Origin of the sequence: Leptotrichia sp. oral taxon 498 (genome assembly GCF_002240055.1) — a bacterium.
GTDB classification, from domain to species: Bacteria; Fusobacteriota; Fusobacteriia; order Fusobacteriales; family Leptotrichiaceae; genus Leptotrichia; species Leptotrichia rugosa.
The window spans coordinates 173,015-288,357 of sequence record NZ_CP016753.1; the positions used below are offsets into that span (position 1 = coordinate 173,015).

Below are 115,343 nucleotides of genomic sequence, written 5' to 3' on the forward strand. Positions count from 1 at the left end.
ATACTTTCCCCCTTTTCAATTTTTGAAATAATTTTTTTCAATTCTTTATTTAAAACATTACTTTTAGAATTTGAACACATTTCTAAAGATTTCACAAACGATATATTTGTATTAGTTAAAGAATACATATTTCTTGTGAAATTTAACACACAAATATCTTTATACATCTTCCCAATTATTTTTAATTTTAAAAAAAATTTTTCAAAATCTTCTTCATTTTTCTTTTTAAAATAAAAAAACAAAAAATATATAAAAACCATCACACCAAAAAAAGCAATCCAATATTTATCAAAAATTTTACTCATATTTATAACAGTTTTTGTAATTTTGGGCAAATCTTGTCCAATGTCCGAATAAATTGAAACAAATTTTGGAACAACAAATTTTAATAAGATTGCAACTATTATAACTGCTGTAACAATAACCGTAACTGGATAAATACTAAGTCCTATAATATCTTTTTTTATTTTTTGGTTAAACTCATATTTTTGATACAAATTTTTAAAAACTAATTCCAAATTTCCAGTCTGCTCTCCAATTTTTATCATTTCCAAAAATTCTCTTTCTTTAACAATTTTATAAAATGCTTTAGTTAAAGGGACTCCCTGTTCTATTTGTGCTTTAGTTTTTAAAATTTTATTTTTCATTTCGCTTTTATAATTTTGAGAAACAATCGTAAGTGTATCAATCAAGCTAATCTTCCCATTTAACAAATAATATACACTTTTTGTAAATGTCAAAAGTTCCTTTTCAGTTATTTTCCCCACAATAACTCCCCCCTTTTAAAAAACTTTTTTATTTTTTATTTGTATTTTTTTATTTTTGTTCTAAAGCAATTTTTCCTAATGCAATTGATCCGACAAACCCAGCTTCATCACCTAATCCAGGATAGACAATATAATTATCAATATCTTCCAAAATTTCTTTCTTTTGTACATATCCGTTTAAAGATTCCTGAACATATTTTCTGATTTTTGGAAACAGTTGTTTCTGTTTCATAACTCCACCGCCCATAATAATTTTTTGTGGCGATAAAATCAAAATATAATTTACTAACGCTTGTGCCAAATAATACGCTTCCATATCCCAAACTTCGTCAACTTCAGCCAATTCAAATCCTTTTTTCCCCCATCTAGCTTCAATTGCTGGTCCTGCTGCAATTCCTTCCAAACAGTCTTTATGAAATGGACATCTTCCTTCAAATTTATCATCTTTATGTCTTTTTAGCAAAATATGTCCCATTTCAGGATGAGTCAACCCTTGAACCATTTTACCATCAACAACGGCTCCTGCTCCAATTCCTGTTCCAACTGTTATATACAGCACGTTTTTTAGTCCTTCTCCTGCTCCCCACCAAGATTCAGCGAGCGCCGCTCCATTTACATCTGTATCAAATTCCATTGGCACATCAAAATGTTTTTTTAGTTCTCCAATCATATTAAAATCACTCCAATAAGGTTTTGGAGTTTTTGTTATATACCCGTAAGTTTCAGAACCTTTTACAGGATCAATTGGACCAAAACTTCCAACTCCCATCACATCAAATTCTTTATCTGAAAAATATTCTATAACTTTTCCCATTGTTTCTTCAGGCGTTGTTGTAGGAATACTAACTCTTTCAATCACTTTCCCATCTTCTGTTCCAATTCCACAGATAAATTTTGTTCCTCCAGCTTCTATTGCTGCAATAATTGCCATAACTTTCACTTCCTTTTCTTTTCTTTATAAATTAAATTTTTAATTTTAATCTCACTTAAATTTCCCACAATAAAACTCCCTTTTATTTTACAAATGTTCTTGTACGGTTTCATAGAAATCTAAAATTTCTTCTTTTGTTGCAGTTGCCGTTCCAATTTTAGCCACAACTATTCCTGAAGCCATATTCGCAATTTCTCCAGCTTCATATAAATCAGCTCCTGCACATCTTGCCAAAAGAAAAGTTGAAATAAATGTATCTCCTGCGCCCGTCACATCGTAAACTTCTCTTGCCACCGTCGGTATTCTTTTATGTTCCGTTTCAAAAAGTGAAACTCCCTCTTCACTTCTCGTAAGCACAACATTTTCAAGCTCCAATTCTTTTTTTAACTGCTCTAATTTTTCTACAATTTCTTCTTCACTAGAAAATTTTTTCATTCCAAAATAGTCCAAAATCTCTTTTTTATTAGGTGTTATAGAAGTTGCTCCAACATAATTTTTAAAATTTTGAGGTTTTGGATCTACTACTACAACTTTTCCATTTTCTTTAGAAAGTTTTATAATTTTTTTGGAAAGTCTTTCTGTTAAAAGTCCTTTATTATAATCGGATAACAAAATCGCATCTATATTTTTCAAATCTTCTTTTAATAATTCTAAAATTTTATCTTGGTTTTCAGATGAAATATCAATATCTTTTTCCCAATCTAGCCGAAGTAATTGTTGTCCTTGTGCTAAAACTCTACTTTTAATTATAGTTGGACGGGAACTGTCTTTCACAATTCCAGCTGAGTTAATTTTTTTAACTTCCAATTCCTTTATAAACTTTTCACCATTTGCATCGTTTCCCACGACTCCATACACCGATACATTAGCTGATAATGAAATTAAGTTATTTGCCACATTTGAAGCTCCACCCAATACAAATCGTTCTTTCTCAATATTCACTACAGGAACTGGTGCTTCAGGAGAAATTCTGCCAACTTTTCCAATAAGATATTCATCTAGCATCATATCCCCAATAACAGCAATTCTCACACTTTTAAACCGTTCAAGTATCTCTTTAAGCCTTCGAATTGAAATCATTTTTTTCCTTTCTTTTATTTTTTGTTTTTTTATTTTTTATTTTTAAATTTATTTTTTTTGAATATATTTTTATTATACAACATATTTTAATATTTTTCATCAAAAATTTAGAAAAAAATTTTTTATTTCTAATTTACTAAAAGCGATTTATCATTTTGTATAACAGCTTCAATTTCAATATAAATATCTCTCATTTCTTTATTTGTCCTTCTATATTTAAATAGCGGTCCAATTATTGGAATTTTTGAGAGTATTGGCACCCTTCTTTGTGTTTCTTTACTCACATTTTGTTTCAATCCTCCTATAAATGTCGAGCCACCATCATTCAATGTTATCGTAGTTCGTGTCTGATTTTTTTGTTTTGCACCAGAAGATGCACTATAAGTTGATGTCAATTTGAAATTACTTATTTCCGTATCAAGTTTTAACAATATTTTTTTTATTCCATTTATCTTTTTTATTTCTGGAGTTATTTTAAAAACAATTCCCGCTTCTGAAAATATTGGCTCAATATAATCTTCATTATTTTTAGTTACTTTTTTTTCACCTATAATCACTTCTTCCGTAACTTTTAATTCCCCTTCTTCCTTTTCCATAATCATAAGTGTTGGCATAGCTTCTATTTTTATATCTCCATTTTCTTTTAGCATATTAAAGTCAACTCCCAAAAATTTTCCTCCAGCAGAAAATATCGAACTAATCGAAATTTCTCCATTTAAAAATTTTGCAACCAAATTATTTTTTCCAGTATTTCCAGAATCTGAATTTATCGACCAGTCAATTCCAAGCCGCTCAAATAAATTTGAACTTGTATCAATTATCGTTCCCTTTATTATAACCTGCTCTTTTGGACTGTCAAAAGACTTTATTATTTTTTTCATCTCTTCAAATTTCTTTTCATCTCCACTAAAAATAATTTTATTCCCCACGCCAATAACTTCAAATTTTTCAAATCCATTTAATGCTTCAGAAATTTCTTTTACATCTCTATATTCAAACTCAATTTCTCCCGTCTTATTTTTTATCTCATCTTTTTTCTGATTTTCAATCTTTGAACTTTCTATTTTTGTAACTTCTTTTTTATTATTTTCCATTTTTGGAATTTGTTTTGTCTGTTTAGATGTATTATTTTCAGGAGTTTTTACTTGCTTTTGTTGTGTGTTGTTATTTATACTATTATTTTCAATCTTTTTATTTTCCTTCGGCACTTTATAAATAAATATTTTTTTCATATTTTGTGCATCGTTTTTATTTACATAATCCGTAACTTTCGCTGAAAAAGTATTACTAAAAAAAATAATGGCATATAAAATAAAATTTAATTTCCTCATTTTTCCCCCTTTTACTTTTACAATTTTTTCTCAATAAACCCTATCGAAATTTTAAATTCATCGCTTGTAAGCTCAATAAACAATCTTGAAGTATCAATATATCTTTTACTTTTATTAATTAAATACAAAAACTTCCCAAAATCATTTAAACTTCCAAAAGTTGTAAAATGAATATATTTTAATTTATATCCATTTTTCTCCCAGACATTTTCTGATTTTGAAATTTCTTTCACTTTTAAATCACTTTCATGAGCAAAAATATAAATCATCTTTTTAAACTCTGATTCATTTTTTATTGAAAAAAAAGAAAGTCTTCTTGTCAACATCATAATTTTATCGTAATCAGCCATATTCTTTTCTTTTTCAAGTGATTTTTCAGTTTCTATTTCAATAATTTTTTTCTCAAAATTTTTTTTATTCTCCAAAAGTAATTTTTTATTTTCCAAAAGTTCTTTGTGCTCACTATACTTTGAATTTAAGTTTATCACAAAAAAAACTACAATTAAAGCAATTATCATCATTTTTAAATTTATTTTTCTCATTTTATACTTTTCCCACTTTTCCTAAAATTATTTAATGACATATTCAAACATTGTCGCTTCATCGTTATCTTTTAAATACCCAAGTTCAGAATTGGGATATTTTTTCAAAATACTATTTTCAAATTTTTCAAAATTCTCAAAATTTTTTAACTCGCCAGAAACCGTCCACTTTGAATTTTCATAATTAATTTTTGTATAATCTACCCCTTTTTTACTATTTTCAACTAAAAATTTTATATATGAGTAAAACTCATCACGCTCAATCGAATTATCAATATCTTTTAATATTTTTAATTCTTTCGTATAATTCGGAACTTCTTCATCTTTCTTTTTCAAATAATTTTTTTCCAAAATTTTCGTCTGAACTTTTATATTTTCATTTTCTTTTTTTAATTTTTCATTATTCATAAAATTACTCAAAAGAAAATATACAAGAAACAAAAATAAAACTGTCGCCACATCCAAAATTTTTATCTCTTTCAAACTTTTTGCATCAAAAAAATTTTCATTTTCCGCAAAATTTGGATTTTCAAAAAGTTCACTACCTGAAAAAATCATTTTAATTTCTTCTTCCGTATCAGTAAAAACAATCATATCCCCAAAGTCAAATTCACTAATTTCTCCAATATCAGAAAGTCTTAACTCAACTTTTCCCAATTCCGTTATCTTTTCGTCAAAAATTACCATGCGTAAACTATTTTCTTCCCCAATTTGAAAAATTTCAATTTTTTCACTTTTCAAATTTTCATTTTCCAAACTTTCTTTGTCTATAGTTTGTTCAACACCAATATCTTCTATTTGAACAATTTTAATTTCTTCATCTTCTTTTTTATTTTTATTTTCTTTTTGATTTTCAAAAAATAAATTTTCTTCTTTATTTTTTTCTTCTTCATAATTATTTTTATTTTCTTTCTGATTTTGATTTTGATTCTCACTTTCAAATTCTAAATTTTTATTTTTATAAAAATTATAAATCGCTTGAAAATCAATTTTTATTTCCGAAATTTTCAAAAAATAATTTTTTACTATTTTTTTTAAACTTGAAATTTTATTTTTTTCCAAATAAAGATTCAAATATTCACCATTTACATAATCTAGAATAAATTTTTTACAAACAAATTTATTATTTTTAAAAATTTTTTTCATTTCATAATTTTTATTTTTATCTTTATTTTCTTTTTCATTTTCGTTTTTGTCTTCGTTTCTATTTTTACCTTTATTTTTTTCTTCTTCAAAATTTTGAAAATTTTCAAAATCAAAATATGAAAAATGCAAAATAAAACTGACTTCCACATTTTTTTTAAATTCCGTTTTGTCAAAACTATTTTCTTCCAAAAAATTTTCCAAAACATTTGATAATTCCTGATTTTCATAAAAATATATTTCATTTTCATAAAAAAGATAAATTTTATTTTCGCTTCTTAAATATATCTTCAAACTTTCCAAAAAATTCCTCCTCTATTTTAAAATTTCACTGCTCAAAACACTCATTTCCACAAGTGTTGCATTTTTTCGCTTAAAAGAAATTTTCTCTTTATAAAAAATTTCCATATCCAAAATTTTTCTTTCAAAAATAACTTCCAAATCACCATAAACTGTATTTTTATCAAGTGGCAAAAAATATTCATTTTCACTACTGTCTTTAATACTTTTTACCACAAAGCCACCAATACTTTGCACATTTTTTGGCAAGAATATCAATTTTTCTGATCTCAAATCATTTTTTATTTTTTGTAAATTCGTATCGAAATAAAATTCTTCTTTTTCTATTTCGACTTGATTATTTTCAAAAATCACACCATTTCTTTCAATTCTTTTAGCATTTTCCAACTCTTTTTCAACAAAAATTTTTTTATTTAATTTTTTTTCTGTATTTTTCAAAAAAATTATATCCGATTTTTGTTTTACAAAAAATATAAAATTTGTCGAAAACACAGTTATCATCGAGAGTGCAATTAACACATAAATAAGACTTGCACCTAAATTTTTTTTTTCATTTTAAAAAATCTCCTTTTATTATATTTTCACAACTCTAATTTCATCTTTTCCAAAATTTTTTATTTTTATGACAAGAATTTCGCCAATTTTTTCAAATTCTAAATTTTCTAAATTTGAAATCACTGTTCTACTTCCAAAACTACTTTTATTTTCCGTATCCGAAATATACATTTTTTTATTTTCAAATTCAATTTTATATAAGATTCCATCTGTTTTATAAACAATTTTATCTTTAAAAATATGAATATTTTTCTTTTCATTTTCATAAAAAAATTCTTCTTTATCTCTATTTTTCAAATTTTCCACAATTTTATCCAACGAAAAATACAAATTTTCATAACTTTTCTGATTATTTTTTTTCATTTTCTCAATTATGACAACTCTTTTCAAAAAAATCGAAACTACAAAAACTATGACTGAAAATAAAAACATACTTAGCATAATTTCTAAAAGCAAATAACCTCTTTTTTTATTTTTCACAATTTTTCCTCTTTTCAGATTTATTTAAATTTATTTTTTACACTATAAAAAATTTGGAAAATAATAATCGTTCATTTTATTTGCAATTATTTTAAAAATATATTCTTTTTCGCCTTTTTCATTCAAATAAAATCCATCTGTTTTTTCAATTTTTATTTGAATTTTATTTTTTGTAAAATCAATATTTTTTAAAATTTGATATTTTTTCTCAATCAAAAATTTATTATAAAAATCATTTGTATCTGCAATTTCATATTTTCCAGAAAAATTATTCATTTCTTCATATTTTTTAACTTTTATGAGCTCAATCATATTTGAAATTTCTATATTCTGAAGATTTACATTATCTATTTTCGTATTCGTCTTTAAAGTTTTTAAAAACAAATTTGACAACGGAACAATCGCGAGTGTTACAAAAAACATTGAAATTAAACTTTCAACTAAAGTTTCTCCCTTACCTTTTTTCATCTTTTTATTTTTCCCCTTTTTCTCTTTTTCTCTTTTCTCTTTTAACCAAAAAATATTTTAAAATGATTAAAAAAGATGTAACTTGCAATAATAAATGGTGCAAACGGAATATATTCACATTTTTGAAGTTTTTTAAAAAAAAGTAAAAATAATACGACAATTCCTGAAAATATATACAACATTGTATAGAACTTAAAAATATTTTCGACTCCGCTGTATCGAAACAACCCTCCTATTCCCATCATAAGCTTCACATCTCCAAAGCCAATCAAACTTTTTTTAAAATAATCTTCCAAAATATAAAGTGCCAACAACGGCATTAAATAGCCACTCGCTCCCAAATAATAATTTCCCAGATCATTAAATTTAACAGCAGAAAATAATCCTATTAGAACTAAAAATAAAATATCCCTGTCATATATCAGCTTTTTTTCATATCATTTATAAAAATACTAAAAAATGTAAAATATTTTAAAACCAACAAAATGATTGTCATCATCTTTTTATCTCTTCTCCAGGAAAAGCCTTGCTATTTGCAGCGATCTTAGCATAAATTTCTCCATTCTGATAGATTATTTGACCTTGAATATTCCCAATTTTAAATTTTCCGCTGCTATCCAGCCCAATTCCAAGTTTATTCAAATTTCCTTGCTCCGTCAAAATATCCTGCAAATTTTTCGGTGCATCTCCGCTGTGGTCAATACTCCAAGATGTTGTCGTGTTATTTAACTCGGAAATTGCCCCAATAACTTTACTCCTATTAGCTTTATTCAAATATTTTCCAACTTGCGGTATTGCAATCGCAGAAATTATCGTAATAATTGCCACGACCAATATCACTTCAATAAGCGTAAAACCTTTTTTTGCTTTTTTTCCAAAGGTTTTTTCACTTTTAAACTTTACAATTCTCCCATTCATTTTTTGTCCTCCTTTTTTTATTTAATATTTTATTAATTATTTATACAATATTTTTTGAATTTTGTCAATATATTTTTAATTTAAAATTAATAAAAAATAAAAATAGTAAGAATAAAATCTTACTATTTTTTACAATAATCATATTTATTTTTATATAAATAAAATTCATAATTATTTTTTTTAACTTTTAAAAATAAATTTTTTATAAAACTTTCAAAAAATTCTGAGTTCTCTCATTTTTCGGATTCAAAAACACTTCTTCAGGTTTTCCCTGCTCCACAATTTCACCGTCAGCCATAAAAATGACTCTGTCACAAACTTCCCTTGCAAATCCCATTTCATGCGTCACGACAATCATTGTCATTCCTTCTTTAGCCAAATCCTTCATAACTTTCAAAACTTCTCCAACCATCTCAGGATCTAATGCACTTGTTGGCTCATCAAACAGTAATGCTTCCGGTTTCATAGCGAGAGCTCTTGCAATTGCCACTCTTTGTTTTTGCCCACCAGACAAACTTGATGGATAAACATCGGCTTTATCTAAAAGTCCAACTTTTTCAAGCAGTTCTTTTCCCAATTTTACAGCTTCTGGCTTTGCCGCTTTTTTTAGCGTTACTGGAGCTAAAGTTATATTTTGCAAAACTGTTAAATGTGGAAATAAATTAAAATTTTGAAAAACCATTCCAACTTTTTCACGAAATTTGTCAATGTTCAAATTTTTATCCGCAAGGTCAAATTCATCCACGCAAATATGTCCGTCAGATAGTTCTTCAAGCCCATTTATACATCTTAAAAATGTACTTTTCCCCGAACCTGACGGCCCAATCACACTTATCGCTTCCCCTTTTTCTACATAAAGGCTTATATCTTTTAAAACAACATTATCTCCATACTGTTTTTTCAAATTTTCTACTTTAATCATACTTTTAACTTATCCTCCACTTTCTTGAACAATTTAGACAATAATTTAATTACTATATAGTAAATTGCCGCAACTATAAGCATCGTTTCAAATGTTTTAAAATTAGTTTTATAAGCAACTTGCCCTTCTTTCATCAAATCTGCCACTCCAATTACAACTAATAAGGAAGTGTCTTTTAGTGAACTTATAAACTGATTTAAAATGGCAGGAATCATATTTTTAATAGCCTGTGGCAAAATTACTTTAGTCATAGACTTGTTAAAAGAAAGCCCCAAACTTCTAGCCGCCTCCATTTGTCCTTTGTCTATCGCCTGTATTCCGCCTCTAAAAATTTCAGCTAAAAATGCTCCAGCATTTAGTGCGATTATAATTATCCCTGAAATTTCAGGAGAAAGCATTCCTGGCTCACTGCTCAAATGAAATGTCAATTTTAAAAGTTTTGGAAGCAGCGGCACAACTCCGAAATAAAAGAATATTGTCTGAACCATAAGTGGCGTTCCTCTTATTAAATCAATATATTCTTTTCCTAAAAATTGCGAAACTTTTATCATTTTCGAGTGAAAACCTTTTTTATCCGTCGGCACAAAATTTAAATATCCTATTCCTAAACCAATCAATGTTGCAAAAAATAACGAAACAACTGTGATATAGATGGTAATCGCAAGTCCTCTTAAAAATTTCAGTCCGTAACCAGTCAAAATTCCCCTGTAAGAATCAATAACTCCAGCAATTCCGCCTTTTTCCACAGTTTTTCCACCTTTAGTGTATCTATCCACAATTTTTTGATATTCGCCATTTTGTCTTAAAGTCTTCAAACCTTTATTAAACTCTTCCAGCAACTCTTTGTGAGTCCCCTTTTTTACCATAAATCCATTTCCAACATTTGTCAGCTTTCCAGTTCCAACTTTTAACTGTGTATCTGGATCTTGATTCAAAGTGTACAAAACTACCGGTAAATCTTCAAATCCCGCATCAGCCTGTTTATTTTCAACCGCCTTTAACATTGAAACTGTGTCATCATAAATTCTTACTTCAGATTTTCCCTTCAAATTTTCTTGAACATATCTTTCCCCTGCAGTTCCACTTTTAACCGCAAGTCTTTTTCCAACCAAATCTTTTCCAGTTTTTATCGTATTATTATCTCTATGAATTATCGCAACAATTCCTGTATCGTAATATGGATCAGAAAAATCAACAACCTTTTTTCTCTCCTCAGTAATATTCGCTCCCGCAATCGCACCATCAATTTGCCCAGATTCCATCGCAGGAATAATTCCTCCAAAATCCATCGGCTGAATTTCCACTTCAAATCCTTGAGTTTTTGCCACCGCCTTCATCAAATCAACATCAATTCCCTTATCCACATTGTTCTCCTTAAAAGAAAACGGCGGATAAATCAGATCTACTGCAATAATATATTTTTTACCTGTCTTTGCATTTGGATTTTTCACTTCTTTTTTCCCACAAGCTGTAAAAAATATTAAAATTGTCAATACGAGCGACACTAAAACTAATGTCCTTTTTTTCATTTTCCCTCCTAAACTCTCAAATTAAAATTATATCTAAAAATAATAAAATTTTTTTCAATATATAAATTTTACTACAAAAAAAATATATTGTCAAAGAAAATATAACTAAATTTATAATAAAACTTTTAAAATTTTGATGAAAAAAAACGACTAAAATGATATAATTTATTTAATAATATAAAAAATTTTAATTTAACAATTTGATAAGGAGTATAAAATTGAAAACAGAAGTAACTGTTATTGGCGGTGGAGCAGCTGGACTTATGGCAGCGATCACTGCTAAAAAAAATGGAAGAGATGTCGTTATTTTAGAGCGAAAAGATAGAATTTTGAAAAAAGTTTTGGTCACGGGAAATGGACGATGTAATTTGAGTAATGTCAATGCAACAAATGAAAATTACTTTGGGATTGAAAAACAAAAACAGGATATAAATCATATTTTAAATAATTTTTTGCCAACTGATGTAATTGACTTTTTTGAAAATAAAGTTGGAATCATTTGCAACGAAGAAAGTCGTGGAAAACTTTATCCACTTAGTGGACAAGCGGCATCAATTGTAGATGGACTCAGATTTTATGCACAAAACCTTAGAATTCCTATTTATACGGATTTTTATGTCACAAAAGTCACAAAAGAAATGTTTGAATTTAAAATTTTTTCCGAAGATAAAAGACAAATTAACTCGAAAAAAATAATTCTTGCAACGGGTGGGATTTCTTACCCTGAACTTGGCTCAAATGGAAGCGGCTACCAAATTGCAGAAAATTTTGGTCACAGTTTAACAAAACTTGTACCAACAATTGTTCAGCTAAAAACTGAAAAGCACAAAATAAAAGGACTGCGTGGAATAAAATTAGATGCAAAAGTCAGCGCTTTTGGAAAAAATGAAGATAAATTTGAGAAAATTTGTACCTATGAAGGAGAGCTGCTATTTACTGATTACGGAATTTCGGGAAATGTCGTCTTTAATATTTCTTTTGTTTTTCCGCTTTACAAAGAAGTTGAATTTGAAGTTGATTTTATGCCAAAATTTGATTATAATAATCTTTTTACAATTTTGAAAAAAAGAAGGGAAATACTAAAAAATATGACAATGGAGCAATATTTTAATGGAATGATTAACAAAAAATTAGGTCAATTTTTGACTAAAATGTCGGGAATTCCAAAATTGTCAAAAAATATTTCAGAACTTACCGACAATGAAATAAAAAAAATATGCACTACTCTAAAAAAATATAAAATAAAAATATTGGATACAAACGGCTTTAAAAACGCACAAGTTACCGCCGGCGGAATTCCTTTGAGCGAAATAAATCTAGAAAATTTGGAATCAAAAAAAACAAAAGGGCTTTATTTTGCTGGAGAAGTTATGGATGTCTATGGTGAATGTGGTGGATTTAATCTGCATTGGGCGTGGGCGAGTGGAAAATTTGCTGGAGAAAATATTTAATAAAAAAAATGTGAGAGGAAAAGAAATGCTTAAAATTAATAATATAAAAATGCCTGTAAAACACAACGAGAACGACTTAAAAAATGTTGTCTGCAAACTTTATAAAATTAATAAAAATGAGATAAAAAGTTTTGAAATTGCAGGACAGGCAATTGACGCTAGAAAAAAAAATAATGTTGTCTTTGTCTATGCTGTAAATATCGAGCTTGAAAACGAAAAAAAATTTGAAAATATTAAAAATATAAAAAAATTTGAAAAACAAATTTATTCTATTTCAAAAATAGAAAATTTTTCTGAAAATGAGAAAATAAAAAGACCCGTTGTAGTTGGAAGCGGACCTGCTGGAATTTTTGCGGGACTTGTGATGGCTGAAGCTGGGCTTAAACCGATTATTATTGAGCAGGGAAAAAATGTCGACGAGAGAAAAAAAGATGTCTACAATTTTTTTAAGACAAGAAAATTGAATAAATATTCAAATGTACAATTTGGTGAAGGTGGAGCTGGCACTTTTTCTGACGGAAAATTAAACACTAACACGAATAATTTTAGAATGCAAAAAATTTATGATGAGCTGATTTTAGCAGGAGCCGAGAAAAAAATAAGTTACATGTCAAAACCGCACATTGGAACGGACAAACTTATTGGAATTATGAAAAATATCAGAAAAAAAATTGAAAGCCTCGGCGGAGAATATAGATTTTGCACAAAACTTACAAAAATTAATTACGAAAACAATAAATTAAAAGAAATCGAAGTTGAAGATTTAGAAAATGAAAAGAAATACACTATCTCAACGAATATCGCAGTTTTAGCGATTGGACATAGCGCAAGAGAAACATTTTATATGTTAAATGAACAAAAAGTCCAAATGGAGCGAAAAATTTTTTCTGTGGGAGTTAGAATCGAACACAAGCAAAGTATGATAAATAGAGCTCAATACGGAAAATTTGCTGATAAGTTGCCATCTGCCGAGTACAAATTAAATGTCAAAACTTCTAATGGAAGAGGAGTTTACACTTTTTGCATGTGTCCCGGCGGAGTTGTAGTACCGTCTGCAAGTGAAGAAAATAGGTTAGTTGTAAATGGAATGAGTTATTCTAAAAGAAATTTAGAAAACGCAAATTCGGCAATTTTAGTAAATGTTTTTCCAGATGATTTTGAAGGAAATTCAGTTCTTGCTGGAATTGAGTTTCAGCGAAAATTGGAAGAAAAAGCCTTTATTCTTGGTGGAAGTGACTACAAAGCTCCCGTTCAGCTATTTGGAGATTTTTTAAATAACAAAGTTTCAAAAAAATTGGGAAATGTAAAGCCAAGTTACCTTGCAGATTACAAATTTGCCGACTTAAATCAGATTTTTCCTGAATATATAAACTCTTCTCTAAAAGAAGGAATAACGCTTATGGACAAAAAAATAAAAGGATTTGCAAATTATGACGCCATTTTAACTGGTGTAGAAAGTAGAAGTTCATCTCCTGTAAAAATTCCAAGAAATGAAAAATTTTTTGCCAATATCGAAGGAATTATGCCTTGTGGAGAAGGTGCTGGATATGCTGGTGGAATAATGTCTGCTGCCGTTGATGGAGTGAAATGTGCTGAATTTGTTGTGGAATATTTTAAAGATTTGATGAGTAAATAAAAATTCTAAATAAAAAAACAAAAAGAGGGTGTAATTTTTTTATACACACTCTTAACTTTTTTATTAATTCAATAGATTAATCAATAAATTTTACTTTATCTTCCATTTCCAAATATCTCTTATTCCCAATAATTTTTTCCAAATCTAAATTTGAACGAATATTTCCACTATCAAGTTCTAAAAGTATTTTTTTTATTTCCTTCGTTGTAAATCCTATTCTCTTTAATTCTTTTTCGCTACATTTGTTAATATTATATTTCATAATTTCCCTGCCATAATTTTCTTTTGGATTTTTTATTTTTTCCTTATCCACAAAAAGATATTTTTTAGTAGTTTCCAATCCCGATTTTCCAAACCTTTCAATATTTTTCATCTCTTCAATATCTAAAATTATCCCAGTTTCATCACGAAACTTTATAATATTTTCTGCTTTTGATTTTGAAAACCCTAATTTTAACAAATCTGCGTATTCGACACTATTTACATCAAATTTTTTCTTTTTTTTTGTAAAGTCATTACTTTCTTTAGCTTTTTCTTTTTTGTAATTCACTTCTTTACTGATTTCAATATTTGGCTTATTCTTATCCTCAATAAAAAGTCTTAAAAAATTTCCCACAATTAAAAGCATAACAAAAATAATAATATATTTTATTTTCATAATTAAATCCCCCCAGATTTTTTTATTTTTTAAAATTATTAAATTTTATATTTTAATTTTTATTAAAAATATTTTTGAACTTTTCATTATTTAAACTTTAACTTATTTAGTAAATTTCACCGTTTAATTTTCAAATTTACTAAAGAATCTTTTTATTTTATCTTTAAATGATTTTCCTTCTTTGTAATTTTTAGTTTCCAGAGAACCGTCAAATTCTCTTAAAATTTTCTTTTGTTTTTCAGATAAGTTTGTTGGAGTTTCTATTTTTATTCTCACTATTTCAGAACCTTTTCTAGCTCCATAGCTTATTCCTTTTTCCCTCAACTTAAATTCTTTTCCGTTTTGTGTCCCTTCAGCTATTTTTATTTTTACTTTTCCGTTAAGAGTAGGTACTTCGACTTCTCCACCTAAAATTGCTGTTGTAATTCCAACTGGTACATCACAATAAATATCAAGTCCTTGTCTATCAAAAATTTCATGTTTTTTCACGGTTATAAATATGTATAAATCTCCGTAGATTCCATCATTTCTTCCAGCATTTCCACCATCTCTTACGACAAGTCTTTGACCAGTTTCGACTCCTGCTGGTATTTTTATTTTTCTTGTAACCGTTTCATGCTCTATTCCAGTTCCATGACAATGACTACAAGCTTTTTCAGGTACTTTTCCAGTTCCATGACATACATCACATTCCTGTGTCATCACTTGCATTCCAAAAATGGATCTTTGCTGCATTCTTATATGTCCTGAACCATTACATTTTGTACAAGTTTTCATATGGCTTCCAGCTTCTGATCCAGAGCCGTGACAAGATTTACATTTTCCATCTCTTTTATATTTAATCTCTTTTTCTACACCATTTGCGACTTCTTCCAACGTTAAGGTAAGATTATATCTCAAATCATCACCTTGATTAACTTTCGGACCTTGACTTCGGCTTCTTCCACCGCCACCAAAAAAGCTTCCAAAAATATCTCCTAAATCGTCAAAATCAAATCCTTGACCATTTCCAAATCCGCTAAAGCCTCCACTAAAACCTCCAGCTCCAGTACCGCCGCCACCATTTTCAAATGCCGCATGTCCATACTGGTCATAAGCTGCTTTTTTCTGTGGATCTGACAAAATTTCATACGCTTCATTTATTTCTTTAAATTTTTCTTCAGCATTCTTTTTTTCTGCATCTGACGAATTAGAAAATTTATCTGGATGATATTTCATTGCTGCTTTTCTATATGCCTTTTTTATATCTGATTCGCTCGCATCTTTACTTACCCCAAGCACTTCATAATAATCTCTTTTTGCCATTTTCTCCACACCTCCTTTTTTTCAGAGATGTTCTCCTTTCTTTACGCATTATTTTTATTTCAATGTTTCAAAAAAGAGTTTATCTCTTTTTTATTTGTATAATTTTTATAATATTCCTTTAATTACTAACTTTGCAGTAAAAGTCTTATCTTTTTCCAATTTTAAAATCCCTTTTTTATCTTCCAATTTTCCTGTGCAATCTTCAAAATCTGAAATTCCATACCAAGGTTCTATGCACACAAACGGTGCTTTTGGCTTGCTCCAAAATGCAATATAAGGAAACCCGTTATATTCAACACTTAATTTTTTAGAATTTTTACTATTTTTTATTGTAACTTTTTCTGATTTCAAATCATCGAATATTATCGCATCATCATCAAATACATTTTCAGTAATATACAATTTATTCTCATTATTCAAGCAATCAGCTTTTTCATCTAAAACAAGCCCTTTTTCATTCAATTTATATTTCTTTGAAGTCTCATTTTTCTCAAATTCCAAATAATAATCACTCAATTTTATGTCATCATTTACATCAAGTGCAAATGCAGGATGTGTTCCAAGCGAAAAATACATATCAGAATCATTTTTATTTACAACATTGTACTCAATTTCCAAAGCATTTCCATTAATTGTATAAGTTATAAAAAGTTCAAACTCAAATGGATATTTTTTCAAAGTTTCGTTATTTGAAAAAAATCTAAACTTCAAAGAATTTTCAGTCTTCTCAACTAGTTCAAAATCTTCAGTCCGAGCAAACCCATGCCGTGTAGAAATCTCATATTTATTTCCATCAAAACTATAAGCCCCATTTTTTATAGTCCCAACAAACGGAAACAGCACAGGTGAGCTGGCAGCCCAAAATTCAGGCTTTCTATCCCACATAAACTCTTCTCCATTTACTTTATAACTTTGTAATTCTGCTCCTCTATTTGCAACTGCAATTTCAATATTTCCATATTTTAGGGTATTTATTGTACTTTCCATCTTTAACACATCCTTTTTTAAAGATTTTTATTTATTTTGATTTTTTACTTTCATCATTGTACCAAATTTCTTTCCCAACCTCATTATCCCAGTCTAAATCTGTTTTTTCATATTCCTCTTTGTAGTTTAAAAATAATTTTTCAATATTGCTTAGTTCTTCTTCTAATTTTTTTATTTCAGATTTTGAATTTTTTATCATAATAATTTCCTCTTAATTCAAATATTTTCTTTTTTTAAATTTTCTATTGAATATTCTTTTGAAAGTAAATTAGGAATTTCCTTCATCAATGATTCATCTATTAATTTTTGTTTATCAACTTTAACTTTAAATTCACTTGCAATATTTTTTAATTTTTTTTCTATTTTACAATTTATTAACGGACTATAATAATAATCTTCATTAAAAGCAAAAATTATGTAATTTATTCTTTTTAATTGTTCTTCTTTTGAAAAATCCTTCAATTGTTTAAAAAAATTATCATATAATACATTATTTTCTTCTACAAACATAAAAATTTCACTCTTATTTTCAAGTGGAAATACACAAATTTGTATATATTCTCTTTCTTCAGGTATTTGCTTTCTACCATTACAAATATCCTTTCCTTCTAAATCCCAAAGAAATTCAGTTAAAATTTGTAATGCTAATGGAACACAATAATCTAAAGATATATGATAACCCATTTTGTATTTTATATTAGAAATAAAATTATTTTTATCTTTTAAAAAATTTCTCATTATATAACTATTATCATACTGTTCTATCTCTGTATTCCAGTTTTTAAAATCTTTAAATTTTTCACTATATTCTTCTTTTAATTTATTTATCTCCCCTAAACTTTTTTCTGGAAAATAAAATTCTAAATTCTGTATTTTTTTCATTCCAATATATATATCACGCATTATAATTCTTGTTTTATAAATATTTCTCAACAAATTTTTTAATGCAATTTCAGAAAAAATTCTTTGTTTTGTGATATTAAATTCAGTATTATTAGATTTAAAATATTCTTCATATTCATTAAAAAGAGTTTTTTCACATTTTCCACATAGCAGATTAAATATTCCTGATTTATTGGTTTTTTTTAATTTCCCTAATTCATCGTTTTTTTTTTAATCTATAATCTTCTAATATAGAATCTATATCTTTTATCTTTATATTATTTTTTTTAATGCCTGTTCCAATATTTCTTAAAACAAAATTTGGTACAGAATGAGAATCAATTTTACGACTCTCTGAACCACACCAATAACATTTTTTATTTAATAATACTTTTTCATTGGCTTCTTTCTTTAATTTACTATCACTCTTATTTTTCATAATTTCAAAATTTTTATCCATTTTTTTAATCCTTTGATTTGCATAAGTTATTAAAATAATAGAGGGATTTCCCCCCTATTTTTTTTAATCAACAACTTCCGCATCTTCCACATCATCAGCCCCAGAATTATTGTTATCTCCAGCTGTTTCTCCACTTTGTGCTCCTTGTTGAGCCGCTGCTGCTTCTTGGTACATTCTAGTTGCAAATCCTTGAGATACTTTCGACAATTCTTCGATTCCTTTTCTGATTGCTTCTATATCATCGCCATCTTTTACTTTCTTCAATTCTTCGATTGCTTTTTCGATATCTTCCTTTTCAGTTCCTTGCAATTTAGATTCGTTTTCTTTTATAGTTTTTTCAGTTGCAATTACTAATTGGTCAGCTTGGTTTCTAGCTTCTACTAATTCTTTAAATTTAGCATCTTCAGCTTCATTTGCTTCAGCATCTTTTTTCATTTTTTCGATGTCTTCTTTAGACAAATTAGATGAACCAGAAATTGTTACTGTATTTTCTTTACCAGTTCCTAAATCTTTAGCTGATACATGCACGATACCATTTGCATCAATATCAAATGTTACTTCGATTTGAGGTACTCCTCTTGGTGCAGGTGGAATATCGTTTAAGTTAAATTCTCCTAATTTATGGTTGTCAGCCGCTCTAGCTCTTTCCCCTTGCAATACAACGATTGATACTGCTGGTTGATTATCTGCCGCTGTTGAGAATACTTGTGATTTTTTAACTGGCACAGTAGTATTTCTATCAATAATCTTAGTAAATACTCCACCCATTGTTTCAATTCCTAATGACAATGGAGTTACATCTAATAACAATACGTCTTTAACGTCTCCCATTAATACTCCACCTTGAATAGCTGCTCCTGCTGCTACAACTTCATCAGGATTAATTGATTTATTAGGTTCTTTTCCAAAGAATGATTTAACCCATTCTTGAACTGCTGGGATTCTTGTTGATCCACCAACTAATAAGATTTCATCAATTCCGCTTGGATCTAAGTTTGCATCTTCCAACGCTTGTTTAACAGGCCCTTTAGTTGCTTCAACCAAGTCTTTGGTAAGTTCATCAAATGCTGCTCTAGTTAATTTCTTTTCCAAATGTTTTGGTCCACTTGCATCCATTGTGATGAATGGTAATGAAATTTGTGTTTCTAATGTAGTTGATAATTTTTTCTTAGCATCTTCTGCTGCATCTTTCAATCTTTGAACTGCCATTTTATCATTTCTCAAATCAATTCCAGTTTCTTTTTTAAACTCATCAGCCAACCAGTCAATGATTTTTTGGTCAAAGTTATCTCCACCTAAGTGGTTATTTCCAGAAGTTGAAATAACTTCTACTACTCCATCTCCAATTTCAAGCACAGATACATCAAATGTACCTCCACCTAAGTCAAATACTAACACTTTTTCTTCTTTTTTCTTATCTAATCCATAAGATAATGCTGCTGCTGTTGGTTCATTAATAATTCTTTGGACTTTCAGTCCTGCAATTTCTCCAGCATCTTTAGTCGCTTGTCTTTGAGCATCAGTAAAGTAAGCTGGTACAGTAATAACTGCTTCTGTTACAGTTTCTCCTAAATAACTTTCTGCATCTTTTTTCAATTTTTTCAAAATCATTGCTGAAATTTCTTGTGGTGTATAGTCTTTTCCATGAATATTTACTTTATAGTCTGATCCCATTTGTGTTTTTATTGAAATTACTGTTGAATCAGGATTTGTAATCGCTTGTCTTTTAGCAATTTCTCCTACAATAATTTCTCCATTATCTTTAATATTTACTACTGAAGGTGTAGTTCTTCCTCCATCACTATTTGGTATTATCGCAAAGTTTCCACCTTCCATAACTGCCACGCAACTGTTTGTTGTCCCTAAATCTATTCCTATTATTTTACTCATATCTATCATTCTCCTTTAATTTTTAATTTATTTCTTATTTACTGTAACCATTGCTGGTCTTATAACTTTCCCTTTCAATTTATATCCTTTCTGAAACACTTTCACGATAACATCGTTGTCCAAATCTTCAACATTTTCAGTCATCATTGCTTGATGTTCATAAGGATTAAATTTTACGCCTTCTGCTGCTTCTAATTCTTCAACACCTTCTTCAGTTAAAAGATTTCTTAAATTTCTCAAAATCATATTAACTCCTTCAACTAACGCATCAAAATTTTTAGTTTCTGTAGAAGCACTTTCAGCTCTTTCTAAATTATCAATATTATCTAATAATTTTATAATAATTCCTTCAGAAGCATATTTTTTCATTTCAGCAACTTCATTTTCTTTTCTTTTTGTGAAGTTTTGAAATTCAGCTAATTTTCTTGTATAAGAACTTTTCCATTCTTCCAAGTCCTTTTCAAGTTTTGCTATTACTTCTTCTGGTGTTTCTTCTTTAACTTCTCTTTCAGAATCATCAACTTTAGCTTCTTTAGTTTCTTTATCTAGCGTTTCTTTTGATTCTTTAACTTTTTCTTCTTTTTCTTTTTCCATTCCCCTCTCACTTTCTTTTTATTTATTTTTTTTTAATAAATACTGCACTTCTTCTGAAACATATTCAACAAGTCCAACCGTCTTTGAGTATTCCATCCGCTTTGGACCGATTACTCCCATCATTCCTTTCGCATCTCCAAAAGTATAAACTGAAAACACAAAAGAAAAATCTTCCAGTCCAGCAATTCCCAAATCTTCTCCGAAAATAACATTTACTTCACCATCTTTATATTTATCCATTTGAATAAATTGTGAAAAAATATTTTTCAAATCATTTGGACTATTAAACAATTTTGCTCGACTTACAACTTTTACAATATCATTGCTCTCAAATAAATTTGAACTCCCTTCAAAAAATAATTTCCCTTCATTTAAATTTTGCTCTTCTTCCAATTCTTCTGGAATAAACAAATCTAAATCAGTTAAAAATTCTTTTAAATCTGATAATGTAAAAATTGAATTACTATTTTTTATTTTTTCATTTAAAAAATTGTTTATTTTATCAATTTCCTTTTCACTTACAGGATTTTCCAAATAAATATTAAGACTTTTCGTCAAAAATGTATCCATCACAACTACGGCTAACACATTTGTATCATTTATGTGTACAAATTGCACTTTTCTTATACTTTCCTGCCGAATTGACGGCTCCAATACCACTCCTGCATATTGGCTAATTTTTGACAGCAACCTTGAAGTTTCTTCAAAAATTGCGTCTATTTGATTTATTTTTTTATTGTAGGTTTCAAAGACTTTTGCTTTTTCCTCTTGAGAAATATCTCTTATCTTTAAAAGTTCTTCGACATAAAGCCTATATCCCTCGCTTGTAGGTATTCTTCCAGAAGATGTGTGAGTTTTTACAATTAACCCTTTATCCTCTAAATCTGCCATCGTATTTCTAATTGTGGCTGACGACACACCAATATTATACTTTTTTTCAAGTGTTCTTGAACCAACACTTTCACCAAAATCCAAATAATGCTTGATGACCGCCTTTAAAATTAATTGCTCTCTCTCATTCATCTTAACACCCTTTCCTTTTTGTTAGCACTCTAAGACTATTAGTGCTAATCACAAATATATAATAATATATTTTTTACTTTTTGTCAACTCTTTTTTTTAATTTTTTTTAAAACTTTTTTATAAATATATCTAAATAGACAAATTTAGCGCAAAAACATCGACTTCCATATATTTTTATTATATAATTATGTTGTAAGCAAGGAAACTTACGCTGTATATCTGTGATGTTACTGAATGAAAGTTTAAACATTATTTAAGAACATCAGCTACAAAGAGCCACCATTTTTAGTGGTATTTTTTGAAAGGATTTTTTTATGGAGATATTTGTCTATTCGGATGAATCTGGAGTTTTTGATGTTAAACATAATAAATATTATGTTTATAGCGAAGTAATTTTTTTGAATAAAAATAATAAAGATGTGAAAAACAAAAAATATAAAATTATTAATGCAACAAAAAAGTTATAAAATTTGGCGTTATAATAAACCAAAAAGAAATACATCCAAAAATTTTTGAGAATAAAAAAAATAAGCAGTGATACCTAAATTATGCTTACAAAATTGGAAATAAAAATTATTTAAAAAAACTGATAGCCGAGAAAAAATAATAGAAGAAAAAGTAGAAAATGTTTATATTTTCTTCGACGAATATTCAGCGACAACAAATAAAAAATATGAATTTTAAAGAAGGATTAATACAAGAATTTAAAAGCGAAACTTTTAATTCAAACTATGAAGTATACATAAAACCTATTTTTAAAAACTTAAAATATTTAGAAGTAAAATATTGCAATTCCGAAAAAACACCCATGATAAGACTAGCCGACATTACATCCAATTATTTATATAGCGGTGTTTTAAACAACAAACCTATACAAGATACAATTTATTTAAAAATGTTACCTTAAATAAAAAAATACATAGAAAGCTATATTTTTTATGAATTAAAATAAATATTTCAAAAATTTTGTGATTTAATAATCGATTTTTGAGAATATTCATAATTTTATATAAATATACACACATATTATCAGTAATAAAAAGATATGTTACCCATATGGCAACATATCTAAAAAGGAGTTATGAAGAATCAACATCCTTTTTAAAGAAAACCTAGTAAAACAAGGACTGAATTTTAAAAATAGTCCAATGTTAGTCCAACAAGAAATTGTTAGAATAAAAATCTCTAATTTTATAAAAAAATTCAACATTATCTGTAAATTTTAAAAATGGAAAATCCAACTAGAAACAATATTAAATTTAGTTATTGTATTATTTTTTCTCACTATGCTAATTTAGATAGTGAGTTTTTTCTTGTAAGAGCCGATTTAAGAGCTTATTTTTGTTATTCAAGGGAAAATATCAAAAATAAGTTTAAATGCTCTCTACGGGGCTTATACAGAGTTATCCGAGATTGTATTTTTGACATAGTCTGTGAGATAAAGGCACAGTATTTTGCAAAGCTATCCCTATAAGTATGGCACTATTTTCTTGATTCTAATTAGTGTGGCTTTGAAATACAAATAATTTTTTTTGAGAAAATTAGCAACCATTAATTTAATTTGTATAAATTGTTGTAAAAATTATGAAATTAAAAATCTTGACTTCTATATTTTTTTATTATACAATTATATTGCAGATAGGAGATTAGACTGTATATCTGTGTAACTGAATGAAAGTTTAAGTGTTATGTAAGAATACCAGCCACAGAGCCACTATTATAGTGGTATTTTTTTAATAAAAGGAGTGATTTTTATGGCTACAATAAGTTTTTTTAGAACACCAGAATTTAAGACAGATAAAGAAATTGATGGTTTAATAAAAGCCTTAGAGAATGATAGAAAGCCTAATTTAACAGATGTAAAAATAAGAACAATTACTGATGAAAAGGAAATAAAGGAATTATTGGGGTTAAATGATGGAAAAGATAACGTTGAGTGAATTGTTGAAATATGATACAGAAGAAAATATAAAAAATAAATTTTTAAATAATTTTAAAAGTTTAGAAAACAATGATATAGAAAAATTTTTACATAACCGAGCAATTGAATTTGAGAAAAAATCTGTTTCAACAACTCATTTAGTATTTAACAATAAAAAATTAGTTGGTTATTTATCGTTGTCAAATAAAAGTTTAATTTTATCCAAAGAACGATTTGAAAAATTAAGTAATAGCCGAAAGAAAAAATTAATGCAAAGTGGACAAATACTTGAAAATGGACATTTAGCTGTAAATAGTTACTTAATTGGACAATTAGGAAAGAACTATAATTTAGCAAAAGAAGAACAAATAAAAGGAAAAGACTTGCTCTCATTTGGATTCAATTTATTGCTGGAAGTAAAAAAAATAATGACGGCACGTTATGTTTGGCTAGAATGTGAAAATTCTGAAAAACTTATAAATTTTTATAGAACGTTTGGATTTGAAAAAGTAGATGATTTTATTTCTGAAGATGGATTTGTTGTTATGATAATGAAGTTGGATGAAAAATAAATACTACTGATTATTATATGGTAATGTTTTTTTATAAAATATTCAAAGGTGTGATTTTTTTATGCCAACGGTTAGTACAAGTATAAAAATAGATGCCAAAACAAAGAAAGAAGCACAAGAATTATTTAAAGATATGGGAATGAGTTTAACTGCAGCAATAAATATATTCTTGAAACAGGCAGTAAGAGAGCAGAGAATACCTTTTTATGTTGGAGAGCCAAAATATAAGGAAGAAGTTTATCAAGCTATGAAAGATGTAGAACAAGGTAAGAATTTGAGCAAGTCTTATCATAGTGCTAGAGAAATGATAGAGGATATTTTGAAAGATGAAGATGAATAAGTATAATTTAAAATATACAAATAGGTTTTCTAAAGATTTAAAATTAATAAAAAAACGTGGGTATAATCTAAAATTACTTGAAAAAGTAGTTGAAATATTGATTAATCGTGAAAAATTGTCTGTAAAAAATAAAGATTATGCTTTAAAAAATAAATATTTAGGGTATCGTGAGTGCTGTATAACATCTGATTGGTTGTTAGTATATAAAATAAAAGGTGAGGAATTAATATTACTAACAACGAAAACAAAAACTCCGAGCAGTTTATTTTAATAAAAAATTTGGAATCACAGTTTTTAATTTAGCTGTGATTTTTTTTTAAAATTATTTTTTATAAATTAAAAAATCAAACAGTATCGTTCTGGTAGACTTTTTCATTTCAAGGCAAGGTATTTATCCAAAAAAATTTTTAACGAACGCTATAAGGCTGTTACACGGATATACGAGCGAATAACAAAAGGGCCTCACTCAAAAAAGAAGGCCCAAATTTAAAATCTATTTTTAGAAAACACATCACTATTTTCTTAATTTTATTTTATAGCTTTAAATGTAATAAATTTTATTTAAATTTTTCTTTAAAAAAGGCATTTTGAATCTTATTGAATAACTCTTCTTTTTCCTTAAAATCTATATTTTCATTATTAAAGAACGATATAATAGATGATTCTAAATTACTGGAATCTTTATTTATACCGTATAATATGTATTCAGGTGAAACACTATATAAATTAGATAACTTAATTAAACTCTCACTATTTATTTTCCTCTCATTATTCTCATATCGTGAAATAGCTCCAGCAGATGATTTTATTTTTCTAGCCACTTCTTCCAAAGAAAATTTGTACTTTTCTCTCAAACTTTTTAATCTTTTTCCTACATTTTCCATAGTAATTCTCCTTTAAAATCAATAAATTTTACCATAAAATTGATATTTTATCAATTTAATTGAAATAATAATGATAAATTTTATTTTTATGGTACAATTATTTTACTAATTACCAAATAAATAAAAGATATAAAATTTGAATAAAATCTTGACAATTACTCTTTAAAATATTAAAATTAAAGTGTAATAGTAAAGGTAGTGATAATTATGTTAAAAATTACAAATGACAAATTAAATAATTTTTTTGAAAATAATACTATAATAACAGTTAAAGAAGCAGAAAAAATCGGTATAAAAAGACAGATTCTTTCTAATTTATGTAAAAAAGGAATTTTAGAAAGAGTAAAGCAAGGAGTTTATCAGAAAAATGATACAATTACAGATGAATTTGTAAAAATACAAAAAAATAATAATGTGATTTTTTCAAACACAACTGCTCTATACTTTCATAATTTAGCAGATAGAGTGCCAAATACAATTTCAATAACAGTTCCACAAGGTTATAATGTTTTGCATATTACAAAAAAATTTGAAAATTTGAAGATTCATTATGTGAAAAAAGAAATATTTGAAAGTGGAAAAATTGAAACTTTGAGTAAAATGGGTGCTAAAATTTATATTTATGATAAAGAGAGAACGATATGTGATATTATAAAAAATAAAGAAAAAATTGATGTGGATGTATTTTCAAAGGCATTAAAATTATTTTTTAAAAATAAGGATATAAAAGTAAGAAAATTGATAAAATATAGTAAAGAATTAAAAATTGAGAAAAAAGTAAGAGAATATTTGGAGGTTTTGATATGACATCAGAAAAGTTAAAAGGGAAAATAAAAAGTTTTTCAGAAAAAAATAATTTGAAAGCACAGGAAGTACTACAAATGTATTTTTTTGAAAGATTTTTAGCTCGATTAGAAAAATCAAGATATAGAGTAAATTTTATAATAAAAGGTGGATTTTTAATTTCATCAATTATTGGTATACAAAATAGAACAACGATGGATATTGATACGACAATAAAGGGACTTCCAGTAAAAGAGGAAATTATTAAAGAAATAATATTGGAAATTTTAAATATCGAAGTAAATGATGGAATAGAATTTGTATTGGGAAAAATAGAAAATATAAGAGAAATATCGGAATATGAAAATTATAGATTACATTTGATGGCAAATTTTGAAAAAATAAAAAATCCACTAAAGATTGATATTACAACAGGAGATGTAATAATTCCATCAGAAATAGAATATTCATACGAAACAATATTTAAAGAAAAGCTGAATATTTTGGTTTATTCATTGGAAACATTGATTGCTGAAAAGTATGAAACTATAATAAAACGAAATATTACAACAACGAGATTGAGAGATTTTTATGATATTTATATGATTTTTAAATTGAAAAATGATAAAATAAATGTAAATAACTTGAAACAAGCAATTTGGGAAACGGCAAAAAATAGAAATTCAACGGAAGAAATATTAGAAAGCAAGGAAATTTTAGAAGATATTAAAAATGATGAATATTTGAATAAACAATGGAATATTTATAAAAAAGAAAATAAATATGTTGATAATATACAATTTTCTGAAATTTTGAAATTACTAAATAAAATAGCAGATATTGTACAAGAATAGAATACTCCATTATTTTTCTAAATTTTTCATAATAATTCTACTTTAAAATCAATAAATTTAATCATAATTATTGATATTTTATCAATTTAATTGAAGTTGTCTTGACAAACTTTTAATTTATGGTATAATTATTTTACCAATTAGCAAAAGATAGGAGATTTAAAATGAAAAAAAATCTTTTAAAATCAAAAATGAGTTTAAACGAAGACAACAATAAAACATTGGCACACAAGCTAAAGATAACTCCTTCAGCATTTTCAAGAAAAATCAATGGAACTAGTAATTTTACTATTGAAGAAATGAAATTTATTAGGAAAGAATATGAGTTGAGTGATGTTGAGTTTTTGGATATTTTTTTTGATAATTAATTTGCTATTTGGTAAATTTTAAAAAAGGAGATGATAATTTAATCGAAACATATTTTTATATCAAATAGAAAATTAAATTAGAATAGGAGTGAAAAAATGGATAAAAGAAAAATTTGGGAGCAATACTATAACGATAATGATGAGAATAATAAAAATAATGGAGAAGAAAATAGCACTCAATCAGATGTTAAAAGAAAAGAGATATTAGAACAGTATTATGATAAAAATAAGGACTTAAGCGATGAGAATGTAGGGCTAAAATATATAGGATTAGTTTTTGCTGATGTTATATTATTAAATATTATAACTGCTCTTGGTTTTGCAATATTTGCAAGTTTAAATGGTTATGATAATAATTGGCTACTTGCAATTATTTTATGGGTAATTGATGTGTTTGTATTAGCATTATTTTTAAAAACTGTAAGTCAAACTATAAAATGTTTAAAAAAAATGTAATTAATAAGGATAACTTTAAAGAAAGGAACTTTTTATGGATCTGAATTTAGATTTTTACTTTTTATTCACTATTGTATTTTTTATCGTTTGGTTTTTTATAATTAAAAAAATTGAAATAGAAAAAGAAAATAATCTTAATGACTTAAATAATTTTATTATGAAAAAGATGAGAGAAGTTAATAAAAGTAACTATTATGAATTAAAATATATCGAGGGATTAGAATTTCAAAAAGAAGAAAAAGTTTATGCTAAAATTTTAAATAACAGATTAGAAATTGGAAATTCTGATAAAAAAGAATTTTTAGATTTTGATAAAATTAAAATGATTGATTTTAATATAAAAGAGGAAAAATATGAAGATGTCATTTCAAACACTCTTGTAAAACATACATTTTTATGGAGTGAATTGAGAATCTCTTATTTGGACGATAACGAAAATATTCAAAAAATAATATTTGAAGATAGAAATTTTACAATTGAAAATTCTGAAAAAATTATCGAAAAAAGTTTTTTCTATTGTGAGTATTTAGGGAAAACTTTAAAAAAGAGGATTCCTCATTTGAAATAAAATTGAGCAAAAAATTAATTATAAATTTAAGGAGAAATTATGAAAAATGATTTTTTTATCAAATTGGCTAAAAAAGATGAGAAAATGACTTTATTGAAAATAGCAACACTACTATGTTTTATTGTACATACGATGATGTTGGCAAATTCGGAATCTATTCATCTTGTTCATTATTATATCGGTGAATATGAAAGAGCTAGTATTTTCTATTTAATGGATTATCCAATGTATTTTCTATCATATTCTTTAGTGTATTTTTTACTTGAAAACATATTAATAATCATCTATTTAAAATTTAAAGTGAATGGAGAAATAGATAAATTTTTTAAACTAAATTACATACTATTAATTCTAACAATGGGATTTTATTCATTAAGCACAATATTTATGGTTTCTTTTATCATAAGTATCTATAAATGTTTTGAATTTGCTAAAACATTTTCAAAAAATAAAAAAAACTTGTTATTTTCAATATTAGGTTTTTTTACTATTTTCTTTACTTCAATGTTATTATCTAAGATTGATAACTTTCTTTTTAGAATTTTAATTTTATTACTAGGAATTTTAGCAATGTCAAGTATCTATCTATATAACAAAAAAATAAATAAAGTTCCAAGTTTAAATTATGTTTTTTTACTTTTAACCGAAATATGTTTTTGGACTAGAATTTTATCTGATGAATCAGTTAATTTTATAGGACTATTGCTATTAATTATCACAATAATCGTGAATCTAAGAGTTATTTTCCCTAAAATAAAATCTTACACAAATTTTAGTAAAATTCAAAAAATCATAATAATTATAGGTATTTTATTTAGTTTGTTTTCTAAAGTATACATAATCAAAAAACAAGAACAAATTGAAACTATTTCAAAACAGGAATCTGATACTAACAATTCAAATGAAAATAATACTTTGGAATAAAAATATGGAGAAAAGGAATAAAAAATATGAATAATAAAACAAATATTCGTAATTTAATATTTGGAATTATAATGGGATTGATTGCTATATTTAATATTTTTGAGTGGACTAATTTTATAATTAAGTATAGCAAGCAAAATCCAAAAGTTTCAAAAGTTAAAAAAATAAAAAAGAAAACTAATAAACACAATAACAATAATACAGAAAATGATATTGAGTATGAAATAAAATCAGGATATAAATACAAAAAATCTAATGGAGAAAACTCAGTATTTACTCCAAGAAATCTCGGTTATGCTGAAAGTCTACTTAATAATCAAGTTTCATACGACAGTTTAAGAGAAGAATACTGTAGAACAGTAAATGAAATTGTTAAGGTAGATAATGGAATAATGCCAGGTACAACTAAACTTTTTGAAGAAGTAACCTATACTCAAGTAGATGACGCTTATAGAGAACATTTACAAAAAATAGCACAAATTAGACAAGTATTTGATACAATTTATGGAAATGATAATGATTTGGAAAATGGAGCAGGTTGTCATTATACTGGAACTCATTGGAATAATGCAAATTCACAGTATAAAGCAAAACAATTTTACGATCGTTCTATAATTAAATACCTTAATAATCACGGTTATGGTATAAAAAATAATGCTAGTTCCACTCTTAAAAGAAAAGAAAAAAATCCAAATAATGAAAAAGAAATTGAAATTGAAAGAACAATTGACGAAACAATAAATGAAATTGATGGAACAACAAATCAAATTGACCAAACTCAAAATAATAATTCAACAAATTCAGATGAAAGCGATGATGAATATTCAGAATAGAAAACAAAAGAGAAAATTTTTTATTGTAATAGCCGATTTAAGAGCTTATTTTTGTTATTCGAGGAAAATATCAAAAATGAGTTTAAATGCTCTCTACGGGGCTTATACGGAGTTACAAGTGCATATCTTAATCAGACAGGGCCTTAAAAAATGAAAGGCCCTGTATTTTGTTGTCAATTTATTTATTTTTAGTTTTCTCGTTCAATTCTTCAATAATTTTTTTATAATTACTTGGCTTTTTCAAAGGTACTTTTTCAAATATTTTTTCCATTCTTTCTATTTTTTCATCATCATATCCTGTTTTGCTTCCATCTAAATGATATACTTCAAGATAATTTATAAAATCATTTATATTATTTGTTGAACGAAGGCTTATAAATGAGAGAAAATCTTTGATTCCAATATAAAATGTATGTTTTTTATTTGGACTTCGAACAGCTACCACTTTAGGATTTCTTATAGCGTCTTCTATATCTCCATAAACTTCCCCTTCTTTTTCATCTATTGAATTTATTACATTAAATGAAAATCCTAAATTTTCTAAATAATCAATAAAACATATTATAGCTGTTATTCTCTTATTTTCTTTAAATAAAGCACTTAAAATTTCTCTTATCTCTGACTTTTCTTCTTTTTTAAAAAATTTTTCCAATTCATTTAAAGGTATCTCAAGTATTCTAAAAAAATCAAGCAAAGTATTAAATGGTATTGTTCTTTTCCCAACTTCATATTTTTGTATACTTAATTTTGTTATATCCATTTGCTTGGCAAGATTTTCCAAACTCAGTCCTTTTCTTTTTCTATAATTTCTTATTATTTCTCCCAAAATTTTGTTATTCAATTCTTTATTATTTTCTTCCATAATTTCTCTCCAATCTTTGTTAGTACCATAATTATATAATAAATTTTACAAAATTTCAATAATTTTTTTAATCAAAAAGATGTATTTTTAAAAAAATATGCCAAAAAGATATTGACAAATTTTAAAAATAGTGGTACAACTATATTATGATACAAAAGTATAATTTATTTTAAAACACATCTTTTTGAATATAAAAATTATTCTTCTATTATTAATTAGTATTAAACAAAATAGAAAAAAATTATAAAAAAATAACAATAAAAAAATGTAGTTTATTCCAAAAGAAAAGGTAGAAATTTTAAAAGGAGTGAATTTTATGAAAAATAAAAGTTTAGAAAAAGAGGCAATTGAAAAGCATTGTCTTGAGTGCTGGGATGATGATAAGGAAAAAGTTTTAAACTGTCCTTATAATAAATGCCCTTTGTGGAAATTTAGATTAAAAGAAGAGAAGAAAGGAGAAAAGAATTGATGAAAACAGATACAGAAAAAGTGATAGAAGAGAAGGAAAATTATTATTTAAAGGCTCTTGAATGGTATTCTGAATACGAAATAATATCAAAGTCTGAATACAGCAGTATTAATACCTGTTTTAATAATTATATTGAATGCCACGAAAATTCAATGAAATTTACTAAAAATTTAAGATGTAAACGAAGAAGCTGTCCTATATGTGATGAAATAGACAGAAGTGCCAAATATTTTGAAATAATGAAGAAAATAGAAAATTTTAAAAATAGATATTTGATATTTATACTGACAATAAATGGAAAAAATGTTGAAATTAATGATAAAAGTAGATTACAAAATGAATTAAATGTATTAAGAAAAAACTTTAATAAATTAGTCAAGTGTTCTTTTTTAAAAAATATTGTAAAAGGATATTTAAGAGTAACGGAAATAGCTTATAATCCTGAAAGAAATTCTTTTCTTCCTCATTTACATATCCTGCTATTTACAATAAAAGGGATATACAAACATTTTAAAATGAAAGAATTAAAAGAAATGATACAGGCTAAATGGAATACTATGAGTGGATTCAAAACCAATGTTCGTTTAGAAAAATTAGGTACAGAAGAAAAAGTACAGAAAACTGTATCTTATTTAACTCATTCTAAAAAGAAAAGATTGAAAAATTTTTTTGATAATGATGAAAATAAGACAATTCTTTCTATTTATTTAAATATTATAAAAAGGAAAAGAATATATTATTGGAGTAAATTTAAAGAATAAGAATATTTCCTGTCAGACTTATCCCCTTTGATTGATAATAACGAATCAAAAAAATAATTTTATGAAATAAATTTTTAAATTATTGAAAACTATAAACAGAAAATATATCTAAAATACAAGTTAAAAATCAAAAAATGTAATATATAAAAACTTGCAACTTATTTTAACTTATTTTATCTAAAAATATACTAATAAAAATAGAGAAAGTAGAGTGGTAAATATGAATTTAGAAGATAAGAGACTAATATACTATACATTGAAAAGTAGAATTAGAAAAAAGAAATTGAACTATAAAGAAATATCAAAAAAAATGAATATATCAGAAAGTGGACTTAATAAAAAAATGAATGGAAAAAATTTTTTTACACAATCAGAAATATATGAATTAAAAGAATTGTTAGAATTGAGTAATGATGAATTGGTACAGATATTTTTTTAAATAAATATATTGCAATAAAAGAAAAATAATATTAAAATTATAAAGCAGATAATGCTTTTTAGTTGGATTTTCAGAATGGAGAAAATATGAAAAAATATAAAAATGCAAATGGTACAGGGAGTATAACAAAAGTTAAAATAAATAGAACGAATCCTTTTAGAGTTAGAGTTACTAATCCTGTAACTAAAAAAAGACATTCTTTGGGATATTTCAGCACTAAAAAGGAAGCAACAGAAGTATTAAACAAATATTTTAATAATCCTTACAATTTAGAAAATCATAGAATTAAATTTAAAGATTTGTTTGAGTTATTTAAAAACAGTAAAAAAGATATTGTTGCTAAAAATACTTTGAACAGTTATATTAATAGTTTTAAACGATGTAAAGAGTTACATAATCTGGTTTTTAAAGATATTAGCACTCCAATATTGCAAAATCTAATAACTAATTTGAATTGTAGTATTTCAACTAAAAGTATGACAAAAGGATTTTTAAAAATTTTTTGGGACTATGCCAGAGAAATAGACATATTGGAAAAAAATAGAGCAGAATTTATAAATTTACCGAAAGAAACTGAAATCAAAGAAAAAAATCCTTTTAATTATGATGAAATAGAAAAATTATGGAAAAACAAGGACATAATATGGGTAAAATATATTTTAATTATGATTTATACAGGTATGAGAATCGAAGAAACTGTGGAATTGAAAAAGGAAAATGTAGATTTACAGGAGGAATTTATACACGGTGGAAATAAAACTAGAAAAGGAAAAAATAGAAGTATACCTATTCATAAAGATATAGTTGAAATTATAAAAGAACTTTACGAGAACAGTCCAACAGATTATTTGATATACAATGATAAATGGATATTCAGTAAAAAAAAGAACGAAAATAAGCCTTTAAGAAAAAATTATTTTCGTGAGAAATTTTATAAAACATTGGAAACTTTAAAAATTAATAAACATAAAACTCACGATTGTAGAAAAACACTAGCAACACTTATGAGTAATCAAAAAATAAATAATATTGTGATAACAGATATAATGGGACACGAAAATATTGCGACAACAAAACAATATTATATTCAGACAGATAAACAAAAACTAAAGTTATCAATGAATAGTTTAAATTTTAGAAAAACTTCATAGAAAGCCTTAATTATAGGCTTTTTTCTTGATATTAGTTTTAGTCCAACGCTAGTCCAACGGATAAGGTAAATGAGTACCTTTTTATGAAAAATTACAAATAAATAAAAAAACTAAAAAAATGAAAAAGATAACTGAATACCTTTTTGATACTGTATTATCTTGTTTTGTAAGAAATGGCAAAAAAAATATGCTACCCTTGTGATAGCATATTTAAAAAGGAGTTATGAAGAAAAAAGTTTTCACTTTTTCTATTGGTCACTGATAATTATACACTAACATCATTAGAAACCCTTTTTTTGTTTATTTGTTTTTAGTTTGAATATGACTTTTTTTGGGTCGCCCACAAGTTGAAGTTCCTGAACATCTGCAGCAATCTGTTCCACATAAATTTTTATTTTTTTTATAATCTTTATAAATTTTTCTAAATACTGCAAAAGCTACAAAAAGTGCTATTATTCCAACTATTATTGTTTTTATCATCATAATATTTCCTCTTTTCTAAACTAATAATCTTGCAATGTTGAAAAATAATGTTGATACCACATATGGCAACACTAACAACATTGACACTTGAAATGCTAATAATTTCCATCCAAATTCTTGTTTTAAAGCTCCCATTGCTACGGCACATGGCACTACCAAAAGGACATACAGCATAAATGAGTATGCTCTTAATTGACCATATTTATCATTCCACAAGCTTCTAATTGCGGGAATGATATTTCCACCTGCATCTTGGTCAAGCTCCTCCTGACTTTTCATTTCCAATGTCGCAATTTTAAAGGTTGCAATATGTCCTAATGATTTTACTGATTCTACTGCCGCTCCTCCCAATCCGACTACTTGATCTTTTAAATCTGATACAAAATTATATTCTTTTTTCTCATCATCTCCTTGAGATAATAAAATTTGTCCTAAAAATCCAACTACTGTTTCTTTTGCAATAATACTTGGCACAATAGAAGCCACAGGTTCCCATCTGTCACCAAAACCAGTTGGCTTGAATACAGGCTGAACAACTTTCGCTGCTTGACCTATGTATGAACTTTCGGCATCTCCTTTATTTGGGAAATATTGGAAAAACCAAATAATTAATAAAATTCCTAAAACTATTGTAGTTGCTTTTTTTATGTAAGAGAAAGTTCTTGATCTCATATTACTCCAGACAGCTTTTGCACCTGGAAGTCTATATGGCGGCAATTCTATAAGTAACTCTGTATTATTTCCTTTAAAGTATTTAAATCTTTTTAATATAAAAGCTACTAAAAGGGCCATAAATACACCAAAAACATAGATTGAAACTACTACTAAAGCTGCATTCTTGCTAAAAAACGCCGCTGCAAGCAATGAATAAACTGGCAGTCTTGCTCCACATGACATGAATGTTGCGATAACTCCTGTTAATCTTCTTGTTTTTTCATCTTCCAATGTTCTTGTTGAATAAATTGCTGGAACTGTACATCCAAATCCGATTAGCATTGGGATGAATGCTTTTCCTGAAAGTCCAACTTTTGTCATCATTTTATTTAAAATAAATGCAACACGAGCCATATATCCGCTTTCTTCAAGAATTGCCATAAAGAAGTAAATAAAGAACATAAGTGGAACGAATGTCAATACTGAACCTACACCAGCCAAAATTCCATCAAGTATAAAGCTGCTTAACCAATCTGGCACTCCTTCGATGGCGTGACCTACATATTTTATGACGAAGTCACTGAAGAAACCATCAATCCAGTCAATGAACGGTGAACTTCCATCAAATACAATTACGAAGACAGCATAAATTATAGCGAGAAATGCTATTCCACCGAAAAACTTATTCAAAAGAACTTTGTCAATTTTATCAGTTAATGCAAATTTATCTCCAGTCCCTCTTTTTAGGTTCATTGAGATAATTCCACGCACTATTCCGTATCTTTCTCTTGCCAAAGCATCTTGAGGTTCAAGTCCGTAACGATTCTCAATATTTTTCTTTTCAGTTTCTCCAATATTAGAGACACTTACTCCAAATTCAGTTTTCACTCTTGCCGCTACATTAGTGTCATCTTCCAAGATTTTAATTGCTAACCATTCTACTGGATATTTTTCCAAAACTTTTTCATAAGATTTATCATTTTCCAATTTATCCTTCAAACTTTTAATATTATCTTCGATTTCCTTTTCAAATGGCAATCTATGCTGTATTTTTTTATCTGAAGAATTTTTTTTGTAAAGTTCTACAGCTTTTTCCATAAGTTTGTCTACTCCAGCTCCAGATCTTCCACTTGTGAAAATAACTGGCACTCCCAATTGCTTTTCAAATTTTTCTATATCTAATTGATAGCCAATTCTTTTAAATTCATCTTCAAAGTTAAGTGCCATCACAACTGGAATATCAAGTTCCTTTAATAAAGCTGTCAAATAAATATTTTTTTCAAGCGATGTGGAATCTAGTACATTAATTATCACATCAACTTTTTCATCCAGCAAAAAATCTCTTGAAACTCTCTCTTCTGCTGTACTCATTGATAAATTGTAAATTCCTGGCAAATCAATTAATTTTACATCTTCATCTCCAACTGAAAAAAATACTTCTTTTTTTTCAATTGTTACCCCTGGCCAGTTTCCCATTTTTAGACTTGCATGTGAAATTTGGTTTATTAACGCTGTTTTTCCGACATTTGGGTTTCCGACAAATGCTATATTTATCATTCTACCACCTCAATCTCTACCTTTTCTGCCAAATTTTCACTGAGAACAATTTTGGTTTCTACTGTTTTAATCAAAATATTCCCATTTGCAATATTTTCAATTTTGCAGATATCACCCCTACAAACTCCTAAACTAAGTAATCTCGTGTCAAGTTTTTTTTCAATAATGTCTTTTAAAAAAAACTTGTCCCCCACTTTTCCTTGCAATAAAGTCATCATAATCACTCCTCTAAAATACAAATTAATTTCTCTAAAATAATTTTATCTTCAAAATATAAATTACTTGTTTAATATTATATTTTGCTTATCAAAACTATTTTATACTTTTTTTGAAATTTTTGCAAGTATTTTTAAATAAAATATATATTTAATTATAAAAATATAATAGCCTAAATTTTTTGAGGATAAAATATTTTTTACTCAAATTTTTTTATCATTAAAATTTTTATTTTATTAAAAAATATTGATTTTTATAGAAAATAATTGTATTATTAAACAACGATTATAAAGAAGGAGAATTTTTTTATGCAGAAAAAAAAATTTTTTTTAATTTTACTTATTTTTCTGTCAATATTTTCGTGCAAAAGTTATGAAAAAATGGGACTCCAGACCAAAACTACCGTTTACAATGCCGACAATGTTGACTTTTACTACGATTTGACTTACAAAAAAGATGGCGCAACACATTACGAAAGACAAATTTGGGATCAGGCTTATGATATTTTGGACAACGCTCATGACTTCTTTCTTATGGATATTTTTGTTTTTAACGATTGGGTTGGAAAAGGTGTGGAAGAAAAATTGCATCCGCTTCCAATCGCTGAAGAATTTGCACAAAAAATTCTAGAAAAAAAGAAAAGAGAGCCAAATGTTGAAATTTATTTGATACTTGATGAGAGTAATACCTTTTACGGCGCATTTGACAATCCAACACACAAAAAATTGGAAGAAGCTGGAGTAAAAATAGGTTATGTCGATTTAGCAAAATTGCGTGACCCGCTGCACTTGTATTCAGCACCTTGGCGACTTTTTATAAGACCGTTTGGAAATCCTAAAAATGTTGGAAAAACTAAAAATCCAGCTTATGAAGGAACTGATCCAGTTACGATTAGAAGTATTTTAAGAGCGTTAAATGCCAAAGCTGACCACAGAAAATTGATTATGAACGAAAGCACGGCTATGCTAACTTCTGCAAATCCACATGCCGAAGGGTCAAGACATTCAAATGTGGCTTTTAAATTTTCTTCGCCAATCATTCAAAAAATTTACGACGCTGAAAAGCCAGTTGCAAGAATTACCAAAAAAGATGGAAGTTTAAAACAAAGATTGCCAAATAAAAAACTTGATATCCCAGCTTCTCAAAACGATAAAATTAAATTGCAATATTTTACTGAAGGAGCGACTGGAATTGACATTTCAAAAGAATTAAAAAAAGCGAGATTTGGTGACAAAGTTGTGATAGCGCAGTTCTTTTTGGCGGACAGAAAAATTATTAATGACATAAGAAAAGCCGCTAAAAGAGGTGTAAAATTTGAAATAATCTTAAACAATTCCACAGCCGGACTTCCAAACAAAGCATCCGCTGGAGAACTTATGAAATTTGCACGAAAGCACAATTACGACATCACAGTTAGATTTTACAACAAAGGCGAAGAGATGTATCACGTGAAAATGATGTCTATCTTTAAAAAGGATTATATGATAACTTATGGCGGCTCGACTAACTTTACAAGAAGAAATATGAGAAATTATAATTTAGAAAATGAACTAAAAATAATTTCGAGTTACGATCAAAAAGTTTCAAAACAAATTTCAGATTACTACGACAGACTTTGGACAAATAGAGATGGTGATTTTACTTTGCCGTATGATGAGAATAAAAATGAAGGAGTTTTTAATGATTTGCTTTTTAGATTTATTGAAATGAATGGAATTGGAATTTTTTAAAAAATTATGGGGAATAAAAATTCCCCATTTTTTTATATTAAATATTACATTATATTATACATCAACTGAAACAACTTTAGTTTCCCCAATTTCTTTATTCATCGTAATTCCATAAAGTCTGTGCGAACCTTTCATAGTTTCTTTATTGTGCGTGATTAAGATAAACTGCGATTTATCAGTAAAATTGTGAAGCAATTCCACAATTTTTTTCGTATTTTTTTCATCAAGAGCCGCTTCAATTTCGTCAAAAAAAGTAAAAGGACTCGGTCTGAACATAAAAATTGCCATAATAAACGAAACTGCCAACATTGATTTTTCTCCACCTGACAAAAGTAAAAGCGATTGCTCAGGTTTATTCTTGTATTTTACGCTAAGCTCAAGTCCCGTTGTCAAAATATCTTCAGGGTTTATCAGCTTTATGTTTCCCTTTGCTCCATTCAAAATATTTTCGCACATATATTCAAAATTTTTATTAATTTCTTCGTAAGCGGTTAAAAATTTTACTCGCACCTCATTTTCAATTTCTTCAATAAATTCCAAAAGTGTTTTTCGGCTTTCCACCAAATCTTTTTTTTGATTCACAAGATTTTCATATTCTTTATTTTCACGCTCAAATTTTTCAATTGACGACAAGTCAACTTCCCCAATTTCCGCCCGCCTTTTTTCATTTTTAGAAAGCTCTTTTTTTATTTCCAAAAATTCTTTTTCATTGCTTATCTCAAAATATTCTTCATCTTGCATAACTTTGCTTTCTTCAATTTCACCAATTTTTTCAGTTTCAAAATTCAAATCTTTTTCATTTTTTTTAATTTTTTCAGATAATTTTTCATTTTCACTTTGAAACTTAACAATTTCAATTTCTAAATTTTTTAGTTCTCCCAAAATTTCTCGCTCAAACTTTTCAAATTTTTGAATTTCTTCTTCATTTTTTTTAATTTCGGACAAAATATTTTTATTTTCATTTTCATATTTAGAAATTTCATTTTCTTTAGAAAAAATTTCAGAATTTAATTTTTTCTGTAAAATTTCTTTTTCATTTTCAAATTGTACAATATTTTCAATTTCCCTCAAATTTTTTTTGTAGTCGCTGTAAATTTCATCATATCTTTTTTTATTGCCCTCTTTTTTCACTTTCAAAATTTCATAATCTTTATCAACAATATTTAATTTTTGCAAAAATTTTTCAGTATTTTCAATTTTAGAACTCTCATTTTTAAGTTTTTCCAATTTTAAATTATTTTCTTTAATGTATTCGTCAATTTTTTTATTAACTCAAGATTTTGCAAAAGTTTTTTTTCTTTTTCCGAAATAAAATCGTCAATTTGAGAAATTTCATATTCCAAAGTGTCAATCGACCTTTTTTCCCGTGAAAAATTTCCGTTAAAATTATCGTAACTTTTTACGAACTCACTATATTCATTTTGAAATTCTCTAAAATTATTTTGCAACTCCTTTTTCCTTCTGTCAATTTTTTCAGCTTTTTCAAAAATTTTTTCAACTTTTTCATTAAACTCAAAAAACTTTTTTTCTTTTTCCAAAATTTTTTCTTCTAATTTTTTCAATTCTTTTTTTTGAAAAAGAAGCTCATCTCTTCTCTGCGAAAATCCTCCAGTCATTCTTCCACGAGAAGTGATAATATCGCCGTTAAGCGTCACAATTCTGTCACTAAAACCTTTTTTTAAAAGTTCAATTCCAATTTCCAAATTTTGTACAACAACAGAATTTCCATAAACAAACTGAACAACTTTTTCCAAGTTTTTATCAAATTTCACAATATTTCTTGCAAAATCAATTATTCCATTTTGACCTTTCGTATTTGAAACAATGCTTTTTTTCTCACTTTCACTAAATTCGCCAAACAATTTTTTTGAAAAATTTTTCTCAATTTTGGGAAGAAAATTCAAACTTTTAAAAACTTTTATATCGTTCATCGGCAAAAATGAAGCTCTTCCCATTTTTTCTTTTTTCAAAAGTTCAATGCAATTTCGTGCAACTTCAGTATTTTGTGTGACAATATCTTGAAACATTCCGCCTGACAAAGTTTGAATTGCCGCTTCAAAGCCAAAGGGAATTTCAATCAAATTTACAAAAGCTCCCACAACTCCATTTATTTTTTTGTCTAATATGTATTTAATGCTTTTGTTAAAAGTTTCATTGTTTTCAATCGCACTAGAAATCGCATTCTTTTTAATTTTCAAATTTTGAAGCTCAAAATTCATTTTATTTTTATTTTTCACATTTTCCGAATGTTTTTCTCGCAAATTGTCAATTTCACTTGTTAAGCGAGAAATTTCCTTTTCACTTTGCACTTTTTCCTTTTCTTTTTTTTCCTTTTGAAATTCAAATTTTTCTTTTTCTTGAATAAATTTTTCAAAATTCTCTTTTAATTTTTCCATTTGTGAAAAATTTCTTTTTTTCTCGTTTTTAGACAAAAAAATCCTTTTTTCCAAATCTTCATTTTCTCCAGCAATTTTTATTTTGTCAATCTCTAAATTAGAATTTTTTCGAGTTCTCTCTTTCAACTCTTTTTCGATTTTTTCACTTCTATTTTTTATTTCCAAAACTTTTTTATAAATTTCTTTTTTTTCTTTTTCTTTTTCAAAAAATTGTCTTTCCAAAATTTCTAATTCATTTTTTGAATCATTCAAAATTTTTTCTTTAGAAGAAATTTCAATTTCCAAATCTTTTTTTCTTTTCTCTTTTTCCAAAGCCTCAATTTCCAAATTAGAACTTTTATTCAAAATCTTAGAATACTCATCTTTAAGTTTTTCAATTTCGCCAAAATTACTATTTCTCTGTTTTTTTTGTAAAACAAGATTTTTTTTAGCTTCATCATTTTTTTTGCCAATTTTTTCCGATTCTTCTCGCTTCTCAGACAAATTTTTTTCAAGTTTTTCCAATTTTTCCAAAATTTCACTATTTTTTTCTTCAAACTCATCACGCAAAAATTTTTTTTCATTAATTCCATATTCCAGAATCATAAATTTTTGAGTGTCCATTTTATCAGAAATTTTTTTGTAAAGCCTTGCCTTTTTTTGTTCAATTTTAAGTTCTTCCACTCTTTTTGACAAACTTTTTTCCACATAGTCTATTTTCTCAATTTCATTTTTGACATTTTCAAGTTTTTTCGTAGCTTCTTCCTTCTCATTCTTAGCCTTTTTAACTCCAGCTGCTTCCTCAATTATTTCTCTAAGCTCTTTTGGCGAAGACCCAATTATCCGCTCAACTCGTCCTTGACCAATCACAGAATAAGCCTGTTTCCCAATTCCTGTATCCAAAAACAAGTTGTGAATATCTTTTAGCCGAATTCTTTCGTTATTCAAAAAATATTGATTTTCCCCACTTTTAAAAATTTTCCGAGTGATTTTCACATCTGTAAAATCAATGTCCAAATATTTATCGTCGTTGTTAATATAAAGACTGACTTCTGCTTGATTTTTTGCCTTTTTATTTTTTCCTCCAGAAAAAATCACATCTGAACTCTCTTTCGCCCTAATATTTTTATAACTCTGCTCTCCCAAAACCCACAGAATTGCATCCAGAATATTACTTTTTCCACTCCCATTCGGTCCCACAATTGAAGTTATTCCGCTGTCAAATTCAATTATTGTTTTATTTGCAAACGACTTAAAGCCGTTTATCTCCAATGCCTTTAAATACATCGCTTTTCCTTTCAAAAATTTTATTTTTTTAATATCTATAACCTAGTTTTTATTTTATATTATTTTTTTTATTTTATCACAAGTAAAAAAATACTTCAAACTAAAAAGTTAATGTCGCTAAATAATAATTATTGTGATATAATTTTAGAACATAAAGTTAGAATATTAAAATAAATAAATAAAGAAAGAAAAAAAAATAAAATTAAATAAATAAAATTAAAAAAAATAACAAAAATTTTGAAAAGAGGAAAAATGATTTATTTTATTGGTGGGACAAAATTTAGAGAATTTAAATATTTTGAAATTTTAAATAAATTGAGAGAAAAAAATCCTAATATCTCTGAGAGCTTTTTTGATGCAGAACTTAAGGAAGATGAAAATTTTTTGGAAAAACTTATGACAAATTCTATCTTTTCTTCGCAGGAACTTGTCGTGTTAAAAAGAGCGCAAAAAATAAAAAAATTTGAAACATTTTTGAAAAACATCGCTAATTTGGATATAATAAATAAGCAAATTATTATTGACTATGAAAAAGAAGATGGAAAATTGAATGCCGAGCTAAAAAAAGTTCTTGATAAACTTGAAAAAGATAAAAAAATTAAAAATTTTTTGTTTTTAAAAGACGAAGATATTGAAATACAAAATTATGTTATGCTTGAGCTGAAAATAAATAAAAAAAATGCTAGTTCACTTTTGGAAATGATTGGAACAAATCCTTTTAAAGTGAAAAATGAAATTGAAAAAATAAAAATTTTTTTAGATGGAGAAAAATTTGATTTAAAAAAACTAAAGAATATTATTTCTATAGAAAAAGAATATAAAATTTACGAAATAACTAAAGAAATTTTATCAAATAGAATAAATGAAGTTATGAAATATTTGGAGCAAACTAAGGAATATATGGGAGTGCTTTATTCACTGTATAACGAATTGGAAGTTTTATATAAAATAAAAATTTTAAAAAAAGAAGGTAAACAATTTAGCTCTAATTATAACACTTTTAAAATTCAGTTTGAAAAAGTAAAAGAAGCATTTAAAATAAATAACAGAATTCCAAATTCGTATGCTATTTTCAAAAAATTGGAATTAGAGAAAAATTATAGTTTAGAAAGTTTAAAAAAATTGGTATATCGCTCCTGGGAAATTGAAAATTCTATAAAAACTGGAAAAATTGAGATGAGTGCTGGAGTCGAAAGGCTAATAATGCAGATTTCTTCACTTTATAAGATAGACTGTATAATAAAATGAAACTCATTATAATTTCGTGTTAAAATATTAATAACCACAAAAACATTAACAAGAGGAAATACATCATGAGTTGTAAATATTTTACTATAAATGCGAAAAATAAACTAGAGGTTCTGCTAGAAAAAAACTACAAAATAAAAGAGAGTTGCTGAGATTTTTAAAAAAAGTCAGGGCTACTATTTATCGGGAAATTAAGAGACTTAAAGGTGAATATTGTACTAAAAAAGCTCAGATAAATGCCAATAATAAAGTCTGTAAAAAAGGCAGAAACTTACAAAATTACTTCTGAATTAAAGTATTTAATAGAGTCCAAGCTTTATAAAATATGGTCGCCAGAACAAATTGCAGAAAGAGAATTGCAATTTATAATATAAAAAAATAAAAACCCCAAAATATTTTATTTAGAGGCTTTTTTTATTTTTTCTAGTTATATTGAATAAATATCCGTTTCACTCTCAGAATATCTTTTCAAAAAATTTTGTAACCTCTTATTTTGAGAATTAACAAAAATTTCTTCAGGCTTTCCTTCTTCTATAATTGTTCCACCATCCATAAATACTATATAATCAGATACTTCTCTTGCAAACTGCATTTCATGGGTAACAATTATCATTGTCATATTTTCTTTTACCATATCTTTTATAACTTTCAGAACTTCTCCGATAAGTTCAGGATCAAGTGCTGAAGTTGGCTCGTCAAGTAAAATTACTTTTGGACTCATTGCAACCGCCCTTGCGATTCCTACCCTTTGCTGCTGTCCTCCAGAAAGCTGATTTGGATAAAATTCGGCTTTATCTTTTAATCCCACTTTTTCAAGCATTTTTAATCCAATTTCTGTTGCTTCATTCCTATTCATTTTTTTTACAATTAAAAGACCCTCAATTACATTTTCCAAAGCAGTTTTATTTTTGAATAAATTATAATTCTGAAAAACCATTGTCGTATTTTTTCTAAGTCTGTTTATATCTTTTTTATTTATTTTGCTCAAGTCAAATGTTTCGTTTCCAAAAGTTATTGTTCCTGATGAAGCTGTTTCAAGAAAATTAAGGCTTCGTAAAAATGTTGATTTTCCAGATCCGCTCGGTCCTATGATACTTATTACCTGTCCTTTTTCTATTTTAAAGTTTATTCCTTTCAAAACTTCATTTTTTCCAAAAGACAATTTTAGATTTTCAACCTTTATCATTCTACAGTCCACCTACTCTCAATTTCTTTTCCACAATTCCCATGACTTTTTCCACAATTATGCAAACAACCCAGTAAATTCCAGCAACAACAATATATGCCTCAAAAATATCCAGCCCTGAAGCTGATATTATTTTTGCTTTTCCCATCATTTCCACAATTGAAACTGTAAAAGCAAGTGAGGAATCCTTTATCAGACTTATGAAAGTATTTCCAAAATTAGGAAAAGTTATTATAATCGCCTGTGGAAGCACAATTCTTCTCATTGCCTGCCATTTTGTCATTCCAATAGACAATGCAGCTTCAACTTGCCCTTTATCCACCGACTGAATTGCCGCCCTGAATGTTTCTGACAGATAACCTGATACATTTAAAATAAATGCCACATAAACAAATATAATCGCAGGAATATTATTCACATCTATATTAAATCCATACTTTAAATGTATATAATCTAATATTTTAGGCAATCCATAATAGGCAAGGTAAATCTGAACTAAAAGAGGTGTCCCTCTTATAAAGGACACATAAATTGTAGCAAGCCTTGTCAGCACAGGAATTTTATTTATTCTCACAAGTGCGATAAAAAAACTGAGTATCAGCGAAAATATCATCGTAACAATCGCAATATTCAGAGTCATTGGCAATGCTTTCAGTATTTCTGGAATAGCTCTTACCATAAATCCCCAGTTTAAAAAAGGTACATTATTATTCATTACTTTTCTCCTGTTTATAAATTATTTTGTATAATCTCCACCAAACCACTTTTCTGATATTTTGGCAAGCGTTCCGTCAGCTTTCATTTCAGCTAGTGCTTTATTTACTTTATTTTTCAATTCTTCGCTATCTTTTCTAAATGTGAAGTATACAGGTGTTTTTGTTACAGGCTCTCCTACGATTTCTACAAGATTTCCTCTTTGTTTTGTGAAATATCCTACTGTCAATCTGTCATTTAAAGTAGCGTCTGCTTTTCCTTGTGCAATTTCTTCAAGTGCAATTGAAACATTTCCATCAAAATAAGCATAATTTATTTCCTTATTTTTGTCAAAATCAGTCAAAGTCTTGTTATAATTGCTTCCTACTCCTGTCATAACCCTTTTACCTTTTAAATCCTCAAGTGTCTTAATGTCAGTTCTTCCCTTTTTAACGATAATTTGAGCGGCTGATACTAAATAATCATCAGAAAAAGTATATTTTTTCTCTCTTTCAGGATTTTTAGCAATTTCATTTGCAATAAAGTCAAATTTTTTCGATTCCAGTCCTAAAAACATACTATCCCAAGGTGTAGGCACAAACTCTATATCTAAATTTGCTCTTTTCCCAATTTCTTCAACAACTTCCACATCATATCCAGTTAATTTCCCACTTCCATCAGTAAACGTAAATGGTGCATAAACTCCTTCTGTTCCAACTTTCACTTTTTGTTTTCCTTCACTACTCCCACTTTTACCATTTTCCTGTTTCCCTCCACAGCTGATAAGAAATAGTCCTATCAATAAAATTCCTGTTAATTTTAAAATATTTTTCATGATTTTCCTCCTAAAATTTTTATATTTTTTGTTTACTATTAATTTATACTAATATCCCATTTAAAAAATAGAAGTAAAATTCTATAATAATTAATTTGATAACTTTTTAAAAAATCAAATTTAATTCTTAAGTATTCATATAAATAAGGGATTTTTATTGTGACCTTGGCTTGTCTAAGCATTTTTTTGAAACAAAAGCGAAACTCGCTAATGCTCAAACATATAGAAATAGAAAAAACTATTATTAATCATAATATCTATAAATAAAATTATAAAAGTCTTTAAGATGAATACTTAACAATAAATTTAATTAAAGGATTATTTTAATAGTTACATAGGTTGTATAATAGCATAATCCTATTAAAAATGACTTTAATTTCATAAATTTTTTGATCCCTACTCTTTGAAACAGGAAATAGTATTAAAACAAAAAAATTTATCTTATTAAAGAAAAAAGCCGAATAAGATTATCCGGCTTTCTAGGATGCAATCTCATTTTTCGATTTTTTTTGCTTTGAAATGAGCTTACATATAAAATTATTTCCAGTTAATTTTAAAATAAACTCTACAAATTCATGTATATTATCATATTAAGTTATAGTTTTTTATTAATAGTATACTTAATTAACCTTTTCAATCTCTTTATTTGTATATAAAAATATTATACTATAATTTTTTTAATTTGTAAAGATTATTTTTTTATAAGTGTTTCATTAAATTCTGTATACTCCAATGCAGTACCTTTAACAAGATTCTTTCCATCAAAACCAATGATGTCGCCAGGCACTAAAGTATGTGTTTCATCGTCATTTAAATATATTTCCAATTTCCCCTTTAAAACCGAAATTACAACATCTTCTCCTTCATGATTATGCAAAGGGATTTTTTCTCCTGAATCTAAAACTTCCTTCACCACTTTATAATTAGTCCCACTAAAAGCTAATCCACCTTGATTTTTTACTATTCCAGCCATTTCAATCATCTCCTCTATATTTCAAATTAACTAATATCTTTTAGCTGTACAAATATTATACTCTCATTCAAATATTTTGTAAAGCAAATTTTTTTATAACTACAACATTTGATACTAAAAACTTTATTTAAATAGAAAAATAAATCGGAGGTTCCGCTAAAAGAAAATTACAAAATAAAAGAAAGTTGATAAGATTCTTAAAAAAGATAAAGCTACTATTTATCAGAGAATTAAGAACCTTAATACTAATAAATTCAAAACCTAACCTAGAAAATGTTTGAACTACGCAACACTATTTAAAAAATTTTTACATGAAATTAAATTTTAGGAAATCTAAAAAAATGTTGCATCTAAATATTGCAATTTATGATAAATAAAAAAATTTGACAAAAATTTAGAATTTTGCTAACATAAACGGGTAGAAAAAATAAGATTTGAGAAAAGAAGGAGAAAAATTATGTCAAGTATTTTTATACCAGAAGGTTATGACCCAAAATACGGGATAATGGAAACAGAAATTGCAATTAAGTTCGTAAAAGATTTTTTTGAAAAAGAACTTTCAAGTGCATTAAATTTAACAAGAATATCAGCACCGTTATTCGTAAAAAAATCTTCGGGGTTAAATGACAATCTAAATGGCGTGGAAAGACCAGTTGCATTTGAAACAAAAGAAGTTCCTGACGAAACGTTAGAAATTGTACATTCACTTGCAAAATGGAAAAGAATGGCACTAAAAAGATATGGTGTGCCAGTAGGACAAGGAATTTACACAGATATGAACGCAATCAGAAGAGATGAAGATATGGACAACACACACTCAATCTATGTTGACCAATGGGATTGGGAAAAAGTTATCACAAAAGAAGATAGAAATTTTGATTTTCTAAAAGAAACTGTTAGAAAAATATACAAAGTCTTTTTAAATACAGAAAGAGAACTTAGTGCTAGATTTGAAAAAGTAAAAATCAGTTTACCAAATGAAGTTACTTTTATAACTTCACAAGAATTAGAAAATTTATATCCAAATTTAACTCCAGAAGAAAGAGAAAACGAATTTGCAAAAAGTAGAGGAGCAATTTTCGTTATGCAAATTGGAAAAGTTTTAGCTTCTGGACAAAGACACGATGGTCGTGCTCCAGACTATGATGACTGGGAATTAAACGGAGATTTGATTTTATGGGATCCTGCATTAAATCATTCATTGGAATTATCTTCAATGGGAATCCGTGTTGACAAAGACGCACTAGAGAGACAATTAAAAGAATTGAATTTGGAAGAAAGAAAAGAATTAGATTTCCACAAACAACTTTTAAATGGAGAATTACCGCTAACAATCGGTGGAGGAATCGGACAATCAAGAATTTGCATGTTCTTTTTACAGAAAGCACACATTGGAGAAGTTCAAGCTTCATTCTGGACTGAAGATATTAAAAAGGTTTGCCGTGAAAATGGAATAAACTTGTTATAAAAAGTAAATTCATTAATTATAAATTTATTTAAAAATTATGTGTAGTCTATAATAAATAAATATTTTAAAATAAGAGACTATCCTGTAAATTTGATTTTACAAGATATAGTCTCTTTTAATTTTATAAAAATCTCCATAATTTCGTAATTTTAAAATAATTTATTTTTTCATCTTATCATACATTTTAGCAAGTTCAAATAATCTTTTTTTTGTAATTTGTTCATATACATATATTTCAGTATTTGCTGCTCCTCTCCCAAATATCACCCCTTTTCCATTTTCATCTTTTGTTGAAGCTTCTACCTGTTGCTCTCTTTTTTTTAACCATTGACGTTGTTTATTTCTAAAATTATCTTTTTCAGTTTTAGACATTTTTTCTCTAATTAAATTGTAGACCTGAGTAAGTTCTTCATCTAGCATATCATTAAATTGTTGATTAATGTTAGTAGCTTCAACTCCAAATCCACCTCTTTCCTCAACCATTTCATCTCTAATTCTTTCATAATTTGAAATTTTTTTTCTTAAATTAGATTCATAACTTGCAAAAGTCAAAATCCCAAATATTAAAAATATTGCTAATAATATTTTCTTCATATTGAACCACCTTCTTTTTATAATTTTTTTCTATTTTACTATGATTTTTTTCACATTAACACCAAAATTCCCTCCTCCTTCATCTTCAATAGTTACACCTGTTTTTATGTATACTCTTTCAGCATTATCAATTAATTCTGAAAAATATTCTTTTTGAAGGTCACTATTGTAGTATATCCTTAGTGCAGCTCTATGGTATTCCTTATCACTATCTGTTGCATCATCTCCATAATAAGTTCTTCCATTAATTACACATTTCTTAAACATATAATATTCTCCAGGTGTCCCATCTCCAGTTATTGACTCATTATCATAACCTGCAGCTCCCAAATAATCCGTACAATAACTTTTTGATTTCACAGTTATTCTTTGTTTTCCAAATGATAAAATTCCTATCACTAAAAATATTCCTAAAAATAATTTTTTCACAAGAATCACTCCTTTTTTAATCTTATTTAAAATTGAAATATTATTTATTATATATATATATATACCTTATATATATTTGTTTTTAATTATATTAAAATTAATTTAAAATAAAAATTACTCACTTAAACTTTTACTTAAATTTTTAAATGAGTAATTTTTTTATTTTTATAATAATTTGATAATTTCAAAATCAAAACTTTACTTTTTTTATTTTTTTAAAAATATTATTTCACTTTAACAATTTTTTTCTTCCCAGCTCTCACAACCATTCCACTTTCAAGAACAACCGTGGCTTTCACATCTTTTATTGGCTCATCGTTTATTTTGAATCCACCTTGCTGAATTAATCTTCTAGCTTCACTTGTCGTTTTTAGCAATCCTGTTTCTTTTACCAATAAATCAATGATTCCAACTTCTTTGTATTCCAATTCAACTTCAGGCAAGTCAACATTTAAGTTTCTCTTACTGAATACATTTTCAAACCAATCTCTCGCTTCTTTAGCCGCTTCTTCACCGTAGTAAATTTTTACAACTTCAGCTCCCAATTGTTTTTTAGCTTCCATTGGATGTAAACTTCCATCTGCGATTTGTGCCTTAATTTCTTCAATTCTCTCAAAAGGGACATCAGTTATCATTGTATAATAATTTTCCATCAATTCATCTGAAATTGACATAACTTTACCAAACATATCGTTTGGCGTATCTTTTACACCAATGTAGTTTCCTAATGATTTAGACATTTTTTCCACTCCATCAAGTCCAACCAAAATCGGCATTATCATACAAATTTGTTGCTCTTGACCAAAGTTTTTCTGTAAATCTCTTCCTCTTAACAAATTAAATTTTTGTTCAGTCGCACCTAATTCCACATCAGCGTGTAACTCAACTGAATCATACCCTTGTAAAATTGGATACATAAACTCAATCAATGAAACTGGTTTATTTTCAGATAATCTTTTTGAAAAATCTTCTCTCGAAATCATTTGTGAAACTGTAAATTGTGACAACAAATTCAACGCATCTGATAACGATAATTTTTCCAACCAGTCAGCATTGTAAACAACATTAATTTTATCTAAATCCAAAATTAATTTTACTTGATCCAAATATGTTTTAATATTTTCCATAACTTGTTCTTCTGACAACATTTTTCTAGTTTCAGATTTTCCAGTTGGATCTCCAATTCTTCCAGTGAAAGTTCCAATCAAGAAAAACACATCGTGCCCCAAATCTTGAAACTGTTTTAATTTTCTCAAAGGTACCGCATGTCCCAAGTGCAAATCAGACCCAGTTGGATCAATCCCCAATTTTACTCTTAATGGAGTATTAGTCGAAATTGATTTCTCCAACTTTTTCTTAAATTCATTTTCATTAATTATTTCATCGCACCCGCGACTTAAAATATTAAATTGTCTTTCTACTTCTTGTTTAATTTCTAATTCTGTCATTTTTTTATTTTTTCTCCTTATTTCTTAATTTTCTTTAATTTCTATATTTTTTTAATTTTTTTAACAAATCTATTATTTCTCAATTTTTACTAATTTTATTTTTATAAATATGCAACATATTTCATAAAATAATAAACAATCGGCAATACAAATAACGCACTGTCAAATCTGTCCAAAAATCCACCATGTCCTAAAAGTAAATTCCCAGAATCCTTAACTTCCAATTCTCTTTTTATCTTAGATTCCACCAAATCTCCCAGTTCGGCAAAGATTCCTATTGCAAGTGCAAGGATAAAGGCTTTTAATCCTCCAATGGCAACATAATCGTAATTTACAGAACAGGTCTTTGTTAAAAATGAAATTCCGCAGACAAAATTTGCTATGAATAAATATATTTTGTCAAAAGATAAAATTACTAAAAATACCCCTAAAATTCCTGCAATTGCACCTTCAATTGATTTTTTCGGACTAATTTTTGGAGCAAGTCTGTGTCTAAATATTTTTCCGCCGATTGCCATTCCGACAAGATAAGCAGAAATATCACATGCCCAAATTAGCATAAATGTCATTACAACTAAAATTTTTCCATTTGGAAATTCATATTTTATTAGTAAAATATGTGAGAATAAATACGAAACATAAATTATTCCAAATAAAGTATAGGAAATTTCTGCCATTGCATTGTGAATTTTTACTTTAAAAACTTGCCTTAAAGACAGAAGAATTATTGCAAATACGATAAATCCTCCCATATCAAAGTTAATTTGCTTAAAAAGTTCAAATTTAAAATATGAAAAAATATTTTTTGAATTTTCCTGAAAATATATCGCAACAGGCAAAAACAGCCCAAGTCCCATTCCAATCCTGCTTGCCACTTCAAATCCCTTGTCCTTTAGCATTTTGTAAAATTCAAAAAGCGATATTCCAATTATTACAAGAGTAAACACCAAAAACATCAGATTTCCTTTTAAAAATATCCATAAAAGGAAAGGTACAAACAACAAAATAATAAATAATCTACTTAACATTCAGCCCTCCGTATCTTCTATCCCTTTTATTAAAGGATAAAATCGCTTTATCTAATTCATTTTCATCAAAATCAGGCCAGAAAACATCTGTTATATAAAACTCCGAATAGGCAATTTCCCAAAGCAAAAAATTGCTTATCCTAAATTCTCCACTCGTTCTGATTACAAGTTCTGGATCTGGGATTTCTGGTCGGTACATATATTTTGAAAACTCTTCTTCTGTAACTTTTTCGATTTTTTTTGTTTCATTTTCACTCAAAATTTTATTTACCGCACTTACAATTTCCCTTCTTCCGCCATAATTAAAAGCAATATTAAAAGTTATTTTACTACAATCTTCTAAAAATTTTTGTGTATCTTCAATTTTTTTTAGAAGTTTTGGAGAGATATTTTCCTTTTCCCCTGTCACAACCAACTTTACACCTTGCTTTTTCAGATTTTTTTTCTCTTTATCCAAATATTTTCCAAATAAATCCATAAGACCGTTTACTTCCTTTTGCGGACGCTTCCAGTTCTCAGTTGAAAAAGCGTAAACAGTCAAATATTTCACTCCAATTTCTCCAGCATATCTTAAAATTTTTTCAAGGCTAGCTGCTCCAGCTCTATGCCCTTCTAACCGAATTTTTCCACGTTCCTTAGCCCATCTGCCATTTCCATCCATAATAATTGCTATATGATTTGGTATTATTAAATTTTTATCCATCTTTTGACCTTTCAAGATATTTTTTATAATTATAACAGGGTATACAGTATTTTTCAAGCATAATTTTATTAAATTATATTTTTATTTCAAGATTATTTTTTTATTTAAAAATAAAATAGTTTTTGTTATAATATTAATATAGAAAAATAAAAAATTTTATTATTAGGAGATTTACAAGTATGAAACATAAAATACCGAAAACAAATGCACTTAGAATTTTGGACAAACAAAAAATTCATTATGATATTCACACTTACGAATGGAGTGAAGATAAACATGTAGGAGCTGAAGTTGGCAATCATTTTCCAGAATTAGCCGACAGAATTTTTAAGACGATTGTGTTAAAAGGAAAAAGTAAAGAGCTTTTTGTCTGCGTCATTCAAAGTGAGAAACATTTGGACTTAAAAAAAGTGGCAAAAGCCTGTGGTGAAAAAAATATTGATCTACTTCCGCTTTCTGAGCTTGAAAAAAATACTGGCTACATTCGTGGAGGGTGTTCTCCTGTTGGAATGAAGAAAAAATACAAGACTTTTTTTGATACAGAAGCAAAAATGTTTGATAAAATAGTTGTTTCCGCTGGAAAGCGAGGACTTCAAATGGAAGTTAAAACCAAAGAATTAATAAAAGTTGTGGATGGAAAACTTGCAGAACTTGTGACGACTGAAGAAAAATAAAAGTTTTTAAAATAAAAATATATTGCATTTAATTTTAGCAATATATTTTTTTATTTATAATTTTAGATTTTAAAGTTTTAAAGTTTCCAATTTCAAGATTTCCCCATTTCTCAAATTTGCTCTCATTTTTTGAATTTTTTCATCCATTTTGTCTAATTCTTTTAAGATTTCTTTTTCTTCTGGAGAAGTTTTGATTATTTTAGCAATTCCACCATTTTTTATGATTACTCTTTTGTTTGCAATTAGAGCTAGTGTTGGGTCGTGAGTTGCCATTAAAACTATTTTATCTGCAGAAACCAATAATTCTAATGCTTTTTTTCTATCAATTCCAGCGTTTTCAATTTCGTCGATTAAAACGATTGGAGAAGAACTTAAAATTGCTGTGTCGGCGATCATCAGTGCTCTTGATTGTCCTCCACTTAAGGCTGTAATTGCTGTGTCTAGGTTAAATTTTTCTCCTGCTAATTTATTTGCTTCTAAAATTATTTTTTCTGTTACAGCTTCCACATCTTCAACCATACGGCTTTTAGCATGTAATTCCAAAAATTCTTTAACCGACAAATCCATAACAAAGTTCATATTTTGCGATAATTGAGCAACTAATTTATTATTTGAGGAAAATCTCCACTTTTTGTCAGGGGATTCGTTATTTATTAAAATTTCTCTTTGAGTTGGCGTGTCTTTTTGTGCCGTCCATTCGATGTCAGCTAATAATCTTGATTTTCCTGAACCTGTTGGTCCTACGATTGAAATTATTTCTGATTTATGAATGTCTAGCCTTCCAAATCCTTCTGGATTTCCCGTTTTATCTTGTCCAGCCAAAATTGTAAGCGTTTCAACACCTGTTTCTTCTTCCATTCCCAAAAACAATTTCATTTGCTCAACATATTCAATCAATGAAATCTCAATATTTTCCATATCAAGTGCCATATCTTCTTTTTGTTCTTCTGTAAACATTTTCAAAAATTTACTGAAAGTTTTATCTTCGTATCCTTCAATAATTATATTATTTTCAACAAAAAAATTTTCGGCAAACGGATATTTTTCTATTAATTCTCTCATCGAAAGTTTATCCACTAAATTTCTATTCATTCGCACCACCTAAATTCATTTTTCTAACATTTCCCATTTGATATTTTTCACCAATTCTTGTTTCACCTAAGCAATACGAGCAAAGCGCTGATGGCATTGGAAATCTAAGTTTTTTCCCTTGAACTGTTTCAATTTCTTTTTCTTTTTCATACAACAATGTGCTCAATTCATAAGCTCCTTGTCCTGTCAAACCATTCACATGCATTGTTACAGCTGTCGGATTTACTGAATTAACTCTCGACGCAAATACTTCTCTTTCTGCTTGAGAAACGATGTCCCCTTTTGTAATGATGACAATATCAGCTGATTTTAACATTGGACCAATTTTTTTTGGCGTATTAATTCCTGATAAATTATCAATTACACAAACTCCTTTTATATCTTTAATGTATGGCGAACAACGATTACACAATCCCGCTGATTCTGTAATTAAAACCGATAATCCCAAACTTCTTCCCCATTGCACAACTTCCTCGATATTTGACACAAAAAAGTGATCTGGACACAAAGCTCCTGAAATTCCTTTTTTTACTGGAATTCCCGCTTTTTCATATAATTTGTCGTCATCTGTATATAGACAATCAAATTTTACTACACCAACTGACATCCCTTGTTTTTTTAGTGCATCAACCGTTTTTAAAATAACGCTTGTTTTCCCTGAAGATGGCGGTCCTGAAAATATAACTAAATTCATAATTTTCTCCTAATTTATTAAAAATATTTTTTTATTTCTTCGTCAAATAATTTTTCACCTTCACGAACAATTTTTCCTACATCATTTTTATAAATAAAATCCCAGCCAACCCATTTAAAATTTTGATTTTCTTCCAAGTGATTGTCAACATTTGGATTAGTTGTAGGAAATTTTCCATTTGCTGAAAATAAATTTCCAACTTTTTCCGATAAAAATAAATCTAAAAATGGTTTAATTTTATCCGCTTTTTCTTTTTTTGTAATCATAAAAATCGGACTTAAAAGAGCTCCATCTTTTGGCCAGACAACTTCTAAATCACTCGCTCCATTTACCATTTGTGAAAAAAAGTATGGAATAATGCTTATTGCTGGTGCTTCTTGCGCTTTTGTCCTAGCTTTTACCATTTGTGCTGGATGAAGATTTTTTTTGTAAGATTTTGCAAGTTTTTTAATTCCATCTATTCCATATTCTTTGTAAACCATCACGATTAAAGCATTAAATAAATCTAAATCTGCCATTGGAAGTGCGACCGAATTTTCAAATTCATCGGATAAAATCTCATCCCAAGTCTGTGGCACTTTTCTATCTTTTAGAGCAGTTTTGTTCACCAAAAATACCGCTGGAACAACTCCCATTATTGCATATCTTTTTTTAGGATCTCGCAAATCAATATTTTCATTGCAAAAATCTTTATTCATATTTTCAAAATATGTTTCAAAAATTCCATTTTCCATATATTGACCCATCAAATTTTTGTCAAAAAAAAGCTCAAATCCAGCTGACAACAAAACATCTGGAACTTCATTTGCATCTCCAGTCTTAACTTTTTCAACAACCCAGTCAAGTCCTAAATTTGCAGACTGCAATTCATATTTAATTGTGTAGTCATTTTTTTTATTTTGAGCGTCAACCCACTCTTTAATTCCTTCCAATAGCGGAATTCTAATCGGACAAGGCAGGACTCCTTCAATCAAAACATCATTTTTACTAGCTTTGCTTTTATTAACTTCATTTTCTTCAAGCGAAATATCGACTTCACTATCTTTTTTCAAAAAAGCATTTAGTTTTTCCAAAAATAATTCTGGATTAATTCTTTTTGATTTTAGTGCCATTCCCAATTTTATATTTTTCCCCATAATTTTAAGCATCTCTTTATTTTTAAAATTGTCAAATCCATTTGTAATGAAAAAATCATATATTTTTGGATCATCATTTATAATATCATAAAGCGTTTCATTTAGTAAATCTTTCATATTTTTCCCCTCACATTTTAAAAATTAATTTTAGACTTGTTCATAAACAAAATATTTTTTATTAAGTTTAAAAACAAGTCTTTTTTTCTTTTAGATTTTTAGAAAGTAATAATTTTTTATATTTGTAAATGTTTGTTTCGGGTAAAATTTTATCATATTTTTCAAAAAAAATCTGTAATATATATTACAAAAAAATTTTAATTTGATTTTTTTAATTTTAAATTATATAATAAATAAAAAATTTAGGAGAAAAAATGAAAATATATGTGGCTCCAATGTCAGGAATTACCGATTATTCCTTTAGAAAAATAATGGAGAAATTTAATCCAGATCTTTTATTTACAGAAATGGTTAATGCTAATTTATTAAATCGTGAAAATGATGCCACGATTAACGAACTTTTGAAGTGCGATGACAAAGAAAAAAATGGAACACAGATTTTTGGCAGCAATAAAAATGAACTTCTTTTGGGAATTTTGAAATTAGAAGAAATTGGGTTTAAAAAAATTAATATAAATATGGGTTGTCCGCAGCCAAAAATTATAAGAAATGGAGCGGGTTCAGCACTTTTGGAAAATTACAATTTGATGGACGAACTTTTTTCAGAATTGCTTCCAAAATTAGATTCTGACACAAAAATTTCAATAAAAATTCGGACTGGCTACAAAAATTTTAACAATCCAGAAATTTTTTTGGATTTGGCAAACAAATACAATCTTGATTTTATCTGCGTTCACGGTAGGACACAAAATCAATTTTATTCTGGCACGGCAAATTGGGAAATTGTTTCAAATTTGAGTAAACTTCCACGAAATACAGAATTTTTTGGAAATGGAGATTTATTTGAGCCAAAATTTATAAAAGAGCAAGTTAAAAAATGTAATTTGGATGGAATTATGCTCTCAAGAGGAGTTATTGGAAATCCTTGGTTAATCGCTCAAGCAAGGGAATTTTTACAAACTGGGAAAATAAAAACTATTAAGACATTTGATGCTACAAAAGAAATTGTTTTGGAACATTTGGAAAATATTTTTGAGAATAAAGGGGAAATTAAAGCCGTTCTTGAGATAAATAAATTTTTGAAACCGTATTTTTTAAAATTTCAAGATGAAATTTTTGATTTTAAAAATAAAATTGGAAAAATTATTGTTGAAAAAAATTTTACCCAAAAACAAAACTTAATAAAAAAATTGTAAAATCAAAAAGGAGAAAAAAATGATAAAATTTCCACAAGCGCCTAAATATGGCGATAAAGTTTTTTTAATATGCACTTCTTCGCCTATTTTGCCAGAAGAAATAGAAGAGTGTAAACAAATTGTAGAAAATCTTGGATTTTATCCTGTTGTCGGAAAAAGCCTTTCTCAAAATATTGGAGGATATATGGCAGGAAGTGCTGATATTCGGATAAATGATTTGCACGAAGCATTTTCAAATCCTGAAATAAAAGCTATTTTTTGTGTAAAAGGTGGATTTTCTTCTTCACAGCTTTTAGATAAAATCGACTATGAATTAATAAAAAAAAATCCAAAACTTTTTGTCGGCTACAGCGATGTCACTAATTTAAATATCGCTTTTAACCAAAAATGCGGACTTGGAACATACCACGGTCCGATGATAAGATCAAATATGCTTTATGACTTTAACGAATTTACAAAAAAATCTTTTCTTTTTTCAATAAACAAGAAAAATGGAGAAAAATGGAAACTTGAAAATCCAAATTCAAAAAAATTAAATTTATTAAATAAAAATAATTTTATCGAAATTGAAATCAAAAGAGAAAAAGAAGTAATAGAGAAAGAAAGAATAGCGAAAGAGAAAGAAAAAGAAAAAGAAAGAGAAAATAAAAAGAAAGAAAAAAAAATAAAGAACAAATAAAAAAAGAAATTAAAAATAAATTTAGAGAAATAAAAGGTCAGTTAATTGGAGGAAATTTATCTTTACTTGTTACAACGCTTGGAACTGATTACGAGATTGACACAAAAGATAAAATTTTGTTTATCGAAGAAATTGAAGAAGAAATTAGCAGAATTGACAGAATGATGACGCATTTAAAACTTTCTGGAAAACTTGACGACTGCCGCGCCGTTTTATTTGGAAATTTTGACGGCTGCGAAAACACTTACGATCCAAATTATACTTTGGACGATTTTTTAAATAATTTTTTTAAAGATTTTAAAAAGCCTGTCATTACTGGAATCGAATGTGGTCATAAAAAACCAGATTTAGTAACTTTGCCACTGGGAGCAGAATGTACAATAAATATTGACAAAAATTTTGATAATATCAAAATTTATTTTAAAAAATAGCTAAAAAAGAGTTTAAAAAAAGAGAAAAAAAGAAAAAAATATAAAATTAACAGATAAAAGAAATATATAAATAAATATAAAGAAAAAGAGAAAGAAAATAAAAAGCAAATAAAAAAAGAAAGAAGGAAAATTATGATTTTTGATATGCATGCTGATGTTTGGACTGATAATTTTTGGGAGTATCAAAAAGGAAATTTTGATGTAATTAGAAAAAAATATGAAAAAAAATTTCTGGAAAGTGGACTTTTTGGAGGAATTTTTGTAATTTATATTGATTTTAGAAAAGTTGAGAACATTGAAAAATATTTTTTGGAAGATCTTTGTGCAATGACCAGAGAATTGTATTATTCCAAAGATTTAATTCATGTTGTAAAAAATTCAAAAGATTTTGAAATTTTAGAAAAAGAAAAGAGCAAAAAATTTAGAGTTGTTCTTGGAATCGAAGGATTAATTGGAATTGGCGACAATCTTAACTATATTTATTTACTTCATCAATTGGGAATTCGCCACATTGGACTAACTTGGAATGAAACAAACGCTTTTGCAACTGGACAAAGCGGAGATAAAAACCGTGGACTTACGCCACTTGGCATAGATGCCATAAAAGTGATAAATGAACTTGGAATTTTACTTGATTTATCCCACGCCAACGATAAGACTTTCTGGGACGTGGCAAAATATTCGAAAAAACCTTTTTTTGCCTCGCACTCAAATTCAAGAACACTTTGTCCATCTCTTAGAAATTTGACTGACGACCAGATTTTATGTATTGGAGAGCATGAAGGAATGATTGGAATGAATAGCTACCACAACTTTGTGAGTCGTGATGAAAATAAAAAAAATCTTGATGCTCTAATTGAGCACATGGAATATGTTGCCGAAAAAATTGGACTTGACAAAGTGGGATTTGGACTTGACTTTGACGAATATTACACACCTTCAGGTGAAAGCTGTGAAGGACTTAACGGACTTGAAAATGTAACTAAGTTAAACAACATAACTTTGGCTCTAAAAAAACGTGGATATTCTCAAAACGAAATAGATATGGTAACTTATAAAAATTTTATTGATTTTTATAAAAGAGTAGAAAATAAATAAAAAATTTAGATTTTGAAAATAAAAACAAATAAATAAAGTAAAGCGAAAAGAAAAGAAAAAAGAAAAGAAAAGAAAAGAAAGGAAACAAAAAAATGAAAAAGCCAATTATTGCAATAACTTCTTCGATGGACTTAAATCCCGATAGATTAAATGACAACAGAACTATGGTTTCACTTGATTACAGCAATTCTGTGATAAATTCTGGCGGAATTCCTGCAATTCTTCCAATTACAGACAATTTTGAAGTCATAAAAGAACAAGTAAAATATTTTGACGGGCTAATTTTATCAGGTGGCGGAGATCCTGACCCAAATTTATACGGCGAGGACTGTCTTCAAGAATTGGGGGATATTACACCTGAACGAGATACTTTTGAACTTGCAATTTTAGAAGAATTTTTAAAAACTAAAAAGCCTATTTTAGGGATTTGTCGTGGACTTCAATTGATGAATGTCTTTTACGGTGGAACTCTTTATCAGGATATAAAATATGTAGATACAAATATTCAGCATAAGCAAAAATGGCTTGCTGATTTGCCGACACACGACATAAATATTTTAGAAAATAATATTTTATTTGAAATTTTTGGGAAAAAAGCTCGGACAAATTCATTTCATCATCAGATGATAAAAGATTTGGGAAGAGAATTGACTTCGATTGCAACTGCAAATGACGGAGTTATAGAAGCAATTCAAAATAAAAATTATCCATTTTTTTATGGAGTGCAGTGGCATCCTGAAATGATGGCTTCCAGAGGGAATCTAGGAATGAAAAAAATATTTGATAAATTTATTGAAAGTTGTAAAAATCTAGAAAAACAAAAACAAGGGGGGTGACCCCTTGCAAAAAATATATATTAACTATAAAATAACATTCCCTTCTTCATCAATCGCCTTATAAGCTGGACGAATTAATTTTTTATCAATTATAATCTGCTCAATTCTATGCGCATTCCAACTGGCAATTCTTGCAAGTGCAAAAAGTGGCGTGAAAATATTTTGAGGAATATCCAATAAATTGTAGACAAAACCTGAATATAAGTCAACATTTGCACAAATCGTAAAATCTTCTCCCTTTAATTCTTTTCCAACTTCTTTTGTAAGTTCTTCAATATCAGAAAACAGCTTAAATTCTTTCAGTGAATCTTTATCTTTAGCAAGTTCATAAGCCTTTTCTTTTAAAAGTACAGCTCTTGGGTCTGAAAGCGTATAAATAGCGTGTCCCATTCCATAAATTTTCCCTTTTTTGTCAAAAGCTTCTTTTTCAAAAATTTTTCTTATATATTCCTTTAATTTTTCTCTGTCTGTATAATTACAGTTTTTCTTAATATCTTGTATCATTTTAGTTACCATTGAATTTGCTCCCCCGTGCATAGGTCCTTTTAATGAACCAATTGACGCTGAAATTGATGAATATGTGTCAGTTCTTGTGGAAGAAACCACGTGAGAAGTAAAAGTCGAATTATTTCCTCCCCCGTGCTCAGCGTGTATAACTAAAATTAAATCCAAAATCTCCGCTTCAAGTTCAGTAAATTTGTTATCTGGTCTTAACATATGTAGTATATTTTCAGCAACACTGTATTCTTCAACAGGATTATGAATAATTAAACTTTTATTAAAATGCTTGTAATTGGTCGCCTGATAACAATAAACTAAAAGACTTGGAAATTTTGCAATTAAATTTAAAGTTTGATTTATCAAATTATTTAATTCCACAGAATCAGGATTTGGATCAAGGGTATAAAGACACAAAACCGTTCTTTGGAGTTGATTCATAATATCTACACTTGGTTTTCTCAAAATAAAATCTTCAATAAATTCTTCTGGCAAATTTTGCAACTCTTTTAATGTACTTAAAAACATTTTTAACTCAAAATTTTCTGGAACTTTTCCAAAAAGCAGCAAAAACATTGTTTTTTCAAAGGCATATCTATTTCCTTTTTCTTTAAATTTTTCAATAAGAGTTTTTAGTGGAATTCCTCGAAAATAAAGCTGACCTTCTTTTGGAATTTTTTTACCGTCTTCGACAGAATATCCGACTACCGCTCCAATCTTTGTAAGTCCAACTAAAACTCCTGTCCCATTTTTATTCCTAAGTCCTCTTTTGACATCCAGCTTGTCATAAATATCTTTCGAGATAAAATTATGTTCCTGTATCAAAAGGCTCAGCTCGTGTATAAAATCACTTTTCAAATAGCTCCCTCCTTTCAAGCAAAATTTATAAATTTTCTATAATTTTTTGCGTAAATTCACTAGTTGTTGCATTTCCACCTAAATCAGCTGTCTTTACTCCTGATTCTAATGTCTTTAAAATAGCATTTTCAATTTTTGTAGAAAATTCGTCCATTTTTAAATATCTTAGCATTTCCACACCTGATAAGAGAATTGCTAATGGATTTGCTTTATTTTGTCCAGCAATATCAGGTGCTGAACCGTGAACTGCTTCAAATATCGCAATGTCGTCCCCAATATTCGCACCTGGTGCAACACCAAGCCCTCCGACAAGTCCTGCGACCAAATCAGACAAAATATCTCCATACAAGTTCATTGTAACAATAACTTTATATTTTTCTGGATTTGTGACAAGCTGCATACACATATTGTCAATTATAACTTCTTCCAATTTAATATTTTCATAACCAGCTTCTTGTGAAATTTCTCTTGCGGTATTCAAAAACATTCCGTCAGTCAACTTTAAAATATTTGCTTTATGTACAACTGTCACTTTGTCAATGTTATTTTTTTTGGCATATTCAAAAGCATTTTTTATTATTCTGTAACTTCCTTTTTTTGTAATTCTTTTTATAGCAACTGCCACATTTTTTTTGTCATCTTCATATTTTTCTTCTCCAATATAAAGCCCTTCGGTATTTTCCCTAAAAATTACCAGGTCAATGTTGTCATATCTTGTTTTAATTCCTGGAAGAGTTCTCGATGGTCTAAAATTTGAATACAAGTCATATTTTTTTCTCAAATAGACATTTATACTTCTAAAACCTTTTCCAATCGGTGTTGTAATCGGCCCTTTAATCGCTATTTTGTTTTTTTCCACACTTTTGTATAAACTTTCAGGTATTAGTTCTCCAGTTTTTTCATAAACAGTTGTCCCAGCGTTTTCTTTTTCAAATTCAATTGGAACTTTTGCCGCTTTAAATACTTTTTCCAAACTTTCTGATATTTCAAATCCAATCCCATCTCCAGGAATTAATGTAACTTTTTTCATAAATCCACCTTCTTTGTTATAGTTTATTTTAATAATTTAAAAAACTGTCACTTACTTTCCCAAAATAAATGACAATTTTTTAATTAAAAGAAAAATTAGTTTAAAAATTCATCACTTACTGCAAATTTCAAATATCCACCATATTTCAATATTTTAAGTTCTCTTGCCGAACCGTTGAATTTTGCTTTAAATTCATTATTTTTTGTAAGATTTTTTACTGTAAATTCTCCTTTTGCTAAAGAATTTTCGACATCAGTCAACTGCAATTCATCATATTCGTCAATTCCGTCGTAATCGCTTTGATTTTCAAATTCTAAAGGAATTATTCCACTATTTATTAAATTTGCCTTGTGAATTCTTGCAAAAGATTTAGCAATTACAGCTTTTATTCCTAAATATAATGGAAGAAGCGCTGCATGTTCACGGCTTGAACCTTGTCCGTAGTTATCTCCACCAACTATGATTCCACCATCATTTTTTTCAGCTCTTTCTTTAAAATCAGGAATTATTGTTTCAAAACAATGTTGTGACAATTTTGGAATATTTGAACGGAATGGTAGTAATCCCGCATTTGATGGACAAATATCATCTGTTGTCACATTATCTTTAGTTTTTAAAATAACTTTTTTTGTAATTGTGTCTTTTAATTTTTCTCCAATTGGGAATGGTTTAATATTTGGTCCCATAACAATTTCTACATTTTTTCTCTCATTTTCATCTTGGCTTGGGAAAATGAAATAATTTTCTGAAGATTCAAATTTTTCTGGCTGCTTAATAATTATTTCTTCACCCAAAGTACGAGGATCTGTCAAATATCCTGTAAGAGCCGAAGCTGCCGCAGTTTCTGTACTAACCAGATAAACTTCAGCGTTCATTGTTCCACATCTTCCTTTAAAGTTACGGTTAAATGTTCTAAGCGAAATTCCATTTGATTTTGGTGCCTGCCCCATTCCGATACAAGGTCCACAAGCTGCTTCCAAAAGTCTTGCTCCTGCTCCGATAAATTTAGCAAGTGCTCCATTTTCAGAAATCATTTTCATAATGTTGCTTGAACCAGGTGACAACACTAAGCTCACATCAGGATGAACCTTTTTCCCGTCAAGAATTTTTGCAAGTTTCATAAAATCTGAATAAGAAGAGTTTGTGCAAGAACCTATTGCAATTTGGTCAACTTTTATTTTTTCATCTGGAATTTCATGTACATTGTCTGGACTGTGTGGAAATGCTGCAAGCGGTACCAAATCATCCAAATTTACAATTAACTTTTTATCATACACTGCATCTGCATCTGGCAGTAATTCAATGAAATCAGATTCTCTTGACTGTTTTTTAAGAAAATCTCTGGTAATTTCGTCACTTGGGAAAATTGAGGTTGTAGCTCCTAGTTCAGCTCCCATATTTGTAATTGTGGCTCTATCTTCCACAGAAAGGGATTTTATTCCTTCTCCAGTATATTCCATCACAAATCCAACTCCACCTTTTACAGTAAGTTCCTTTAAAACATAAAGAATTATATCTTTTGCCGAAACCCAAGGTTTTAATTTTCCTCTTAATTCAATGTTATAAACTTTTGGAACTTTTAAATAATAAAGTCCTCTTGCCATTCCAATTGCAACGTCAAGTCCACCCGCCCCAATTGCTATCATTCCAAGTCCTCCGCCAGTTGGAGTGTGGCTATCTGAACCAATCAAAACTTTTCCTGGTTTTCCGAATTTTTCTAGATGCAATCTGTGACAAATTCCATTTCCAGGTTTTGAAAAAACTATGTTATGTTTTGCCGCTGATGTCTTTATAAATTCGTGGTCGTCTGCATTTTCAAAGCTTGACTGAAGCATATTATGGTCGACATATGCAACAGAAATATCAGTTACGACTTTATCCACATTCATCGCATTTAATTGAAGATATGCCATCGTCCCAGTTGAATCTTGTGTAAGTGTCTGATTTACTTTTACAGCGATTTCATTTCCAGCTTTCAGCTCACCTTTTAACAAATTGTTCTTTAAAATTTTGTAAGTTAAACTCATTCCCATTTTATTACCTCCTAAATATTAAGTTCTCATTTCATCACATTTTATATTATATTCTGCAAATCAAAGATTGTCAATAATTTGATTATAAAAAAATTATTTTGATAAAAAAAGTATGGAAAAATTTTGAAAGATATAGTATAATTTTATAAAAAAATCTAATGTTACAGAATAGAAAGGAAAAAAATAAAAAAAATGAATAAAATGAAATATTTAGTAAATATGTTAATTGCCTATATTTTATATCCTTTTAAAAAAAATTCATTTAAAAAGAAAAAAATCTGGATTGTGGGTGGAAATGCTGGTGAACTTTATGTTGACAACGGTCGTGCAATGTACGAATATTTAAGAGCAAAAGAAGGAATCGAAGAATACTGGGTAATTAACAAAAATTCAAAATCAGCGCAAAAAATTCCAGGAAAAAAATTAATTAAAGGTAGCATAAAAAGTTATTTATATTTTATGAATTCTGAAGTTGTGCTATTTTCTCACTCAATTTCCGCTGATATAGTCCCTTACCTTTTCGTTGTCCCGCTTTTAAAAAGATTTCACAAAAAAGTTTTTAAAGTTTTCCTAAATCACGGAACAGTCGGATTTAAAGTCAATCATCCGATGAATAAAAAGACGCAAAAAATTGCTCAAGACATTGTAAAATCTTATGACTTAAACATTTGCGACTCCAATTTTGAAAAGAATATAAAGACTAAAGTATGGTGGCAGATTCCAGAAAATACTGCAGTTATAACAGGTTATCCCAGATATGATAAACTTTACAATGTGAAAAGTTCTCAAAAAGAAATACTTTTTATGCCAACTTGGAGAAATTGGATAAAATCAGAAAATTTAAAAATTGAAGATACAGATTATTTTAAAAATATTACAAATTTGATTACAGATCCAAAATTAAATGAATTTCTTAAAAAAAATAATATAAAATTCAATATTTACATTCATCAGCTTATGCAAGATTATTTAAAAAATTTCGACAATATAGAACTTTCTGAAAATGTAAAAATTTTACCAGCTGATGCTGAAATTACGCAAGAACTTGAAAAATCTGAAATTTTAATTACTGATTATTCTAGCGTTGCATATGACTTTTATTACTTAAATAAACCAATAATATTTTTTCAGTTTGACAAAGATGAATATGACAAAAAAGTTGGCTCATATGTAAAAAATAAAGATTTATTTGGAATACAGGTAAAAAGTGTGGAAAAATGTGTCGAAAATATCATAAAAATTTCAGAAAATAATTTTAACTACGATAAGAATTTAATAGAAAAATTTGAAAAATTACAGCCAAAATTTTTGAAATACACAGATAAAAAAAATTGCGATAGAGTTTACACTGAAATCATAAAACATTTAAAAAATAAATAAAAAAATAAAACTACCTTTTTATGTGAGGTAGTTTTTTATACTCAAATTTTTTAAGTTCATTATTGAAAGTATAATTTAAAAAAAATTTTTTTTAAACTAATAATAATTTAGTTAGCTAATTTATTGATTTTTAATGCAAGTCTTGATTTTTTTCTTGAAGCAGTATTTTTTTTGATTACACCTTTAGTTACAGCTTTATCTAGTTCTTTGTAAGCTACTTGTAATGCTGTTTTAGCTTCGTCGACATTTTTAGCTTCCACAGCTTTTATAACTTTTTTTACAAAAGTTCTAGTTCTACTTTTAATTGCTTGGTTTCTAAGTGCATTTCTTTCACCTATGAATACTCTTTTTTTAGATGCTTTAGAATTTGCCATTTTTTCACTCCTTTCGACAAAATTTATATTTTTGCTAATACGCAGTCAAACAATTTTAAAAAGACATAGCGCCGAATATCTATTGTTTGGCTAAACTACTACTTTTTTCTTTTTAAATTTGTAATTACTATGAATATCAGAATTCACATAATATATTATCATTTTTTTCAATAAAAATCAAGTAATTTGCACTAAAAATTTTTTAGGATCCATTTTTCACTTTTAAAATTAATTTAAAAAAAAAACAAAAAATTTGAATATTTATTTGATAAAATTCTCTCTTATCAAACTATAATAATAAAATTTTTACCAATTTTTGTTAAAAATTTATGAAAAAACTTTTTTTTAATTATTGTTGAGAATTATTAAAAAAAGTAGTATAATATAAAAATAAATTGAAAGTCTGAATTTTTTTAGATTTTTTTATTTTGATAAAAAAATAACTTGATTTTGAGTTGTTTTATTTAGATGAATTGGAGAAAAAAATGAAATACAATGATACAGATTTTATGAGAGATGTAGAAAAAGTTGCAGATAGAGCGCATAGCGCAAAAATTGAATGCAGTTTATATTTGGGAGAATACAAAGAAAGAGTGATAAAGGCTTTGACATTTGATGAAGTTAATGAAAAAGGCATTTATTATGAAATTGAAGAAGCTATGGAAGACAAAAACGCCTACAAGCTATTAATTTCTCACCAAGCTGATTTTGTCAATATAAAAAAATATATTGAAATCGCCAAGAAAAAAGGAATGTCATACAAAATGATTGATAGTTTAGAATACTCAGGAGATATCGCTCTTGTCGTCGCTGCTAAAGATGCAATTGAACACGGTGAAAATGACAATATTTTAGTACAACCTAAATTGGAAGTTATAAAGCAGAAAAATTTACCGGAAATTTATTATAAATCAATGGAAAAATGTATTTGTGAATTTCATTTAGATATAGTTCGAAAAGAATTGCCAAATTATATAAAAAACTATAAAGAAATAGGATTCTTGGACAAATTATTTGGTTCAAAATGTCCAATATGTCAAAAATTAGGAGGAAAAAAGCGTGGTTGATGGATTTAAAATAAAAGGAAAAAATAGTTTGAACGGAACTATAAAAGTAAGCGGAGCAAAAAATGCAGCTCTTCCAATCCTTATCGGAACACTTGTTGCAGAAGGGGAATATATTTTAAGAAATGTACCAAATTTAAGAGATATTAGAGTTACAATGAAACTTTTAGAAGATTTGGGAATGAAAACCGAAAAATTAGACGAAACTACTTATAAAATTGTAAATGAAGGATTTAAAAGAAATGAAGCTAGTTACGAAATTGTAAAACAAATGAGAGCTTCATTTTTGGTAATGGGACCTATGATTGCCAATCTTGACGAAACAGTTGTTTCACTTCCAGGAGGATGTGCAATTGGTTCAAGACCTGTTGACCTGCATTTAAAAGGATTTGAGCTTTTGGGTGCGGAAATTACTAGAATTCATGGATATGTTCATGCAAAATCAGATAATTTAAAAGGGTCAGAAATTCCATTAGGATTTCCAAGCGTTGGCGCAACTCAAAATATCATGATGGCTGCAGTAAAAATTCCAGGAAAAACTATCATTTCAAATGCTGCAAGAGAGCCTGAAATAGTAGATTTAGGAAACTTTTTAATAAAAATGGGAGCAAAAATTAAGGGACTTGGAACTACTAGAATTGAAATTGAAGGAGTAAAAGATTTACATGCCGTTGAATATTCAATTATGCCAGATAGAATTGAAGCTGGAACTTATGTAATTGCTTCTTTAATCACCGAAGGAGATTTAAAAATTCAAGATGCCAGACTTGACGACTTGGGTGAATTCAAATCTGACCTCGAAAAAATGGGTGTAAAATTTAAAGAAGAAGGAAATATTTTAACTGTAAAAGGAAATTTAAAAGAATTAAAACCTTGTAATGTTAAAACTCTTCCACATCCAGGATTTCCAACTGATATGCAGCCACAGATGATGTTACTTCAAACATTGGTAAACGGAACTAGCACAATGGAAGAAACTGTATTTGAAAACAGATTTATGCATGTGCCAGAATTTAACAGAATGGGTGCTGACATTATGATAAAAAGAGGAATTGCCGTTATAAATGGAGGAGTTTCACTAACTGGTGCCGCTGTCATGTCTTCAGATTTAAGAGCTGGAGCTGCACTTGTACTTGCTGGACTTGCTGCCGAAGGGGAAACTATCGTAAACAGAGTTTATCACATTGATCGTGGATATGACAGACTAGAAGCTAAATTAAACGCTGTCGGTGCTGATATTCAAAGAATTAAACTTGATATCTAAAAATAAACAATATTTTGAATAATAAAAAAGAAGTTGTCTCAAAATGCTTAAAATTTTGAGTTCAGCTTCTATTTTTTTGTCCAAATTCAATATCCTTATCTAAAATTTCTTTTTTCAGATACTTTTCTATACAATTTTTCTCTATAGTTCTAGTAGTATTAATACCGTCAAACATGGCATATGCGATGATTCAAGGATATTAACTCCAATATCCATAGGCAAAAACAATTGATAATTTGGAAAAAATATAGTACAATTAGTTAAATGGTTATTGTTATTTATCATAATTCAATTATACCATTTTACAGAGATTTTATAGTGAAACCACTTTAAAGTAAAAATGAGAAATGTTCAGTTAATTAGTTTCTGTATGGAATTATCAGTTCGATATTAAAGGGATTTGACTATATATAGTATCATCTGTGTAATTTAGAAAATTCATTATAAATAAATTTAGTTTGTATAATAAAAAAATTGAAAGAGAGTGCTATGATAAGAACTGATAAGGAAAAATTTCTAGAAAAAATTAAAGAAAATATTGATATTGAAAACTTAAAAGGAGATGGGAAAATATTTTCATATGTAAACAGAGATTATCTCGCAGGAGATAATAAAAAATATATGAATATGTATGATAAGTTATCATTTTGGTATGATTTTGGTGAAAAATGGATAGGATTGTTCAGATACGGGAATACGATTTCTGAAATGAGAAAAAATCTTATGAAACATCTGGAGTGGAGAAATGGCATTTCTGTTTTATATGTTTCTATCGGTACTGGAAAGGATTTAAATTTTATTCCACAGAATGTTGATTTAAAATCTTTAGATTTTACAGGTATAGACATTTCCTATGGAATGTTAAAAAAATGTCATTCCATCTGGAAAAAAAGAACAAATCTTACATTAGTAAATTGCTGTGCTGAAGATTTACCTTTTAAAGACAATGTTTTTGATATTGTTTTTCATGTGGGAGGAATTAATTTTTTTACTGATAAGGCTCTAGCTATAAAAGAAATGATTCGTGTATCAAAACCTGGTTCAAAGATAATGATAGCGGATGAAACTACAGATTTTATTAAAAATCAATATAAGAAAAGTATTTTTACAAAAAATTACTATAAAAACACAGATTTTGATTTAAGTGAAATCCAGAAATGTATACCTGAAAGTGTAAAAGAAAAGAAGACAGATTTTTTATGGAACAACAGATTTTATTGTATTACATTCAGAAAATAGAGCCAGAATAGAAAAACAGCACCTTCAATATCAAATTTAAGATAGAAAGTGCTGTTTTTAAAATATCTCTTCATGTATAGATAGTGAAATTCCTTTAATATCGAACTGATAATTCCATACAGAAACTAAATTTACCTTTTTTTATTTATCAAAATTTTTCTAAACTAAATTTTATAAAAAAATAAAAGTCCTAAAAAAGAACTTCTATTAATTATATTTTTTTATTTTTTATTTTTTATTTTTTCTAAATGAGTCAAACATATTTTTTGCATTGCTGTAGAGAACTTTTACTTCGTAAGGTTTTACATCCACTTGGATTTTTCTCTCAGAAATCGCATAATTCTCTTTTGGATTTAACTGATTTTTATAAAATCCAAACATTTTGGGAACATTTAAGTTTAGCGGATAACTGTCGGCACTGTTGTTTACCAAAACTATGATTGATTCATTTCCCAAGGAAATTTCATAGGAAATAAAATCTGTATTTGGTTTTGGTGGCGTGTAGTCACGACCTTGATATAATTTTGCTCTTCTTGTTTCATCAGCTAAATATGCTGCAATTTCAGTGTCAACTCTACCTTTTGTCTTTTCATCGCCATAAACCTCCAATATTCTAAGTTTTCCATTTTTAAACAGATTTTTGCGCTCTTTTCTTATTTTTAATAAACTTCTGTAATGATTTTCAATTTCTTTATTGCTCGTAACTGGATAAGAAATAAATTTTTGCACTTCATTTATTTCCACCGAATCCGGCAAATTTCTAAACACTTTTTTATATTTACTTATGTCATCAGTTTCGTTATCATATGGATCATAATCTTCCCACAGCATAGGTTTTCTATTTCGAGGCGAATCTGATCCCCACATTCCCTTCTCATCTCCATAATAAATAATGGGAGTTGCAGGCAACATCATTTGCATTGAAACTACTCTTTTTAATTTATTTATCGCAGTTCCATCGTATAAATCAGGTCTTATGTTCAAATATTGGTTCGACTGATTATTTCTGTCGTAAACACGGTTTGTGTTTATCATTCCACTAAAAATTCTGTCTGTATCCAGTGAACCTATAAAAAGTTGTGTCATGTTAAATCTGTTAGCTGAATACTTATTATAAATTTCGTTTAATTTTGAAGCAAATTCCACTCCATTTATACGATAATTCGGATTTGTATTTACAGTGTACTTAATTATATTATTAACAACATTGTAATCCGCCCCACTGTCGTAAACTCCATCATCTATATCTTTTGTAAAACTGTTGGAAAACTCTCCAGTTATTAATAAATCTGGCTTATATTGCTTTAAATTTTCTGTAATTTCCGCTATATATTCTTTATTTCTATCATCATAATAAACATATCTAATTCCATCAATCCCGTCATCATAAACATTTTTCTTAAAAGTCTGGTCAGGCCCTAAAATCCATTTTTTCATTGAATTTTCAAAATAATTTTGAACTTCCTTATTGCTCAAATCAAGCACCGTGTCTTTTAAATACCAATTTTTAAATTCTTTATTTTCTCTTGCAAAAAAAGCTCCAGAAGTCACATCTGGCGCAACTTCCAAAACAACTTTCAAGCCTTTCTGATGCGCCTTTTTTACAAGACTTGCAAGAACTAAGTCAGAATCAGTCCAAACCCAGCTATTTGTATTTCTCAAATCTTCCCCAAGCAAATTTTTATCAGTTGTCGGATTAAAAACTAATAAATTTAATTCTTTGTCACCGTTGACATTGTGAACAGGTGCTTTTATATCAAGCGCCTTTATTGTCCCAGTCTGCTCAATAACTCCGAAATATGGATCCACATGATTAAAGTAAATCGTGTCATATTTGTGATTTGAAAGTGAATAAAAAGGAGACGATAAAATTATATATTCCACTCCTAAATTTTTCAAATAATCCAATTTTTCTTCAACACCTTTTAAATCTCCACCATAATAACGTGTATAATTTTGCACTTCATTTAAGGCACTCTCTTCCCATTCATTTTTTTCTTCGTAATTACTGTTCCATTCATTTAATGAAAACTGAGGTTTGCTTCCATCTCCCCATTCAGCTAAAAGAAGCTCCCTTTTTGTAGTTCCCGAACGAATTTCTCCAGTTGGCGCAGAAAAGTCATCGGTTCCAAATTCATTAAAAATTGCATCGTTGTCGACATCTCCATTTCTAAATGAATCAATATAAATTTGGTAACCAACAGAGCCTTTTGCCCAATCTGGAATCTGTGTCAATTTTTTTGAATTTGTATATTCAAACGGAATTACAGAACTTCTATTTTTTGTCAAGTTTCTTCCCATAAAATATTTTGTCTTGGCATCAGTTATTTCAAAATAATAATCTTTGATCGTATCTGGAACTTCTGCTAAAAATGTTTCATTTCCACCGTAATTCCCAATCCCACGCATCATTTTTTTTCCATTTTTGTAAATCACTTCCACCGAATAGACATCGTTATTTTTGGTTTTCATAAGTATTTTTACATTTTTTCCATCTTTTACACGATATTCAGAATTTTCTTCGTGTTTTAAAGAGTTTACATCTATTATTCCGTCATTTCTCTGACTGTACTTCAAGTTTTCATTTGCACTTTTATTTTCTTGTTCGTCTATAATTTCTTCATCTATTTTTGAGCTGTCATCTATAATTTCTTGCGTTGATTCGTCAAGATGCTCCATATTTGTATCTGCATTGTTCACTTTATCACTTTTTTCTTTTGAAAAAGAAAGAGTTGTACCAATTATAAATAACAGAACTGTCATTTTTAATTTTAATTTGCTCATATTTCTCCTTTACTTTTTTTAATTTCTTTTGCCGCCGCAATACAAAAAACGATAATATTCAGATTTTTAATTTTAGAACTTTGTAAAATCTCATTTTTTATTTCTTTCAAAGTCGCTCCAGTCGTGACAATGTCGTCAACTATCAAAATATTTTTATTATTAAAATCAATTCCTTCAGAAATTTCAAATGCGCCTTTTATATTTTTTTTCCTTTTTTCCTCGTCCAAAATTAACGCCATCTTTTTAGTATTTTTTGTCCTTTTAATTTTACAATATTTTATTTCTAAATAATTTAGAATCTCGTCAACTTGATTAAAACCCCGTTCACTTTTTCTCTTTTTACTTACAGGCACACTTACAACAATATCTATTTTTTCTTTTTTCAGAATAAAATAAAATTCTTTTTTTATAATTTCCGAAATAAATTTTACCAAAATTTTTTTTCTATTATATTTATACTCATATATCAATCTTTTAAATTCATTGTTATAATCCCACAAATAATAAATATTATTAAGTTTTCGCAATTTTTTTAAATCATTAAAAAGTTTTTTAGTCTTTTTTGAAACTATTTCGCACTCAACTAATTCCTCCCCAGAAATTATATCTTTGTTTCTAAAAAAAATTCCTTTAAATTTAAAAATCTCGCTTTTTAATTTATCAATAATTTTTAACTGGGTCTTTGACTTTTTCAAGCACTTTAGTTGAGTACATTTCAGTATATCCACAATTTTGACATATTTTTAAATAAAACATATCTATTCCGATTTTCGCTTTTGTCGTTTTCGTTGTCGGCACCGCTATTTTTTTTATTTCAAATGTTTTTTCACCACATTTCAAGCATCTTTCATTATTTCTCATATTTCACCTCAAAACGCATTTTTTATCCATTCAATATTATTAGAAAAACTGTCTATTCCAATAATATCATACCTTACGCCACTATTCCATTTATTTTTTAATATATATATCTGTGAAGTCGCCAAAATCTTTTTTTGTTTTTCTTGCGTAACCATTTCAACAGCTTTCCCAAAAGAATTATTTTTTCTATATTTAACTTCCACAAAAACAAGTGTTTCGTCATTTTCAAAATCTTTAAAAATCAAGTCAATCTCCCCATATCTGCTAGAAAAATTTTTTTCAACAAAAACAAGCCCTTGTAAAACCAAATACTTTTTAGCAATCTTTTCATATTTAAACCCAATTTCTCTCTTATTTCTCAATTTTCCCATCTTAATAAACCAATTCCCTTTTTTATTTTTCTAAAAATATTTTATCACATTTGAAGTGAAAAAACAAAATTTTCATTTTTTATAATTTTTATGAATTTGTTTTGAATTATTAATTTTATTATAATATTCATTATTATTCATATTTTAATATTTTTATCAATATATAATTTTTTTAATCAACAAACTAAAATACAAGATAAAACTAATTAAAAAATCAAGAAAAAAAGGTATAACTTTAATGTAAAAGAAAAAAATTGGATATTTTTTTATTATATAAAATATTCATTTAAAAAATTATAAAAGAGGAAGTGAGTTTTTATGAAAAAAATATTAATGCTAATGTTATTATTAGGTAGTTTTGCTTTTGGTAAAAGTCTATCAATCAAAACTGGAAAATCAGATAGATGTGTTCCAGCAGATTCTAAAATTCATTATCAAGGAATAGATTCTTTTAATGAAGGATATTATGCTCATCTATATAATTATGCTAATTGTAAAATAAATGGGCATTATTTTAACAATGTACAATTAGTAATAATTACAAATAGTAGCAATAAATTTACAGACACGCTTTCATCTTTATCATTTTATCCAAATAAAATTGTATACTATTCTCCAAGTGAAAATAAAATTTCATTTAATATAAATAAAGTGGTATCATGGAAGCGTTAAATAACAATTAAAAAATTTTCGTTCAAACCTCTGAATAATGTATAATAAAATAATTATACATATTTGGAGGTTTTTATTTTGGATAATATAAATTAAAAGATATAAAAAAATTGCAAAAAAATATGATATAATTTAAAAAAAATCAAAACAAAAGGAGATAAAAATAAAAATGAGTAAAAAATTTAATTACAAACCATTAATTGAATATACAAATTATGAAAGAAAAAAATATATAAAACCTGAAAAAGCTGGAGATTTAAAAGAAGATATGGAGCTTTTTAGGAAAAATGGACAAAATGCTAGAAAAGTTTTTACGGAAATTGCAAAGGCTTTGAAAGAAAAAACAGATGGATTTCATTTGCAAAAAGTTAGCAGCTGGATGAATCAGGCTCAGATTGCAAGACCTTATCTTTGGGTGTTTTTGCGACAAGATGGGGATAGTGAAAGTGAATCAGGGATTGCGTTGAGAGTTTTTAAAAATGAGAAGACTAAGAAAATTGGGATTTCGCTTGAAGTGAGTTTTGTTGAGCGTAAAATTGGGGAAAATACGCTTGAAAATCAGAATAAAGTTTTGCAAATGCCGATTGATGAACCGCTTTATTATTTTGTGCAATTTGCGAAAAGTAAGGAAAACTGTGCTTTGGATAGATTTGAAGGAAATGAAAAAAATAGAGAAAAATTTCTTAAAAATTTGGAAAATGGGGAAATTAGAAAAGTTTTGGTTAAGTTTGATGTGGAAGAAATTGAGAGATTTGATAGTTTGGATGATCTTGTTGAGGAATTTTTGAAGGGATTTGAATTGTTAATACCGTTTTATTTGAAAACAAAGGAGATTTAGGAAGAAAATGATTTCGGATTTTGATAAAATGTATAATTGGATATTGGAATTTACTAATTTTCTTTCATATGAAGTTCGTCCGTTAGAAAAATATGACAGATTTTTAAAAAATTTTCACCTTAATTTCAATGCAAATGAAAAAAGAATGATTATTAAATTTATGAATGAAGATGGAATATTTAATCACACTTATAATTTAACGGATTTTGAAAAGAAACCATTAAAGTATAACTTAAATAATCTGAGTGAAATAGAAAACATGTCAAATTATTTACCTGATGAAGCTAAGGATTTAATTGAAATTTCTGAAAAAATTAAAAGTAAAAAGGAAGAAGATAATGAAAAAGGGTATGAAAAATTTATTGAAAATTTTTTGGATATTAAAATTTTTAAGCTGTTTGGAAAAAATATAACTTTGTATTCTAAAAAAGATGTGGAAAATTCAAATATATTAAAGAGAATAATCAAATTAATGACATACAGGTTAAAAAATGAATTTAATGTAATTAATAATTTGATGTATATTTTTGATATGAAATTTTCAAAAGATAGTATTGCATTGAAATTGTATGGTTGCTTATATGTTGGTGCGTTGATCTTTGGTTGTATTTTATATTTATTTTTTAATGAAATTATGATTATGTGGATACTTTTTATATTTTTCATAATATCAGAATATATAAATGTGTTGCTAAAAGAAAAAAATTTTGAATGGAATAAGAATAATGAATCGAGTTTTTTAATGTTTTTTCTAATTACAGTAATATATATTTATACTATGTCTTTTAGATTTGAACTTGTATACCAGTATATGATTTTAAATTTAATGATATTTTTTAAAACAATAGCAATTTCGTGTTTGAGATATAAACGATTGAAAAATTTTTCAAAGAAAGTTTTAGATGTGTTTATTTAAAAAAGTAAGGAGTGATAATTTTGAATTTTGACGAAGCGTTTAAAATACTGGAAATAGAGCCGACAGATGATAAGAAGAAAATAAAAATTGCATATTCTAAAATGTTGAAGAAATATCATCCTGAGGAGTTTCCTGAGATGTTTATGAAGACTAGGGAAGCTTATCAGATTGCCTTAGAGTTTAAAGAATATAATTTTAATAAAATCAATTTTAATAAAGAGAATTTTAAAAATAAAAATTTTTCTGAAATTGAACAAAAGTTGGAAAAAGATGGATATGAGGAAGTTTCTTTTGGAAATGATATTCCAAAATCAGAGATTGAAAATGAAGAATTTTCTGATATTTTTAATGGAAAATATGAATGGATGGAAAAAAATTTCAAATCTTGGCTAAAAGAAATTCATAGGATTTTAAATGGGGAAAAAGTTTCTTTTATTTACTTAAAAGTTTTTTTGAAAAGATTTGATAAGTTTTCAGATGATGAAAAGTCTAGAATTAGAGATATTTTAGGATTGGAAAATAATGATTTTGAAGATAATTTGATTTTAAAATCAGAGAATCTTTTTGAATTTGAAAAAGAATACATTATTTCCTGTTTATCAAATAATAAAAATGAATTTTGGGAAATAAAGGAGCTTTATAACAGTAAAGAAAAAAAAGATAATGACAAGGCTCTGAAAAATTTTGTGGAAAGATATTTTAATGTGAAAAAGTTGAATATTTTTGGATTTTTTATATTTTGGAATATTTATCGTGGAAATTATAAATATCTTGATATAAAAATAAATAAAAAAATTCACAATTTATTTTTTGATTTGGCAAATAATTTATTTTTTAAAAGAATAATTTATAGTTATAAGAAAATAAAAAATATATTTTATCATTTGGAAATTACTTGTGAAGACGATATTGGAGAAGATGACGCTTTTATACACACTCTAATATTTCTTCTTAGTTGTCTTGCGCTAATTTTTATTTGCATATTTAGTTTACCAGCAATAATAAATACAAAGGAAATAGATTATAGAAATGTTGTAAAAAGTTTTGAATTAGTGAAAATTTATTGGATTGTGCTTACAGTTACAAGAATTTATTTAGATTTTTCACTTGCAAAACGTGGAAACAATTTAAACATGGCAAGTATGTTGAATATACAGATAATTTTGCTTGGTAGTTATTTAATTTCTATTTATTTTAATTATAAAATTAAAGATTTTCTACTGTTCGGAATATTAATGTGGATGATTATAAAATTAATAATTGTAAATAGAATAAAATATTTAAGATTAAAAAATTATGCAAAAAAAATTTTAGATAGAATATATAATTAAAAAAATTACAGTTAATAAAAATAAAATTATTAAAAATCAAAGAATCGAGACTATTTATCAAAAAATAATAAAATATAAAAAATAAAAATTGAAAAATGCTAAATTAGTAAAATTTTCTAAACTTTTATAAATAACCAAAATATTATTAAAGGAGAAAAATAAAAATGGGAAGAATGATTGGAATTGATTTGGGGACAACGAATAGTTTAGCTACATATATTGACGATAATGGGAAAATAGAGTTTGTAAAAAATGAATATGGAAATATTTTGATTCCGTCTGTTGTGGGAATTGATGAAAATGATGATATTATTGTAGGGGAATTAGCAAAAGAAAGGAGAATGATGAATGCTGGGGAAACTGCAAGTAATTTTAAAAGAAGAATTGGAACAGATGCAAAAATTAAAGTTAAAAATAAAACTTTTGATGCACAAATGTTATCTTCTTTTGTTTTGAAACATTTAAAGGAAAATGCTGAAAAACAGCTAAACGAAAAAATAAATAGGGCGATAATAAGTGTCCCCGCATATTTTAATGATAAACAGCGAAGAGATACAAAAATGGCAGCAGAATTGGCAGGACTTACAGTAGAAAGACTTATAAATGAACCAACAGCTGCAGCATTGTCACTTGGAAGCAATATTTTAAATCAAAATTTAAAGTTTATTGTGCTTGATTTGGGCGGAGGGACATTTGATGTTACATTGCTTGAAACATTTGAGGATATTATGGAAGTGCTGTCAATAAGTGGAGATACAATGCTCGGTGGAGAGGATTTTACTGCTAAAATTTGTGAAATTTTTCTAAAGAATATTAAATTATCAATAACAGACTTGAGCCATGATGAAAAGACAAAATTGTATACAAAAGCAGACAGAGCGAAAAAATTGATAAGTTTAAAAGATGTTGTAATTGAGCTAGAAATTAAAGGGAAAAATTATAAATCAGAAATTACACAAAAGGATTTTAGAGAGGCTGTAAAACCATTGCTTGTGAAAATGAAAGCTTCAATTGACAAGGCTTTACAGGATGGAAATACAGATGCCAGAGAAATTGAAAAGGTTATTTTAGTTGGAGGAGCTGTAAAATTAGGGATTATTGAAGAATTTACAGAAAAGTATTTTCATAAAATGCGTGGAGAAAAAATATATTTTAGTAGCGAGAATTTTATTGAAAATAATAAACTTGTGTCAATAGTGGCAGATCCTGATACGGTTGTAGCTTATGGTGTTGGAGTTGCAGTTGGAATGAAAGAAAGAAACAAAATGTTCAAGGAGAGAATTTTAACTGATGTTTGTCCATTTACTTTAGGAACAGAACTCGTAGGAAAACGATTTGCACCAATTATTCCTAGAAATACAACTGTTCCAACAAGTAAATCCGAATATTTTTACACAATAGATGACTATCAGGATAAGGTGAATGTTGGAATTTATCAAGGAGAAAGCCTGAATATAGATGACAATTTGTTTTTGGGAAATTTTTTGATAGATGTGCCACGAAATATAGCAGGAAAGGAAGCTATAAATGTCAGATTTACTTATGATATAAACGGTATTTTGGAAGTGGAAGCGACAGTTGTGAGTACAGGACTTAAAAAAAGTAAATTGATTATAAATGGAGATTTATCTGAAGAAGAAAAAAACGAGAAAATAAAAATGCTGGAAGAAATAAAAATTCAGTCTGAAAATAAAAATAAGGATAAACTGCTGCTTGAGAGAGCAAATAGAATTTATGCTGAAATAGTAAATACAGAAATAAGAAATCATATTTCTGATTATTTAGAAAATTATCAAATGGTTGTAGCAACAGGCGATAGAATCCGTATTCAAAAGGCGAAAGAAAGTTTCTCACAGTTTCTTGATAAAATTGATCCTGAAATTAATGATATGAGTATAGAAGATATTTTGAAAGATTTTGAAGATGAAACGGAAGAGGAAGATATGAAAGAAGAAGATGAACTAAAATTTTGGAATTAAAAAATGATTCTTAATTATGAAGAAAAATAATTAAATGTTTAAATTTTAATAATTTTGAAATTACAAAAAATGAGGTAAAATATATTAAGAAACTGAAAATAAATAATAAATTAAAGTAAAATAAATTTGTTTGACAACTTTTTTAAAAGGAGTGAGATGGTTATGAAAAGAAAAAATTTATTGAAAATATTGGGATTATTGATCTTAGTAGGAAATGTTGCAAATGCTGAATATTCTGGGAAATTTGAGAAAACTTATTCTAAAAATTCAGATTATAAAATGAAAATTACGAGTGTTAAAAGTGGAAAAAGTAAGAGAAATGTTTCAAAAATATTAAGTAATCAAGAAATTGATTTGAAACTTATTGAAAAAATTGGGGATTCAAATTATTTTAGAAATAAAAATGGGATTTATTATAAAAGTGGAGAAAAAGTTTTGAAATTGGATGGAGTTGATAAAGATAGTTTTGAAGTTATGAAATTTGGAAATTATGGGAAAGATAAGAATAGTGTTTTTTATCATAATAGAAAATTGGATGGTGTTAAACCAATTGGATTTGAGGAACTGGATGAAAGATTTGCGACATATGAAGGTGTTCTTTTTAATAATGGAAAAAAAGTTGAGGGAGTGAGAAGAATTGAGAGTGGCGATATGGATATGAATGGTCTTGAGAGAATTAGAGTTTCTGATCATTGGGATCTAGGGTACTCAAATTATTTCAAAAATAAAGATGGAATTTATTATGCAGGGGAAAGTAAATTTCTTAAATTGAACGGTGCAGATAAAGATAGCTTTAGTGTGACTTTTAAAGGAAAATATGGAAAAGATAAAAACAGTGTCTATTATCAAGATAAAAAAATGGACGGTGTAAAACCAAGTGAATTTATAGAGTTAAATGATATTTTTGCAAAAGATCGAAATAATATTTATATTGATGGGAAAAAACTTGAGAATTTTGAGGCAAGAGATTTTTTGATTTTGGATGAAAAGAGATTCGAGTATAAAAATAAGAAATATTATTATGATAAAAAAAGTAAAACTGTTAAAGAAGATAAATAAATTGAAAAAATTTTTTAAAGTTATCAGACAGAACTAATATTATTTTTTTTAAAGGATCTTGAATAAATTTACCATTTTAAATAGAAAAAAATTTAAAAATGACAAGGAGTAAAATATGAAAAGAAAAAGTTTACTAAAAATATTGGTTTTATTTATTTTAGCTGGAACTATTGCAAATGCTGAGTATTCGAAAAAGGATGGAGAAGTTTATTATGAAATGCCATATCTTGAAATTAAATTGAAAGTGAAAGGTGCGGATGCGAAAACTTTTGAAAATTTGGGAGAAGATAAGATGAAAATTATCGGCTATTTTGGGAAAGATAGCAAAAATGTTTATTTTCTTGGGAAAAAATTAAAAGATGTTTCAACTAAAAAATTTGAAATTTTGGATGAAAAGTATGTGAAAGATTACAAAAATTTGTATAATCTTAAAACTGATTCACTTTCTTTTTTCTCAATTGATGAAATAACACCGAAAAAAGTATCGATTGATGGACTTGATGTGAAAAGTTTTAAAGTTTTAGAAAATAAAAAAGCTTCTCTTACAGACTATTATACGGATAAAAATAGCGTTTATTTTCATAAAGATGATTTGAGAAAAATAACTGGAGCGGATAAAAATTCTTTTGAAATTTTGGAGGAGTATATTGCCAGAGATAAAAATAATGTTTATTCTAAAGGGGAAAAGCTAGGAAATATAGATATTAAAAGCTTTAAATATTTTGAAGATGGGCTAGCAAAAGATAAGAACAGAGTTTTTTATATTGAGGATAATAAAGATATTACAGGAGTAGATGCGAAAACTTTTGAAAGAATGGGAGAAAGTTATTATTTTAGAGATAAAAATAATATCTTTGGTTTAAAGGATTATAATCCTTATGATTTGGAAATGTTGAAAAATATTGATAGAAATAGTTTTAATACTTTGAGTAAGGAAATTGGGAAGGATAGAAATGGAGTTTATTATTTTGGAGAAAAAATAGATGGAATTTCTTCGAATAATGCTAAAGTTGTTGAAGCGTTGGGAAATAGCGACTATATTCTTCAAAGTGGCAATGACCATTATTTGATGACTGTAAATGAAAAGGATTCAGATAATAATGAAAGATTTGAAACAAAGAAAATAGATAGCTTGGATATTGATTTTGATACATTTAAATATTTTGAGATGTCTAATTTGTATAAAGATAAAAATAGTTTTTATTATCATTCAGATAGTGACTTGAAAAAAATTAAAAGCGATATTGATGTGAAAAGTGCCGAAAAAGTGCTGAAATTAAATGATTTTATAAAGGATAAAAATAACCTTTATTATTATTCTAACGGGAAAATTGAGAAGATTAATTTGAGAATAGATGTAAATAATTTGGAATACTTGGATGATGGAAATTCTAACTTTAGTAATTATTTGAGAGATGGGAAAAATGTTTACTTTGTGGATAATGAGTATGGAAAAGTAAAAATTGTGAAAAATGTTGATAGAAATACATTTAAAGTTGTAAACGGAAATTATGGAGTGGATAGTAAAAATGTTTATTCTTTTGGAGAAAAATTGGATTTTATAGGACTAGATGGGCTTAAAATCTTTAATGAGATTTATTTGAAAGATAAGAAAAATGTTTATGAAATTTCTGTAAATGATAATGACAAAGTGAAAGTAGAACCAATTAAAAATCTTAATATTGATGTGGCAACTTTTGAAGATATTTTTGGTGGATTAAATTACAAAGATAAAAATTCCGTTTATTATGTTGATGAAAATAATGGAAAAGTTTCTTTGAAAACATTAAAAGGAGCAGATCCGGCTACATTTGAGTTTGGAATTATTTCAAAAGATAAAAATAGTGTTTTTATTGGAAATCAAAAGTTGAAAGGTGTCAGTTCTAAAGGGTTTGAAGTATTAAATGATAGTTTAGATTTTGTAAAAGATTATAAGAATGTTTACTATTTGGATAGAGAAAGTGATGGAATTACTTATAAAGTGGAAGTTTTAGATACAAAAGGAGTTGACATTCCGAGTTTTGAATTTTTGGGGAATTCTTACAACAAGTATTACAGAGATAAGAATAACGTATATTTTTTGAATGATAGAGATGACAAAATGAAACTTGAAAAATTGGCTGGTGCGAATCCGAAAACATTTGAAATTATGGATGGTAATTTTGCAAGAGATGATAAAAATCTTTACATTTTTGAGTACAAAGTGGATGGAGTTGATCCAAAGACATTTGAAGCATTGAACTATGAAATGATAAAAGATAAAAATGGAGTGTATTTTTTGGAAAATATTTCAGAAGAAAATGAAAATTCAGAAATAAAAACTAAAAAGTTGAACTTAAAAGGATTGGATTTGAGAAGTTTTAAAAAAGTTAATGATAGCGATTATTATTTTAAAGATAAAAATAGTATTTACTACGAGGATTCTGGAAATTTACATAAAATAGAAAATGCTGACTTGAGAACATTCAAAGACTTGGATTATAATTTTGCGAAAGATAAAAATAATATTTATTATAAAAATAAAAAATTGGATGGAATCGATGCTGCAAGTTTTGAAAAAATAGAATTTAATTTTATAAAAGATAAAAACAGACTTTATAAAATCGACGAAGATGAAGAAAAAAATGAAATAAAATTAATTCCAATCAATGAAAAAGTCAATCTTGAAAATTTTAAAGAAATAGGCGGAAATTATTATAAAGACGATAAAAATCTCTATTATTTTGGAGAAAATGAGTTTAAGAAAATAGAAAGAGCAGATCCAAATTCATTTAAATATGACAATGAAAATTATACTTTTATTGCAAAAGATAAAAACAATGTTTATTTTGAAGGAGAAAAAGTGAAAGGAATAGATGTTAAGAGTGCCGAAGGAATAGACGGATTTTGGATGAAAGATAAAAATAGTGTGTTTTATCGAGGGAAGAAATTGGAGAAAATCAGTTCAAATAACTTTAACTATTTTGACGGTGGAATTTCGTATGATAAAATTTTGGTTGACAAAAATGGAGCTTACAAATTGCTGGAAAATGAAAATCAAAAAGACAAAATAATTCCACTTGATAGCAAAAACATTGATTTAAAAACTCTTGAAAGATTTGATACACCAATGGACGGTTCAAATTATTTCAAAGATAAAAACGGAGTTTATTTCTTGAACGGAGAAAAATTTGTGAAAATAAATGGAGCGGATAGAGATAGTTTTGATGTAACAATGAGTGGAAAATATGGGAAAGATAAGAATAATGTTTATTTTGAAGGAAAGAAAATGGAAGGGAAAAATCCGATTGAATTTGAGGAGATTGATATTAATGATTAGTAAAAATGAAAGGAAAGGGTATTCGATATGAAAAACAACAAAAAAACAAAACTGCCAATTGGAGTTTCCAATTTTAAAGACATTATTGAAAAAAATTACTATTATTTTGATAAAACAAAATTTATAGAAAATATTTTAGAAGATGGCTCTCAGGTGAAATTGTTTACTCGTCCTAGACGATTTGGAAAAACATTGAATATGTCGATGCTGAGATACTTTTTTGATGTTAAGAATAAAGATGAGAACAGGAGATTGTTTGAAGGGTTGAATATTTCTAAAAGTGATTATTTTGACATGCAGGGAAATTTTCCTGTGATTTCGATTTCATTTAGAAATTATGATGAAGAAAACTGGGAAAATGGATTCAAGGCTATCAAAGGAATTGTAAAAAGGTTATATTCAGATTATAAATTTTTAATTGAAAAAATGGATGAGATTGAAATTGAAGAATTTAATTCTGTGCGAAGAGGATTAGATTCGGTAGAATGGGAGGCTTCTTTACTCAATCTGTCAAAATATTTGTATGAATATTATGGAAAAAAGGTGATTGTGTTGATTGATGAATATGATCAGCCTATAATAAATTCGTATATAAAAGGGAATTATGAAAAAGCCATAAGTTTTTTTAAAAGTTTTTATGGATTAGTTTTAAAAGATAACGAATATCTTGAAATGGGAGTTATGACTGGAATTTTAAGGGTTGCAAAGGAAAATATTTTTTCTGGATTGAATAATTTAGAAGTTCACACAATTTTAGATGATGAATTTACAGAATATTTTGGGATTATGGAAGATGAAGTGGAGAAAGCGCTTGAAGATTTTGGTTTGGAGTATGAATTGAAGGATGTCCAAAAATGGTATAATGGATATTTATTTGGAAATAGGAAGGTTTATAATCCGTGGTCTATTATCAATTTTTTAAAAAATGGAAAATTGAAACCTTATTGGGTAAATACAAGTGGAAATGCTCTTATTAAATTATATTTGAAAAAGCTAAGAGACAGTATTTTTGATGATTTCACAAAACTTTTGAATAAAAAAAGTATCTTAAAGATAATTAATGATAATATGACTTTTGGTAATTTAAAAGCTAATTTTGAAAAAAATATTTGGAATTTATTTTTTCATAGCGGTTACTTGACTTTGGCAGAAAAATACAATGAAAATGATGTTTATTTGAAAATACCAAATGAAGAGATATTGAAAATGTTTTCGGAAATGTTTATAGAAGTATACTTTGACGATTATGAAAAATTTTTGTATATGTCAGATGCTTTAAGAAAAGGAGATATTTCAAATTTTTTAGGTTATTTTTGATTACAAGATGTTATTTTAATTTAGTATAGTTTTTTATTTTTTTACATAAGGGGAAAGGACCGCCATTTCCCCTTATAATCCCCACGCTCGTCTAAGCATTTTTTTGAAGCAAAGCCGAAACTCGCACTAAACGTGCTCAAACAGTCGTCTTTACTCCAAAAAAATCACGACACCTTTTGTATAACAGTAGAATTTAAACCGTCGGAGCATTTTTATGTGCTGACAAAACTGTCTGAGCACAATCAGTGCGAGTTTTTTGGCAGTGCATAAAAATGACGAAGACTAGCCGGGGTGCAGGGGTGCGGCGATGAGCACTTCTGCTTAAAAAAGAAAAAATTATTTTAGTAACTTTCTGGATTGAATGAAAAACTTAAAATAAGATTTTTTATTTATCCCTAACTATTTTACTCTGTCTGATACTTTATATATTATTGCTTTTCATAAAAAAATGTTGTATAATTAACTTAAGAAATGAAATAAAAAAACTTATATTCATTGTTAAAAAAGGCCAATTTAAAGAGAGTTTCAAAACTCTCTTTATTTATAAGGAAATTAAATTCATATTTTTTAGGCATTTACTGATATATTTGATAATTTTAAAAGAGGCGTCAGCCTCTTTTACTCTTCTTTTGCCAAATAAATATATAAATGTCTACGACAAAATATCCAACCTAGTTGGATTAATAAAATATTAATAGTATTTTTTGAGGGGCGGATATCTGTAATGATAAAATTCCCATACAATCATTTTAACCTTGCATGCTGGATAGTAAAAAGGATTCATCCCGAAAGTCTTGTACATCTGCCTTTGATAAAATGAATATCTTGACACAACAATGTTTTTCCTGAAAGCATCAATTGTCTTTTTAAGCCTGTCAGAAATATGCCTTGAATAAAATCCGTAGCGGTTTACCATCTTAAAGTTCTTAGGGGGCAGATGAATTAAATATGGGAAATAAATTTCTCAGAAGACATAGTAATGTAAGTTTTCTTTTTATCATTAGCCAGGTCATTAAAAAATAAAGTAAACTCTTTATCAGTAATGTCAGTAATCTTGTATTCAGCAATGGGAGAACGTGCAAGGTATCGTCCAAGATATTTGATAATACCTTTTGTGCTGTTAATATCACCATTGCCAACATTAAAGAAAAACCTTTTGTTTTCCTTGTAAAGCTTTGTAGGAGTATTTTTAGCGGCTTTTTCAATCTTCTTGCTGGGATAGCTGTCGTTTTCAATAATTTTAAGGACGTGGTATTTCCATTGCCCAGCAATAGTGTCAACGTTGAAGTATCTCATTTTCTTGAACTTAAGATTTTTATTGAAACCTCCTAATGAAACAATGGCATGAATCATTTCAGATCTCTGCCAAAAGTATGAATGACAGAAATGAGACCGTAATGTACAATATCGGAATCAGTAAAGTAATATCTGGAATGTTCAGAAATTTTGTTTTTTCTTTTCCTACTGATATTGTGAAAGATGAACTTGAATACCTGGTTAACAGTGGCAGAAAGTTTTAACAGAAAGGATCTGTCATAAAAGAAGAACTTTCTACATTCTTGAGGGATAGTAAAAAGGACATGGCGGTGTTCAATATTGAGAATATGTTTTTGAATCTTTTCAGTCCATGTCATAGAATACCTGTAACCGCAAGAAGGACAGAGCTTAGACTTGCAAGTAATAGGGAACAGGTGTGTAACAGGACAGTGAGGACATTTGAACTTGACAAAACCTTTTGAAATATCCCTGCAGGCAAGAAATTTATCAATAGAAAGCTTAATATATTCAAGGGACTGTTGCCGATATTATTTTTCTTGCAAAATTTTAAGGAATTTAGTAAAATATTGTTGTTACTGAAAATATATTTCAGTTTATCTTGTATAATGTATGTCATGAATATATTATACAAAAAAATCAGCCGAATTTCTATTCGGCTTTTTTTACAGTTATCTGATGAGAATTTTTTCTAATCAAAGAAAAACTGTACTAAAAAATTAGAGAATCTTATTTCTCTTAAAACTTAATTAACGGCTAATTCATGAAGTTTCATACCTTCACGTTTCTGTACTTTTTTATGAACATATTTTCTTAAATTATATCCAATAGCAAATAGTAAAACTTCAACTTTAGTTTTAGATCTTTCACGGTATTTAAAGCGTTTAAAGTTCATGTTCTGTTTTAACACTCCAAATGCCCCTTCTACCTGAATACTTATGTTCACTCTAAGCATTATTCCTTTTTCTGTTGCTATATTTTCCTGTGACTGTTTTCTAAATCTTAAAAAATTATCTGATACATAAAGTTTTTTGTTATGAGATGTATTTTTACATTTTAATGCAAAAGGACATCCCTCACAATTGTTACATTCATATACTTTCTTTTCTGATATGTATCCACTTCTATTTTTTTGTTTTAAAGTATATTTGAATTCAAGTTTCTGATTATTTGCACATGTGTATGTATCAGTTTCCTCATTAAATGACATATTTTCCGCCTTAGAAATATCCTGTTTAAATTTTCGGGTTTTCTGCTTTTCATAATTTTGTGGCTTTATATATGGAGTATAATTATTATTAAAAAGATATTCATAGTTCTCTTCACTTTCATATCCTGCATCTGCAACAATATTTCTAAATTTTAAGTTTTTACTTTCCAATACTGACAAAAATGGAATAAGCGTTCTTACATCTGTAGGATTGGGAAACAAATCCAGACCCACGATATATTCAGAATTTACACCTATCTGTAAATTATATGCCGGTTTCAGCTGACCGTTTTTCATGTAGTCTTCCTTCATTCTCATAAACATTGCATCCTTATCTGTTTTAGAGTAACTGTTTCTATTACCACAAATTTTAAGATGCATACTATACTCACTTTCCTTTGCTATGTAGGAAGTTACAGTTTCATAATCTCTCTGCTGTTGAGTTTTACGGACTCCCTTTCCATAAACAAATTCAATATTCTTATCTAAGATTTCTTTTTCCAGATGCTTTTCTATTTCATAGATATCGTTAAATTCAGTATTGTTATTTTCATTAAATGAATGCCAGAAATCATTTACCTTAATTTTTAATTTTTCATAAAATTTGTTAACCGCCTTCTTCCATACAAATGTATATTTATTTGCATTGGCTTCAATTTTCGTACCGTCAATAAATACATTTTCCAAATCAATTTCATTTAATTCGATTAATTTATTTATCAGCTGATAGAACAGATCTTCAATTTCTATTTTACAGCTGGAAATAAATCTGGCAACTGTGTTATGATCAGGAGCAGAGCTTCCCCTTAAGATCCACATGTAATTAATATTTTCCCTACAATTTTTCTCTATAGCTCTAGTAGTACTGACACTGTCAAACATGGCATATGCAATGATAAAAAACATTTTATCAGCTTCAATTTTATGCTTACATCCTTTATTTTTAGAGTATGCTTGCATTAAATATCTATAGTCTAATCCCTCCAATAATTTGCTAATTACTCTAACAGGCGATGATTCAGAGATATTCACTCCAATATCCATAGGCAAAAACAATTGATAATTTGGAAAAAATGTAGTAGAATTAGTTGAATGGTTATTGTTTTTTGTCATAATTCAATTATACCATTTTGCCGAGATTTTATCTCGGTTTTTTCTTTTTTCAGAAAAAAAGAAGCTGAATTCAAAATTTTAACCATTTTGAGACAGCCCCTAATGTTACTACCTTGAAAGGAAGGTGAGTTGATGAAAAGGATAACCAAAATAGATGCCTCGGTCACTGCGGAAGTGAAAAAGACTAGAGCAGCGGCATACTGCAGAGTATCCACGGCCAGTGATGAACAGCTGATAAGCCTTGAGGCACAAAAGACAAATTATGAAAGCTATATCCGGTCAAATGACGATTGGGAGTATGCAGGCTTGTATTATGACGAAGGAATCACTGGTACCAAGGCAGAAGTCAGAGACGGGCTGCAGGCTCTTCTTAGGGACTGCGAAGATGGGAAGATTGACCTCATTATTACAAAATCCATCAGCCGTTTTTCAAGAAATACTACAGACTGTTTGGAGATGGTCAGAAAGCTTGTGGAAATGGGAGTGTTCATATTTTTCGAGAAGGAGAATATCAACACGGGATCAATGGAAAGTGAATTAATGCTTTCCATTCTCAGCAGTCTTGCCGAAAGCGAATCGGTATCGATTTTGGAAAACTCCAAGTGGAGCATCCGAAGAAGATACCGGAACGGAACATTTATTATTTCCTATCCGCCTTATGGATACGCAAATATAGAGGGTGAGATGAGAATTGTTCCGGAAGAAGCAGAAGTGGTAAAACGAATATTTGCTGAATGCCTGGCAGGGACGGGAACCTACACCATAGCAAAGAGGCTGAATGAGAATCATATCCCAACTAAAAAGAACGGCAAGTGGCATGGCGGAACCGTAAACGGAATTCTGACAAATGAAAAGTATACCGGCGATGTTTTATTCCAAAAGACCTATACGGATGACGGCTTTAACCGACACACGAATTATGGCGAGGTTGACCAGTTCTTTTGTGAAACTCATCATGAAGCCATTATCAGCCATGAGGATTTTGAAAGGTGCAGGAGGTACTTGCTCAAAGAGTTGCAGAAAAAGGCAACGGCATCAATATATCAAGGTATCAGAACCGTTATACATTTTCAGGAAAGATTATATGTGGAGAATGTGGTACGACCTTTAAGCGAAGAACCCATTATAAGCCAAGCGGAGATTATATTGCCTGGACTTGCGGACAACATATCGAAAACAGGCATGCCTGCACAATGCTTTATGTTGAAGAATCGGCAATCAAAAGTGCCTTTACAACAATGATAAATAAGCTGGTGTTTGGTCATCAAAGAATGCTGAAGCCGATGCTTTCATCACTGAAAGGTACGGACGACAGAGACAGACTGATACAAATTCAAAGAATCGAGCAGGCAATTGAAGACAGTGCTCTAAGAAAGCAGACCTTGGTAAGCCTTGCATCACAGGGAATTTTGGAGCCTGCTGTTTACACCGAAGAGTGTACGGCACTGGCGCTTCAGCAAGAACGGCTGTTGGCAGAGAAAAAGACTCTGGTATCCGATATTGGCGGAGACAGAGAGAAACTGCATGAACTGGAAAAGCTGATGAAGTTTACAGGAAAAGGACAGATGATGGAACAGTTTGATGATGAGACATTTAACAGTTTTGCAGAAAAAATAGTAATTGCAGACAGAGAGACAGCCGTTATTCATCTGAAATGCGGATTAAAACTGAAGGAAAGGCTGGTGAGATAAATGAGACATATTCCATATGGGTACGATATCATAGATGGAAAGGCAGTTATCAATGAAGAAGCGGCTGAACAGGTCAGAACCTTTTTTCAGCATTATTTGAATGGAGTGGCACTTACCAAGGCGGCAGAACTTGTTGGGATGACGCTGTTTCATGGAAGTGCAGGCAGAATGCTTAGAAATAAGCACTACCTGGGCGATGATTATTATCCGCAGATTATTGATAAGGAAACCTTTGATAAGGCAGAGAAACTCAGACAAGAGAAAGCTGCAGGACTTGGAAGAATCAGAGAACTAAAGACAGCAGAAGAGAAAATGCCTGACAAGGCGTTTATATTCAGACCTGCTGAAACAAAATATTCTGATCCATTCAGACAGGCAGAATATGTGTATGGATTGATTGAAAGTGAGGCGCAGACAGATGGCACAAACTAGAACTGTTACAATGATTCCTGCAAGAAGACGAGTGGGAAATACGGTGCGAGAAGAGGAAAGACCAAAGCTTAGAGTTGCTGCTTACTGCCGTGTTTCTACGGACAGTGACGAGCAGGCTACAAGCTATGAAACACAGGTGGAGCATTACATCAGTTATATTAAGAAGAATCCCGAATGGGAATTTGCGGGAATATTTTCTGATGACGGTATCAGCGGCATCTACACCAAGAAACGAGAAGGCTTCAATAAAATGATTGATGAGTGTATGGATGGAAAAATCGATATGATCATCACAAAATCGATCAGCCGATTTGCAAGAAACACTCTGGACTGCCTTAAATTCATAAGACAGTTAAAGGAAAAGAACATTCCCGTATTTTTTGAGAAGGAAAATATCAATACGATGGATGCAAGGGAGAGGTACTGCTTACCATCATGGCTTCTCTGGCACAGCAGGAAAGCCAGAGCTTATCACAGAATGTGCAGTACCGATACCAGAACGGGCAGATGAGCATTAATCATAATCGATTCCTTGGTTTTACGAAAGATGAAGATGGGCATTTGATTGTAAAGCCGGATGAGGCGGAAGTGGTAAAAAGAATTTACAGATAGTATCTGGAAGGGGCAAGCCTCCAGCAGATAGCAAAGGGGCTGGAAACTGACGGCATTCTAACAGGAGCCGGCAAGAAAAAGTGGAGACCGGAAACCTTGCACAAGATTCTGCGAAACGAAAAATATATCGGAGATGCCCTTCTTCAGAAAACCTATACGGTGGATTTTTTGAATAAAAAGCGAGTTCAGAACAAAGGAATTGTGCCGCAGTACTATGTGGAAAACAGTCATGAAGCCATTATTCCAAGGGATATCTTCATGAGAGTGCAGGAAGAAATGGTACGAAGGGCAAACCTTCACAGTGGAGAAAAGCGAAAGAAGAGAGTGTACAGCAGCAAGTATGCACTTTCCAGCATCGTGTGCTGCTCCAAGTGCGGAGACATTTATCGCAGAATAACAGAGGAAAGCGTTCCACAGTGTGGAGATGCTGCACCAGAGTTGATTTTGGCCCCGGCAAGTGCGATGCACCAACTATCAGCGAAGCAGAACTCCAAGATGCAGCTGTCAAGGCAATCAATAAGGCACTTAGTGGCAGAGAAGATATGATGAAAGGTTTGCAGGAGAACATCGAGAAAATATTGTCTGAGGGTTCTGATACGGCAGTTTAGGAAATCGACAGTCGATTATTGGAACTGCAGAAGGAACTGCTCAAGAAAGCCAATGCAAGGCAGAACTACGATGCTCTTGCTGATGAGATTGAAGCCTTGCGAGAACAGAAACATACAGTTATGGTAGAAAGTGCAGAACGGGAAGGCATAAAGAAGCGAGTAGCTGAGATGCAACAGTTTCTTGCGGAACAGAAAACGGAAATCACGGAATATGATGAAAGTCTGGTCAGACAGCTAATCGAGAAGATAACCGTGTATGAGGATCAATTCGAGGTGATGTTCAAGTCCCATACGACTGTGGAGATAAAAAGAATATTTTGATGGATACCCTATGGCATTGCTGTGGGGTATTTTTTATGACTTGACATTATTGTCCGGCAGAGTGATTTATATAGACGCAAAAAATCCGTTCTGGCGACACCAGAACGGATGAAAATGCAAAGTGTATATTTTACGCAGAGTGTTTTACTCTATGAAAAACAAGCCATTTCCTTCGATATTACAGGGAAATGGCTCTAAATTTGACGATTTATTTGACGGCTAATAAAATCAGAAAGCATATTCATGTTTTTCTGCTTCAGCTCCATTGACGGGTGGACATATCGGTTTAATGTTATGTTTACAGATGCGTGTCCTAAAATTTCACTCAGACTCTTAATGTCAAATCCAAGTTCTATGCACCTCGTGGCAAATGTATGCCTGAGTGCATGGAAGTTCGCCGGGGCAATTCCTGTTTTCTTAATCATAGATTTGAACCTGTTTTGCATGGTTCGTGGCTCCACATATAGAGTTGTCTTTCCGGTAAGGAAATAGGTATTAGGTGCATTTTGGCGTTCCTGAAGCATAAGCAGGAGCTTAATGGGAACATCTCTAACGGAGTACGCACTCTTAGGCGCAGAGATGATGATTTCTGATTTATGATCCGAGTTGCTTTTCACTTGAATTCTCTGCATTGTTTTATGAACGTGGATACAATTATCTCGAAAAGATATATCTTCCCATTTCAACGCACATACTTCTCCAACACGGAGCCCTGTATAAAGACTTAGAAATATCCCAATACCTGTGTTGCTTGATTCTTTTAACAAATATTCTGTTAACAAGGATTGTTCGGCTTGACTGAGTATCCTCATCTGCTTTTGTGGCTGCTTGACATTTAAGCCGTTGAAACTGATAAGTGTGCATTGTTTTGTCTCTGCTGTGAACTCAAATATATTTTTCATAACAGAAATAATGCTGTTAACGGTCTTAGGGGCAAGACCAGCATTATTTCTTCCACTACTCGTCAGCAATTTCGATATGTAAGATTGGATATCTGTCCTTGCAATATTTGTAATATTTCTCTGTCCAAATTCCGGAAGCAGATGATTGTTAAGGATATTTATATATTTTGCAGTGCTGGATTCCTTCCACTGCGATTTATTTGCTTGTATCCATTCATCGGATGCTCTGGAAAATGAACAAATTAATAACTCTGAAGCTATAACAGGTACTGCAGAGGTGTTTGATGCAAGGCGAGTCTTAGCGTCCGTTAGCTTAATTTTTACTTCCTTATATGAGCGAGCAAATACATATCCATATTTTGCTTTGCCATTGATTCGATCTCGAATATATCGTCCTTCCCATCTGCCGTCTTTTCGCTTGTAAATATTTTCGCCTTTTCTCGGCATAATATCACTCCTTTCATGACTCTATTATTGACGGCTAATATAGCAGTTTATACAAACTAACTGACATATTTTTGTAGTACACGACAAATTTCTGCACAATGAACTTGCGACATATTGACAAATAATACGATAAGTTGTATAATTTCAATAGTTATTCGTTGAATTGGTGCTAAAAAACGCTTCATAGAGTAAAACACTCTACGAATAAAGAATCATGATAAGGAATTACTTTAAAGCTGGCATCATAAATTTTATCTATGGAGGGAATATGAAAGCATTTGAGATGGAAGCAAAAAAAGAATTATGTTGTATTCAGCTAGTCAATGATTTGCCTGTACTACGTGCTCGTCTTGGTGTTTCACAAGAAGAAGTTGCAGAAAAAATAGGTGTTTCAAGACAAACTTATAATTCATATGAATCAAAGAAGGGAAAAATTCCATGGAATATATGCATAGCATTAGTTTCTTATTTTGTTAGTAACAGTAAGACTCTTGAAATGATAAAAGGCAATACGTACACTTTGGAACTCATGGAAGAAATCTTTAACTCAAACTTCCCACACCAATAAGGTGCGAATCCCATTTTGGGTATAGGAAGTCTTAGTCTTTAAATAAAAAGGAAGAGGGAAAAAATTATGTTTGAACTAATAGCAGCCATTATACTTATTTATCTTGCATACTTACTGATTGTAAAAGTGTTGATACCAGTTGGTGCTGTTGTAGGTGGAATCGCTTTGGTTATAGTTGCAGGAGTAGCTGTAATTGTTGGCTTTTTCACAGCATTTGCAAACTATATTAAGGCTGTGCGAGAAAATATTAATTTTAGAAATTGGGAATGGGAAAAGGATGATGAACCGGCAAAACGCAGCTATTTTTTTGGACCTGGATATGCTCAATTAACAGGAACCATTAAAAAAGCTTTTGAACTAAATGCACTATCAGGAGAAAAAGTTAGTACAATTGCAAAAGGGTTTAAGGGCGATAGCGATGGAATATGGGGAGGAATTAAATCAATATATGGTGTTATATATCTGATTATTGCTGATATATGTATTTATGTTATTGGTTCTTTATTATGTGCTGTATTCGGAATTATTCATGGAGCTATTACATCGGTAATAATGATATTAACTTATATTATTTTTATAATCGTATGGATAATTGACAGATTGTATTTGCTTAAAAATGAGATTAGATCAGACTGTCCAGTTTGTCATAGTAGATTCTTGATCCCTACATTCATGTGTCCTGAATGTGGAGCAATGCACAAGAAACTTGTTCCAGGACCATATGGAATATGGAAGCACAAGTGTACTTGTGGACATAAAATTCCATCAACTTTTCTTAGTGGTAGATCAAAACTTGATGCGTATTGTCCAGATTGTGGATCTCCTTTAGTTGCGTCAGATGCAAGACAGCTTGTCTTTCAGTTGATTGGTGGAAGTAAATCAGGAAAAACAGTATTTCTGTCAGCGTATTTCCATGAATATTTAGAAAAATTAAGAAAGAATCGAAATTTAGAGATTGAAATTTCAGACCAGTATCAGCCATTTTTTGCTGAATTAGAAGAATGGTATAGCGGTGTCGAGTGTCCTGCTACAGCGCAGCTTAATTCGCAAATGTACCCGCTGCTAATTAATAGTTCATTGGGAATAAAGCGTCAGTTTTCTATTTATGATATTGCGGGAGAAATGTTTGATGGATTTACGGCAGAAAGTGAAATCCTTCAGCAACAATTTCATTATTGCAATGGCCTTTTATTCTTAATTGATCCTTTCAGTAGTGGAAATCTTCGTGAGGATAGAATCAACTCTGGTGAAGACATGTCGGACTTTAGTGATATGCCGGTTGAGGATGTGGTAACGAATTTTATAAATTATCTTGTTACTATAGGACATAAGAAAGCAAATGCGAGATGTACAATACCTATGGCAGTACTAATAGCAAAGGCTGATGTGAGAGAAATTAAAAGGGTAATTGGCCCTGCTAAAATTTCGAGTGTGTTCAAGAATAATCAAAATGGATATACAAGTTATGATGAGGCTCGTGATGGTGAATGCAGAAAGTTTTTGATGGATATCGGTTTGTCTGCAACAGTAGAAAATCTAGAGACGGAGTTTTCAAATTTGCATTATTTCCCTGTAAGTGCTATGGGACATGCACCAGATGGAAGTGAATATGAACCGTGGGGTGTCACAGATGCAATTGATTGGATGTTGCCGTTAGCAGATAAGGAGTTGGCGGATCTGATTATGTAAACTAATATGATAAACGAATAGGAAGGAGATAAATATGGCATTAGATAATAAGCTAAAGTCAGAAATGACAGGTAGTGGAACTTGTTCGAGTCAGAACAGTACAGCACCGGTTCCAAATTTCCAAAATACTCAATCTGAATCTGAACCATCTGTACAGGGTACACGGATAGATGATGGGAAAGTTTCTCCGAAGGCGGTGCCGAAACCACAGCCAACAGTTCATCAGGAGTCTCATGACTCCACGGAAATGCTTTTAATATCTATTGAAAAGCAACTAAAGTCATTAAATCAAAGTGTGGCAGATTTAGAGCAAGAAGTTAGTTCTTGTAAGAATCCGGATTATAGAGTTGTATTTTCTAAAATTGATTCCGCAAGAAGTAGCATTGAGAAAATGATTTTGGGGATTAGTGAAAATCAAAATACTTCAAATGATAGCTGTTTAGTAGAAAAAATTGCAAAATTTGAAGAAATACTCATTGCGGTAACTGAAAAGCAAGATAAAAATGATAGACAGCTAGCACAGACATTAAGGGAAAATGCGAACTTCCAAATCCAGGTACGCCAAGGAATGCAAAAGGATCTCGATGTACTGAAAGAACAACAAAGCGGAGAACAATTTAATCCAATTTTAAAAGAAATTGCTTCAATGTATGTTGAGTATCAAACTTTACTTGAGGATGAAACTATCTCAGATTTATCTAAGAAAAATCTCAAAGCATTGTTTGAACAGATGGAAGATTTACTCATAGATTATGATGCAGAAATAACTCGTAGTGAGGTGGGAGACACTCGACAAACAAGAAGCACAAAGATTATTGAGAAGGTTTCTACTGCTGATCAGGAGAAGCACAATACTATAGCAACAAGCAGAAAACCGGGCGTTTTGAGAGGCAGAACAGTTTTATATCCTGAATTTGTAGATGTCTACGTATATGATCCTACTATTATTCAAGAGGAAATATTTGATCAAGCTTCAACAGATCTGGATAATAATCTGGAAGAGGGGCTAGCAGGGAATATCATTACGGAAACTGTTGTTAGTGAAGCCCCATTAGAAAGTGCTAGTGATTGCGATGCTGTTGATGTAAATGAAGAGGCCACTTTAGAGAATTGGATAGATAAAGAAATTCTTGAGGAAGACGAAGAAAAACACATAGATAAGGAGAATTGATATGAGCACATATGGTATTGATTTAGGAACAACTTACTCTTGTATTGCAACTTTAGATCGTAATGGTAATCCTGAAGTTGTTAGAAATCAAGCGGATGCAAGTGATACTTTGGCATCAGCAGTATTTTTTGAAAGTGCAGACAATGTTGTTATTGGTAATAGTGCCAAAGATATGGTTGAAACAGATGGAGAAAGAGTTGTCCAGTTTGTAAAACGCGAAATTGGAAAACCTAATGCACGCACTTATGAATTTGATGGAAAAACATACACTCCAGTCGAGATTAGTGCACTTATTCTTGGCCGTTTGAAGCAGATGGTTGAAGAGCAGGGTGGTTCCGTAGATGATGTTGTTATTACCTGTCCTGCGTATTTTGGTCTTGAAGAGCGTAATGCAACAAAAGAGGCAGGCAAACTTGCGGGTATGAATGTTCGAAATTTAATTAACGAGCCTACAGCAGCGGCACTTAGCTATTGTGCTCGTCAATTCCAAGAAGAAAAAACTATTTTAGTTTATGACCTTGGTGGTGGTACATTCGATGTTACTATTGTAAAAATGTCACTAGTAATGAATAGCGATGGAAACGAGGTTCAGATGGTTACTGTTATTACAACAGGTGGCAATGATGAACTTGGTGGTAAAGATTGGGATGATAAGCTTTTCGATCACATTCTTCAGGCTTGCTGTGACGAAAATGGCCTCACACCAGACGAAATTGATGTTGAAACTCGTCAGCTGATTAGAAGTCGTGTAGAAATTACCAAGAAGAAGCTTAGTAATGCTGAGACAGCAAAAGTAAAGATAAATGTCAATGGTGCGATGACCACAATTAATATTACCCGTGAAGAGTTTGAAAATCTTACTTCGGATAAAGTGGCTCAAACTATGACATACGTTGAAGACACTCTGCAGAAAGCTGGAAATATTGAAATCGATACGGTGTTACTTGTGGGAGGTTCTACATTTATGCCGATGATTCGTAATGCAGTAGAAGCAAGATTTCCTGGAAAAGTGCAGATTGAGGATCCGGATAGAGCAGTTGCAAAGGGAGCTGCAATTTGTGCAAGTATGTTAGTTGAAGAAGCAGAAGCACCTTCGCCGGAACCTGTTGACCCGGAACCTCAGCCATCGCACGGAAGTGGTCTTTCTAAGAGATTTGTTGTTGTAGATCAGACTCCTCGTTCTTTCGGTCCTGGTGTATTAAATGAAGTTGGTGATTATATTATTGATAATATAATTAAAATGGGAGAAATTATACCAGCAACAGCTGTGAAAACTTACTACACAGCGGCTGATAATATGGAGAAGATTGTTCTTCGTGCTTTTGAGAATATGTCACAGGACGAAATCCTTACACCTTGTGTGAATAACATGGGTGAACCACAGCAGACCGATCCGGCACATAACGTAAAGCTTCTGGGCGAACTTGAGATGCTTTTACCTCCTAACACAAAAAAGGGATCTCCTATAGAAGTTACTTTCCAGATAGATGCAGTTGGTGTATATGTAAAGGCTGTAAATCTTTCTACCGGTGAAATTGTGGAGACTACACTTAGAATGGAATCTGATGTTGATGCAGAAACAAGTGCAGTTAATCAGGTGAGTATTTCTGCCGAATAAAACATTCTTAGTTAAATAAATGAAAATGCGCTATGCGTCTGTGGCGCATAGCGTATTTTTCGTTGAAAAGGATTTTTTTCTAATTAGCAATATGTTGAAAAGCTAAAATTATACTTAGGAGGATTATCAATGGGAATAAAAGTTGGAATTGATTTAGGCACTACATTCTCAGCTGTTGCGATGATGGATGAGAAAAAAGGACAACCTGTTATTGTTTCTAATACATTGGGAGAAAGAATCACGCCATCTGTTATTCAGTTTACAGAGGACGATGAGATAATTGTAGGTGCTGAGGCAAAGGAAGCTTTTGAAGCTGGCGAATCCGGATGTGCCTCTGTGTTTAAGAGAAGTATGGGAAGTAATGATACATACTGTTCTTTTAATGGGAAACAATATACAGCAGAAGATTTATCTGCAATTTTACTTCGTTATCTTAAAGAAGAGGCGGAAGCAGTAACGCATCAAAAGATTGATGAAGCTGTTGTGACCGTGCCTGCGTATTTTTATCACAAGGAGCGTCAAGCAACCATGAATGCTGCCAAAAAAGCAGGCTTAAATATTCGCCAGATTATTAACGAGCCAACAGCAGCAGCTATGAACTATGGTGTTAATCATTGGCGTGAAAATGCTCGTGTTTTGGTATATGACCTTGGTGGAGGAACATTTGATGTAACTCTTGTACAAATGAAGAAAAACAATCAGATGGAATCTTTACAGACTACAGGAGATCATACACTTGGTGGAAAAGATTGGGACGCTCGTTTAAGTGCAGAAATTGAAAGCAAAATTGAGAGCGAAACAGGCTTCTATGTCTCAGAGTATCCAGAGATACATCAAACTGTAATTCAAAATGCGGAAAATATAAAAAAACAGCTGACAACACGAAATGTTGCAAATGTCAGACTTAATCTTCCAAACTATGGTTGGTATTCAACAACTATATCACTTGAAGAATTTGAACAGAGTACAACAGATTTGATTGAAAGAACTGGAACACTTTGTGAAAGTCTTCTAAGAGGATTAGGAATCGGATGGAGAGACATAACAGATATTCTCTTGGTTGGTGGTTCTACAAGAATGCGTCAAGTGTCGTCGTATTTGAAAAGAATTAGCGGTCATACACCACTTGCCCAGGTAAATCCAGATGAAGCGGTTGCATTAGGAGCTGCTATTCAAGTACATCTTCCATTACCAGAATACAGCGTAATCACTATGGCACCACCTAAACAAGAAAACACCAGCAATTCAGAGTTCTTTAAGTTTAAAAGACAGGAGTTGAAAACTGCGTCGCAACAAGCACAGAAGTATACTTTGCCAGGCACTGTTGGAAAGGAAACTGCATTAAATAATGCATTGTGTATGAGTCATGTTGATGTAGTTGCACATGCAATGGGGGTCATTGCGGTAAATGCGGAGGGAACGCATTATATCAATAAAACAATCGTGCCGGCCAATCAGAAAATACCTGTCAAATGTGCAGAAGCATTTCACTACTACACGTCAGCACGTGGAGATAATGAAGTAGAAATTTATGTTTTACAAGGAACAAAAGCACCGTTAGACTGTGAAATTATTGGAAAATATGTTGTTTCTGGAATTAGCCATGATAGAACTGACAATCCTACAACAATAAAAATCCAGTATAGCTATGACATAAATGGCATGGTTCATGTTCAGGCTCGTCAGGGAAGTGGTACAACAGATTTGCCTATTAGAGAAGAGGCTGTTCCAGCTGACATGAGTAAATTTGGAAGACCTATTGATCCACAAGAAATGAAGCCAATCGCAGAAGCCTTGTCAGTTGTAATGGCAGTGGATGTTTCGGGAAGTATGTCTGGAAAACCTATAGAAGATGCTCGTAATGCAATGTGCCATTTTGTTGATAATTTTGAGGATTATCCAGGAGATGTTGAAATTGGTGTTATTGCAGTATCTGATTCATCAAAAGTAGTTCAGCCTTTAACTAGCAATTTACACAAGTGCAAAACATCTATCAGATCAATTACTGAGTGCATGACAGGTGTATGTAATGCAGGGCATCCATTTAATGACATTCAATCTATGCTTGGAAGCTTAGATGGGAAACGTCTAGGAATTGTCCTTGCAGATGGAATGTGGGAGAATCAGTCATTAGCAGTAAGTGAAGCGAAAAGTTGTCATCGTATGGGAATTGACATTACGGGAATCGGTTTTGGTAGTGCTGATGAAAAATTTTTACGTGATATAAGTTCAGGGGATATTGATTCCATGCTTGTTGACCAGAGCGAATTGACTCAAAGCTTTGGAAAGATTGCACAGGAAATTGGTGGAAGTAATACAGGAAAGCATGGGCGTACAGGTGCAGAAACATCAGTTGCTACATGGTTAGCAATTAATGAACAATAGTGAGAGGTACTTATCCGATGGACAGACGAAATTATTTTGAGATTCTTGGACTTGACTTTGATCCGCCTGAAAAAAACCAGCGACGTATAGATAAAGCAATTGCTGAGTGGAAAAAGCGTACAGAAGATATGCTTGCAAATGAAACAATTGCAACACGTAGAGCTGTACTTTCAGACGAATTGTCTCTTCATGATAATATGGTTGAGACTTTACGTGAGAACAAGACCAGAAATATAGAGGCGCGAGCTCTTAAAGAGATTCGCACTCAACAATTAGAAAAGTTGATTGATATTATGCTGATCGGACAATCGGGAACTCCTGAAGTGACAAATGCACAGATAAGAAATGTGCATTTAAAATTAAAATTGTCCCCTAAAACAATAGAAGATACTTACGTAAAAAAAGGATTCGTTATACAGCAAGTAACTAAAACTGTCAATCTTAATGATGCGTTTTTGACCACTGTGGTAGCAGGAAATATCAGTAGTAAGATTTCACAGCTTCAAACAATGGCAATACCTAAATATCCGTGGACACCGAATGTTTCAGATTTATATGATTTAGCATGTTATTTTGGTGGGGGAAGTGATAGCGATACTGGAAGTTATCACAAAAAAAGAACAACAGAATTATATAGCATTATGGAATCTTGGGCAGCACAATTTGCAAGTGATATGAGTACACAAGGTCATTTGTTGGCAGATTTGTTCACAGCTGGAACTACTCAAGTTTTCAACACTGAGGCAAATCGAAAAAAATACGATCAGTCTCTAGAACGAGAAAAGATGAAAGAATTCTTTTCATTATTAAAAACTGCGCCAGAAGATTTCAAAAAAGATCGTTACTTTGCGGACAGTTGCATTAGAACAATACAAAAGAGTTTTCCGGATTATAATTTATCACTGGCATTATATAATCAGGAAGCCGGACTAATGCAGGATCCATACGAACCGTTAGAAGCATTAATTCACTTGACGTGTAATTCGTGTAAAGCTCCAGCAGAGTTTAGAACTAGAGAGGACGCTGAACGAGGAAAATGTGCTGTCTGTGGGGCGTCACTTTATGTCGAGTGTCCAAAATGTCATAAGAAAGTACCAGCGACAGCGGATCGATGTTCTTGTGGATTCCTGATTTCAGAGATGCAATTCTTTGATGATTATATTAAAGCTGCTGAATTTGCTCTTAAAGAAATGGATTTAGGTAAAGCTAGTAAGCAGTTTGCAAATGCAGAAAATGCTTTTCCGGGACATCCAAAACTTTTAACCTTGTCGCAAAGAATAAAAGCAGAGCGAGACAAGTATGATAAGCCACTCAATGAATTAAAGGCTTTAATAGCTGCGCGTATGTTTAGTAAGGCACAAACATTATTGGGAGCATTAAGTGCCTCAATGCCTCAATTAAAACTAGATAGTCAGAAGAAAGTGATAGATGAAAAAATGGCAGAAGTTAAACGCTTGATGCCATCTGGATCACTATCACCTGTTGACAAAGCAAATAGATGCGTAGAAATCCTTCAAATTGTGGAAGATTATCAGCCAGCAATAGATGTATTGATTGCTTCGAGACCAAGGAAACCTTTAAACTTAAATGCAGCAGTAACGGGAACATCTTCATTGATATGTACTTTATCGTGGAATGCAACTGGTGATAAGGGTATTAAATATCAAGTTGTAAGAAAGAAGAATGGTGTTCCGCAAAGACAGGCAGATGGTGAAGTTTTGGCTGCGGATATTGGGGATCTTAGTTATAAGGATACTTCTTTGCAACCAGGTATTAGCTATGGGTATGCAGTTTTTGCATGCAGAAGAAATGTTTTTTCAGATCCATCTGTATGTGAGATTGCAAACTTTAGTGAATTAGATACAAAACATCTTCGAACTTCGGCTGAGAATGGTATTTGTCGTTTTAGTTGGGTTTTACCTCCAAATTGCATTGGAGTCCGTATTCTTAGAAGTACGAATGCGATTCCATCAGAAAATGTTACTTCTGGAAGTACTGTTGTAGCTGCTAAGGCATCAGCAAACTTTGATGACTCTGGAGTTTCAAATAACAATACATATGGTTATCGTTTACAATGCGTATATCTATATGAAAATAGCTTTAGGTATAGTAAGGGTGTTACTGTCATGCTAACGCCAGAACAACCACCTGTAGCATTAAGAAATATTACATCACGTATCGAAGGCCGATTAGTTACTATTCGCTGGAATTCACCAGATAATGCACAGAGATCTGTTCTTATCAGGGAAGTTTCTTCAAATGCAGCGGCTAATCTTATTGGTCAGGTAATTCCTGCGTCAGATATTAACTCAATGCTTGGAAATGGAAGAAATTATGCGAATACAATGAGTACAACATTGCAAGCACAGTTTGAAATTCCGCCAAACATGTCGTGTGCATTGGCAATAATATGTGTTGCAGGCTCTAAGGGAATTATTTCAGATATTGTTCGTGTTTCTAGTGTTGAAAAATGTGAAATTGATAAACGCCAGACGAGAATAGAAGGAAACAGATTAAGAATTGTCCTTGCAAATAAACTTAAAAATTTGGAAAGAATTCACTACATTGTCGCAAAGAAGACTGGTTCTACAGTTCCATGGGCAACGATTGAAGATGCGAAACATAAATCGCTATCTATTGTATCATTGAGAGACTATGAACGAGATGGGATGATTCTTGTAGAAATGCTTCCTAAAACTGATCTTTATATATCAGTGATTGGACAGTATAAAATGCCAGATGGCAGTACTATTTACTCGGAACCTTCGAAATTGAGATTAAGTAATAAACCCAAGGAAAAAATAACATATCGATTTAGCTGGAGAACAGGAGGTTTCTTCAGTCGAGCAAAAGCAAAAAATTGCAAATTAGTGGTTTATTCGAATGCAGAAGAAACTCCGGAAATATATGTGGTATATAAATCGGACGGGCATATTCCTATGAAATTGCAAGATCCAAAAGCAGTTATTATCCATACTATTCCGGAATCGGATAGTGGATTTAATAATGGAGAATACGTATATCAGTTTTCAGATAGTACATGGAATGGAATTTCATCTGCTACACCAATGAGACTTTTTATTCAAGATGATGATATGACAGAATTTGAAATTGTACCGAGCGATATTGAAAGCTGTAAGGTACCATAAGGGAGGAAAAAACATGGCTTTATTACACTCAGATGTTCTTTGTCCATATTGCTTACAAGAACTCAGAAGTAGAGATTTGAAAACATTTTGCAATATTTGTGGACATTCAGTGACACCAACAAGAACAGAGTCGTTATTAAAAAAAATACCAAAATGTAAAGAACCAGGATGTAGAGGATTTGGAAGTGTAAAACAGTGTTCTTATTGTGATAGTAATTTGCCTTCAGATATTTTGGATTATGAGAAATATCTGCGTTTCAGTATTTTAGGAATTACGGGTTCTGGAAAAACAAACTTTTTGACAACTATGCTTCATGAATTGCGTCATACAAGTGGCTCACCATGGGTTCTTTCACCGATGGATGCCAATACAACTGCTATTTTCCAGCAAAATGACAGAGCAATTTATAGTATGAGACAGCCGGTTGCTGCAACAGCCGCAGGTATGACACCGCCACCCCAGTTGTGGAAAATTAAAGATAAAAATCGAATGACTAATACAGTTATCCCATCATATTCTATGACTATTTTTGATGGAGCAGGTGAAGATTGCGAACACATTGTTCCAGTTATCAGCAGATATATTAAGGAATCTAAGGTGCTGGTTATTTTGATTGACCCTCTTGCGTTACATGGAGTCGCATCTAGTATTCCGCAAAATATTCTGAATTGGTCTACTTCTGCTTCTCATGATACGGATGCGTCTGCAGATATGGTAGATGGATTAGCTACATATATTAGACAGAACTGTGGAATTGCACCTGGAAAACTGATAAATAAAGATGTTGCTGTTGTGTTTACAAAAATTGATGCTGTAAAAGATACCTTTGGTTCAGCCACAGTTATGCAGCCTAGTCCACATTTGGCACGTAAAGGTTTTGTTAAAGCAGATGCAGATGCAGTTGATGCAGAGATTAGGGATTGGCTAGAGAGTCAGGGGGAAAATACATTCTTGGATGCGATTGACACAAACTTTAAAAAAGGCGGTGTTAGATTCTTTGGTGTATCAAGTTTTGGACAGCCACCTACGGGTAGCTATCAGTTAGGAAAAGTAATGCCTCACAGAGTTTTAGATCCTCTAATTTGGATGCTCTCAAAGGAAGGTATTGTACCCACGCTTTGAAACTAGTGTTTTATTTTAAAGAAAGGAAGGCAATATAATGCTAAATCAACTTATTTACACACGGTGTATGCCACATCGTGAGTTGAAAAATAAAGGGCAAGTGGTTCGTGCAGATGGATTTGGTGTATTTTCTATGAGTCAAGAGTTGATTACCAATCCACCTGTACCTAACTATGATTTTCTTCAGACTCGTTTAGCTGTACAGAATGGAGCAAAAGAAACATCGGCTACTGGTTTATTTAATTCATATGATTACACTGCAATTTCTTCCAAGGTATATGCTTTGTCATTTGAAGTTGCAAGACCACATTGTAAAGAAGTAAGAAAAAATGGACAGGGCCATAGAACGGGAACATACATTAAGCAGTGCCTTGTTGGAAATCCAGGCGATTATCCTTTCAAATGGTTTGGTGCATCTGTGTGGGATGCACATTTGAAGTCTGAAAATGACTATTATCTTGATGAAAATCCTAGTGCTGAACCTGTATGGCTTAATACGGTGCAGGATATACCAAATGGTTCATACGTTTCTATTGAGAGCGTTAAAAAGTTTGTAAATGCAGGTCGTGCAGAAGCTGTTAAAGCTGGAATTTGGTTTCTGTTACACGAATATGCAAAACCTGAAAATGAGAGAAAAGTTCTTTTGATTAAGGATATTCCTGAAAATGTGGAATTATGGATTGCAGCCATTGAATATGCATTCAGTGCAGAAATGGCACAAAAAATTACTTTCTCAACGAATAAAACAAAACTTGGTACACAGATTGATAATATTTTGTTTTTCTATACAGATGAATCTGGAAAGTTTTATCCGATGCGTAACAATAGTATGACGCAGATTAGACATCCGTACAATATGATTGTTGGATATCATCCTAGGGATAATTTCTGCGCTTCCGTCAAGCAGATGCCGACAAGTAATTTTGTAATGATTGATGGCACTAATAATATGGTATCTTTTGCAACAGACGAAAGCATAAAATCAGCATACTACTCTGCGGCTGTTCAGTATGATGCAGATATTATTGATTTTACAAGCGTTGTTTTGCCTAGTTTACCTATTGATATGATAACGGATAAAATTCCGGAATTGTATGATGCATATAAGTACCTGTTGGATTCCAATCACCGAGTGGAAAAATGGACATACAGAGAAGCAATTGCTGAATTACAGTCTATTACTCAGTATGGTATTTCTAAAAATGACGTATTGAATAAGTATATCTTTGATGAGGGGATGCGTGGGTATCAGCGTTTTGCAACAGAAGATGAAAAAAACAATTTTAAACTTCTTAAGATTTTCTGGAACATTGCTAAAGTAACAAAACGCACAGGAGAAGTTACAGGATGTTTAGCTGATCTTCTGAGTACAGGAATGATGAACTTAAAAGTATCCGGAAATACTTTGACAGGTACATGGAATGCAATAAAAGCAGGTGAAGTTCAGAGCATTATTCGTCCTGCATTACAAGATTTGTTCAATGATAGTGAGTTGACAAGCTATAGTAGTCAGTTTGAAAATGCCCCTGCTTCTGTTGTTAGCACAGTGATGGAAATGTATTTTGATATGCTCTCGCTCGAAAGGAACGGTATTAAGTCTATTTTAGAAAGTCAAGCAAAATATCAGTTTGTTTGTCATGCTTTGACTGCATTGATTGATAATAGAAATGCATTACATGCTGTGTTAAACGGAATTAGTATTTCAGATGATGTTATAAATGCGGTCGCTTTGTCAGTTTCTGAACATCTTGAAGAATATAAACCGGGAAAAACCGAGGCATGGTGGGATTCTATTATTGATCTTTCCGGTGGAAATGTCATGGAATTGTGTAGGACACTTTGTAAGTCTACTCAAACTAATATTGACATGATTGAACATTTACTAGCGAATACAATTTTAAAAGCAGGAAAATGTGATCGAGATATTTATCGTGCATTTGAGGATTCCATAAAGCAGCTTGGCAAGAGCAAAAATACAGGTATTGCATTCTTTAATGCTTGGATTAAAGTTGAAAATTCTTCACACCTTAATAATATCATTCGGAATATTAGAGGGAATAGATTGTCCTCTTCCGCAGAAAAAGAATTATTCCACCTTGTTGATAAACAGGTTCCATATGAATCTACGTCAGGAAAAATTTCTATTATATTTAGAGAAATTAAGGAATGGGCAAATGATATTGGGGAGATGTCTCAAAGTGCGGCACTTTATGATTTGCGTAAAAATATGGAACGTGAGCGCAAAGCAGAAAAAGTTTTATCAACAATGTATGAATTTTCTGATTTGAAATTAGAGATACCAGATAACTATTTAAGGAGTCAATATTTTGAAAACTTGGCTCAAACTGCTGCAGATTTTTGCGATCCAGAAGTTCACATGGCTTTCCTGCATCTTTTTGATATACAAGATATCGGAATAAAGCAGGAATATATTAAGGCTTATGTTGATGAAGTGCTTAATGGTTCAAAAGGAAAACAGTTGGCTTATTCAATGCTTAGCTTATGTGAGGCATTCTATTACGAATATAAGATTCCGGGGAAAAAAGCAGTTCAGGTAAAAGAGTCTGCAGATATGCTAAAGGCTTACTTTGTAAAAACGTTACCAAATCATTACAAACCTAATCTTCCGGATCAGGTTGCAAAAGCTAATTATGATGAGAATCAAGTGAAGAAAATGCTTATAACTATGCTTCAGGATGCTGCTAAAAAAGCTCCAAGGAGTGGATTGAGAAGTATCTTGGGTGGATTATTTGGAAGAAAGTAATAATTAACTTGGGGATCACAGCGTTAGTAGGTATTCTGGCAGCTGTGATTCTCAGAAAAAAGGTGTAAGTATGGCAGAAGCAAAAAAACTAACGCAAAAAGAATATGAAGCAATTCGTGCGGATTATGAAAAACGTTATGGTTACGATTCAAGAAGTCCTGAAGAGAAAGCTGCATTTGATAAGAAATTTGATGAACATTATCAGACTGATAAAAAAAGCGATGCTACTGATGACGATACAACTGAACCTAACGAAGATATTAACAAAGGACATGAGCGAGAACGTGGCAGACGTGGATTCCGTGAGATAGACGATGGCGATGAACGATAAATGTTTCGATAATAGGAAGGAGAATTGATATGGTAGGTCCTAAAAAAGTGACTCAGGAAGAGTATGATGAATTTCGTTCCAATATGGAGAAAAAATATAATTATGATGAAATGTCTGATGAAGAGAAAGAACGTTTTGATTCAAAAATAGATGAGGTTGCAGTTGTAGGAGATAAGGCTGAAGAGTCAGATAAGAATGATGGCACTGATGATGAAGAAGCAGAGAAGGGCGAATTTGAAGATGGTCATCCTCATGAACACGAAAGAGATGATGACGAGGATATAAGATAGTAATAAAGGATGGACACATTTTATGGAGAAGATGAAGTTATCACGTAATGAATATGATGCAGTAGTAGAGAAATATCGAGAACAAAATGGATATGATGAGATGTCAGATGAAGAAAAAGCTGCATTTAACGAAAAGTTAGATAAAGTAGTGGAGTGTTCAGAAGTTGAAAAACAACCTGAAGAAAGTGAAACAACAGATTCTCCATCTGAAGAAACATCCGATAGTGATAAATTACGGTCAGAATTAAAAGAAAAATATGGATATGATGAAATGTCTGATGAACAAAAACAAGCATTCAATGAAAAACTGGACGAGATAGTAGGAACTGAGGACAGCGGAGAAGATGATCCAGGAGATAATGAAATTGGTGCAAAGGTCTTGAGGAGAAGTAGATAAGTGGAAAGGAGATGAAATTTTATGCCTTCATATTCAAGTTCAAGTGGTGCTTCACGTGCAGCTAGAAGACCTACTGGTTCATCTGGTGGAAACCTACCGACTCCTAAACCTGTAGGAGCTGGAAGTTCAATGCCTATCGAAAATCCAGATGGGACTAAGCAAAGACAAGCAAAAAAAATGTTAATGGATGCGACTCAGCTATCTCTATTACAGAATAATCTTCGTATTACAAGTTTATATGTGAATAGTCGACATCTAGAGATGTTGTCTCCTGCACCAACTGGTAGTTTGTATACTAGTGAAGCCTGTAAGTTCAATTCTATTCAAGGAGGAAGAACTGGTATTGCAGTGTATCAGATTACAAAACTTATGTATAACGAAGAAGAAAATTCTTTCGAAAAACTTGTTAGTGTCTACTCTGCCTTAAACAGTTTTGGTGGCATCGTTGCATTGATTCTTCAGGGTGATGGAAACTCCACAAGACTTTATTTATGTACGAATACTAGCGGTGATGGCAAAGTTGCAGGAGGATTATTAGCTAACAATCTTAGGGGACAATTTCCAGGATGTGAAATAGATGAGTTGAATGATATTGACAAAAATAAACTTTTGGATTCTTGTGGAATGGTTGGTTCAATATCTACAAGTCGAACAGTTCGTTCGTTAAGTATGATACCTAGCAGGCGTGAAGATGAACGTCAGCATGATAAAGAATTTAGTGCACAGGGATATGAAAAATTTGTTGATGCGATGAATGGACATCGTTATACCTTGGTTGTTTTATCACAACGGGTCTCACCAGATGCAATGGATGGATGCTTAGAAGGTTTGGAAGCAATATATACATCGTTATCGCCATATGCAAAAGAAACGGCTTCTTACGGAGAGAGTGATTCGGATTCTGTTAACTACTCTATATCTAATAACGTAAATAGTTCAATCAGTAGATCTGTTTCAAAATCATTTGGCACTTCTCACACAAACAGTGTTTCTGAGGGGCGAAGTTCAAACAGTGGACATGGATATGAGTTATTTGATATTCATTTTAATTCTGGTTCGGGAAGATCATCTGGAACATCTTCAGCAAGCGGAACATCCACGGGTACTAGTTCTAGTACATCATCTTCAGATAGTTATGGAAGTGGAGATAGCCAAAGTTCAGGTACAACAACAGGTACAAACCGTTCGATAACTGTGAACAGAGATAATAAAGCTGTTCAAAATTTGCTTGCAAAAATTGAAGAGCACATCAAGAGAATTAATTTAAGTCAAACATTTGGTATGTGGAATAGTGCTTGTTATATTATTGCGGATGATGTAGCAACGGCAACAATGGGAACAAGTACGCTTGCGGCACTTTTTTCGGGTGATTCTCAGGCAGCACCTAGAGCGTATTATAATCAATGGGATGCTACAAATCCAAAAGAAAGAAAAAATGTGCTAGATTATATTTCTAATCTTCAGCATCCAGAAATAAATCTTACAATGCTTCAACAGATTACAGATGGTAGCGGAAATACAACCACAACACCATATCAAACAGAAAAAATCACACCGGCTATGATGATCAGCGGTAAAGAAATTCCTACTCTTATGGGCTTGCCTCGAAAATCTGTTCCCGGTATTGTTGTTGATAGCATGGCTGAATTCGGAAGAAACATACCTGAAAAATGGAAAAGAAAAGTTAAACGTCCTATTTTATTTGGAAACATATATCACATGGGACAAGAAGAGAAAACGAAAACATTTCTTGACTTGGATACTTTTGCTTCACATATGTTTATTTGTGGTTCATCTGGTTCGGGTAAGAGTAATACTACATATAATCTGCTCCAAAAACTCATTGAGAATAAGGTTCCATTCTTAGTGGTCGAACCAGCAAAAGGTGAATACAAAATTGAATTTGCAGATTTGCCAGGAATTAATATTTTTACGGCAGATGAGTCTCCATATAGATTGTTACAAATCAACCCATTTGAATTCAGTGCAGGCATCCATATTCGAGAACATCTAGATAATATTGTCCAGGTAGTTAGTGCATGTTGGCCACTGTATGGAGCAATGCCGGGACTTTTGAAAAAGGCGTTTGAGCAAGTGTATCTAGATCATGGATGGGATTTGGAACATTCTGAAAGAATTATTAATAGAGGAAGTAAATTCCCTGTATTTTCAGACCTTGTGAAAGTTCTTGAACGAATCATTAACGAATCTCCGTACTCTGCTCAAACTAAGGGTGACTACAAGGGAGCATTATTAAATCGAGTTTCTTCGCTCTGTAATGGATTTGAAGGTCAAATCTTTGGGAGAAGTATTGGAATTCCTGATACAACTCTTTTTAATAAAAATACAATAATTGATTTGAGTAGTATTGGATCTGATGAAACTCGTTCTCTGATAATGGGAATTTTGATTATTAAATTGAAGAATTATCGAAAAACAGTTACAACTGGTCCTAATAGTGATCTTGTGCATGTGACAGTTTTAGAAGAAGCTCATAATATTTTGAAGAGATGTTCGCAGGAAACTAGTGTCGACTCTGGAAATGTACAAGGTGCTGCAGTCGGTAGCTTATGCAGATGTATTGCTGAAATGCGAAGTGCTGGAGAGGGATTTATGATTATAGATCAGTCGCCTGGTGCAGTAGATGAGGCGGCAATAAAAAATACTGCAATTAAAGTATGTATGAGACTTCCTTCTAAAAATGACTGTGAGGAAATTGGTGCTGCGTTAAGTCTGAACGAAAATCAAATCAGAGAATTGAGTAGACTTGACATTGGAGTTGCTGCTATTTTTCATGCGGGATGGACGGATACGTTACTGGCTAGAATGGGAGACATATGGGATAAAAGATATCGACTAAAAAGTGCTCCGATTTTGGATAATGGAACTTATACCAAAATTCAAGGCGCAATTGTTCAGTTAATATATCAAGATATCCAAGAGGGTAATTTTTTTAGTATATATGATGATGTACAGGAATTATTGAATCTCTTGTGTAAGGAAGTTAGTGCAATTAAACCGATACTACCAAAATCAAAACAGCAGGAATTATTAGATGAAGTACAGGTATTCTTGGAAAATAATGATGTATTAATTAAAGGAAAACGGCTGAAAGAATTGAGACGTAAATTTTTTGATTTTGTGTCTCAATTTGTGCGTTTGGAAAGTGTTATGAAAATATTCACATTATCTGGCGTTAATACAAAAATGACGCTAGATCCATTAACAGCGAAAGAAGTACGAGCTGTATTAAAATGGGAAAAAGAATTGCGAAGTGGTGTTTTAAGGTATTTGTATATGCCGGAAGAATGTGATCCTGCAAGAGCATACAGATGGCCATTAGATGCTTCAAAAGCAGAGTATTTTTGGGAAATATACGATGGTATTCTTAAGCGTTATGGTATTAGATATACAGCTGATGAGCGTTATGCCAATGCGTATAATTATCTGAAATCCGTCAATTATTTTAGCACAAGTGCTGGTGGAAGGAAGTGATATGAATGATAAAGCATAATCCAGAAGAGGATATTTTAGAAGATTCAGAGGAACTGATTGAATCTGAATCTGAACGCAGGCAGTCAGAAAAAGAACACTTTGCTTCTACATATACTTTAAAGCCGAATGAAAATTATGATGCAAATGGATATAGTTATGAGACTGATAAACTTGGGCGAATTACAAGATGTGAAGGAATACTTAGATTAGAGGATGGAAAGAGAAATACAGCACATCAAATTCGAGCTGGTGGAGAATATCGTTTGGAAAATGATGAGGGTGGACATCTAATTGGTAGAAGGTTTGGTGGGTCTGAAAAAGTTGATAATTTAGTTCCGATGGACAGTCATGTTAATGGTGTTGAATATAAAGAATTAGAAGACGATTGGGCTGCAGAACTTAATAAAGGTAGTACGGTTGATGTTAAAATCCAATGTAGATATTCTGGGAACTCTACCCGTCCAACAGATTTCATCGTAAAATATAAAATAACGGACAATGATGGATTTACACGAAATGAAACCAAACGAATTCATAATCAGGAAAGAGGAAAGTAAAATGTCAGATATACGAGAAAACAAGCAAGCATTGAACAACTTAATGCAAAAAATTGGAAATGCAGTCCTGCCTGTGTTGGAAAATGGTTGGGAAAAAGTTGTGATCGGGTATTTTATTGAAATATCTAATGTAACGCATCTTCAATTCTTTGTGTTGAATAAAGATGAGGATGATTATTCCGATTTGGTTAAGTTATCATGGGATACAGAACGATATGATGATGCCATTATTAATATTGAAGATTTGTGTAAGGAATTACACACTCTGTGTAAACAAGTAAATGATTCTTGGACATCGTTTAGCTATATCCTTGAGGGAGATGGTACATATAATGCTGATTATGGATATGATGATATAGAAAGCTATGATTCACGCTTTATTATGGAGTGGCAAAGCAAGTATTTAGATTGAGAGGTGATGTGCGGTATGGGAATTATTACTTCTCCAGAGGATACTCTGATTAGTGCAATGTCATCTAAACAAGCACAGGTGAAATTACAGCATTGTGTTGGTTCATTGGGCACTGTATTTAAGAATGCGCTCAAAAAGGAACCACGTTTGCTGGCATATTTATCAAGTTACCAATATTCATATATGAAAAAAGGTCTTTTACAGATTATGTATGATTATGATGTGACTATTACATATCAAGATGACTGCCCAGATTCATTGGATGATATTGTAGTGGATTCAGGAGAATGGGATGCTACAACAATCTTAGAAAAAGGAAATCCTAAACCAATCCAACTGGTTACTTTAGATATGAATAAGGTTGCTTCTAAGTTGTCTGAGCAAATGAGTAAACTTTTAAGTTATTATGAGGGTATTAATGGATGGAATACACAAAGTAGTTCATTTGATAAGTTGACAGATATGACTTTATGCAAAATCGGTTATAATTACATGCTTCCATTACCGGAACTTAGACAATACCAAGGAAAAGCAATATTTGCTGCAAAGAATATTTGGAAAAAAATACTTGGTAGAGCCAAAGTTCCACAATTTGTAAAGCCGTTTCTTGCGTTGAGTTATATAACACAAGAATGTTGTTATGATCACAGAGCTTTTGATGAAGTGGAAAGTAATCCGGAAAAAACACCATCAGATCCA

General features: G+C 29.7%; 110 protein-coding genes and 4 pseudogenes (2 of these 114 running past the window's edge). 61 read left to right on the forward strand and 53 right to left on the reverse strand.

Annotated elements, in window-relative coordinates:
* The 13 genes from BCB68_RS00715 to BCB68_RS10760 all read right to left on the reverse strand — a co-directional run.
* Nucleotides 1–767, reverse strand: partial view of a type II secretion system F family protein gene (locus tag BCB68_RS00715; RefSeq protein ID WP_237048653.1) — the 5' portion only. It extends 253 nt beyond the left edge of the window; only the first 767 of its 1,020 coding nucleotides appear in the window; the start codon lies at nt 765–767; its stop codon lies off the left edge, out of view.
* 49 nt (nt 768–816) lie between these two features.
* Nucleotides 817–1,698: an ROK family protein gene (locus BCB68_RS00720; protein ID WP_094079092.1), complete on the reverse strand. Its 882-nt coding sequence runs from the start codon at nt 1,696–1,698 to the stop codon at nt 817–819.
* A gap of 87 nt (nt 1,699–1,785) precedes the next feature.
* A complete protein-coding gene (rfaE1, locus tag BCB68_RS00725; RefSeq protein ID WP_094079093.1) occupies nt 1,786–2,778 on the reverse strand; it encodes a D-glycero-beta-D-manno-heptose-7-phosphate kinase in 993 nt (330 codons plus the stop codon).
* A gap of 128 nt (nt 2,779–2,906) precedes the next feature.
* On the reverse strand, nt 2,907–4,109 hold the full coding sequence (locus tag BCB68_RS00730; protein ID WP_094079094.1) for a type II secretion system protein GspD: 1,203 nt from the start codon (nt 4,107–4,109) through the stop codon (nt 2,907–2,909).
* Nucleotides 4,110–4,126: 17 nt separating this feature from the next.
* Nucleotides 4,127–4,651 carry a hypothetical protein gene (locus BCB68_RS00735; RefSeq protein WP_094079095.1) on the reverse strand — a complete coding sequence of 175 codons (525 nt, stop codon included), beginning with the start codon at nt 4,649–4,651 and terminating at the stop codon, nt 4,127–4,129.
* A gap of 27 nt (nt 4,652–4,678) precedes the next feature.
* Nucleotides 4,679–6,097 carry a hypothetical protein gene (locus BCB68_RS00740; protein ID WP_094079096.1) on the reverse strand — a complete coding sequence of 473 codons (1,419 nt, stop codon included), beginning with the start codon at nt 6,095–6,097 and terminating at the stop codon, nt 4,679–4,681.
* Nucleotides 6,098–6,109: 12 nt separating this feature from the next.
* Nucleotides 6,110–6,532 (reverse strand): hypothetical protein, encoded by a 423-nt coding sequence (locus BCB68_RS00745; protein WP_237048654.1) that lies wholly within the window; start codon nt 6,530–6,532, stop codon nt 6,110–6,112.
* A 135-nt stretch (nt 6,533–6,667) separates the two neighbouring features.
* Nucleotides 6,668–7,129: a hypothetical protein gene (locus BCB68_RS00750; protein ID WP_237048655.1), complete on the reverse strand. Its 462-nt coding sequence runs from the start codon at nt 7,127–7,129 to the stop codon at nt 6,668–6,670.
* A 42-nt stretch (nt 7,130–7,171) separates the two neighbouring features.
* Entirely contained in the window at nt 7,172–7,597 is a 426-nt protein-coding gene (locus BCB68_RS00755) for a type IV pilus modification PilV family protein (protein WP_094079098.1), read from the reverse strand.
* A 41-nt stretch (nt 7,598–7,638) separates the two neighbouring features.
* Entirely contained in the window at nt 7,639–8,022 is a 384-nt protein-coding gene (locus tag BCB68_RS10755; protein ID WP_335621989.1) for a prepilin peptidase, read from the reverse strand.
* 70 nt (nt 8,023–8,092) lie between these two features.
* A complete protein-coding gene (locus BCB68_RS00765) occupies nt 8,093–8,515 on the reverse strand; it encodes a type II secretion system protein (RefSeq protein WP_094079099.1) in 423 nt (140 codons plus the stop codon).
* A 202-nt stretch (nt 8,516–8,717) separates the two neighbouring features.
* A complete protein-coding gene (locus tag BCB68_RS00770) occupies nt 8,718–9,437 on the reverse strand; it encodes an amino acid ABC transporter ATP-binding protein (RefSeq protein ID WP_094079100.1) in 720 nt (239 codons plus the stop codon).
* A complete protein-coding gene (locus BCB68_RS10760) occupies nt 9,434–10,966 on the reverse strand; it encodes an ABC transporter substrate-binding protein/permease (RefSeq protein WP_094079101.1) in 1,533 nt (510 codons plus the stop codon). Before BCB68_RS10760 ends, BCB68_RS00770 begins: the two co-directional genes overlap by 4 nt.
* 218 nt (nt 10,967–11,184) lie before the next feature.
* Here BCB68_RS10760 and BCB68_RS00780 point away from each other — a divergent pair, with 218 nt between their 5' ends.
* Both BCB68_RS00780 and BCB68_RS00785 read left to right on the forward strand, forming a co-directional pair.
* A complete protein-coding gene (locus tag BCB68_RS00780) occupies nt 11,185–12,417 on the forward strand; it encodes an aminoacetone oxidase family FAD-binding enzyme (protein ID WP_094079102.1) in 1,233 nt (410 codons plus the stop codon).
* Nucleotides 12,341–14,053: an NAD(P)/FAD-dependent oxidoreductase gene (locus BCB68_RS00785; RefSeq protein WP_335621985.1), complete on the forward strand. Its 1,713-nt coding sequence runs from the start codon at nt 12,341–12,343 to the stop codon at nt 14,051–14,053. Before BCB68_RS00780 ends, BCB68_RS00785 begins: the two co-directional genes overlap by 77 nt.
* A gap of 76 nt (nt 14,054–14,129) precedes the next feature.
* Here BCB68_RS00785 and BCB68_RS00790 read toward each other — a convergent pair whose 3' ends face one another.
* The 9 genes from BCB68_RS00790 to hrcA all read right to left on the reverse strand — a co-directional run bounded on the left by BCB68_RS00790 (nt 14,130) and on the right by hrcA (nt 21,852).
* Nucleotides 14,130–14,711: a helix-hairpin-helix domain-containing protein gene (locus BCB68_RS00790; RefSeq protein ID WP_094079103.1), complete on the reverse strand. Its 582-nt coding sequence runs from the start codon at nt 14,709–14,711 to the stop codon at nt 14,130–14,132.
* Between the two features lie 123 nt (nt 14,712–14,834).
* Nucleotides 14,835–16,016, reverse strand: coding sequence for a molecular chaperone DnaJ (dnaJ, locus tag BCB68_RS00795; RefSeq protein WP_094079104.1), 1,182 nt, complete (start codon nt 16,014–16,016; stop codon nt 14,835–14,837).
* A 105-nt stretch (nt 16,017–16,121) separates the two neighbouring features.
* Nucleotides 16,122–17,003, reverse strand: coding sequence for an aldose 1-epimerase family protein (locus BCB68_RS00800; protein WP_094079105.1), 882 nt, complete (start codon nt 17,001–17,003; stop codon nt 16,122–16,124).
* 31 nt (nt 17,004–17,034) lie between these two features.
* Nucleotides 17,035–17,202: a hypothetical protein gene (locus tag BCB68_RS10455; RefSeq protein ID WP_157697330.1), complete on the reverse strand. Its 168-nt coding sequence runs from the start codon at nt 17,200–17,202 to the stop codon at nt 17,035–17,037.
* 17 nt (nt 17,203–17,219) lie between these two features.
* Nucleotides 17,220–17,885, reverse strand: a complete 666-nt coding sequence (locus tag BCB68_RS00805) for a hypothetical protein (protein WP_157697331.1) — start codon at nt 17,883–17,885, stop codon at nt 17,220–17,222.
* 217 nt (nt 17,886–18,102) lie between these two features.
* Entirely contained in the window at nt 18,103–18,345 is a 243-nt protein-coding gene (locus BCB68_RS00810) for a hypothetical protein (protein WP_094079107.1), read from the reverse strand.
* Between the two features lie 63 nt (nt 18,346–18,408).
* Nucleotides 18,409–20,235 (reverse strand): molecular chaperone DnaK, encoded by a 1,827-nt coding sequence (dnaK, locus tag BCB68_RS00815; protein WP_094079108.1) that lies wholly within the window; start codon nt 20,233–20,235, stop codon nt 18,409–18,411.
* 27 nt (nt 20,236–20,262) lie between these two features.
* Nucleotides 20,263–20,829 carry a nucleotide exchange factor GrpE gene (gene grpE / locus BCB68_RS00820; protein WP_094079109.1) on the reverse strand — a complete coding sequence of 189 codons (567 nt, stop codon included), beginning with the start codon at nt 20,827–20,829 and terminating at the stop codon, nt 20,263–20,265.
* Nucleotides 20,830–20,847: 18 nt separating this feature from the next.
* Complete coding sequence (gene hrcA / locus BCB68_RS00825) at nt 20,848–21,852, reverse strand: heat-inducible transcriptional repressor HrcA (RefSeq protein WP_094079110.1); 1,005 nt, start codon at nt 21,850–21,852, stop codon at nt 20,848–20,850.
* A 314-nt stretch (nt 21,853–22,166) separates the two neighbouring features.
* On the opposite strand from hrcA, the gene BCB68_RS10670 reads away from it, so the two are divergent.
* From BCB68_RS10670 to BCB68_RS00850, 5 genes are all read left to right on the forward strand, one after another.
* A complete protein-coding gene (locus tag BCB68_RS10670; protein ID WP_216639352.1) occupies nt 22,167–22,319 on the forward strand; it encodes a hypothetical protein in 153 nt (50 codons plus the stop codon).
* A 1,287-nt stretch (nt 22,320–23,606) separates the two neighbouring features.
* Complete coding sequence (locus tag BCB68_RS00835) at nt 23,607–23,792, forward strand: hypothetical protein (protein ID WP_021743949.1); 186 nt, start codon at nt 23,607–23,609, stop codon at nt 23,790–23,792.
* Nucleotides 23,770–24,345: a hypothetical protein gene (locus BCB68_RS00840; protein WP_021743948.1), complete on the forward strand. Its 576-nt coding sequence runs from the start codon at nt 23,770–23,772 to the stop codon at nt 24,343–24,345. The genes BCB68_RS00835 and BCB68_RS00840 overlap by 23 nt, the downstream gene beginning before the upstream one ends.
* A gap of 61 nt (nt 24,346–24,406) precedes the next feature.
* Entirely contained in the window at nt 24,407–24,685 is a 279-nt protein-coding gene (locus BCB68_RS00845) for a type II toxin-antitoxin system RelB/DinJ family antitoxin (RefSeq protein WP_094079111.1), read from the forward strand.
* Nucleotides 24,672–24,956 carry a type II toxin-antitoxin system YafQ family toxin gene (locus BCB68_RS00850; protein ID WP_094079112.1) on the forward strand — a complete coding sequence of 95 codons (285 nt, stop codon included), beginning with the start codon at nt 24,672–24,674 and terminating at the stop codon, nt 24,954–24,956. The genes BCB68_RS00845 and BCB68_RS00850 overlap by 14 nt, the downstream gene beginning before the upstream one ends.
* Nucleotides 24,957–25,242: 286 nt before the next feature.
* Here the strand turns inward: BCB68_RS00850 and BCB68_RS00855 are convergent, their stop codons facing one another.
* Complete coding sequence (locus tag BCB68_RS00855; RefSeq protein WP_094079113.1) at nt 25,243–25,569, reverse strand: helix-turn-helix domain-containing protein; 327 nt, start codon at nt 25,567–25,569, stop codon at nt 25,243–25,245.
* A 207-nt stretch (nt 25,570–25,776) separates the two neighbouring features.
* Between BCB68_RS00855 and BCB68_RS00860 the strand changes: the two genes are divergently transcribed.
* The 7 genes from BCB68_RS00860 (at nt 25,777) to BCB68_RS00890 (ending at nt 30,355) form a co-directional block, all read left to right on the forward strand.
* On the forward strand, nt 25,777–26,376 hold the full coding sequence (locus tag BCB68_RS00860; protein WP_094079114.1) for a type IV toxin-antitoxin system AbiEi family antitoxin domain-containing protein: 600 nt from the start codon (nt 25,777–25,779) through the stop codon (nt 26,374–26,376).
* The gene (locus tag BCB68_RS00865; protein WP_094079115.1) at nt 26,373–27,206 is read left to right on the forward strand and encodes a nucleotidyl transferase AbiEii/AbiGii toxin family protein; all 834 of its coding nucleotides are present in this window, start codon (nt 26,373–26,375) and stop codon (nt 27,204–27,206) included. The genes BCB68_RS00860 and BCB68_RS00865 overlap by 4 nt, the downstream gene beginning before the upstream one ends.
* A 164-nt stretch (nt 27,207–27,370) precedes the next feature.
* Nucleotides 27,371–27,574 carry an XRE family transcriptional regulator gene (locus tag BCB68_RS00870; RefSeq protein WP_094079116.1) on the forward strand — a complete coding sequence of 68 codons (204 nt, stop codon included), beginning with the start codon at nt 27,371–27,373 and terminating at the stop codon, nt 27,572–27,574.
* A 96-nt stretch (nt 27,575–27,670) separates the two neighbouring features.
* The gene (locus BCB68_RS00875) at nt 27,671–28,030 is read left to right on the forward strand and encodes a hypothetical protein (protein WP_094079117.1); all 360 of its coding nucleotides are present in this window, start codon (nt 27,671–27,673) and stop codon (nt 28,028–28,030) included.
* A gap of 34 nt (nt 28,031–28,064) precedes the next feature.
* Complete coding sequence (locus BCB68_RS00880) at nt 28,065–28,598, forward strand: hypothetical protein (protein WP_094079118.1); 534 nt, start codon at nt 28,065–28,067, stop codon at nt 28,596–28,598.
* A 39-nt stretch (nt 28,599–28,637) separates the two neighbouring features.
* Entirely contained in the window at nt 28,638–29,522 is an 885-nt protein-coding gene (locus tag BCB68_RS00885) for a hypothetical protein (protein ID WP_094079119.1), read from the forward strand.
* 26 nt (nt 29,523–29,548) lie between these two features.
* Nucleotides 29,549–30,355, forward strand: coding sequence for a hypothetical protein (locus BCB68_RS00890; RefSeq protein WP_094079120.1), 807 nt, complete (start codon nt 29,549–29,551; stop codon nt 30,353–30,355).
* Nucleotides 30,356–30,533: 178 nt separating this feature from the next.
* On the opposite strand, the gene BCB68_RS00895 is transcribed toward BCB68_RS00890, so the two are convergent.
* Nucleotides 30,534–31,217, reverse strand: coding sequence for a helix-turn-helix domain-containing protein (locus BCB68_RS00895; protein WP_094079121.1), 684 nt, complete (start codon nt 31,215–31,217; stop codon nt 30,534–30,536).
* A 316-nt stretch (nt 31,218–31,533) separates the two neighbouring features.
* On the opposite strand from BCB68_RS00895, the gene BCB68_RS10600 reads away from it, so the two are divergent.
* The 4 genes from BCB68_RS10600 to BCB68_RS00910 all read left to right on the forward strand — a co-directional run bounded on the left by BCB68_RS10600 (nt 31,534) and on the right by BCB68_RS00910 (nt 34,037).
* Nucleotides 31,534–31,686, forward strand: coding sequence for a hypothetical protein (locus BCB68_RS10600; RefSeq protein WP_172617471.1), 153 nt, complete (start codon nt 31,534–31,536; stop codon nt 31,684–31,686).
* Nucleotides 31,686–32,447: a protein rep gene (locus BCB68_RS00900; protein ID WP_094079122.1), complete on the forward strand. Its 762-nt coding sequence runs from the start codon at nt 31,686–31,688 to the stop codon at nt 32,445–32,447. Before BCB68_RS10600 ends, BCB68_RS00900 begins: the two co-directional genes overlap by 1 nt.
* Before the next feature lie 220 nt (nt 32,448–32,667).
* A complete protein-coding gene (locus BCB68_RS00905) occupies nt 32,668–32,886 on the forward strand; it encodes a helix-turn-helix domain-containing protein (protein ID WP_021742996.1) in 219 nt (72 codons plus the stop codon).
* A gap of 86 nt (nt 32,887–32,972) precedes the next feature.
* Nucleotides 32,973–34,037: a tyrosine-type recombinase/integrase gene (locus tag BCB68_RS00910; protein ID WP_094079123.1), complete on the forward strand. Its 1,065-nt coding sequence runs from the start codon at nt 32,973–32,975 to the stop codon at nt 34,035–34,037.
* A gap of 300 nt (nt 34,038–34,337) precedes the next feature.
* On the opposite strand, the gene BCB68_RS00915 is transcribed toward BCB68_RS00910, so the two are convergent.
* The 3 genes from BCB68_RS00915 to BCB68_RS00925 are packed head-to-tail and all read right to left on the reverse strand — an operon-like array spanning nt 34,338 to nt 36,949.
* A complete protein-coding gene (locus tag BCB68_RS00915) occupies nt 34,338–34,520 on the reverse strand; it encodes a FeoB-associated Cys-rich membrane protein (RefSeq protein WP_237048657.1) in 183 nt (60 codons plus the stop codon).
* 15 nt (nt 34,521–34,535) lie between these two features.
* Nucleotides 34,536–36,731, reverse strand: coding sequence for a ferrous iron transport protein B (gene feoB, locus BCB68_RS00920; RefSeq protein WP_094079124.1), 2,196 nt, complete (start codon nt 36,729–36,731; stop codon nt 34,536–34,538).
* Entirely contained in the window at nt 36,728–36,949 is a 222-nt protein-coding gene (locus BCB68_RS00925) for a FeoA family protein (RefSeq protein WP_237048658.1), read from the reverse strand. The genes feoB and BCB68_RS00925 overlap by 4 nt, the downstream gene beginning before the upstream one ends.
* 306 nt (nt 36,950–37,255) lie before the next feature.
* Here BCB68_RS00925 and BCB68_RS00930 point away from each other — a divergent pair, with 306 nt between their 5' ends.
* Nucleotides 37,256–38,677 (forward strand): phospholipase D-like domain-containing protein, encoded by a 1,422-nt coding sequence (locus BCB68_RS00930; protein WP_094079126.1) that lies wholly within the window; start codon nt 37,256–37,258, stop codon nt 38,675–38,677.
* A gap of 54 nt (nt 38,678–38,731) precedes the next feature.
* Here BCB68_RS00930 and smc read toward each other — a convergent pair.
* Nucleotides 38,732–42,339: pseudogene (gene smc / locus BCB68_RS00935) on the reverse strand (chromosome segregation protein SMC).
* A gap of 252 nt (nt 42,340–42,591) precedes the next feature.
* Between smc and BCB68_RS00940 the strand changes: the two are divergent.
* A complete protein-coding gene (locus tag BCB68_RS00940) occupies nt 42,592–43,587 on the forward strand; it encodes a DNA polymerase III subunit delta (protein ID WP_094079127.1) in 996 nt (331 codons plus the stop codon).
* Nucleotides 43,588–44,014: 427 nt separating this feature from the next.
* Here BCB68_RS00940 and BCB68_RS00945 read toward each other — a convergent pair whose 3' ends face one another.
* The 4 genes from BCB68_RS00945 to BCB68_RS00960 form a co-directional block, all read right to left on the reverse strand.
* Nucleotides 44,015–44,773, reverse strand: coding sequence for an amino acid ABC transporter ATP-binding protein (locus BCB68_RS00945; RefSeq protein WP_094079128.1), 759 nt, complete (start codon nt 44,771–44,773; stop codon nt 44,015–44,017).
* Between the two features lies 1 nt (nt 44,774).
* Complete coding sequence (locus BCB68_RS00950; RefSeq protein ID WP_012806453.1) at nt 44,775–45,488, reverse strand: amino acid ABC transporter permease; 714 nt, start codon at nt 45,486–45,488, stop codon at nt 44,775–44,777.
* Between the two features lie 21 nt (nt 45,489–45,509).
* Nucleotides 45,510–46,301, reverse strand: coding sequence for a transporter substrate-binding domain-containing protein (locus BCB68_RS00955; RefSeq protein WP_021768596.1), 792 nt, complete (start codon nt 46,299–46,301; stop codon nt 45,510–45,512).
* A 691-nt stretch (nt 46,302–46,992) separates the two neighbouring features.
* Nucleotides 46,993–47,274: a cupin domain-containing protein gene (locus BCB68_RS00960; RefSeq protein ID WP_094079129.1), complete on the reverse strand. Its 282-nt coding sequence runs from the start codon at nt 47,272–47,274 to the stop codon at nt 46,993–46,995.
* Nucleotides 47,275–47,731: 457 nt separating this feature from the next.
* On the opposite strand from BCB68_RS00960, the gene asnA reads away from it, so the two are divergent.
* Entirely contained in the window at nt 47,732–48,742 is a 1,011-nt protein-coding gene (gene asnA, locus BCB68_RS00965) for an aspartate--ammonia ligase (RefSeq protein WP_094079130.1), read from the forward strand.
* A 159-nt stretch (nt 48,743–48,901) separates the two neighbouring features.
* Here asnA and BCB68_RS00970 read toward each other — a convergent pair whose 3' ends face one another.
* From BCB68_RS00970 to BCB68_RS00990, 5 genes are all read right to left on the reverse strand, one after another.
* Nucleotides 48,902–49,336: a lysozyme inhibitor LprI family protein gene (locus tag BCB68_RS00970; protein WP_094079131.1), complete on the reverse strand. Its 435-nt coding sequence runs from the start codon at nt 49,334–49,336 to the stop codon at nt 48,902–48,904.
* A 30-nt stretch (nt 49,337–49,366) separates the two neighbouring features.
* Nucleotides 49,367–49,765 (reverse strand): hypothetical protein, encoded by a 399-nt coding sequence (locus BCB68_RS00975; protein ID WP_094079132.1) that lies wholly within the window; start codon nt 49,763–49,765, stop codon nt 49,367–49,369.
* Between the two features lie 224 nt (nt 49,766–49,989).
* Nucleotides 49,990–51,213 carry a tyrosine--tRNA ligase gene (gene tyrS / locus BCB68_RS00980; RefSeq protein ID WP_094079133.1) on the reverse strand — a complete coding sequence of 408 codons (1,224 nt, stop codon included), beginning with the start codon at nt 51,211–51,213 and terminating at the stop codon, nt 49,990–49,992.
* Nucleotides 51,214–51,314: 101 nt separating this feature from the next.
* The gene (locus BCB68_RS00985; protein WP_094079134.1) at nt 51,315–52,241 is read right to left on the reverse strand and encodes a phosphatidate cytidylyltransferase; all 927 of its coding nucleotides are present in this window, start codon (nt 52,239–52,241) and stop codon (nt 51,315–51,317) included.
* Nucleotides 52,231–52,944, reverse strand: a complete 714-nt coding sequence (locus BCB68_RS00990; RefSeq protein ID WP_094079135.1) for an isoprenyl transferase — start codon at nt 52,942–52,944, stop codon at nt 52,231–52,233. Before BCB68_RS00990 ends, BCB68_RS00985 begins: the two co-directional genes overlap by 11 nt.
* A 179-nt stretch (nt 52,945–53,123) precedes the next feature.
* Here BCB68_RS00990 and ybaK point away from each other — a divergent pair, with 179 nt between their 5' ends.
* Complete coding sequence (ybaK, locus tag BCB68_RS00995) at nt 53,124–53,618, forward strand: Cys-tRNA(Pro) deacylase (protein ID WP_094079136.1); 495 nt, start codon at nt 53,124–53,126, stop codon at nt 53,616–53,618.
* Between the two features lie 69 nt (nt 53,619–53,687).
* Here ybaK and BCB68_RS01000 read toward each other — a convergent pair whose 3' ends face one another.
* From BCB68_RS01000 to BCB68_RS01010, 3 genes are all read right to left on the reverse strand, one after another.
* The gene (locus BCB68_RS01000; RefSeq protein WP_442915276.1) at nt 53,688–54,536 is read right to left on the reverse strand and encodes an ATP-binding cassette domain-containing protein; all 849 of its coding nucleotides are present in this window, start codon (nt 54,534–54,536) and stop codon (nt 53,688–53,690) included.
* A gap of 166 nt (nt 54,537–54,702) precedes the next feature.
* Nucleotides 54,703–55,404 (reverse strand): GTP-binding protein, encoded by a 702-nt coding sequence (locus BCB68_RS01005; RefSeq protein ID WP_094079138.1) that lies wholly within the window; start codon nt 55,402–55,404, stop codon nt 54,703–54,705.
* A gap of 17 nt (nt 55,405–55,421) precedes the next feature.
* Nucleotides 55,422–56,657 carry an ABC transporter substrate-binding protein gene (locus BCB68_RS01010; RefSeq protein ID WP_094079139.1) on the reverse strand — a complete coding sequence of 412 codons (1,236 nt, stop codon included), beginning with the start codon at nt 56,655–56,657 and terminating at the stop codon, nt 55,422–55,424.
* Between the two features lie 254 nt (nt 56,658–56,911).
* On the opposite strand from BCB68_RS01010, the gene BCB68_RS01015 reads away from it, so the two are divergent.
* The 5 genes from BCB68_RS01015 to BCB68_RS01035 all read left to right on the forward strand — a co-directional run bounded on the left by BCB68_RS01015 (nt 56,912) and on the right by BCB68_RS01035 (nt 60,897).
* Entirely contained in the window at nt 56,912–57,853 is a 942-nt protein-coding gene (locus BCB68_RS01015; protein WP_094079140.1) for a tRNA dihydrouridine synthase, read from the forward strand.
* 19 nt (nt 57,854–57,872) lie between these two features.
* Nucleotides 57,873–58,532 (forward strand): S66 peptidase family protein, encoded by a 660-nt coding sequence (locus BCB68_RS01020; RefSeq protein WP_237048661.1) that lies wholly within the window; start codon nt 57,873–57,875, stop codon nt 58,530–58,532.
* Nucleotides 58,533–58,576: 44 nt separating this feature from the next.
* A complete protein-coding gene (locus tag BCB68_RS01025) occupies nt 58,577–58,963 on the forward strand; it encodes a hypothetical protein (protein ID WP_237048716.1) in 387 nt (128 codons plus the stop codon).
* Between the two features lie 132 nt (nt 58,964–59,095).
* Nucleotides 59,096–60,061, forward strand: coding sequence for a dipeptidase (locus tag BCB68_RS01030; RefSeq protein ID WP_094079142.1), 966 nt, complete (start codon nt 59,096–59,098; stop codon nt 60,059–60,061).
* A gap of 92 nt (nt 60,062–60,153) precedes the next feature.
* Nucleotides 60,154–60,897 carry a gamma-glutamyl-gamma-aminobutyrate hydrolase family protein gene (locus tag BCB68_RS01035; protein ID WP_094079143.1) on the forward strand — a complete coding sequence of 248 codons (744 nt, stop codon included), beginning with the start codon at nt 60,154–60,156 and terminating at the stop codon, nt 60,895–60,897.
* 24 nt (nt 60,898–60,921) lie between these two features.
* Here the strand turns inward: BCB68_RS01035 and BCB68_RS01040 are convergent, their stop codons facing one another.
* The 3 genes from BCB68_RS01040 to BCB68_RS01050 form a co-directional block, all read right to left on the reverse strand.
* Entirely contained in the window at nt 60,922–62,253 is a 1,332-nt protein-coding gene (locus BCB68_RS01040) for a citrate synthase (protein ID WP_094079144.1), read from the reverse strand.
* Nucleotides 62,254–62,278: 25 nt separating this feature from the next.
* Nucleotides 62,279–63,283 carry an isocitrate/isopropylmalate dehydrogenase family protein gene (locus BCB68_RS01045; protein ID WP_094079145.1) on the reverse strand — a complete coding sequence of 335 codons (1,005 nt, stop codon included), beginning with the start codon at nt 63,281–63,283 and terminating at the stop codon, nt 62,279–62,281.
* A 95-nt stretch (nt 63,284–63,378) separates the two neighbouring features.
* On the reverse strand, nt 63,379–65,316 hold the full coding sequence (locus BCB68_RS01050; protein ID WP_094079146.1) for an aconitate hydratase: 1,938 nt from the start codon (nt 65,314–65,316) through the stop codon (nt 63,379–63,381).
* Between the two features lie 192 nt (nt 65,317–65,508).
* On the opposite strand from BCB68_RS01050, the gene BCB68_RS01055 reads away from it, so the two are divergent.
* Nucleotides 65,509–66,696 carry a CDP-glycerol glycerophosphotransferase family protein gene (locus tag BCB68_RS01055; RefSeq protein ID WP_094079147.1) on the forward strand — a complete coding sequence of 396 codons (1,188 nt, stop codon included), beginning with the start codon at nt 65,509–65,511 and terminating at the stop codon, nt 66,694–66,696.
* A 107-nt stretch (nt 66,697–66,803) separates the two neighbouring features.
* Here BCB68_RS01055 and rpsT read toward each other — a convergent pair whose 3' ends face one another.
* A complete protein-coding gene (gene rpsT / locus BCB68_RS01060; protein WP_094079148.1) occupies nt 66,804–67,070 on the reverse strand; it encodes a 30S ribosomal protein S20 in 267 nt (88 codons plus the stop codon).
* 485 nt (nt 67,071–67,555) lie between these two features.
* On the opposite strand from rpsT, the gene BCB68_RS01065 reads away from it, so the two are divergent.
* The 3 genes from BCB68_RS01065 to BCB68_RS01075 all read left to right on the forward strand — a co-directional run bounded on the left by BCB68_RS01065 (nt 67,556) and on the right by BCB68_RS01075 (nt 70,637).
* Nucleotides 67,556–68,137 carry a DUF1694 domain-containing protein gene (locus tag BCB68_RS01065; RefSeq protein ID WP_094079149.1) on the forward strand — a complete coding sequence of 194 codons (582 nt, stop codon included), beginning with the start codon at nt 67,556–67,558 and terminating at the stop codon, nt 68,135–68,137.
* On the forward strand, nt 68,130–69,398 hold the full coding sequence (gene murA, locus BCB68_RS01070; RefSeq protein WP_094079150.1) for a UDP-N-acetylglucosamine 1-carboxyvinyltransferase: 1,269 nt from the start codon (nt 68,130–68,132) through the stop codon (nt 69,396–69,398). Before BCB68_RS01065 ends, murA begins: the two co-directional genes overlap by 8 nt.
* A 489-nt stretch (nt 69,399–69,887) precedes the next feature.
* Nucleotides 69,888–70,637 carry a class I SAM-dependent methyltransferase gene (locus BCB68_RS01075; protein ID WP_094079151.1) on the forward strand — a complete coding sequence of 250 codons (750 nt, stop codon included), beginning with the start codon at nt 69,888–69,890 and terminating at the stop codon, nt 70,635–70,637.
* A gap of 228 nt (nt 70,638–70,865) precedes the next feature.
* On the opposite strand, the gene BCB68_RS01080 is transcribed toward BCB68_RS01075, so the two are convergent.
* From BCB68_RS01080 to BCB68_RS01095, 4 genes are read right to left on the reverse strand one after another with little or no spacing between them, the layout of a single operon-like run.
* A complete protein-coding gene (locus tag BCB68_RS01080; RefSeq protein ID WP_094079152.1) occupies nt 70,866–73,421 on the reverse strand; it encodes an alpha-amylase family glycosyl hydrolase in 2,556 nt (851 codons plus the stop codon).
* Nucleotides 73,418–74,116, reverse strand: a complete 699-nt coding sequence (locus BCB68_RS01085) for a ComF family protein (protein ID WP_237048662.1) — start codon at nt 74,114–74,116, stop codon at nt 73,418–73,420. The genes BCB68_RS01080 and BCB68_RS01085 overlap by 4 nt, the downstream gene beginning before the upstream one ends.
* On the reverse strand, nt 74,082–74,282 hold the full coding sequence (locus BCB68_RS01090; RefSeq protein WP_094079153.1) for a zinc ribbon domain-containing protein: 201 nt from the start codon (nt 74,280–74,282) through the stop codon (nt 74,082–74,084). The genes BCB68_RS01085 and BCB68_RS01090 overlap by 35 nt, the downstream gene beginning before the upstream one ends.
* A gap of 8 nt (nt 74,283–74,290) precedes the next feature.
* Nucleotides 74,291–74,653, reverse strand: a complete 363-nt coding sequence (locus BCB68_RS01095) for a YraN family protein (RefSeq protein ID WP_094079154.1) — start codon at nt 74,651–74,653, stop codon at nt 74,291–74,293.
* A gap of 333 nt (nt 74,654–74,986) precedes the next feature.
* On the opposite strand from BCB68_RS01095, the gene BCB68_RS01100 reads away from it, so the two are divergent.
* The 8 genes and pseudogenes from BCB68_RS01100 to BCB68_RS01135 form a co-directional block, all read left to right on the forward strand.
* Nucleotides 74,987–75,325, forward strand: a complete 339-nt coding sequence (locus BCB68_RS01100; protein WP_157697332.1) for a hypothetical protein — start codon at nt 74,987–74,989, stop codon at nt 75,323–75,325.
* A gap of 169 nt (nt 75,326–75,494) precedes the next feature.
* A complete protein-coding gene (locus BCB68_RS01105) occupies nt 75,495–76,163 on the forward strand; it encodes a sakacin A production response regulator (protein ID WP_094079156.1) in 669 nt (222 codons plus the stop codon).
* A 7-nt stretch (nt 76,164–76,170) separates the two neighbouring features.
* On the forward strand, nt 76,171–77,079 hold the full coding sequence (locus BCB68_RS01110; protein WP_094079157.1) for a hypothetical protein: 909 nt from the start codon (nt 76,171–76,173) through the stop codon (nt 77,077–77,079).
* Between the two features lie 20 nt (nt 77,080–77,099).
* Entirely contained in the window at nt 77,100–78,410 is a 1,311-nt protein-coding gene (locus BCB68_RS10675) for a hypothetical protein (RefSeq protein ID WP_094079158.1), read from the forward strand.
* Between the two features lie 164 nt (nt 78,411–78,574).
* Nucleotides 78,575–80,389, forward strand: coding sequence for an Hsp70 family protein (locus BCB68_RS01120; RefSeq protein ID WP_094079159.1), 1,815 nt, complete (start codon nt 78,575–78,577; stop codon nt 80,387–80,389).
* 162 nt (nt 80,390–80,551) lie between these two features.
* Nucleotides 80,552–81,448, forward strand: a complete 897-nt coding sequence (locus BCB68_RS01125; protein ID WP_157697333.1) for a DKNYY domain-containing protein — start codon at nt 80,552–80,554, stop codon at nt 81,446–81,448.
* 115 nt (nt 81,449–81,563) lie between these two features.
* Nucleotides 81,564–84,767 (forward strand): DKNYY domain-containing protein, encoded by a 3,204-nt coding sequence (locus BCB68_RS01130; protein WP_094079161.1) that lies wholly within the window; start codon nt 81,564–81,566, stop codon nt 84,765–84,767.
* Nucleotides 84,768–84,794: 27 nt separating this feature from the next.
* Nucleotides 84,795–86,069: pseudogene (locus BCB68_RS01135) on the forward strand (AAA family ATPase); the annotation flags it as partial.
* Nucleotides 86,070–87,026: 957 nt separating this feature from the next.
* On the opposite strand, the gene BCB68_RS01140 reads toward BCB68_RS01135, so the two are convergent.
* The 3 genes from BCB68_RS01140 to BCB68_RS01150 form a co-directional block, all read right to left on the reverse strand.
* Nucleotides 87,027–87,437 (reverse strand): transposase, encoded by a 411-nt coding sequence (locus BCB68_RS01140; protein WP_172826453.1) that lies wholly within the window; start codon nt 87,435–87,437, stop codon nt 87,027–87,029.
* Nucleotides 87,434–87,865 carry a transposase zinc-binding domain-containing protein gene (locus tag BCB68_RS11010; protein WP_172826476.1) on the reverse strand — a complete coding sequence of 144 codons (432 nt, stop codon included), beginning with the start codon at nt 87,863–87,865 and terminating at the stop codon, nt 87,434–87,436. The genes BCB68_RS01140 and BCB68_RS11010 overlap by 4 nt, the downstream gene beginning before the upstream one ends.
* A 239-nt stretch (nt 87,866–88,104) precedes the next feature.
* Complete coding sequence (locus tag BCB68_RS01150) at nt 88,105–89,682, reverse strand: IS1182 family transposase (protein ID WP_094079162.1); 1,578 nt, start codon at nt 89,680–89,682, stop codon at nt 88,105–88,107.
* Between the two features lie 132 nt (nt 89,683–89,814).
* Between BCB68_RS01150 and BCB68_RS01155 the strand changes: the two are divergent.
* From BCB68_RS01155 to BCB68_RS10780, 7 genes and pseudogenes are all read left to right on the forward strand, one after another.
* Nucleotides 89,815–90,624 (forward strand): annotated as a pseudogene (locus tag BCB68_RS01155) (recombinase family protein); the annotation flags it as partial.
* A gap of 47 nt (nt 90,625–90,671) precedes the next feature.
* Nucleotides 90,672–90,866, forward strand: a pseudogene (locus tag BCB68_RS11015) (zinc ribbon domain-containing protein); the annotation flags it as partial.
* A gap of 9 nt (nt 90,867–90,875) precedes the next feature.
* A complete protein-coding gene (locus BCB68_RS10680) occupies nt 90,876–91,373 on the forward strand; it encodes a hypothetical protein (RefSeq protein WP_216639370.1) in 498 nt (165 codons plus the stop codon).
* Nucleotides 91,374–91,805 carry a recombinase gene (locus tag BCB68_RS01160; RefSeq protein WP_094079163.1) on the forward strand — a complete coding sequence of 144 codons (432 nt, stop codon included), beginning with the start codon at nt 91,374–91,376 and terminating at the stop codon, nt 91,803–91,805. It begins immediately after the preceding gene.
* Complete coding sequence (locus BCB68_RS10770) at nt 91,792–92,316, forward strand: recombinase family protein (protein ID WP_237048663.1); 525 nt, start codon at nt 91,792–91,794, stop codon at nt 92,314–92,316. The genes BCB68_RS01160 and BCB68_RS10770 overlap by 14 nt, the downstream gene beginning before the upstream one ends.
* A gap of 155 nt (nt 92,317–92,471) precedes the next feature.
* Entirely contained in the window at nt 92,472–92,963 is a 492-nt protein-coding gene (locus tag BCB68_RS11020; RefSeq protein WP_237048717.1) for a recombinase family protein, read from the forward strand.
* Between the two features lie 80 nt (nt 92,964–93,043).
* Nucleotides 93,044–93,346 (forward strand): hypothetical protein, encoded by a 303-nt coding sequence (locus BCB68_RS10780; protein WP_237048664.1) that lies wholly within the window; start codon nt 93,044–93,046, stop codon nt 93,344–93,346.
* A gap of 194 nt (nt 93,347–93,540) precedes the next feature.
* Here the strand turns inward: BCB68_RS10780 and BCB68_RS01170 are convergent, their stop codons facing one another.
* Together BCB68_RS01170 and BCB68_RS10955 are read right to left on the reverse strand one after the other, a co-directional pair.
* Entirely contained in the window at nt 93,541–94,695 is a 1,155-nt protein-coding gene (locus tag BCB68_RS01170) for a tyrosine-type recombinase/integrase (RefSeq protein WP_094079164.1), read from the reverse strand.
* 56 nt (nt 94,696–94,751) lie between these two features.
* Nucleotides 94,752–94,880 carry a hypothetical protein gene (locus tag BCB68_RS10955; protein WP_257789799.1) on the reverse strand — a complete coding sequence of 43 codons (129 nt, stop codon included), beginning with the start codon at nt 94,878–94,880 and terminating at the stop codon, nt 94,752–94,754.
* An 83-nt stretch (nt 94,881–94,963) separates the two neighbouring features.
* On the opposite strand from BCB68_RS10955, the gene BCB68_RS01175 reads away from it, so the two are divergent.
* The 15 genes from BCB68_RS01175 to BCB68_RS01245 form a co-directional block, all read left to right on the forward strand.
* Nucleotides 94,964–95,263 carry a helix-turn-helix transcriptional regulator gene (locus tag BCB68_RS01175; protein ID WP_157697334.1) on the forward strand — a complete coding sequence of 100 codons (300 nt, stop codon included), beginning with the start codon at nt 94,964–94,966 and terminating at the stop codon, nt 95,261–95,263.
* A 66-nt stretch (nt 95,264–95,329) separates the two neighbouring features.
* Nucleotides 95,330–96,952 (forward strand): hypothetical protein, encoded by a 1,623-nt coding sequence (locus BCB68_RS01180; protein WP_094079166.1) that lies wholly within the window; start codon nt 95,330–95,332, stop codon nt 96,950–96,952.
* A gap of 34 nt (nt 96,953–96,986) precedes the next feature.
* Nucleotides 96,987–98,123: a hypothetical protein gene (locus BCB68_RS01185; protein ID WP_094079167.1), complete on the forward strand. Its 1,137-nt coding sequence runs from the start codon at nt 96,987–96,989 to the stop codon at nt 98,121–98,123.
* A gap of 1 nt (nt 98,124) precedes the next feature.
* Nucleotides 98,125–99,741 carry an Hsp70 family protein gene (locus BCB68_RS01190; RefSeq protein ID WP_094079168.1) on the forward strand — a complete coding sequence of 539 codons (1,617 nt, stop codon included), beginning with the start codon at nt 98,125–98,127 and terminating at the stop codon, nt 99,739–99,741.
* A 183-nt stretch (nt 99,742–99,924) separates the two neighbouring features.
* On the forward strand, nt 99,925–102,126 hold the full coding sequence (locus BCB68_RS01195) for an Hsp70 family protein (protein ID WP_237048718.1): 2,202 nt from the start codon (nt 99,925–99,927) through the stop codon (nt 102,124–102,126).
* Between the two features lie 17 nt (nt 102,127–102,143).
* Nucleotides 102,144–105,275, forward strand: coding sequence for a fibronectin type III domain-containing protein (locus BCB68_RS01200; RefSeq protein WP_094079170.1), 3,132 nt, complete (start codon nt 102,144–102,146; stop codon nt 105,273–105,275).
* A gap of 445 nt (nt 105,276–105,720) precedes the next feature.
* The gene (locus BCB68_RS10465; protein WP_157697335.1) at nt 105,721–106,398 is read left to right on the forward strand and encodes a hypothetical protein; all 678 of its coding nucleotides are present in this window, start codon (nt 105,721–105,723) and stop codon (nt 106,396–106,398) included.
* Between the two features lie 37 nt (nt 106,399–106,435).
* Complete coding sequence (locus BCB68_RS01210) at nt 106,436–109,162, forward strand: hypothetical protein (RefSeq protein ID WP_094079172.1); 2,727 nt, start codon at nt 106,436–106,438, stop codon at nt 109,160–109,162.
* Nucleotides 109,163–109,232: 70 nt separating this feature from the next.
* Nucleotides 109,233–109,493 carry a hypothetical protein gene (locus tag BCB68_RS01215; RefSeq protein WP_094079173.1) on the forward strand — a complete coding sequence of 87 codons (261 nt, stop codon included), beginning with the start codon at nt 109,233–109,235 and terminating at the stop codon, nt 109,491–109,493.
* A gap of 29 nt (nt 109,494–109,522) precedes the next feature.
* Nucleotides 109,523–109,783, forward strand: a complete 261-nt coding sequence (locus BCB68_RS01220; protein WP_094079174.1) for a hypothetical protein — start codon at nt 109,523–109,525, stop codon at nt 109,781–109,783.
* A gap of 22 nt (nt 109,784–109,805) precedes the next feature.
* Complete coding sequence (locus BCB68_RS01225) at nt 109,806–110,180, forward strand: hypothetical protein (RefSeq protein ID WP_094079175.1); 375 nt, start codon at nt 109,806–109,808, stop codon at nt 110,178–110,180.
* Nucleotides 110,181–110,201: 21 nt separating this feature from the next.
* Complete coding sequence (locus tag BCB68_RS01230) at nt 110,202–113,675, forward strand: ATP-binding protein (protein WP_094079176.1); 3,474 nt, start codon at nt 110,202–110,204, stop codon at nt 113,673–113,675.
* Nucleotides 113,676–113,680: 5 nt separating this feature from the next.
* Complete coding sequence (locus BCB68_RS01235) at nt 113,681–114,232, forward strand: DNA/RNA non-specific endonuclease (RefSeq protein WP_094079177.1); 552 nt, start codon at nt 113,681–113,683, stop codon at nt 114,230–114,232.
* A 1-nt stretch (nt 114,233) separates the two neighbouring features.
* Entirely contained in the window at nt 114,234–114,644 is a 411-nt protein-coding gene (locus tag BCB68_RS01240; protein WP_157697336.1) for an immunity protein YezG family protein, read from the forward strand.
* Between the two features lie 15 nt (nt 114,645–114,659).
* Nucleotides 114,660–115,343 carry the 5' portion of a transglutaminase domain-containing protein gene (locus BCB68_RS01245; protein ID WP_094079179.1) on the forward strand. Its footprint extends 417 nt past the window's final position, so 684 of the gene's 1,101 nt are visible here — the first part of the coding sequence; it begins with the start codon at nt 114,660–114,662; its stop codon lies beyond the right edge, outside the window.

Excerpts from the sequence above, each read along its gene's own strand:
- BCB68_RS00720 (WP_094079092.1), bottom strand. The coding sequence starts at position 1,698 with ATGGCAATTATTGCAGCAATAGAAGCTGGAGGAACAAAATTTATCTGT.
- rfaE1 (WP_094079093.1), bottom strand. The coding sequence starts at position 2,778 with ATGATTTCAATTCGAAGGCTTAAAGAGATACTTGAACGGTTTAAAAGT.
- BCB68_RS00730 (WP_094079094.1), bottom strand. The coding sequence starts at position 4,109 with ATGAGGAAATTAAATTTTATTTTATATGCCATTATTTTTTTTAGTAAT.
- BCB68_RS00735 (WP_094079095.1), bottom strand. The coding sequence starts at position 4,651 with ATGAGAAAAATAAATTTAAAAATGATGATAATTGCTTTAATTGTAGTT.
- BCB68_RS00755 (WP_094079098.1), bottom strand. The coding sequence starts at position 7,597 with ATGAAAAAAGGTAAGGGAGAAACTTTAGTTGAAAGTTTAATTTCAATG.
- BCB68_RS00765 (WP_094079099.1), bottom strand. The coding sequence starts at position 8,515 with ATGAATGGGAGAATTGTAAAGTTTAAAAGTGAAAAAACCTTTGGAAAA.
- BCB68_RS00770 (WP_094079100.1), bottom strand. The coding sequence starts at position 9,437 with ATGATTAAAGTAGAAAATTTGAAAAAACAGTATGGAGATAATGTTGTT.
- BCB68_RS10760 (WP_094079101.1), bottom strand. The coding sequence starts at position 10,966 with ATGAAAAAAAGGACATTAGTTTTAGTGTCGCTCGTATTGACAATTTTA.
- BCB68_RS00785 (WP_335621985.1), top strand. The coding sequence starts at position 12,341 with ATGTCTATGGTGAATGTGGTGGATTTAATCTGCATTGGGCGTGGGCGA.
- BCB68_RS00790 (WP_094079103.1), bottom strand. The coding sequence starts at position 14,711 with ATGAAAATAAAATATATTATTATTTTTGTTATGCTTTTAATTGTGGGA.
- dnaJ (WP_094079104.1), bottom strand. The coding sequence starts at position 16,016 with ATGGCAAAAAGAGATTATTATGAAGTGCTTGGGGTAAGTAAAGATGCG.
- BCB68_RS00800 (WP_094079105.1), bottom strand. The coding sequence starts at position 17,003 with ATGGAAAGTACAATAAATACCCTAAAATATGGAAATATTGAAATTGCA.
- BCB68_RS10455 (WP_157697330.1), bottom strand. The coding sequence starts at position 17,202 with ATGATAAAAAATTCAAAATCTGAAATAAAAAAATTAGAAGAAGAACTA.
- BCB68_RS00805 (WP_157697331.1), bottom strand. The coding sequence starts at position 17,885 with ATGAAAAAAATACAGAATTTAGAATTTTATTTTCCAGAAAAAAGTTTA.
- BCB68_RS00810 (WP_094079107.1), bottom strand. The coding sequence starts at position 18,345 with ATGGATAAAAATTTTGAAATTATGAAAAATAAGAGTGATAGTAAATTA.
- dnaK (WP_094079108.1), bottom strand. The coding sequence starts at position 20,235 with ATGAGTAAAATAATAGGAATAGATTTAGGGACAACAAACAGTTGCGTG.
- grpE (WP_094079109.1), bottom strand. The coding sequence starts at position 20,829 with ATGGAAAAAGAAAAAGAAGAAAAAGTTAAAGAATCAAAAGAAACGCTA.
- hrcA (WP_094079110.1), bottom strand. The coding sequence starts at position 21,852 with ATGAATGAGAGAGAGCAATTAATTTTAAAGGCGGTCATCAAGCATTAT.
- BCB68_RS10670 (WP_216639352.1), top strand. The coding sequence starts at position 22,167 with ATGGAGATATTTGTCTATTCGGATGAATCTGGAGTTTTTGATGTTAAA.
- BCB68_RS00835 (WP_021743949.1), top strand. The coding sequence starts at position 23,607 with ATGGCTACAATAAGTTTTTTTAGAACACCAGAATTTAAGACAGATAAA.
- BCB68_RS00840 (WP_021743948.1), top strand. The coding sequence starts at position 23,770 with ATGGAAAAGATAACGTTGAGTGAATTGTTGAAATATGATACAGAAGAA.
- BCB68_RS00845 (WP_094079111.1), top strand. The coding sequence starts at position 24,407 with ATGCCAACGGTTAGTACAAGTATAAAAATAGATGCCAAAACAAAGAAA.
- BCB68_RS00850 (WP_094079112.1), top strand. The coding sequence starts at position 24,672 with ATGAAGATGAATAAGTATAATTTAAAATATACAAATAGGTTTTCTAAA.
- BCB68_RS00855 (WP_094079113.1), bottom strand. The coding sequence starts at position 25,569 with ATGGAAAATGTAGGAAAAAGATTAAAAAGTTTGAGAGAAAAGTACAAA.
- BCB68_RS00860 (WP_094079114.1), top strand. The coding sequence starts at position 25,777 with ATGTTAAAAATTACAAATGACAAATTAAATAATTTTTTTGAAAATAAT.
- BCB68_RS00865 (WP_094079115.1), top strand. The coding sequence starts at position 26,373 with ATGACATCAGAAAAGTTAAAAGGGAAAATAAAAAGTTTTTCAGAAAAA.
- BCB68_RS00870 (WP_094079116.1), top strand. The coding sequence starts at position 27,371 with ATGAAAAAAAATCTTTTAAAATCAAAAATGAGTTTAAACGAAGACAAC.
- BCB68_RS00875 (WP_094079117.1), top strand. The coding sequence starts at position 27,671 with ATGGATAAAAGAAAAATTTGGGAGCAATACTATAACGATAATGATGAG.
- BCB68_RS00880 (WP_094079118.1), top strand. The coding sequence starts at position 28,065 with ATGGATCTGAATTTAGATTTTTACTTTTTATTCACTATTGTATTTTTT.
- BCB68_RS00885 (WP_094079119.1), top strand. The coding sequence starts at position 28,638 with ATGAAAAATGATTTTTTTATCAAATTGGCTAAAAAAGATGAGAAAATG.
- BCB68_RS00890 (WP_094079120.1), top strand. The coding sequence starts at position 29,549 with ATGAATAATAAAACAAATATTCGTAATTTAATATTTGGAATTATAATG.
- BCB68_RS00895 (WP_094079121.1), bottom strand. The coding sequence starts at position 31,217 with ATGGAAGAAAATAATAAAGAATTGAATAACAAAATTTTGGGAGAAATA.
- BCB68_RS10600 (WP_172617471.1), top strand. The coding sequence starts at position 31,534 with ATGAAAAATAAAAGTTTAGAAAAAGAGGCAATTGAAAAGCATTGTCTT.
- BCB68_RS00900 (WP_094079122.1), top strand. The coding sequence starts at position 31,686 with ATGAAAACAGATACAGAAAAAGTGATAGAAGAGAAGGAAAATTATTAT.
- BCB68_RS00905 (WP_021742996.1), top strand. The coding sequence starts at position 32,668 with ATGAATTTAGAAGATAAGAGACTAATATACTATACATTGAAAAGTAGA.
- BCB68_RS00910 (WP_094079123.1), top strand. The coding sequence starts at position 32,973 with ATGAAAAAATATAAAAATGCAAATGGTACAGGGAGTATAACAAAAGTT.
- BCB68_RS00915 (WP_237048657.1), bottom strand. The coding sequence starts at position 34,520 with ATGATGATAAAAACAATAATAGTTGGAATAATAGCACTTTTTGTAGCT.
- feoB (WP_094079124.1), bottom strand. The coding sequence starts at position 36,731 with ATGATAAATATAGCATTTGTCGGAAACCCAAATGTCGGAAAAACAGCG.
- BCB68_RS00925 (WP_237048658.1), bottom strand. The coding sequence starts at position 36,949 with ATGATGACTTTATTGCAAGGAAAAGTGGGGGACAAGTTTTTTTTAAAA.
- BCB68_RS00930 (WP_094079126.1), top strand. The coding sequence starts at position 37,256 with ATGCAGAAAAAAAAATTTTTTTTAATTTTACTTATTTTTCTGTCAATA.
- BCB68_RS00940 (WP_094079127.1), top strand. The coding sequence starts at position 42,592 with ATGATTTATTTTATTGGTGGGACAAAATTTAGAGAATTTAAATATTTT.
- BCB68_RS00945 (WP_094079128.1), bottom strand. The coding sequence starts at position 44,773 with ATGATAAAGGTTGAAAATCTAAAATTGTCTTTTGGAAAAAATGAAGTT.
- BCB68_RS00950 (WP_012806453.1), bottom strand. The coding sequence starts at position 45,488 with ATGAATAATAATGTACCTTTTTTAAACTGGGGATTTATGGTAAGAGCT.
- BCB68_RS00955 (WP_021768596.1), bottom strand. The coding sequence starts at position 46,301 with ATGAAAAATATTTTAAAATTAACAGGAATTTTATTGATAGGACTATTT.
- BCB68_RS00960 (WP_094079129.1), bottom strand. The coding sequence starts at position 47,274 with ATGGCTGGAATAGTAAAAAATCAAGGTGGATTAGCTTTTAGTGGGACT.
- asnA (WP_094079130.1), top strand. The coding sequence starts at position 47,732 with ATGTCAAGTATTTTTATACCAGAAGGTTATGACCCAAAATACGGGATA.
- BCB68_RS00970 (WP_094079131.1), bottom strand. The coding sequence starts at position 49,336 with ATGAAGAAAATATTATTAGCAATATTTTTAATATTTGGGATTTTGACT.
- tyrS (WP_094079133.1), bottom strand. The coding sequence starts at position 51,213 with ATGACAGAATTAGAAATTAAACAAGAAGTAGAAAGACAATTTAATATT.
- BCB68_RS00985 (WP_094079134.1), bottom strand. The coding sequence starts at position 52,241 with ATGTTAAGTAGATTATTTATTATTTTGTTGTTTGTACCTTTCCTTTTA.
- BCB68_RS00990 (WP_094079135.1), bottom strand. The coding sequence starts at position 52,944 with ATGGATAAAAATTTAATAATACCAAATCATATAGCAATTATTATGGAT.
- ybaK (WP_094079136.1), top strand. The coding sequence starts at position 53,124 with ATGAAACATAAAATACCGAAAACAAATGCACTTAGAATTTTGGACAAA.
- BCB68_RS01000 (WP_442915276.1), bottom strand. The coding sequence starts at position 54,536 with ATGGAAAATATTGAGATTTCATTGATTGAATATGTTGAGCAAATGAAA.
- BCB68_RS01005 (WP_094079138.1), bottom strand. The coding sequence starts at position 55,404 with ATGAATTTAGTTATATTTTCAGGACCGCCATCTTCAGGGAAAACAAGC.
- BCB68_RS01010 (WP_094079139.1), bottom strand. The coding sequence starts at position 56,657 with ATGAAAGATTTACTAAATGAAACGCTTTATGATATTATAAATGATGAT.
- BCB68_RS01015 (WP_094079140.1), top strand. The coding sequence starts at position 56,912 with ATGAAAATATATGTGGCTCCAATGTCAGGAATTACCGATTATTCCTTT.
- BCB68_RS01020 (WP_237048661.1), top strand. The coding sequence starts at position 57,873 with ATGATAAAATTTCCACAAGCGCCTAAATATGGCGATAAAGTTTTTTTA.
- BCB68_RS01030 (WP_094079142.1), top strand. The coding sequence starts at position 59,096 with ATGATTTTTGATATGCATGCTGATGTTTGGACTGATAATTTTTGGGAG.
- BCB68_RS01035 (WP_094079143.1), top strand. The coding sequence starts at position 60,154 with ATGAAAAAGCCAATTATTGCAATAACTTCTTCGATGGACTTAAATCCC.
- BCB68_RS01045 (WP_094079145.1), bottom strand. The coding sequence starts at position 63,283 with ATGAAAAAAGTTACATTAATTCCTGGAGATGGGATTGGATTTGAAATA.
- BCB68_RS01050 (WP_094079146.1), bottom strand. The coding sequence starts at position 65,316 with ATGGGAATGAGTTTAACTTACAAAATTTTAAAGAACAATTTGTTAAAA.
- BCB68_RS01055 (WP_094079147.1), top strand. The coding sequence starts at position 65,509 with ATGAATAAAATGAAATATTTAGTAAATATGTTAATTGCCTATATTTTA.
- rpsT (WP_094079148.1), bottom strand. The coding sequence starts at position 67,070 with ATGGCAAATTCTAAAGCATCTAAAAAAAGAGTATTCATAGGTGAAAGA.
- BCB68_RS01065 (WP_094079149.1), top strand. The coding sequence starts at position 67,556 with ATGAAATACAATGATACAGATTTTATGAGAGATGTAGAAAAAGTTGCA.
- BCB68_RS01075 (WP_094079151.1), top strand. The coding sequence starts at position 69,888 with ATGATAAGAACTGATAAGGAAAAATTTCTAGAAAAAATTAAAGAAAAT.
- BCB68_RS01080 (WP_094079152.1), bottom strand. The coding sequence starts at position 73,421 with ATGAGCAAATTAAAATTAAAAATGACAGTTCTGTTATTTATAATTGGT.
- BCB68_RS01090 (WP_094079153.1), bottom strand. The coding sequence starts at position 74,282 with ATGAGAAATAATGAAAGATGCTTGAAATGTGGTGAAAAAACATTTGAA.
- BCB68_RS01095 (WP_094079154.1), bottom strand. The coding sequence starts at position 74,653 with ATGGGAAAATTGAGAAATAAGAGAGAAATTGGGTTTAAATATGAAAAG.
- BCB68_RS01100 (WP_157697332.1), top strand. The coding sequence starts at position 74,987 with ATGCTAATGTTATTATTAGGTAGTTTTGCTTTTGGTAAAAGTCTATCA.
- BCB68_RS01105 (WP_094079156.1), top strand. The coding sequence starts at position 75,495 with ATGAGTAAAAAATTTAATTACAAACCATTAATTGAATATACAAATTAT.
- BCB68_RS01110 (WP_094079157.1), top strand. The coding sequence starts at position 76,171 with ATGATTTCGGATTTTGATAAAATGTATAATTGGATATTGGAATTTACT.
- BCB68_RS01120 (WP_094079159.1), top strand. The coding sequence starts at position 78,575 with ATGGGAAGAATGATTGGAATTGATTTGGGGACAACGAATAGTTTAGCT.
- BCB68_RS01125 (WP_157697333.1), top strand. The coding sequence starts at position 80,552 with ATGAAAAGAAAAAATTTATTGAAAATATTGGGATTATTGATCTTAGTA.
- BCB68_RS01130 (WP_094079161.1), top strand. The coding sequence starts at position 81,564 with ATGAAAAGAAAAAGTTTACTAAAAATATTGGTTTTATTTATTTTAGCT.
- BCB68_RS01140 (WP_172826453.1), bottom strand. The coding sequence starts at position 87,437 with ATGATTCATGCCATTGTTTCATTAGGAGGTTTCAATAAAAATCTTAAG.
- BCB68_RS01150 (WP_094079162.1), bottom strand. The coding sequence starts at position 89,682 with ATGACAAAAAACAATAACCATTCAACTAATTCTACTACATTTTTTCCA.
- BCB68_RS10680 (WP_216639370.1), top strand. The coding sequence starts at position 90,876 with ATGCTTTATGTTGAAGAATCGGCAATCAAAAGTGCCTTTACAACAATG.
- BCB68_RS01160 (WP_094079163.1), top strand. The coding sequence starts at position 91,374 with ATGAGACATATTCCATATGGGTACGATATCATAGATGGAAAGGCAGTT.
- BCB68_RS10770 (WP_237048663.1), top strand. The coding sequence starts at position 91,792 with ATGGCACAAACTAGAACTGTTACAATGATTCCTGCAAGAAGACGAGTG.
- BCB68_RS01170 (WP_094079164.1), bottom strand. The coding sequence starts at position 94,695 with ATGCCGAGAAAAGGCGAAAATATTTACAAGCGAAAAGACGGCAGATGG.
- BCB68_RS10955 (WP_257789799.1), bottom strand. The coding sequence starts at position 94,880 with ATGAAGCGTTTTTTAGCACCAATTCAACGAATAACTATTGAAATTATA.
- BCB68_RS01175 (WP_157697334.1), top strand. The coding sequence starts at position 94,964 with ATGAAAGCATTTGAGATGGAAGCAAAAAAAGAATTATGTTGTATTCAG.
- BCB68_RS01180 (WP_094079166.1), top strand. The coding sequence starts at position 95,330 with ATGTTTGAACTAATAGCAGCCATTATACTTATTTATCTTGCATACTTA.
- BCB68_RS01185 (WP_094079167.1), top strand. The coding sequence starts at position 96,987 with ATGGCATTAGATAATAAGCTAAAGTCAGAAATGACAGGTAGTGGAACT.
- BCB68_RS01190 (WP_094079168.1), top strand. The coding sequence starts at position 98,125 with ATGAGCACATATGGTATTGATTTAGGAACAACTTACTCTTGTATTGCA.
- BCB68_RS01195 (WP_237048718.1), top strand. The coding sequence starts at position 99,925 with ATGGATGAGAAAAAAGGACAACCTGTTATTGTTTCTAATACATTGGGA.
- BCB68_RS01200 (WP_094079170.1), top strand. The coding sequence starts at position 102,144 with ATGGACAGACGAAATTATTTTGAGATTCTTGGACTTGACTTTGATCCG.
- BCB68_RS10465 (WP_157697335.1), top strand. The coding sequence starts at position 105,721 with ATGACACCGCCACCCCAGTTGTGGAAAATTAAAGATAAAAATCGAATG.
- BCB68_RS01210 (WP_094079172.1), top strand. The coding sequence starts at position 106,436 with ATGCTAAATCAACTTATTTACACACGGTGTATGCCACATCGTGAGTTG.
- BCB68_RS01215 (WP_094079173.1), top strand. The coding sequence starts at position 109,233 with ATGGCAGAAGCAAAAAAACTAACGCAAAAAGAATATGAAGCAATTCGT.
- BCB68_RS01220 (WP_094079174.1), top strand. The coding sequence starts at position 109,523 with ATGGTAGGTCCTAAAAAAGTGACTCAGGAAGAGTATGATGAATTTCGT.
- BCB68_RS01225 (WP_094079175.1), top strand. The coding sequence starts at position 109,806 with ATGGAGAAGATGAAGTTATCACGTAATGAATATGATGCAGTAGTAGAG.
- BCB68_RS01230 (WP_094079176.1), top strand. The coding sequence starts at position 110,202 with ATGCCTTCATATTCAAGTTCAAGTGGTGCTTCACGTGCAGCTAGAAGA.
- BCB68_RS01235 (WP_094079177.1), top strand. The coding sequence starts at position 113,681 with ATGATAAAGCATAATCCAGAAGAGGATATTTTAGAAGATTCAGAGGAA.
- BCB68_RS01240 (WP_157697336.1), top strand. The coding sequence starts at position 114,234 with ATGTCAGATATACGAGAAAACAAGCAAGCATTGAACAACTTAATGCAA.